Here is a 115,343-nt window from a genome sequence, read left to right as displayed (position 1 = left end):
GACTGTGACGGAACAAAGGCCGGATATGATATTGCACTTACAAGAGCCGTTGCAGATGCAGTTTCCATTCCTGTGATCGCATCCGGCGGAGCAGGAACGCTGGAACATTTTTACGATGCACTGACAGAAGGCGGAGCAGATGCAGCACTTGCAGCATCCCTGTTCCATTACAAAGAACTTGAGATCCGTGAAGTGAAGGATTACCTTGCAGAAAAAGGAATTTCTGTGAGAAGATAAAAGGTTGAGAGGTGAAGGATATGGCTCCGATAGCTGGGGACTGGCAGGAGGCTCTTAAGGGTGAGTTTCATCAGCCTTACTATGCCAAACTTTATAAAACCGTGATGACGGAATATAAGACAAGAAAGATTTTTCCACCGCCGGAAGATCTGTTCAATGCGTTTCATTTTACTCCCCTTCACAAGGTGAAGGTGGTGATCCTTGGACAGGATCCGTACCACAATGACGGACAGGCGCACGGACTTTGTTTTTCTGTAAAAAAAGGTGTGGAAACACCGCCATCTCTGGTAAACATCTATAAGGAGCTTGAGGATGATATGGGATGTTATATCCCAAATAACGGCAATCTGGAGAAATGGGCGAAGCAGGGTGTTCTCCTTCTGAACACGGTGCTTACAGTAAGGGCCCATCAGGCCAATTCCCACAGAGGAATCGGCTGGGAACAGTTTACAGATGCCGCGATCCGTATCCTGGATGAGGAAGACCGTCCTATTGTATTTCTTCTCTGGGGAAGGCCTGCCCAGATGAAGGCATCCATGCTTCATAACCCCAGACATCTGATCCTGGAGGCTCCGCATCCAAGTCCTCTTTCTGCGTATAGAGGATTTTTCGGTTGCAAACATTTCAGTAAGGCCAATGAATTTCTGAAAGCCAACGGTGAGGAGCCGATTGACTGGCAGATCGAGAATATTTAAGTTAAGGAAAGTAAAATGGGTAAAAAAAACGATAACACACTTGTGAAAAACGCCTCTTTTCTGATGATCGCGGCATTGATTTCCAAGATCATCGGAATGCTGTACAAGAGTCCGCTTTCAACAACACTGGGAAGTCAGAGTTTCGCACTTTTCCAGTTTGCGCAGAATGTATATTTTATTTTGCTGATGATCGCGTCCTTCAGTATTCCTCAGGCCGTATCCAAGATCATGGCTGAGAAGATCGCTTTTCACAGATATAAGGATGCACAGAAAGTATTTTACGGTGCACTGATCTATGCGGCAGTTGCAGGCGGCATTGTAGCACTGATCTGCGTATTTGGTGCGGGAATTCTGGTTCCGGACAGTATGGCCAATGCCCGTCTGGCACTACAGATGCTTGCACCTACGATTTTTATGTCAGGTATCTGTGGTGTTTTCCGCGGATATTTCCAGGCATACCGCAATATGATGCCGACTTCAATCTCGCAGATCATTGAGCAGATATTTGTGGCAACCTTTGCACTTCTGATGTCCCATATATTTATTCAGCATTTTTCTGCAACAGGAGATATGGATCTGGTACACAGATGGGGTGCTGCAGGTGCTACCATGGGTACTGGTGCAGGTGTGGCATCTGCGCTGATCTTTATGCTGATCGTCTATGCAGTGAACCGCAGGATCATCCGCAAAAGGATCGCCAATGACCATCATTCCGTAAATGAGAGCATGGGTCATGTAATGAGCAATATTGTGCTCATTATCATGCCGATCATCCTCAGCGCTTTTATCTATAATGTAAACGGATATATCAACAGCTACATGTATTCCGGAATCATGGATATCAAAGGCGCTGCCAAGGATGTGATCCAGACTTTGTATTCTGAGTACGGATATTATATGACACTGATCAATATCCCGCTGACTCTGGCAAGTACAGCGCCGACTTCCATGATCCCGGAGGTTTCTGCACACTATGCAATGCATGATATTGAAGGTGCGAATATGAAGACAGACAGAGCTACCTGGATCAGTATGCTGATTTCCATTCCGGCTGCTGTAGGTCTTGCTGTTCTGTCAGGTCCGATCACAAGACTGATATTCCCTGGAACTAATGGCGTGGGCGGACAGCTTCTGATCCTTGGAGGGATTACCATTATCCTTAATGGTAATTCCAATATTACCAACGGTGTGCTCCAGGGTATCGGCAAGCCGAAACTTCCGATGATCCATGCAGCCATCGCACTGGTAGCAGATGTGATCGCAATGGCACTGCTTCTGGTATTTACCAACCTTGGTGTTTATACCATTGTTATCGCACAGATTGTTTATGCAGTTGTAATGTGTCTTCTTAATGACCATTCTATCAAAAAATACATGGGATATAAGAATCCGTGGAGAAGTGCTTATTTAAGCCCGTTCCTGGCTTCCATTCCTATGGGAATCGTGGCAGGAGTGGTATATTACGGTTTGTATGCACTGATCCATTCCAATGTGATCTGTCTTGGCGTTTCTGTAATCCTGGCAGCAGGTGTATATTTTATTGTATATCTGTTTGTGAGCAAGCCGGGTGAAGAAGAACTGGGCATGATGCCTGGCGGAAGATATATGAAGAAACTGGCGAGAATGATGAAGATCATCTAAGATCTTAAAGAAAATAAATATATGTATACAAAAACACCCACAGACAGTCAGGCGAGACATGATGCTTCGCCCTTGGCTGAGCTGTGGGTGTTTTTTTCATAAATAAGCAGGAAATTATCTTAATCTCTGCGTTCTGCGAATAATTTCACAATTTGCAGGGTAACTTCCACTGCAGTGTCCATCCCCTCCACGGTAATATGTTCATAAGGCCCGTGATAAGCATGTCCGCCTGTTCCAAGGTTAGGACATGGCAGCCCCATGAAGCTTAACCGGGCTCCGTCTGTACCGCCGCGGATGGGAAGGATCAGAGGAGTGACGCCGCAGGCCCGGCAGGCTTCCTCTGCAAGGGAGATCAGCCACGGGCAGGTATCGATGATCTCCTTCATATTGCGGTACTGCTGAGTGAGGGTAAGGGCGACTGTACCTTCACCCCATTTTTCGTTGAGGATCTTTGCAATATGAGTAAGCGTATTCTGGCGTGCTTCAAAAGATGCTGCATCATGGTCGCGGACAATGTAGTGAAGCTCTGCCCGGGAAACATCTCCCTTCACAGAACACAGATGGAAAAATCCTTCATAGTCCTCTGTGTTCCGTGGCGTATCAGCGGCTGGCAGCATGGAATTAAACTCCATGGCAACAAGAGACGCGTTGACCATGGTATTTTTGGAGGAGCCTGGATGAACGTTCACACCCTGGAAAACAACTTTTGCACTGCAGGCATTGAAGTTTTCGTACTGGATCTCACCTTCTGTATCCCCATCCAGAGTGTAGGCATAGTCTGCACCGAATTTTCCGACGTCAAAATGTGCCGGTCCCATGCCGATCTCTTCGTCTGGAGTAAAGGCAATGGCAAGAGGGCCGTGAGGAATTTTTTCCGTAAGGATACGCTCCAGAGCTGTGATGATTTCAGCGATTCCGGCTTTATCATCAGCACCGAGGATCGTAGTTCCGTCTGAGGTGATAAGAGTTCTGCCTTTCAGAGAAGAAAGATGCGGGAACATTTCCGGGGAAAGAATTCTGCCACTTGTGCCAAGAGGGAGCTCGCCGCCGTCATAATTTTCAGTGATGACAGGTGTGACCGGATGATCGCAGAAATCGGAAACCGTGTCCATATGTGCGATAAAACCAAGAGTTTTGCAGGAGTCCAGACCTTCTGACGCAGGAATATGGGCGTAAACATAGCAATGTTCGTCCAGGGAGACATCAGAGATCCCAAGATTTTTCAGCTCATCAACAAGAATGCGGGCCAGGTTAAACTGGCAATTGGAAGACGGGGCTGTGGTACTGTCTTCATTGCTTGGGGTAAGTATTTTTACATAGGATAAAAGTCGTTCGTATGCTTTCATATATATAGATCCTTTCTGGGAAAATTTGGTTAAATCAGAGTGGCCTTGGCTGTAAAAAACTCTGATTAACCGGAGATACTAACAGTATACCACACAGTATCCACATATTTATGCAAAAAATCCCCCGGTATGACAAAACATATGTTATAATCGGTGGGATAATAAAAAACGGGGAGGATTAGAGAGTGGAAAAAAGAATCATACAGGTCGAGGAAAAAGTACCTGCCAAAATGCTGATACCCTTAAGTATCCAGCATATGTTTGCCATGTTTGGAGCATCTGTACTGGTACCGTTCCTTTTTGGCATCAGTCCGGCCATCGTTCTTCTGATGAACGGTGTGGGAACACTTCTTTTCATTTTTATCACAAAAGGAAAGGCGCCTGCTTACCTGGGATCCAGTTTTGCCTTTTTGTCACCGGCGTTGCTGGTCATCAGCAAATATGGCTATGAATATGCGCTGGGAGGCTTCGTAGTTCTTGGTATTGCCGGTATGGCAGTTGCTTTTATCGTACGTCAGTGCGGAACGGACTGGATCGATATCGTGCTGCCGACAGCAGCAATGGGACCGGTAGTTGCACTGATCGGACTGGAACTTGCAGGAAGTGCAGCAAGCACAGCAGGACTTCTGGAGGATAAAGTAGATCCTAAGAATGTGATCGTATTTCTGGTGACACTGGGAGTTGCAGTATTCGGACAGATCCTTTTCAGAGGATTTCTTTCGGTTATTCCGATTCTGATCGCGATCATCGCGGGCTATGTGGCAGCAGGAGCATGCGGGCTTCTTGATTTTACAGCAGTAAAAGAAGCAGCATTTTTCGCACTTCCGAATTTTACATCACCGAAATTTAATTTTGAGGCAGTTATGACCATTTTTCCGGCACTGCTTCTGGTAACTTCCGAGCATATCGGACATCAGATCGTAACCGGAAAGATCGTTGGACGAAATCTTCTTAAGGATCCGGGACTTCACAGATCACTGTTTGCGGATTTCTTTTCCACCACAGTTTCCGGCTGTCTTGGTTCTGTACCGACAACTACTTACGGTGAGAACATCGGCGTTATGGCAGTGACAAAAGTTTACAGCGTGCAGGTTATCGGCGGCGCGGCGGTGCTTTCCATCTGCTGTTCTTTCCTTGGTAAACTGGCAGCACTGATCAGCACCATTCCGGGACCAGTCATCGGAGGAATTTCTTTCCTTCTTTACGGAATGATCGGAACATCCGGACTTCGTATGCTGGTTGACAACAAGGTAGATTACAGTAAATCCAGAAACCTGACACTGACAAGCGTTGTGTTCGTAACAGGACTTTCAGGAATTGCCCTGAAGCTTGGAAATGTAGAGCTTACAGGTATGGTCCTGGCCTGTGTGGTCGCTATGGCCCTGAGCCTTGTATTCTATATTCTTGACAAGCTGAAGCTGACAAATGATCAGTAAGACAGTATTATAATTTTTGGGGAAAAGCAGATACACGGAAAAAATCTCCGCTGTATCTGCTTTTTTGCTGAATAACCGCATATCAGTTATTCGGTTATGAGCAAGTAGCGAAAGCGGATTGCGAATATCCGATTGACTGCAGAGCTGCGTGGCGAAAAGGGATGATTTTATCCGCCTGATTGTCATATTATGAGTTTTGGTGTCAACAAAAAAACAGGGGGATTTTGAAGTATCTTATTGACAATCAGCCCGATTTATAATACTATGTAATACAGAAAACACGAACAAAGGTTCGAAAAAAATGAAACGTAAATTATAAAATAGAGAAGAATAGGAGAGTCGAAGGATGATCAGTGAAGAGAAGCAGAAGGCGCTGGAAGCAGCCCTTGGAAATATTGAGAAGCAGTTCGGTAAGGGCTCCGTTATGAAACTTGGAGATTCCAGTTCCCATATGCAGGTGGAGGCAGTTCCTACAGGATGTCTGAGCCTTGATATCGCCCTTGGCGTGGGTGGTGTTCCTAAGGGACGTATCGTGGAGATTTACGGACCGGAATCCAGTGGTAAGACAACAGTTGCCTTACATATGGTAGCTGAGGTGCAGAAGAGAGGCGGAATCGCAGGATTCATCGATGCAGAGCATGCACTTGACCCGGTTTATGCCAAGAGTATCGGCGTAGATATTGATAATCTTTACATTTCGCAGCCGGATAACGGTGAGCAGGCACTGGAGATCACAGAGACTATGGTTCGTTCCGGTGCAGTAGATATCGTGATCGTAGACTCAGTTGCAGCCCTGGTACCGAAGGCTGAGATCGAGGGAGATATGGGAGACAGCCATGTAGGACTTCAGGCCCGTCTGATGTCACAGGCACTTCGTAAGCTGACAGCAGTAATCAGCAAGTCAAACTGTGTTGTTATATTTATCAACCAGCTTCGTGAGAAGGTTGGCGTTATGTTCGGCAATCCGGAGACAACAACAGGCGGACGTGCCCTTAAGTTTTACGCGTCTGTCCGTATGGATGTACGCCGTGTTGAGACACTGAAGCAGGGCGGCGAGATGGTTGGTAACCATACCCGTGTGAAAGTAGTGAAGAACAAGGTGGCTCCGCCATTTAAGCAGGCAGAGTTCGACATCATGTTCGGTACCGGTATTTCCAGAGAGGGAGATATTCTGGATCTTGCAGCAGAGTGCTCCATTGTCAACAAGAGCGGCGCATGGTACGCATATGAAGGAGATAAGATCGGACAGGGACGAGAGAATGCCAAGATGTTCCTGAGAGAGCATCCGGAACTTCGTGATGAGATCGAGAAGAAGGTACGTGTACACTATCACCTGGATCCGTCTGACGAGACAGCGGAGGCAGCTGGTACACAGGCTGCAGATAAAGAGGAAGAAGAGTAATCCATGCTGAATCCGGAAGAGAGAAACAGAGCACGTAAGAAAGCCATGAGACTTCTGGAACATATGGACCGCACAGAGAAAGGCCTGACGGACAAGCTCCGCCAGGCCGAATTTTCACAGGAGGCAGTGGAGGATGCCATTGCCTATGTGAAGTCCTACGGCTATATCAATGATGCCCGTTATGCCAGAACCTATATCTCATTCCGCATGGAGTCCAAAAGCCGCCAGAAGATCCTCTCAGAACTTCAGATGAAAGGGGTAGACCGCCAGACTGCACTGGAGGCCTGGGAAGAGATGGAAGAGCTTATGGAGCCGGATGAACGTGCAGTACTTCGTAAGACAATAGAGAAGAAATTTAAGCCGAATGCAGAGCTGGATGAGAAGGAGATGCGGAGGCTTCAGGGATATCTTGCCAGAAGAGCGTTCAAGTATGAAGATATCGCCCATGCTCTGGAAGAAATGAATATACGGGTGAAGCGGGATACGGGATCGTTATACTGAATTAAGCGACCAAAAAACCACAGTTCACATATGCTAACCAAAATTGGCTTTTTCAAGAGAAAAACTTGACATAAATGTGAAAAACAGCTAAACTTGTATTGTTGTATTTGTACAATGAAAACTAAATAAGGAGGTGCTCCTGTGGCAGGCACAATTATCGGTGTTATTGTCGCTGTGGTAGTCACGCTACTTATTGCAGTTCCTGTTACTTGCAAGGTTGCTGTGGACAAGAAAGTACGCAAGGATGCGGAAATCGTAGGTACAGCAGAGGATAAGGCAAGGAATATTCTTGATGAAGCATTGAAAGCAGCAGAGACCAAGAAACGCGAAACTTTACTTGAAGTAAAGGAAGAATCTCTGCGAACTAAAAATGAACTGGAAAGGGAAACCAAGGAACGGAGAAACGAGCTGCAGAGATATGAGAAACGAGTATTATCAAAAGAGGAATCTGTTGATAAGAAAGCCAATGCGGTGGAGAAGCGTGAGCTGGAATGTACAGCGAGATTTAACGAGTTACAAGAAAAAGAAAAACGAGTAAATGAACTTGAGGAAAAAGGAGTACGGGAACTGGAACGAGTTTCAGGTCTTACCTCCGAACAGGCAAAAGAAGAATTACTGAAATCTGTTGAAGATGACGTAAAGGTTGATGTTGCAAGACTCTATAAAGAGCTTGAGAACAGAGCCAAGGAAGAAGCCGGAAAGAAAGCAAAGGAATATGTGGTCAATGCCATCCAGAAATGTGCAGTAGATCATGTTTCCGAGACAACGATTTCTGTGGTACAGCTTCCAAGTGACGAAATGAAGGGAAGGATCATCGGTCGTGAAGGTCGAAATATCCGTACACTGGAGACACTTACAGGCGTGGATCTGATCATTGACGATACACCTGAGGCAGTAGTCCTCTCTGCATTTGATCCGATCAGAAGAGAGATTGCCAGAGTGGCTCTGGAGAAGCTTATTGTGGATGGCCGTATCCATCCGGCAAGAATTGAAGAGATGGTTGAGAAGGCCCAGAAAGAAGTGGAAACGCAGATCCGTGAAGACGGCGAGACTGCTGCCATGGATGTGGGTGTACACGGAATCCATCCGGAGCTTCTGAAACTTCTTGGACGTATGAAATTCCGTTCAAGCTATGGTCAGAATGCACTGAGACATTCCATTGAAGTTGCACAGCTTTCCGGAATCCTTGCAGGAGAGATAGGTGTAGATGTGCGTATGGCGAAACGTGCCGGACTTCTTCATGACATTGGTAAATCCATTGATCATGAAGTTGAGGGCTCACATATCCAGATCGGTGTAGATCTCTGCAAGAAATATAAGGAGTCCCCGATCGTTATCAATACTGTTGCGTCCCACCATGGTGATGTGGAGCCAGAATCTCTTATCGCTTGTATTGTACAGGCTGCTGATGCCATTTCCGCAGCAAGACCTGGTGCAAGACGAGAGACACTGGAAACATATACCAATCGTCTGAAACAGCTTGAGGACATCACAAATGAGTTCAAGGGCGTTGAGAAATCTTTTGCTATTCAGGCAGGAAGAGAAATTCGTGTTATGGTCGTACCGGATCATGTAAGTGATGCAGATATGGTTCTCCTTGCAAGAGACATTGCAAAGCAGATTGAAGCAGAACTTGAGTATCCAGGACAGATCAAGGTCAATGTGATCCGTGAGAGCAGAGCGGTTGATTACGCGAAATAATCCACAGATCATATAAGAGTACTGATAATAAAGAAAGCCGGACAGCTTTTATATAGCTGCCCGGCCTTTTTGCGTCCTGAAATATTAACAGGAAGTTATATTACCTGGGATGTGAACGTAAACTGGTACAGGGTGAGTGAATGGAGATTAAGACAGAAAACCGAAAATGGAAAACAGCCGGAAGATTTCCAGCGGAAATATTATTTCTTACCGGCTTTCTTGCAGGGACGATCCTGCCAAATATAGTTTGGAAGATGGAATGGAAACAGAAGACCCTGGCTTCTTTTTACCTGATCCGCAACTTTGCAGAGAAAGATATTTCCGGCAGCGGATATTTTATGGAAGTGCTCAGGCGAAGAGGAGGATTTTTTATTATACTGTTTCTGTGTGGCTTTACTGTGTTTGGTGTGCCGCTGTCTGTGGCGTACATGTTGATCCTGGGAGTGGAAACAGGACTTCTGCTTGCATTGTCGGTTCTGGAATTCGGACTTTATGGAGGACTTGCCGGAGCAGGGCTTCTTTTGCCACAGTATATAATCTATGTACCGGCCTATTTTTGCCTGGCAGGAATGGTGTACCGGCAGTCCTGTAGAATCTGGAAAAATTACGGCCTGGTGCCTGCAAAAAACGTGCCTTATATCAGAAAGGGAATTACGGTTTTTCTGATTTATGCAGGGGGGATTCTGGCAGAGAGTTTTCTGAATCCATGGATTGTTGAAAAAATTATAAGGAATCTGAAATTTTTTTGAAAAAGTTTCCCACAACATCTAGTAATGGTTTCCATAAAATCTGCGATATTTGGTGGTTAATGGCTGAAAGTGTTGAAAATGCGCGGTTTTGCGCTAAAAAACCGTTTGATTTTATGTAAAATTCACAGTATAATTCAGTAATAAAAGGATACAGAATTTACTATTTGGGATAAAATTAATATAGCATTAGCGTTAGAAACGGGATGTAAGGGAATGGACATAGAGATACGGGAATTTATTACATATTTACATAACAGAAAAAGAACATCGCATAATACAGAGGTATCTTATCAGAGAGATCTGAAGAAAATGGCGGCATATTTTGAAGAGCGCGGAATTTATGATATTAAAGATGTAGGGGAACTGGAGCTGGAAGGGTACTTAAGTTATATGGAACGCGGACAGTTTGCTTCTTCTACCATATCCAGGAATGTTGCTTCTATCCGTGCGCTGTTTCAGTATCTCCATCAGGAGGGCAGAATTGAGAAAGATCCTTCCCTGGAACTGAAGCCGCCCAAGGTTGAGAAGCGGATGCCGGAGATCCTTTCTGTAGATGAAGTGGACAGGCTTTTGAAGCAGCCTAACAGAACAACTCCCAAGGGAATCCGTGACAGTGCCATGCTGGAGCTTCTTTATGCTACGGGAATGCGTGTCAGCGAGCTTTTGCGCCTGGAGATGAAGGATATCAATCTTTCCCTTGGGTATGTGGTATGCCGTGATGAAGGCAAGGAGAGAGTGATTCCTATCGGGAATATATGTAAGACTGCCATGGAAAAATATCTGGGAGAGGCCAGGGAGAAGTTTGTGAAAGAGAATGAGACAGAGTTTCTTTTTACGAACTGCTCAGGTAATTCCATGAGCAGGCAGGGATTCTGGAAGGTGCTGAAAGGATATGCGGAGGAAGCAGGAATCAAGCATGATATTACACCACATACGTTAAGACATTCTTTTGCCACGCATATGCTGCAGAACGGGGCAGATGTAAAGAGTGTACAGGAGATGCTTGGACATTCCGACATTTCCACCACACAGGTGTATCTGAACTTTGGCGTGGCGAAGATGAGAGATGTGTACATGAAGGCGCATCCGCGCCACTGAAATTAAATATATAAGTTAAGCCAGAAAGCGGATATCTGAGAAGATACGTTTTCTGGCTTAATTTTTAGTCACCGCAGATGAAGCAGCATGCAGGACTCTACTATATGATTGAATGTAAAAATCCCGACAGATCCGAATGATCGTAACGAATCTGCCGGGATAAATTTATGTCCGGAATATAAAGATCAGATCTGCCTAGCAGTTCTCGGCAATTGTATAGAGAAGCTGTTCGGACTGCTCCCATCCGAGGCAGGCATCTGTAATAGACTTGCCGTAGATATGGTTTCCGCCGATCTTCTGGTTGCCTGGCTCGATGTAGCTCTCGATCATGAGACCCTTTACCATAGTGTGAAGCTCCGGATCTACCTTGCGGCTGTGAAGAACCTCGCTCGCAATACGGATCTGCTGCTCGTACTGCTTGTTGGAGTTGGAGTGGTTGGTATCCACGATAACAGCCGGGTTGGCAAGATTTTTAGCATGATATTTATCATAGAGGAGACGAAGATCCTCGTAATGGTAGTTCGGAATAGCTTCGCCATGTTTGTTTACAGCACCACGAAGGATAGCATGCGCAAGCGGGTTGCCTATTGTCTCAACTTCCCAGCTTCTGTAAATAAAACGGTGTGCGCCCTGGGCAGCCACGATGGAGTTCAGCATAACGCTGTAGTCACCGCTGGTCGGGTTTTTCATACCAGCCGGAACATCCATGCCGCTGACTGTTAATCTGTGCTGCTGGTCCTCTACAGAACGTGCACCTACAGCAACGTATGAGAGAAGGTCAGAAAGGTAACGGTAGTTCTCCGGGTAAAGCATCTCGTCTGCACATGTAAAACCACTCTCGCGGATAGCACGCATGTGCATCTTACGGATTGCGATCAGACCTGCAAGAAGGTTCGGTTTCTTCTCAGGATCCGGCTGATGAACCATTCCCTTGTATCCTTCACCTGTTGTACGAGGTTTATTTGTGTAAACTCGTGGGATGATGAGAACTTTATCCTCAATTTTCTCCTGTACTTTACGAAGTCTTAAAAGATAATCACATACAGCGTCTTCGTTATCAGCAGAACATGGTCCGATGATAGCGAGGAATTTATCTGATTTTCCGGTGAAAATATCGCGGATCTCTGTATCACGTTTCTCCTTAAGTGCCTGGATCTCTGCATCTACCGGGTACTGGTTGCGGATTTCCTCAGGAGTAGGCAGTTTCTTTATGAATTCAAAACTCATAGTATTAATTCCTCCGTAATTCCGTATTTTATTCAGCAGTCATTTGTAAACTGTTGTATTCGGTTATTAATTATAAACGATTCTTGCCGGATTGTCGATAGGGAAATTTTAACGCTTTCACGTGTAGAAGAGTCAGGAGCAATTCGCCCAGAAAAATACCGTAAAAATAACCCCGGAGTCCGATACGCGGGATCATAAAAACTACAAAGAAGATCCGGATAAGGATGCCGCAGACACTGTGTACCAGGCACCGGCCAGGTCTTCCAAGTCCGTGAAGAATGCTGGCAAGCATAGTATTTGTATAAAGAAACGGGCACACAAAAGACATATACCGTATGTAGATCCCGGCAGTTTTACTGTGAAAAAGCAGCTGACCGAAAAAAGGTCCGAAAAGAAAGAAGCCGCTTCCGCAAAGAAGGCCAAGGACCATGCAAACAAGAAAAGTCTGGTCTGTAACTTTAAGGATCTGTTTCTGATCGCCAAGGGCATCAAGCTCTGCTACAGAAGGCATAAGCATTACAGAAGCAGATGCAGTAAGTGTGGATGGAAAAAGGATCAGAGGAAGTGCCATTCCTGTAAACACTCCGTAGGTCTTCAGAGAATCTGATGCAGTAAGTCCGGAACGCAGGAGCATCTGCGGGATCAGCACCACTTCAATACTCCCAAGGAGAGTCAGAAGAATCCTGTTAAGGGAGACAGGAAAAGAAAGCTCAAAAAGCTCTTCGAGAAGTGCAGAAGTTTTCAAGGAGCGGGCTTCCTCCCTGGAAAAAGTATGGTTTCCGAAATAAAAGGAAACTGCCAGGAGAGAAGCAAGGGTTGCTGCGATTTCACCGGCCAGGGAGCCGCCTGCAGCAATAAGTGCAGTTACAGGGCGGTTTTCCCTGAGAAAGATCAGATACAGGACATAAGCTGCACCGATACGGACAGCCTGTTCTGTAAGCTGGGTAGCTGCGGGTACAAAAGCTTTTTTCCGGGCAAAATAATAGCTGCCAATGCAGGAATGAACTGCACAGACAGGAACTGTGAAGCTTATCAGGCGGAGAAGATTCGCAGTTTTTGGAGCTTTCAGTATAGCTGACGCAAAAAAATCAGCTTTCTGAAAAACAAATAATCCGGTTACAGAAGAAAGAAAAACAGCAGTGCAGGTGCCAAGGAGCAGGGAAAAATGTGCCTCTTTTTTCTGGCAAAGAGCAAGCTTGGAAGCGATGAGACGGGAAAGCGCGGACTGGATCCCGGCGTAGGAAAGGGCGCACATAAGTCCCTGTAGCGGCAGCACCAGCTGATACAGTCCCATGCCTGCGGCACCAATCGTGTGAGATAAGAATATTCTATAAAAGAAGCCTGCAAGACGGCTGATAAGCCCGGTACAGGCAAGAATCAGAGTTCCTTTCAGAAATACTTTTTTTGACATGGCGATACCAGAGCTTTTTTTCAGTATATGAGAAAGTTAGTCTTGACAGAACTAAACGTTTCTGATAGAGTAAACATGAAATCCGAGGAAAACACTGGGAATTAAAAAAGAGGTGAGCGGATGAAACTGTCAACAAGAGCTAAATACGGACTCAAGGCCCTTATAGATCTTGGGCTTTACAGTGAAAAAGAAGCGGTCTCGCTTCAGAGTATTGCAGGCCGTCAGAATATATCAGTCAGCTATCTGGAACAGCTGATGGCTCTTTTAAAAAAAGCGGGACTTGTGAAGAGTATCCGCGGTGCTGCCGGAGGCTATTTCCTTGGAAGACCGGCAGAAGAGATTTCAGTGGGAGATATCCTTCGTGTCCTGGAGGGCGGCCTGGAAGCTGCGTCATGTCCGGGAACAGAAGGCGACGGTGGCTGCCAGGGTTCCGATCTCTGCGTAGCTAAATTAGTGTGGAAGAGGATCAACGACAGCATCACAGATGCAGTGGATACACTGATGCTCAGTGAGCTGATCGAAGAAAGCCGGAGAATACACGAAAAATAATTATCCTGAACAGGAGGAAAAGAAAATGGGAAAAATGATATATCTGGACAATGCGGCTACCACAAAGACCGCACCGGAAGTTGTGGAGGCAATGCTGCCGTATTTTACAGAGTTTTATGGAAATGCTTCAACCGTTTATGATTTTGCAGCAAACAGCAAAGCAGCTATCGCAAAAGGAAGACAGCAGATCGCAGATGTGATCGGAGCCAAAAAAGAAGAGATTTATTTTACAGCAGGTGGTTCCGAGTCTGATAACTGGGCACTGAAAGCTACATTTGAGGCATACAAAAATAAAGGGAACCATATCATCACAACAAAAATAGAGCATCATGCCATTCTCCATACCTGTGAGTATCTGGAGAAAGAGCGCGGAGCGAAGATCACATATCTTGATGTTGATGAGAACGGTTTCATCAACCTGGATGAGCTTCAGAAAGCGATCACACCGGAGACCATCCTGATTTCTGTTATGGCAGCCAATAACGAGATCGGTACTCTTGAGCCGCTGAAAGAGATCGGACAGATCGCACGTGAGCATGGAATCCTGTTCCATACAGACGCTGTTCAGGCATTCGGACAGATCCCGATCAATGTAGATGAGTTCAATATTGATATGCTCAGTTCCAGCGGACATAAGATCAACGGACCGAAGGGAATAGGTTTCCTCTATATTCGTAAAGGCGTTAAGATCCGTTCCTTCGTACACGGCGGAGCACAGGAGAGAAAACGTCGTGCAGGTACAGAGAACGTTCCTGGTATCGTAGGCTACGGTCTTGCAGCAGAGCGTGCAAACAAGTCCATGAAGGAGCGTACTGCAAAAGAAATCGAGATCAGAGATCATATGATCAGCAGGATCCTCACAGAGATCCCGTACGTACGTCTCAATGGAGATAAAGTAAAACGTCTTCCAAACAACATAAACGTAAGTATCCAGTTCATCGAGGGTGAGTCTCTTCTTCTGATGCTTGATAACTTTGGAATCTGTGCATCCAGCGGATCTGCATGTACATCCGGCTCTCTTGATCCGTCACATGTTCTGCTGGCTATCGGACTTCCACATGAGATCGCACACGGATCTCTCCGTATGACATTAAGCGAGGAGACAACAATGGAGGATGTTGATTTTGTAGTAGATAAACTGAAAGACATTACTGCAAACTTAAGAAGTATGTCTCCATTATATGAAGATTTTATTAAAAAGCAGAAAAAATAATAAAAACACTTGTCAGGAGGAAAAAATAATGTATAGTGAAAAAGTAATGGATCATTTTCAGCATCCACGTAATGTAGGTGAAATCGAGAACGCAAGCGGCGTGGGTACTGTAGGAAATGCTAAATGCGGTGATATTATGAGAATATTCCTTGATATTGATGACGAAACTCATATTATCAAAGACTGCAAATTTAAAACATTTGGATGCGGCGCAGCAGTTGCGACAAGCAGCATGGCAACAGAGCTTGTAATGGGAAAGACCATTGAAGAAGCAATGGAAGTAACCAACAAGGCTGTTATGGAGGCACTGGACGGACTTCCGCCAGTAAAGATCCACTGCTCCCTTCTTGCTGAGGAAGCAATTCATGCAGCTCTCTGGGACTATGCAGAGAAACATCACATTAAGATCGAGGGTCTTTCCAAACCGAAGTCTGATATCCATGAAGGAGAAGAGGATACAGAAGAAGAGTATTAATTCCCTTATATTTTTAAGATCATAGCCGTGGCATGAGCAAGCTTCGCGCGAATGGAAACCGTAAGCCATTGAAAGGACAGGTAAGTAGACACATGACAGGACTTACGAACGAAGAAGTTCAGGAGAGAATTGCGCAGGGCCAGGTAAATAATAACGAAAACCCCAACACCAGGACTTATAAGCAGATCATTCTGGAGAATACACTTACATTCTTCAATTTTCTGAACCTGGTGCTGCTGGTTCTCGTACTGCTGGTTGGTTCCTACAAGAATTCCATGTTTGTAGGAATCATTTTTATTAATACGGTAATTGGAATTATTCAGGAGATCCGTGCCAAGAAGACCATCGACAAGCTGGCGATCCTGACAGAATCCAAGACTGTAGTTCTGCGTGAAGGAAAAAAATGGAAGATATCCACAGAGAAGCTGGTTGTGGATGATCTGATCTTCCTCAAGGCCGGGGAACAGGTACCGGCAGATGCGAAGATACTGGAAGGAAATCTGGAAGTAAATGAATCCCTGCTTACCGGCGAGGCAGATAACTTGCCGAAGAATCCGGGGGATGAGCTTTTTTCCGGAAGTTTTGTAACTGCAGGTCAGGCCTGCTGCCAGATCATTCATGTAGGAAGCGATAATTATGCTTCCAGGATCACCAGTGAGGCGAAGGAATTCAAGCGTCATAACTCAGAGCTTCGTAATTCACTGAACGCTATTCTTAAGGTGATCAGTATTATTATCGTGCCCCTTGGTGCGATGCTTTTTTATAAACAGTATTATTTTGTGGGAGACAGTATCCGGGATTCTGTAGTCAATATGGTGGCAGCAGTTCTTGGAATGATCCCCGAAGGGCTTGTTCTTCTGACCAGCGTGGCCCTGACTCTTGGTGCCCTGAAACTGGCACAGAAGAAGACGCTTGTGCAGGAGCTTTACTGTATTGAGACTCTGGCACGTGTGGATACACTCTGCCTGGATAAGACAGGAACCATCACAGAGGGAACCATGTGTGTGGATTCAGTGGAGAGCTATCCGCCGGTGTATGAGGAGATTTCTGATGAAGCATCAGGAAATAAGACCGAGTCTGGAGAAAGGAATAACGATGGAACTAAGAGTTCTGAGCTGACTGAGGGTTCGGCTGCTTCTGAAGCTTCAGCAGTTTCAGCCGCGGAAGCGATTGCAAAAGAGGATGGGAGTTCGATTCTCTTACCACAGGAGGAGGCTGAAACCGGTGCAGAGAAAACTAGACAGGAAGATACTGTGAAGATCCGGGAGATCGAGCATATCATGGGAAATCTTCTTTCTGTTCTGAAAGACCAGAATGCTACTGCAGATGCGCTTCGTGCAAGATTTAAGGTGGCTCAGGATATGGAGCTGGATCATGTGATCCCGTTCTCTTCTGACAGGAAGTATAGTGGAGCTGCTTTTAAAGATGCAGGAACGTATCTGATGGGGGCTGCGCAGTTTCTTTTCCCGGAGGGAAATCCTGAACTGATGGAGTACTGTGGCAGTTTTGCAGAAGAAGGACTTCGTGTTCTGGTTGTTGCCCACAGTGAGAATGTAAATGAAGGCACTGAAATCCCGGAAGGACTTGAGCCTGTAGGACTTCTCCTTCTTACAGATGTGATCCGTGCAGAGGCACCGGATACGCTGGCATATTTTGAAAGTCAGGGTGTTGACCTGAAAGTGATTTCAGGTGACGATCCTGTGACAGTTTCAGCTATTGCGAAGCGCGCAGGGCTGAAAAATGCAGAGCAGTATGTAGATGCTACCACCATAACCACTCAGGAAGAGATGGATGAGGCAGTTGCCACATACAGTGTATTTGGCCGTGTAACACCGCAGCAGAAGCAGGCAATGGTGAAATCCCTCCAGGCACAGAAGCATACAGTTGCAATGACCGGTGATGGTGTGAACGATGTTCTGGCTCTCAAAGAAGCGGACTGTAGTATTGCCATGGCAGAGGGAAGTGATGCTGCCAAGAATATTGCAAATGTGGTTCTTCTGGATTCCAATTTTGCGGCAATGCCGGAGATTGTAAACCAAGGACGCCGTGTTGTCAACAATATTCGGACAGCAGCTTCCATGTTCCTGATCAAGACGATCTTTTCTGTATTGCTGTCACTGATTACGATTTTTTTCGGGGATTACTATCCGTTTGAGCCGATCCAGATGTCACTGATCAGTGCCTGTGCAGTTGGTATCCCTACATTTCTTCTGGCTCAGGAGAATAACTATGAGAAGATCGACCACACTTTCCTGCGACATGTGTTTATGAATGCCTTTCCGGCTGCAGTTACCATTACAGGATGTGTATTTACTGTAATGCTGGTATGTCAGAATGTATACCATTCTAATCTGATGCTGAATACAGCCTGTGTCCTTGTTACAGGATGGAACTATATGGCTGCGTTAAAGACAGTATATGCGCCGTTGAACCGCTATCGAAAGGTAATCATTTACAGTATGCAGGTGATCTTTTTCGGGGCTGCGGTTGTTCTGCAGAATCTTCTGACACTGGGCTCACTGGAGTTTGGCATGATCATTTTGGTATTTCTGCTTATGACGTTTTCGCCGATTTTTATCGAAGTGATCACAGACTGGCTCAGGAATATTTACAGCAGGTCACTGGATAAGGGGGAGCAGGGAAAATTTACGATATTTATTGATAAACTTAGAAAATAGAATAATACAAAAAATGAACAAAAGGCACTGCGCAGAAAATGGCAGTGCCTTTTGTTGTGGGAAAAAAGCCAAATCAGTTACTTGGTCCGCATGAGCCAGATAAATCCAAATGCCGGGATTTCTACAGCCTGTGCGTCTCTCTGAACGCCTGTGAGGAGATCGGTGTAAGTACCGTCCTGTTCGTTGATCCAGGCGACTTTGTCCTGGTCGCTGAAGTTGTAGAGGCAGATCAGTTTTTCCTGCTCAGTTTCTCTTACCAGCGCGAGCAGAGCTTTGTCCCAGGTTTCCAGGGTGTGGGACGGGATTTCAGGGGCGAATACGGAGTGACTGTTCCGGATGGCTTCCAGTTGCTCCAGACTGTTGAAAATGCGTCCCTGGATGGTTTCGGCGTCAGCACGGTTCTGGGCCAGGACCCAGTTGAAGTGGCCGTTGTGGAGCCAGCGTGGATCAGCTGCTTTGGACGAATCGGTTTTGTAGGTGTAGTCATTGAGCTGTCCGATCTCGTCTCCGCTTCGAAGTACCGGGATTCCCGGGAGGGAAAGAAGGAGAGCATGAAGGGTTACATCGTAGCGGATTCCGCGGCTGACACCGTCTGCATTGCCTTCGTAGTCAAAACGTTCGATTCCTGCAAGAGATGCAGTTGTACCGCAGAGCTCAGATTCTTCAGTTTCCGTATTTATGTAGATTTCACCCCGGGCAAAGGAATCCGGGAAGGTACCTGAGAGAAATTCATTCAGATAATCTCTGTGAGGGCCTTCTGTGATGAAGCTGTCTTTCAGGAAATCGTAGTCCAGATTCCAGCGTACGGTGTTACGGTTGCGGAGGTAGTTCTGGAATACCGGTGCCTGGGAAAGAGCGGCAGTTTTGTCGATTCCATGGCGAAGAAGAGAAGTATCCTTTGTGGCAACGGTGTGCCAGATATCGGACATCAGCTGTGTGCTGTTTACAATGTGAAGTTCCGGCATATCAGAGGTTCCCCCAAATGCAGCTGCCTCGGCAGGAGTACGGTCGGTTTCTCCGAGAAGAAGAACTCCCGGGCATACGATCTCGCAGACCATACGTGTCATGCGAAGCAGGGAGTGAAGCTTCCAGAGATCTTCGGTGTTCAGCATTGGAAGGACACCGAGGCTGAAAACAGAAGCTCCCACATTTGCAAGCTCCAGGATCTGGAGAAGCATTGCATTAAAGAATGCCGGAGTCTGGAGTACACATGGCGAACCGGACTGCGGATCATCCACAGAAAGGCTTAACGGGATCTCAAGGGCCAGGCGGATGTCTGCTTTCTGGCAGTTAGCTGCAAGGGTGTGCAGATCTTCGGAAGTTCCGATTTCCGGGATAATGCGAAGAGAGCAGTTGGAGGTTGCCTGAAAAAGATCTGTCAGGTACAGAGTGTCTGCCTTGCATTCGCTGACATAGTCCAGTTTATTGGATAGTCCGGAAAGGGTATCTGCGAAATCAGCAGGGTTTACAGCCATTCCTGTGAAAGTGGTTTTGCGGAACCAGTCAGGATTTTGTGCGCAGGCCTGGTCAGCTTCTTTCATGGAAAGAGAACGTTCGCGGTAGATCTCTTTCATTTTTTTTGTAAGGCTTGAGAATGTGCCGGCAACCTCAGGATGATCGCGGAACAGCTCGCAGTAGAGCCATTTCAGATCATTGTAGTAGCGGTTCAGACGCTTCTCGTAGAGAGCATCGTAGGCAGTGTCCTCTTTGGAAGTCTCAACTTTCAGAGGTTCCGTTTTGGAAGTAGTTACTTTTGCCGGCTCAGTTTTGGAAGTCTCGACTTTAATTGGCTCAGTTTTGGAAGTCTCGACTTTAATTGGCTCAGTCTTGAAAGTCTCGACTTTAATTGGCTCAGTTTTGGAAGTCTCGACTTTGAGCGGTTCAGTCTTAGAAGTCTCAACCTTAAGAGGCTCTTTCTTCACAGTCTCAATTTTTTCTGTCTCAACTTTAGCATTTTCAACAGAGTTAACAGCACTGGCACTGGTACCGGCAGCAGCGGTATTCTTTTTCAGCTGCTTTTCTTTCTTTGCCTGCATGGCAGCTTTCTTTTTCTGGAGTCTTTTTGTTGACATATATTAAATATTCCTCCTTAATGAATTAGTATCAGTATAATAAGTAAAATCTACAGCTTATGGAAAACCGGCTGGCGGTTTTTAAACACAGTATAATAGGAAAATCCACATTCACGGAGAACCTCAGCTGCTTTGTTAAAGGCATAACCGATCTTATCCGGAGTATGTGCATCAGCCCCGATCGTAATGATCTCACCGCCAAGCTCGCGGTAACGGCGTATGATATTGACGCAGGGATTCGGCTCTCCAAGCCCGTAGTGATAACCGCCTGTGTTAAGCTCAATCCCCACATTCTTTCGGATCAGCGTACGCAGGATCTCATCCAGGATCTCCTTGTACCGGCCATAAGAATACTGTCGGTTCTGATTCGGACCATAGCGTACTACATAGTCAATATGTCCGTATACATCCATTTCGTCAAAAACAGCGATATTTTCCAGGATGGATTCGAAATATTCCATATAGCAGGCAGATTCCTTACGACCCGCAAAATAAGAAGGATAATAAGGATCATATCCATGCACCACGTGAGAGGAACCAATAACGAAATCAAAAGGAACTTCTTTCAGAAGTCCGGAAAAAGATTCTGCAAGATGAGGCTGAAGCCCAAGCTCGATCCCGAAGTTAACATTGATCTGGTCTTTAAAAGCATCTGCAAGACTCTCAAGCTTCTGTCGGTATGCCGGGATATCCAGCGAAAAATCAAGATCCTCCGGAGTATCAGGATAATCCGGATCAAAATGTTCAGTAAAACAGATTCCCTTAAGCCCCTGTTCTACGGCAGTCTGGATCATCTCTTCCATAGGAGTATCGGAATCTGAGGAAAAAGAGGAGTGCATATGGCAGTCCCATAAAATTTTCTGGTCCATGTTTTACCTCCATATTCAAGTCTTTATATTCTGTGACAATGTTTTTATCTGTCTGTTGCGCAGCCGGATAAGTTACTGGTGGGATTAAGGATATCCGTTTTGGTACTTAACAGGACAGAACTTTCTATCACAGAATTATAGCACATTTTTCGGGAATTTTCTTAATATTTATTTTAATATGGTTTTTTATAAATAGCTCTTGAATTTTTGTTTGGAATTAGGTACAATATGAAACAGGTTGATGTTTCTTTAACAAAGGAACGATTTAAATCACCATTCAATTCATAGGAGGAATTTATCATGGCAGTAAAAGTTGCAATTAATGGTTTTGGACGTATCGGTCGTCTTGCATTCCGTCAGATGTTTGGAGCAGAAGGATTTGAGATCGTAGCAATCAACGATCTTACATCTCCTAAGATGCTTGCTCACTTATTAAAATATGATTCTACACAGGGAAGATATGCTCTTGCTGATAAAGTAACAGCAGGCGAGGATTCCATCACAGTAGACGGAAAAGAGATCAAAATCTATGCTAAGGCTAACGCTGCAGAGCTTCCATGGGGAGAGATCGGTGTAGACGTAGTTCTTGAGTGCACAGGTTTCTACACATCTAAAGACAAAGCTCAGGCTCATATCGATGCAGGTGCTAAACACGTAGTTATTTCCGCTCCGGCTGGAAACGACCTTAAGACAATCGTTTACAACGTAAACCATCAGGGTCTTACAAACGAGGACAAGATCATCTCCGCAGCTTCCTGTACAACAAACTGCCTTGCACCAATGGCTAAGGCTCTTAACGATCTTGCACCGATCAAATCCGGTATCATGTGCACAATCCACGCTTACACAGGCGATCAGATGACACTTGACGGACCGCAGAGAAAAGGCGATCTGAGAAGATCCCGTGCAGCTGCAGTTAACATCGTTCCGAACAGCACAGGTGCTGCTAAAGCTATCGGACTTGTTATCCCAGAGCTTAACGGCAAACTTATCGGTTCTGCACAGCGTGTACCTACCCCAACAGGTTCTACAACAATCCTTACAGCAGTAGTTGAAGGAAACGTTACTAAAGAGCAGATCAACGCAGCTATGAAAGCAGCTTCCAATGAGTCCTTCGGATACAACGAGGATGAGATCGTATCCAGCGATATCGTTGGTATGAGATTTGGTTCCCTCTTCGATGCTACTCAGACAATGGTACTTCCACTTGAGAATGGCACAACAGAGGTTCAGGTAGTTTCCTGGTATGACAACGAGAACTCCTACACAAGCCAGATGGTTCGTACAATCAAGCACTTCGGAAAACTTCTGAACGCTTAATTTTCTGCGAACGGGTGTAGAAGAATAGACTCAGAAAGGGTCCGGTCTGAAGAGGACCGGGCCCTTTTTTTCCAAAAGACCAAACAAAAAAATGTCTGAGGAATGACTGTTAACAGAGCGGACAACAATATCGCTCGCCCTTATTGATCTGCTTTTGCAGAAATAAAAGTTAAGGAGATATAGAGATGCTGAACAAAAAAAGTGTTGACGATATCAATGTAAAAGGACAGAGAGTACTTGTAAGATGTGATTTCAACGTTCCGCTTCAGGACGGAAAGATCACAGATGAGAACCGTCTTGTAGCTGCTCTTCCGACAATCAAGAAACTGATCGCAGACGGTGGAAAGGTTATCCTCTGCTCCCACCTTGGAAAACCGAAGGGAGAGCCGAAACCGGAGCTTTCTCTTGCACCGGTAGCTGTTCGCCTTTCCGAGCTTCTTGGACAGGAAGTAAAATTTGCAGCAGATCCTGAGGTAGTAGGACCGAACGCAAAGGCTGCTGTAGCAGCAATGAAAGACGGCGACGTAGTTCTTCTTGAGAACACACGTTATCGTGCAGAAGAGACAAAGAACGAGGATAAGTTCAGCGAAGAGCTTGCTTCCCTTTGCGACGTATTTGTAAACGATGCATTTGGAACAGCTCACAGAGCTCACTGCTCCAATGTAGGTGTTACCAAATATGTGAAGACAGCAGTTGTAGGATATCTGATGGAGAAAGAGATCGCATTCCTTGGAAACGCTGTAAACAATCCGGAGAGACCATTCGTTGCAATCCTTGGCGGAGCTAAGGTTTCCAGCAAGATTTCCGTTATCAACAACCTTCTTGACAAGGTAGATACACTGATCATCGGTGGTGGAATGTCTTACACATTCTCCAAAGCTATGGGTGGACATATCGGAAGATCCCTCTGCGAGGATGATTACCTTCAGTATGCACTTGACATGATGAAGAAAGCAGAGGAGAAAGGTGTGAAACTTCTTCTTCCTGTAGATAACAGAATCGGTGATGACTTCTCCAACGACTGCAATATCCAGATCGTAAAACGCGGTGAGATTCCGGACGGATGGGAAGGAATGGATATCGGACCTGAGACAGAGAAAATCTTTGCAGACGCTGTTAAAGATGCCAAGACAGTTGTATGGAACGGACCGATGGGATGCTTCGAGATGCCGAACTTCGCACATGGTACAGAGGCAGTTGCAAAAGCTCTTGCTGATACAGACGCAACAACCATCATCGGTGGTGGTGATTCCGCAGCAGCTGTAAATATCCTTGGATATGGCGACAAGATGACACACATCTCCACAGGTGGCGGTGCTTCTCTTGAGTTCCTTGAGGGCAAAGAGCTTCCGGGCGTAGCAGCAGCTAACGATAAAGACTGATAAAAAATAAAGTGTTCCGCGAACACGAAAAGGAGATAAAAACAATGGCAAGAAAGAAAATTATTGCTGGAAACTGGAAAATGAACATGACACCAAGCGAGGCTGTAAAGCTTGTTGAGACTTTAAAACCGCTTGTTGTTAACGATGAAGTTGACGTAGTATTCTGCGTACCGGCTATCGACATCATCCCTGTTGTTGAGGCAGCTAAAGGTTCTAACATCCAGGTTGGTGCTGAGAACATGTACTTCGAGGAGAAAGGTGCTTACACAGGTGAGATCGCTCCGGCTATGCTCGTAGATGCAGGCGTTAAGTACGTTGTACTTGGACACTCCGAGAGAAGAGAGTACTTCGGTGAGACAAACGAGGACGTTAACAAAAAAATGCTCAAAGCTTTCGAGCATGGCATCACACCGATCATGTGCTGTGGTGAGACACTTACTCAGAGAGAGCAGGGCGTAACAATGGACTTCATCCGTCAGCAGGTTAAGGTTGGATTCCAGGGTGTTACAGCTGATCAGGCTAAGACAGCAGTTATCGCTTACGAGCCGATCTGGGCTATCGGAACAGGTAAGACAGCTACAACAGAGCAGGCTCAGGAAGTTTGCGCTGATATCCGTAAATGCATCGCTGAGATCTATGATGATGCTACAGCAGCAGAGATCCGTATCCAGTACGGCGGATCTGTAAACGCTGCAACAGCTCCTGACTTATTCGCTCAGGCTGACATCGATGGCGGTCTTGTAGGTGGCGCTTCCCTGAAACCGGATTTCGGAAAGATCGTAAACTACAAATAAGATCTACTAAGATCAACTCTGAAGAGGGGGCTTTGGCCCCTTCTTTTTTAAACAAAAACTCCCTCTGAAATCAACCGGTGCAGATCATGCCATCATAACGCCGTTAATTTCAGAGAGAGTTTTTATTATTTTCAGGAGAAGTACTTTTTTTCTCGAGCTCATCTGTATTTTCAGTATTTTCACCAGGATCAGGAATGTGTTCCACAATATCTTCAATATTACAGTGAAGGATGGAGCACAGCCTGTCTATTGTAAAAATCTCAATATTCTTATTTTTCCTTAGTCTGTCCAGAAGTGAACGTGTAATCTCATAATGTTCATAGAGATCATACTGGGAAATTCCGCGTTCCTTCATAGTCACCCAAAATCTGTCATATTTTATCATATGTGTATCCTGTCCGATTCGTCCTTGAATTAAACTTATTATGAATGTAAAATTGGAATTACAACAGTGTCCTTATAGAGACACTATGGAGAGGAGAGACAATGAAGAAATTTTTAAGAAGACTTTTTTCTGTGGTAATCACGCTCTATTTTTCAGCTACTATGTTTTACTGTTTTGTGGCCGGAGCACCAACAGGAGGAAATGGAAAGGCAATCTATCTTGTATCAGCAGCAGGTCTGGCTGTTCTGATGCCGGGTTTTGCCTGCGGATGCCTGTATTACATTCGATATCTCAGGAAAAAACTTGATGAACAGGGTAAATGATCCGGATTTATGGTATTATAATAAAGAGTAAGGCTGTAACCATGGGAAACAGATAATAGATTGATCTATGGAGGTTTTTATGGGAAATATTCTGGATTATCTGGATTGGAGAGGCGATATTACTTTTGAGCGGGCACCGTTTAATGAAGTGGACAATCTGATACTGGCATGCTTTTCCTATCTTGAACTGGATGGTATCCGCGGGATACAGGATGGAAATACTCTTTATCTGGAGGAGCTTTCAGAGAACTTTTTTGCAGAAAAAAAGGACGAAAAAATTAAAGCCCAGACCACGTTCCTGAAGAATATACCAGAGCTCTTAAGAAAAATGGCCAGGTCCGACAGATATCGGAAATGCAGGGTGGGTGGTTTTGTCAATGAGATCCTGTCAAGCGAGATACAGCAGTTTGCAGCTGTGACAATAGAACTGCCAGACGGAACTGTCTATATTTCATTCAGAGGCACGGATGATACCATTACCGGATGGAAGGAAGATTTCAATCTCAGCAACGGGATCGTTCCATCCCATAAGCGTGCGCTGGAATATCTGGAAAAAGAAGGCAGGTACATCCAGTCCATGCTGCGTATCGGCGGTCATTCCAAAGGCGGAAATCTGGCCATGTATGCTGCACTGCAGTGTGAGGAAGAGATACAGGAGAAGATCCTGACAGTTTATGATAATGACGGACCCGGATTCCCGGAAGGATTTTTTTATGTAAGAGATACAGAAAAGATCCTGAAAAAAGTAACGAGGATCATACCGGAAGCATCTGTGATCGGTATGCTGCTTACCCACCAGAAAGAACCGGTGATCATAGGCAGTACGCAGAAAGGGATTCTGCAGCACGATGCTTTTACCTGGGAGATCATGGGACCTTCTTTTATAAGAAAAGAAGGTTTGACCAGAAAAGCAGAGACAATGGATCTGAGACTTCATAAATGGATTGATGGCATGAATGAGGAGCAGAGAGCCCATCTGATCACGGAGCTTTTTTCCGTGCTTGAGGCCACCGGGGCGGAGACGATCCAGCAGATCCTGGACGGAGGAGTGAAAAGTCTGGCTGCCATGGCATGGCGTCTGGATAAACTGGAACCGGAATCCAAAGCCATGGTACAGGAGCTGATCACAGGACTTTTTGCAAGCTGGCTGGAGCTTCTTCCGATGCCGGAGCTTGACAAAAAACGTTTTCTGCCATAACATATGAGATAATTCTGATAAAAAAATGGAAAAAAATGAAAGGGGACATCAGAAAATGAGCGAAAAAGTCGTAAATGCGGCCCTCCTTGGCCTGGGAACAGTAGGAACAGGCGTATATAAAGTCATCAGGAACCAGGAGCAGGAAATGACAGCCAAGCTTGGATGTCAGGTAAAGATCACAAAGATCCTGGTGCGCAACCTTGAAAAAGCAGTTAAGAAAGTAGAAGATCCTTCTATTCTTACAACGAACTGGGATGATATCGCTGGAGATCCTTCTATTGATATCGTGATCGAATTGATCGGTGGTATTGAGCCTGCACGCACATACATCCTTTCCGCACTGAAAGCAGGAAAGAATGTAGTAACAGCTAACAAGGATCTGATTGCAGTTCATGGAAAAGAGATCCTGGAGACAGCAGGGGAGGCGCAGAAAGACTTTTTATTCGAGGCAGCAGTTGCCGGCGGAATTCCGATCATCAGTCCGCTGAAGAACAGCCTTGAGGCCAACCATGTGACGGAAGTTATGGGAATCGTAAACGGAACCACAAACTTCATCCTCACAAAGATGTCCCAGGAGGGTATGGAATTTTCTGATGCCCTTGCCCTTGCGACAGAACTTGGATATGCAGAGGCAGATCCTACGGCAGATATCGAAGGTATCGATGCAGGAAGAAAGGTTGCGATTCTTGCTTCCGTTGCTTTTAATTCCAGAGTCACTCTGGATAATGTTCATATAGAAGGAATTACCAGGATCACAGCCAAGGATATCCGTTATGCTAAGGAGATGGGCTGCGAGATCAAGCTGCTGGGCGTTGCGCGCTGTCAGGAGGACGGTGTTGAGGCTTATGTATGCCCGATGCTGATTCCGGCAGAACATCCGCTTGCTTCTGTAAATGATTCCTACAATGCTGTTTTTGTACGCGGTGATGCAGTTGGAGATACCATGTTCTACGGACGTGGAGCAGGTGAGTTTCCTACAGCAAGTGCTGTTGTGGGTGATGTATTTGAGGTAGTCCGCAATATGAAGGCAGACTGCTGCGGACGTGTAGGCTGCACCTGTTATAAGACTCTTCCGGTGAAAGAGATGGCAGACACTCATAACCGTTACTTCCTCCGCCTTCAGGTAGAGGACCGCTGCGGTGTACTTGCCGAGATTCTGGAGTATTTTGCCAAATATCAGGCAAGTGTTGCACAGATCATGCAGAAAGAGAGCAAGAGACCGGATACAGCAGAGGTTGTTGTGATCACCAAGCTGGTAAGCGAGGGAGCTTTCTTCAAGGTTAAGGAAGAGCTGGAGAACAGCCCGTCTGTAAGAAAGATTTCTTCCATGATCCGTGTATATGAGAATTAAAAAATTTCCCACGGAAATCAGCGCAGAAATTTGCAGGTCCGCTTTTCGGAAATTTATATCAGGATAAATTTTTATCAAAGAAAACGTTGCAAAATTCCTGGATTTTGGTACTATATAAAATGGAAAACAAAAGAATTCTGTCAGACACAGAAAGCAGGAACGATCCCGGCGAAATGTGGGCGGCAGATTTTCGATCAAAGATAAGAAGGGGAAAATTATGAGCAAAAAACCAACCGTATTAATGATCCTTGATGGTTATGGACTGAATGACAGACATGACGGAAATGCTGTATACGAGGCTAAGACACCGGTTATGGACGGACTGATGAAAGATTATCCGTTTGTAAAAGGTAATGCAAGCGGACTTGCCGTAGGTCTTCCGGATGGCCAGATGGGTAACTCCGAGGTAGGTCATATGAACATGGGTGCAGGCCGCATCGTATACCAGGAGCTTACAAGAATTACAAAAGAAATCCAGGATGGCGATTTCTTCAAGAACGAAGCACTTCTTGCAGCAATGAAGAATGCAAAAGAAAATGATTCAGCGATCCATTTCATGGGACTTCTTTCTGATGGTGGTGTACACAGCCACAATACACATCTCTATGGACTTCTTGAGATGGCTAAGAGAGAAGGACTTAAGAAGGTTTACGTACACTGCTTCCTGGACGGTCGTGACACACCGCCTGCATCAGGTAAGGAATTCGTAGAGCAGCTGGAAGCTAAGATGAAAGAGATCGGCGTTGGTGAGATCGGAGTGATCTCCGGACGTTACTATGCAATGGATCGTGATAACCGCTGGGATCGTGTAGAGCTTGCATACAAGGCTCTTACACAGGGTGAAGGCGTAAAAGGAACAGACGCTGCAGCTGCAGTTCAGGCTTCCTACGATGATGACAAGACAGATGAGTTTGTTCTTCCGACAGTTATCGAGAAAGATGGCAAACCGGTTGCAACAATTTCTGATAAGGATTCCGTTGTATTCTTTAACTTCCGTCCTGACCGTGCTAGAGAGATCACAAGAGCTTTCTGTGATGATGATTTCAAGGGCTTTGAGAGAGCTAAAAGACTGGATACTACATTCGTTTGCTTTACAGAGTATGATGATACTATCCAGAACAAACAGGTAGCATTCCACAAAGTTCTTCTTCACAATACATTCGGTGAGTACCTTGCAGCTCATGATATGACACAGGCACGTATTGCTGAGACAGAGAAATATGCACACGTAACATTCTTCTTCAATGGCGGTGTTGAGGAGCCGAACAAGGGAGAGGACAGAATCCTTGTGAAATCCCCGAAGGTTCCGACATACGATATGCAGCCGGAGATGAGTGCACCGGAAGTGTGTGAGAAACTTGTAGAGGCGATCAAATCTGAAAAATATGATGTGATCATCATCAACTTTGCAAACCCGGATATGGTTGGCCATACAGGTGTTGAGGCAGCTGCGATCAAGGCTGTTGAGACAGTTGACGAGTGCGTTGGAAAAGCTGTAGAGGCGATCAAAGAGGTTGACGGACAGCTCTTCATCTGCGCTGATCACGGTAACGCAGAGCAGCTTGTAAACTATGAGACAGGTGAGCCATGGACAGCTCATACAACCAATCCGGTTCCGTTTATCCTTGTAAACGCAGATCCGAAATACACACTTCGCGAGAACGGATGCCTTGCAGACATCGTTCCGACTCTGATCCAGCTTATGGGAATGGAGCAGCCGAAGGAAATGACAGGAAAATCTCTTCTTGTTGAGAAATAAATAAGCATTTTGTGTGAAGAGCCTTGCGGGTCAATATAGATTCGCAGGGCTTTTTTGGAGGAATTGTTTATATTTGAATAAATGAAATTTTTTTCAAAACCATCTTGTAAAATAATCCTATTTCAACTATAATCCCTCTGATACATAAATATTGGTAAGTTTTGAGTATTTTAGCAGGGGGAAAAACATTAAATGAAAACAGACATGACACAGGGAAAGCCGATGAAAGTGCTGCTGGGATTTACTATTCCGGTGTTCATAGGTAATGTGTTCCAGCAGTTCTACAACATGGTAGATGCTGTAGTAGTAGGAAAGTTTGTGGGAACAAAAGCACTGGCAGCGGTTGGTTCCACAGGAACGATCATTTTTCTGATCATCGGATTTCTGCTTGGGCTGACAGCAGGTTTTACTGTACTGACAGCACAGAAATACGGTGCGGGAAAGATGGACGAAATGCGTCAGACAGTAGGAAATGCACTGATCCTGACAGCGGTGATCTCCGCTGTGATGACAGCTGTCAGCATGACAGGGATGCATGCACTTTTGAAATTTATGCATACGCCGGATGATATCTTTAAAGACGCGTATGCTTATGTTATGATCATCTGCGGGGGGATTTTTGCCCAGGCCTTATATAATATTCTGGCCAGCATCTTACGTGCGCTTGGAAACAGCAAAGTACCGCTTTATTTTCTGATTCTGTCAGCAATGCTGAATATCGTGCTGGATCTTGGGTTTATCGTTGTGTTTAAGATGGGAGCACCTGGAGCAGCGTGGGCTACCGTAATCTCACAGGGAGTATCCGGAGTCCTCTGTCTTCTGTACATCTGGAAATACGTTCCGGAACTCCACATGAAAAAAGAAGACTGGTATTTCAGAAAAAGCCTTGCAGGAAAACAGATTGGTGTGGGAATCCCAATGGGACTTCAGTATTCTATCACAGCGATCGGAACCATGATGGTACAGTCTGCATTAAATATGCTTGGTTCTTATGCTGTGGCAGCGTTTACAGCAGGAAGTAAGATCGAGCAGATTTTCAGCCAGGCATTCGTGGCACAGGGAACAGCAAGTGCAACCTATAATGCACAGAATATCGGAGCAGGTAAGCTGGAACGGGTGCGTCAGGGATTCCGTGCGTCCCATCTCATTGGCTGTGTGTACAGTGTGGTAGTCGGAATGTTCCTGTTTTTTGCAGGAAAATATTTCGCATATCTGTTTATTTCGGATAATATCGCAGAAGTACTTCCTATGGTTGATACTTATGTGAAATGCGTTGCACTGTTTTTTATCCCGCTTTATTTTGTAAATGTACTGAGAAACGGAATCCAGGGAATGGGATACGGACTGCTTCCGATGATGGCAGGTGTTGCAGAACTTGCAGGAAGAGGAATCACAGCTATGATCGCAGCAGGAAAAAGCAGCTATATCGGAACCTGCCTTGCCAGTCCTGTAGCATGGATTTTTGCTTCAGCCCTTCTCTGGGTGATGTATTTTTATGTTATGAAGGATATGTCCCGGAAATTATACGGTACAAATAAGTTGTAAAAAAACAATGAAATGAGATGCAAATTCCGGAAAGTATGTTATAATGAAAAAGCTGGTAACAAAACCAGAAAATATCAATGGAGAAGTGTCCGATTTTTGGGACACATAAACATAGAGGTGGAATATAAATATGAATAACGAGGAGAGGAAGGATATCGAAGACAAGATCAACGATGCCATGGCACAGATCGTCAGTGATACAGCAGGGGAGCTCCGGACTGAGAACGACAGAAGCAGCGGACAGAGATCAGCAAGGCCATCGAAGTCAGCCAGACCGCGTAAGATATCATACGTGCCCATCGATGAATCTGAATTTGACCCCATCGTTCTCCCGGAAAAGAAGAAGCATAAAGGACTTAAGGTAACGGGACTGATCGCTGCCATGGTTCTTGTAGCGGCCGGCTGTGCTTATGCCGGGGTGTCTTATTATTACACCAATCACTTTTTTGAAGGGACAACAATCAACGGAATCGACAGTTCGAATAAAACAGCTTACGAGGTTGAGCAGGAAATCGCCGCTAAGATGGCAGGCTATTCCATTGAGATAAAAGCGAGAGATCAGGATGCGCAGGCCATTGACGGATCCGATATTGATTACAAGTATGTATCAAGCGGTGAGATCCTGAAGCTTTTAAAAACCCAGAAACCATACACATGGGTGAAAGGCTTTTTCGAAAAAACAACTTATACAGCCCAGGAACAGACATCGTATGATAAGACGAAGCTGGAAACACAGGTGAAGGCACTGAACTGTGCACAGAAAGAGAACCAGGTAGCACCGGAGAACGCTTATGTAAGCTTCAATGATTCGGAGTTTACCATTGTTCCGGAGACAGAGGGAAGCGAACTTAAGGTAAAGGAAGCCTACCAGATGATCAGCGAGGCCATCAGCAATGATGAAAATGAGGTAGATCTTGCAAGTAATCCGGATGCCTATGTTACAGCGGATATCACCAGTAACAGTGCAGATCTTCAGGCTACTGTGGACGCTTATAACAATTTTGCGAAAGCAAGTATTACCTATATATTTGGTGATGAGACAGTAACGCTGGACGGAACCACCATCAAGGACTGGCTGCAGTTTGATGAAAAGGGTCAGCTGATTCAGGATGATGCGTCGTTTAAACAGCATATTGTGGATTATGTCGCTCAGCTTGCGGCAAGCCATGATACAGTTGGAACTGAGAGACAGTTCCAGACAACAAGCGGAAGAACCGTATCGGTATCCGGTTCTGCATATGGCTGGAAGATCGACCAGGATGGTGAGGTTGCACAGCTTACCCAGGAGATCCAGTCCGGTACCCAGACAACGAGAGAGCCTGTATATTCCATGCGCGCCAATGCTTACGGAGTCAACGATTTCGGTAACACTTATATAGAAGTGGATCTTACAGAACAGTATATGTGGTATTATCAGGACGGAAATGTGATCTTTGAGTCCGACATTGTATCCGGACTTGCAAGTGATCCTGAGAGAAAAACTCCTCCTGGAATCTTCACGCTGTACTATAAGAAGAGTCCGGATGTGCTCCGCGGTACCAAGAAAGCAGACGGAACTTATTCCTATGAGCAGCCGGTAACATACTGGATGCCGTTCAATGGAGGAATCGGATTCCATGATGCAGACTGGCAGCCGTATTTTGGCGGAGACAGATATCTTACAGGCGGTTCACACGGATGTATCAACATGCCTCCGGACAAGGCCGGAGAGCTTTACAACATCATCCAGTATGATGTTCCGATCATCTGTTTCTATTAATAATAAGAACAAATCAGACAGGAGCCAGCCGGTAATCCGGTGAGGGCTCCTGTTATTTATCAGGAGGAAAAAGAATTATGATGGATGAGACATTCAGCTATATACTTGCCATAGCTGCGGCAGTGATCGGCATTATGCTGCTCACAGGACACGGAGCCATGTTCATGAAAGGCGGCAACACCCAGGCCAGAGCCAGGAAATACGATGAGAAAAAAATGGAAAAAGTTTCCGGAATCTGTATGCTTCTTATTGGAATTGCAACAGGAATCGATGCTTTTACAACATCTGTCACAGCAAAGATCGTTTATGTTGTGGTACTGTTTGTGATACTGGCAGTATTTCTGTTTCTGCTTAAAACGAAATGCCGAAGATAATATCTGAGATATAAAAAACGCTCTGTTTATATTCCCATACTGTTATATGATTATTATATAACACAGGAAATATAGAGAGCGTTTTTTTGATACGATGTTTACTGCAATCTGGTGCGGCTGGTATGCCGGAACGTCAGTGTAAATACAATGCCCTTCACAATAGAAGTGAGGGAAAGTGCCCACCAGATACCGTCAAGTCCCATTCCTGCGAAACTGAGGATCATAGCCAGCGGAATCCTTGCCCCTGTAAGTACGATACTGATAATACTGCAAAGCTTGGTCATTCCAAGACCTGAGAGGGCACCGATGGTCATCAGCTCAATGGCCATAAACGCTTCACTGAAACCGATGATGATCAAATAATTCACTGCAATTGACAGGGACTCCTTATCATGGAAAAACAGTCCTGCGATGGGCTTCGGAAGGAATACAAACACAGCTGTTATGATCAGTCCCCATATAGCGAGAATACCAAAGGAGATCCGGTATCCATGCCGGATACGGTCATGTTTTTTTGCACCGTAGTTCTGAGCTGTAAAAGCATTCAGGGCAGAAGCAAAACCGTCCGCAGTATTCCAGGAAACAGATTCAATCTGGCCACCAACACGCTGAGTGGCAATGGCAGCAGCACCAAAACCAGAAACCATTCGTGTAAGCACCATGGAGATCATGCAGTAGATCATACTCTGTACAGCAGTTGGAAAACCGATCCGGAAGATATTTTTATAAAATTTTCTGGAATAACGTGAAAAAAGATGCACTTCACGGAGAATATTCGGTTCCATCCTGGAAGTAAGGATCCGGAATACCAGAACTGCGAAAACAAGGATCTGTGCAGTTACAGTGGCAACAGCAGCACCGGTTGTTTCCATCCTTGGAAAAGGTCCTACGCCAAGGATCAGAAGCGGGTCAAGGATCATATTTCCCACAAGACCAAGAAGATTGGCCATAAGAGGAGAGCTGGAATCACCCTGGGCTGTAAAAAGTCCGGTCAGTGTCAGATTCAGGAAGGAAAAAATGATCAGCCCGCAGGTAAGCTTCATGTAGGAGCCGGCTGCCGTATAAGTTTCAGCATCTGTCAGATTAAAAAATCCGATCAGCGGATCAAGAAACACAAGACAGACAGCTGCAAAAAGAAGCCCGAAGAAAACAGTGATCTGCAGAGCACTGGCTGCATAGGAACGGGCCTCATCGTAATCTTTCCGGCCGCAGGCCTGTGCGGTGTTTACCTGTCCGCCCATTCGTGGAAGTGCTACAAGTCCCTGGGAAAGCCAGACATACATGCCGCCCACACCAACACCAGCAACAGCTTTGGAACCCAGAAGGCCAATCCAGGCCATGTCTGTGATGTTATAGGCTGTTCCCAGAAGAGAGGAAGCCATGATGGGCAGGGCCAGCTCAGCAAGGGTCTTGAGGATCGGGCCGGAAGTAAGGTCAATAGATTTCGTTTTTTTCATGATTATCTGCAAAGCTCCACAAGATCTGCCGGGGAAGAGATACGGTAGTCAGGAGCTTCCACTTCTCCGAAACCATATTCTGCGAAGATAAAAGGAATATCCGCCTTGCGGCAGGCATTGAAATCTCCAAGTGTATCACCCACATATACAGGATCTTTTAAGTCAAAGTCATCACGGATCTTCATGATGTTTTCGGCCTTGGCCATGCCTGTATCACCAGGGCAGAGATGACCCTTGAAGTAGTGGCCGAAGCCGGTTGCCTGCAGAAATACTTCGATATATCCTGCCTGACAGTTGCTGACAATAAAAAGCGGAAAACGTGCAGAAAGATTTTTCAGTGTTTCTTCAAGCTGCGGATACAAAGGCGCGCATTTTCGAAGCAGAGCCTCGTGCTCAGCCTGGCAGCAGCCGTCAATGATACGAAGCTGCTCAGATTCCGGCAATTTCGGGAAAAGTGCTTTCGCAATGTCCGGAAGCAGCTGTCCGAAAAGTCCCATCAGACGTCTGGAACTTACGTCTGTATCCATGTGTTCCGTATTTGTAAGATAGTCATTCCAGGCCTCCGCCACGATCTCCGTGGAATCCCAGAGTGTGCCGTCAACGTCAAAAATGATGCTGTCCATTAAAGTAACCTCCCAATAAAAGTATAAATATTCTATATTGTATCAAAGGCAATACAAAATAATTTTATAAGAGAAAAGATGAAAAAGCAACTGTCTTTTTAAGGATTTTGTGTTATAGTAGAAAATGCGAGGTAAATAATATGAAATACAGAAATACGGTCAGAGGTATTTTTAAAGATCGTCCTAACCGTTTTATCGCCCATGTTAAGGTAGGTGATAAACTTGAGACAGTCCATGTAAAGAACACCGGCAGGTGCAGAGAACTTCTTGTTCCGGATGCAGAAGTCATCCTGGAGAAAAGTGATAATCCTGCCAGAAAGACGAAATATGATCTGATCTGTGTAAATAAAGCCGGCCGCTGGATCAATATGGATTCCCAGGCCCCCAATAAGGCAGCAGAAGAATGGACAGCAGCCGGAAATCTTTTTCCGGAAGAAATTACTGTACAGAGAGAGAAGACTTACGGGAATTCCAGGTTCGATCTTTACGTGGAATCGCCGGAACGGAAGGCATTTATTGAGGTAAAGGGAGTTACCCTGGAAGAAAAAAATATTGTCCGCTTTCCAGACGCACCGACAGCCCGCGGGGTCAGGCATCTGGAAGAACTGATCCATGCAGTGAAAGATGGATATGAAGCCTATCTTCTCCTGGTGATCCAGATGAAGGATGTGAGATATTTTGAACCAAATTGGGAAACACATCCGGAATTCGGTGAAACTCTGAGGAAAGCAGCAGATGCAGGTGTTCACATTCTGGCTTATGACTGTACCATCACAGAAGATTCCATGGAAATCTGCAGCCCTGTACCGGTGAAACTGGAAGAAGCGGGTTATTGAGAACGGAATGAACAGTAACAGAAGCGGGAATGGAGGGTAACACACATGTGTGAAAATATTGCGCAGCTTCTTCTGGAATGGTACGATAAAAATAAAAGAACCCTTCCATGGCGTGATAAGAACAATGCCTATTATACCTGGGTATCGGAAATCATGCTCCAGCAGACAAGAGTAGAAGCTGTGAAACCATATTTCCAGCGTTTTATCCGGGAACTGCCGGATGTGGCAAGTCTTGCAGCAGCACCGGAGGAGCGCATTGTCAAACTCTGGGAAGGGCTTGGCTATTACAGCAGGGTCCGCAATATGCAGAAAGCGGCTATCCGGGTAATGGAAGAATACAATGGAAAGATACCTGAAGATTTTGAGACGCTGCTTTCGTTAAAAGGAATAGGAAGATACACAGCAGGAGCTATTACTTCCATTGCATACGGACACAAAGTTCCGGCAGTGGACGGCAATGTTCTCCGTGTATATTCAAGACTTACAGAGAGCAGGGAAGATATCATGAAGCAGTCTGTCCGGAAATCTGTGGAAGAACAGCTGAAAGAGATCATGCCAGAGGACAGGCCGGGAGATTTCAACCAGGCTATGATGGAGATCGGTGCAGTAGTCTGTGTGCCGAACGGAAAAGCAAAATGTGAAGAATGCCCGCTTGGCAGATTCTGTCTGGCAAGGAAACATGGAACAGTGGAGGAACTTCCCGTAAAAGCACCTAAGAAAGCCAGAAAAATAGAGAACAGAACAGTGCTTGTAATACAGGATGGCGCAGCCACCGCGATCCGCAGACGACCGCCGGAGGGGCTTCTGGCAGGACTTTACGAAATTCCGAATGTAGAAGGCCACCTGACACAGAAGGAAGCTCTCACACAGGTAAAAAATATTGGTCTGGAGCCTCTCCGTATTGAACAATTGCCGGATGCCAGGCATGTTTTTTCCCATATTGAATGGAGAATGTGTGCTTACCGTATTGCAGTGGCATCTCTGGAAGAGGCCGGACATCAGGAGTTTCTTTTTGTAGATAAAAAAGAATCCGACAGAAAATATGCAATTCCATCTGCGTTTAGCGCATACACGAAATACATGAAGGAGGAACACTCATGAAACTTTTGAGCGTAGCAATTCCATGCTATAATTCAGAGGCTTATATGTCAAAATGTATCAATTCCCTGCTGATCGGAGGAGAGGAAGTGGAGATCATCATCGTAGATGACGGCTCCAGCGACCGTACCGCTGAGATCGCAGACGATTATGCAGCAAAATATCCGACCATTGTCAAGGCAATCCATCAGGAGAACGGAGGACACGGACAGGCGGTAAATACCGGAATCCGTAATGCCACAGGTCTCTATTTCAAGGTTGTTGACAGTGATGACTGGGTAAATCAGGATGCATATTATGAGATCCTTAAGACTCTTTATGAGCTGACACGCGGAGCGGAAACAGTAGATCTTCTGATCAGCAATTTTGTCTATGAGAAACAGGGAGCGACCCGCAAGAAAGTCATGCAGTACAGACACTGTTTCCCGACGAATCAGATTTTTGGATGGGACGAAGTGCGCCATATGAAAAAAGGTCAGTACCTTCTGATGCACTCCATGATCTACAGAACGAAACTTCTCCACGATTGTGGAATGGAGCTTCCGAAGCATACATTCTATGTAGATAACCTGTTTGCTTTTGAACCGCTTCCGTATGTGAAGAATCTCTATTATCTGGATGTGAACTTCTACAGATATTTTATCGGAAGAGATGATCAGTCTGTCAATGAGAAGGTCATGATCAAGAGGATCGATCAGCAGATACGTGTAAACAAGCTGATGGTAGATGCATATCTGAAAGCCAGTGTGAGCAACCGCAGGCTTCGCATGTACATGTTCAGTTATCTGGATATTATTACAACAGTTTCTTCTATTATGCTGGTAAGAGCCGGCACAGAGGAATGTCTGGAAAAGAGACAGGAACTTCAGGATTACATTAAAGACCAGAATATGGGACTTTACAGGAAACTGAGAAGAAGTCTTTTCGGAAGAGTATCCAACCTTCCGGGAAGAGGTGGAAGGAAGATGTTCGTGGCAGCATATAAGATCTGCCAGAAGTTCTATGGATTTAACTAGGAATAAAAAAAAGCAGCCCCGGAATTTCAGGGCTGCTTTTTTATAAATTCTGTTCCAGGTTCTGTTTCCGGTTCTTCTTATGAATATGGCTCAGAGCACGCTGCTCATCATATTCTTCCACTCTCTGCGGATAGAAGAGAAGGTGTCCGAACAGTGCCAGTGTTGTTCCAAGACATACGTCAATTACAGAATGCTGTTTGATGAACATGGTAGAAAGAACAATGAGAGTGGACAGGATCAGAGATCCTATCTGGATCCACTTCTTATTCTTTAATGCCTGGCAGTGGCGGATGGCGAAATAAACTGCAAGTGAGTTGAATACATGAATACTTGGCAGGATATTGGTCGGTGTATCTGTTTTATAGATACCTGCCACCAGCTGGGTGAAAATATTATTCCGCGGGAATACAGCCGGACGGAGCTGCTGGATATTCGGGTAAATATAAGAAACTACCAGAAAAACTGTCATGCCCATCATCAGGTTGAAGATCAGCTGGAAATATTCTCTTTTATTTTTATTTAAAAACAGAAAATAGGCAACTGTAAGTATCACGTACGGAAACCACAGAAGGTACGGTATAATAAAGATCTCACAGAACGGGATCATATCGTCAAAAACAGTATGTACAATGTGGTAGGAATGTACAGGCCGCTGTTCCAGATAATTAAACAGGATAAGATATACGATAAAATAACTGAGGATCACAAAACCGTGCCTGTATTTTTTTATCTTACTCAACATAACGCTTCCTTTCTTGAAGTATGGCCGGGTGCAGCTCATTAGTCGGATTGTTTACGCTTCGGTTTGTTAAGTATCCACCTGCTACTATAACACAGGCATTATGATTTTTAAAGGTTTCTTTTCGATTGACACAGAAAATTCACGCTGGATTCCGCCGGATTCTCCGTCCTTATGCACGGGAAGAGGATAGTCACTTGTAATATGTACGTCCCTGCACTTTAAAATATGTACGCCTTTGATCTTCGTATGTCCGCCCCAGAGTGCACTGGGCAGACAGAAAAGCATCTTTAATCTGGAAATGCCTGAAAGAACGATCACATCCAGAAGTCCGTCATCCGGTCTGGCATCAGGACAGAATTTAAAACCGCCTCCTTCATATTTCTGGTTCATTGCAGTCGCAAACCATGTTTTCGGGAATATCTGTTCGCCCTCCGTATCTGTTTGTACTGTGACCGTAAAAGGAGTAAGGAACAGAAACTGCTTCAGTGCCACCATGAGATAGGTAAGCTTCCCAAGATGAAGACGGTTGAGAAATTTTTTGCCAGGGGTGATAAGTACTTCCTGGCATATTGCTGCATCATAACCCATTCCTGCACTGATGCCGAAACGGTAGGCATGCGACCCAAGCTGGATCTTCGGAACATCCATGGAAACAATACGTCTTTTATTTAATATGATGCGAAGCGCTTCTTCAGGGTTCCTGGGAAGCCCCATGCTCCGGCAGAAATCATTGCCTGAACCAGTGGGGATGAAGCCGAAGATCACATTGTCCAGATCTTCAATTCCTGTCAGAACCTCGTAAATAGTTCCATCACCGCCAACAGTGACCAGTGTCGCCGGCTCATCCGGAGTTCCTGACGCGCTGATCTTACGCGCAAATTCTGTGGCGTGTCCCACATACTCTGTGAGATAATACTGATATGAAATCCCCTGACTCTCCATGATGCTGCGAAGATGGTTCCAGATCTCACGTCCCTGGCCCGATCTTGAATTGGGATTCACAATAAAAGAATACATATGAAAACCTCCAAACTGCTGTCAGCTTTATCATAACATTGAAGACAGCGTTTTACAAATTAAAAATTCTTAAAGAATTCTATATTTTACATAAATTTAACGATTTTCCACGTATGGATTTTACCAAGAAAAATTATACTGGGAAACAGTGAAAGAAAAAAGATTCGGAGGAAAATTATGATATATCTGGTAGAGGATGACGAGAGCATCCGTGAACTTGTTGTATACACGTTAAACAGTCAGGGGCTTGAGGCTCAGGGATTTGAGCGGCCTTCCCTTTTTTGGAAGGCACTGGAGAAAGAACTGCCGTCGCTGGTACTTCTGGACATCATGCTTCCAGAAGAGGACGGCCTGTCCATTCTGAAAAAGATCCGTATCCGTCCTGATGTGCGCAAACTTCCGGTGATCATGCTCACTGCAAAAGGCAGTGAATTTGATACAGTTGTGGGGCTGGACAGCGGAGCAGACGATTATATTCCGAAGCCTTTCCGTATGATGGAGCTGATCTCCAGAGTTCGGGCACTGCTTAGAAGATCCGAGGATAACGGAGCTGAAGAGTACCGCATGGACAACCTTTACGTATGTCCGGGAAAACATGAGGTAACAGTTGACAAAGAACCTGTGAACCTTACGCTGAAAGAATATGAGATGCTTTGTCTTCTTCTTAAAAACAGCGGCACAGTACTTTCCAGAACACAGCTTCTCAATCAGATCTGGGGATATGAGTTTGACGGAGAGAGCAGGACTGTGGATGTACATATCCGTACGCTCCGCCAGAAGCTTGGCACAGCCGGAGATATGGTGGAAACCGTCCGTGGAGTAGGATATAAGATCAGTGGAAAATCTGCATAACAGGAAATAAAAGAAGAGCATTTCGACGGAAAAAAGGCCATGGCACTTTTCTGGACGAAGTGCTTTTTTCATGCTATAATAGGTGAACCCTGAAGCATATCTGAAAAATGCTTTAAAGAGCAAGAGGTGAAATATAAATATGAAATCATTAGTTATCGCGGAGAAGCCGTCCGTTGCCAGAGATATCGCCAGAGTTCTCCACTGTAATCAGAAAGGGAACGGAACCCTTGAGGGAAAGGATTATGTAGTGACCTGGGCACTGGGCCATCTGGTAACACTGGCTGATCCGGAGGAATACGATAAAAAATATACGAAATGGGAGCTTACAACCCTTCCCATGATGCCTGAGAAGATGAAGCTGGTGGTGATCCGCCAGACATCCAGGCAGTATAATGCAGTGAAGACACAGCTTTACAGGAAGGATATCGGAGAGATCATCATTGCCACAGATGCAGGCCGTGAGGGAGAACTGGTTGCCAGATGGATCCTTGCCAAGGCAGACTGCCATAAACCTATCAAACGTCTGTGGATCTCATCTGTAACGGACAAGGCAATCAGAGATGGATTCGCACACCTTAAGAATGGTCATGATTATGATAATCTCTACCGTGCTGCACAGGCAAGGGCAGAGGCAGACTGGCTGGTTGGAATGAATGGAACAAGAGCACTGACCTGCAAATATAATGCACAGCTTTCCTGTGGACGGGTGCAGACACCGACACTTGCCATGATCGCAAGGCGTGAGCAGGAGATACGGGAATTCAGGCCGGAAGATTATTACGGGATTATCTTACAGGCAGGGAATGTGTGCTGGACATGGAGAGACAAAAAGAGCGGAAGCCTCCGGACCTTTAAGAAAGAACGTGCACAGGAGATTCAGGCGAAAGCAGGAAAAAGCAGCCTCACAGTAACCAAAGTATCCAGAAAACCGAAGAAAACGTTTTCGCCGGGCCTTTATGATCTGACAACACTTCAGAGAGAAGCCAATCAGAAATATGGATTTTCCGCAAAGGAAACCTTAAATATCATGCAGAGACTGTATGAGAACCATAAGGTACTTACCTATCCGCGAACTGATTCCAGATATATAGGAAAAGATGTGGTTCCTACTATTAAGGAGCGTCTCCAGGCATGCGGAACAGGTCCTTACCGGAAACTTGCGGGAGCACTTGCCAATAAGCCGATTCAGGCCAATGCAGGTTTTGTAGATGATAAGAAGGTCAGCGACCATCATGCGATCATTCCTACAGAACAGTTTGTACAGCTGGACCATATGACCAATGAAGAACGAAAGATCTATGATATGGTCGTACGGAGGTTTTTAAGCGTGCTGTACCCGCCGGCTGTATTCGAGCAGGTAAGCATGGAAGGAACAGCAGCAGGAGAGACTTTTGCAGCAAGCGGACGTATTGTGAAAAGTGCAGGATGGAGAGAAGTATACGAAGGCGGCTGGCAGGACGATGAGGAGGATGATTCCCGGGAAAAGCTGAAGGATCAGAAGCTTCCGGAGCTGAAAGAAGGAGAAAACCTTACAGTAGAATCAGCTTCACTTACTAACGGAAAAACGAAACCGCCGGCAAGATTTACGGAAGCAACTCTTCTTGGTGCTATGGAGAACCCGGTTCATTTTATGGAGAGCCACGACAAAAAGGCTGCCAGAACATTGGGGGAGACAGGTGGACTTGGAACTGTTGCAACAAGAGCTGATATCATTGAGAAGCTTTTTAACAGTTTTATGATGGAAAAAAGAGGAAATGATATATATATCACGTCCAAAGCGAAACAGCTTCTGGAACTTGTGCCTGAAGATCTGAAAAAACCTGAGCTTACAGCTGACTGGGAGATGAAGCTTTCCGATATTGCCAGCGGAAAACTCCGTCAGGATAAATTCCTCACAGGAATCCGTGAGTATGCCTGCGAGATCGTAGATGAGATCAAGAGCGGACAGGGAACTTTCCATCATGATAATATGACAAACAAGAAATGCCCGAACTGCGGCAAACATCTTCTTGCAGTTAACGGAAAAAATTCCAGTATGCTGGTGTGTGAGGACAGAGAGTGCGGATACAGGGAGACTGTTTCCAGGACAACCAATGCGCGCTGCCCGAAATGCCACAAGCGTATGGAGATGCTTCTGAAGGGAAAAGAAGAGACCTTTGTGTGTCGGTGCGGATATAAGGAGAAACTTTCCTCTTTCCAGGCAAGAAGAGCCAGGGAAGGTGCAGGTGTTAATAAAAAGGATGTGCAGCGCTATCTTAAGAAGCAGCAGAAAGAGGCTAATGAGCCGGTGAATAACGCATTTGCACAGGCATTGTCCGGGATTAAACTGGATTAGATAACAGATAGAACATGTTCACGAAACAGCAGTCGAAGCCTGAAAAGCACCGGCAATTCCGGAATAGTGCGATCAGGTGCATGCAGGACAGCAGAAAGAGAGGATTCGGATATGGGATTACAGGATGACAGAATGTCAGGAAACATTCAGGATATAGCAAGATTGATCACAAGACTTCTTCTTCAGGGAGATATGCCGCAGTATACACTTCCGGCAGCAGAAGCAGATTATACGGAAGCAGATCAGCTTTTTTCAAAAATCATAGGACTGGCAGATGAGGGAGATATCAACGGGGCAGAGAACGAGCTTCTTATGAACATGGAGGATGATGATCCGGAATATCTGGAACTTGCCCTTACATTTTATCTTTATCTCAATGATATGGACGGTGATTATCTGGATGACCATGATTATTCCAGAGAAGAGATCCTGGATGGTTTGAAGAGTCTTGCTGAAGACTGGGGAGTAACGGGCCTGGAGACCCTGGTGTAATGCGGCGGGAAGTTACGCTGGAGGAGATTTCCGACGGCCGTTTATACGAAGCAAATGACATGGTAAAAGCAGACTGCCAGGACTGCAAAGGATGTTTTGACTGCTGTACGGGAATGGGGGATTCTGTTGTGCTGGATCCTCTGGATGTATGGCGTTTAAGCCAGGGGCTTCATTTAAGTCCGGATCAGCTTCTTGCGGGAAAAATTGAGCTTGGCGTTACAGACGGGAATATTTTGCCACATCTTAAGATGGCAGGGGCAGAGGAACGATGCGTATTTCTGGATGGCAACGGAAGATGCTCCATTCACAGCTTCCGTCCGGGTTTTTGCCGTTTGTTCCCGCTGGGAAGATACTATGAGGACGGTGGCTTTAAATACATCCTTCAGATCCACGAGTGCAAAAAGACCAGCCGCAGTAAGATCAAGGTCCGGAAATGGGTAGATACTCCGGATTTTCGAAACTACGAAAAATTTGTCTGCGATTGGCATTATTTTCTTCTGGATGTCCAGGAAGTTCTCTATGAGAGCGAGGACAGTGATCTGATCCGAAATCTGAACATGTATGTGGTGAACCAGTTTTACCGGAAGCCTTATGATGAGAAGCGGGATTTTTATGAGCAGTTTTATGAGCGGCTTGCAGCAGGTAAACAACTGCTCAGTCTGGGAGTATAATGCGTAGTTTGCTTTAATGCGGATATCTGCATATTATCCTGAAGATGTATGCAGAGTTTTTTATGCAGAGGAAAGAAAGGATTTTTTGACATATGAACTTAAATCAGCTCACATATTTTGTGACTCTTGCCCAGATCGAAAATTATACCAGAGCAGCCAAGAGGCTGGATATTACGCAGCCAAGTCTGAGCCATGCGATTTCCAATCTTGAAAAGGAGCTTAAGGTTCCCCTTTTTGAGCGTCACGGAAGAAATGTCACCATGACCAAATACGGGGAAATGTTTCTGAAATATGTGCAGGACTCCTTACATATCCTGAATCTTGGGGTGGAGAGGATACAGGAAGCGGCAAGGATTCCGGGAGGAAGTATTTCCATCGGGTACATCCATACCCAGGGACGCCGGTTTATCCCGGAGCTTGTCCGCGGATTTTTAAATGAACAGAAAGGAAAAAAGGTCGATTTCCATTTCCAGAATGCAGCTACAGGAACGCTGATCCGGGGGCTGAAGGAAGAAAAGTTTGATGTGATTTTCTGTTCCCGTGCTGAAGGAGAAAAAGAAATCAGCTTTGTGCCGGTAGCGGAAGAAAAGTTGGTGGCTGTAGTGCCGGAGAACCATGCCCTGGCAGGCAAAAATACAGTGACAATAGAAGAACTGGGACAATATCCACAGGTGACTTTTACTCCTACCAGCGGATTGTATTTTGTGGTACGGGAGCTTTTTGAAAAAGAGGGGATCGTACCGGAAACCGCTTTTGAAGTGGAAGAGGATGGTGCACTTGCAGGAATGGTGGCAGAAGGTTTTGGTGTGGGAATTGTGCCGGATGTGCCGGTGATCCATACCTTGCCTGTGAAGATCCTGAATATTGAGAATCTTCATTATCGCCGTTACATATATATGGGAATGCTGAAAAACAGGTATCAGGGCTCTCTTGTGGAGCAGTTCAGGGATTATATCTTCAGGCATTACCGGATCTATGAAGTGATACAGTAGAATCTCTGTGAAAAAATTCTCATGAAAAATCTCTGCTTCTGTAATGAGGCGGAGATTTTTTTGAACACAGATCCAGGAGTGATTACTAAAAACCATAAAAATAATCTATAGATCACATGTATAAATTCGATGAAAGTTTAGGTTGAGATAAAAATGGCCAGTTGGTATAATAAGAACAGACACTTAGTTTAAAGTGATAAAGCGATGACGGAAATCCGTGATAAAATGAACGAAGTAAAGGAGATATTATGAACCAGTTAGAAGTATTAAGAGAGAGCCTTGGACAGTGCGATGAGATCATCCTGGATGCACTGCTTATGAGAAACAGAATCGTTGAGGACATCATGGTATACAAGGAAGCTCATGATCTTCCTGTACTGCAGCCGGAGCAGGAGGCGAAGCAGAAGGGATGGCTGGAAGCCAGAATGGAAGGTAGACGCCATAAGAAAGAAGTAAACGATGTTTTTGCAAGCATCACACAGAACAGTAAGAGAATCCAGTCCAGAAATCTCTTTAATTACAACATTTTCCTTATCGGATTCATGGGCGCAGGTAAATCTACAATTTCTGACTACCTGAAGAATGCACTGGCTATGGATGTAGTTGAGATGGATCAGTGTATCGTGGAGAGACAGGGAATGAGCATTTCCGATATCTTTGAGACTTACGGAGAAGAGTATTTCCGTGAGCTTGAGACCAACCTTCTTATTGAGATGCAGTCCAGATCTAATGTTGTAGTATCCTGTGGCGGTGGTGTCCCGATGCGGGAGCGCAATGTTGCTGAGATGAAAAAAAATGGCCGTGTCGTACTCCTTACTGCAAAGCCGGAAACTATTCTGGAACGTGTAAAGGATAATCATGACCGTCCGTTACTTGAGAACAACAAAAATGTTTCATTTATCGCTGACCTGTTGGAGAAGCGTCGTGCGAAATACGAGGCAGCAGCAGACATCGTGATCCAGACAGACGGAAAGAGTGAACTTGAGATCTGTGAGGAGCTGATTCACAGACTTCGTGAGACAGATGCGAATAAATAATCGCTGATCATAAAGCAGAATATTTTTTACATATAAAAAAGGACAGGTGTCCGATAAACCGTACAGAGATAAGGCGGGAATCGGGCAGCTGTTCTTTTATTATCGGATACAAATCGTAAATATCCATTTGATAATGAAGCTTTCGGACAGCAGATGACTGATCTGCCGTCCGCTTAATTGGTCTTATAAAAGATTTCTTTTGAGGTAGTCTCGATCACAAACTTCTTAAACGATTCCACAACCGGCGGATGATAAACATCTTTCAGCATGGCCATATAAAAATTTCTCTGCCAGCTTGGTGAAACAAGAGGCAGGATCTTAAGATCCAGAGAATGAAGGATAGGGATATCCGGGGCAATGCAGATGCCGAAGTCATTGGCAACAAACCCTGCGGCAACCTGATCCTCATCAATCTCAAAAGCAACATCCGGGTACTGGCCGATGCTCTTAAACAGCTGGTCAATGATCTGGCGCAGGCCGCTTCGCTTCTTGAAGATGATCTGCTTGTATGGAAGCGTTTCCTCCAGATGTATCTCGGATTTCTCAGCAAGAGGATGTTCCGGTGGAACGATGACGACCAGATCCTGCTTGGCAACCGGAATAAATTCAATCAGCGGTTCGTCGTCAAATTTGGAACAGAAGCCGATATCGTATTTCTTCTCTTTCAGTCCGGTGAGGATATCACCGGTAAGTACCTTATCACAGAACAGATTGAAATTGATCTTTTTTTCTTTGTTGGCATTAAGAAAGCTGCGGATGATCTTCGGCATAAAGTCAACACCCAGAGTTCTGAGAAAAGCCACATCAATCTGTCCTTCTCCCTTTCCTGCAAGCTGGAGACCGTTTACAGAGGAATCCAGCCGGTTCAGGGTTTGTTCCACATCCTCCAGAAAAGACTTGCCATACTTGGTGAGAGAAACATTCCGTCCGTTTTTTTCAAATAATTTCACTCCAAGCTCTTCTTCCAGAGAAGAGATCGCGTGACTTAAGCTGGGCTGCGTGATGGCCAGAACATCAGCAGCTTTTGTATAATGCTCCAGATGAGCCAGTGTCACGAAATAGCGAAGATGATACAGGTTCATTTTTCAATACTCCTTTCGTAAGTTTAGCTGAATGTTTTACTTCGGACAGATCCCAGGTAAGTCTGACAGACATAAGAGATTTGCCGGGCCGTATGCTGTGACGGTGGCAGTACGGCTGAATCTGTTTTATATAGTATAACATGATATATTGATAAAATCTATGAATTCTCCTGGTACAATCAATTTGTTTTGTATTTAACAAAGTTATATAATGCTTATAGAAAAAAGATACAAAATAATTTAAAAAAAACCAAAAAAATTATTTATATTTTCAGGAGGAATTACCATGTCAAAAGAATTTCCAATTACAATCAGTTCCTGGACACTTGGGGATCAGTGCAAATTTGAGGACCGTGTAAAAGCTGCCAAAGAGGCTGGCTATGAGGGAATCGGCCTGAGAGCAGAAACCTACGTAGATGCCCTGAATGAGGGACTTTTCGATGAGGATATCCTGGCGATCCTGGATAAATATGACATGAAGGTAACAGAGGTTGAGTACATCGTGCAGTGGGCAGAGGAGCATCGTTCCTATGAGCAGAAATATAAAGAACAGCTCTGCTTCCATATGTGTGAATTATTTAACGTGAAACAGATCAACTGCGGACTGATGGAGAACTATTCCGTAGAGTACACAGCACAGAAACTTCGTGAGCTTTGCCACAGAGCAGGCAAATACATCATCGGTGTTGAGCCAATGCCATACAGCGGAATCCCGGATGTGAAAAAAGGATGGGCTGTTGTAAAAGCTGCTGACTGCGAGAATGCAAAACTGATCCTTGATACATGGCACTGGGTAAGAGCAAACCAGCCGATCGAGCTTTCCGTACTTGAGGGAATCCCGGCAGACAAGATCGTATCCATCCAGATCAACGATGTATGGGAAAGACCATATGCAACAACGATCTTAAGAGATGAGTCCATGCATGACCGTCTTGCTCCTGGAACAGGAATCGGAACAACTGTGCCGTTCGTAAAAATGATCAAAGAAAAAGGCATCAGACCAAATGCTATCGGCGTAGAAGTTATCAGCGATGCAAACCTTGAAAAAGGTATTGAGTATGCTGCAAAACATACATATGAGAACACAAGGAAGGTACTGGAAGAGGCTTGGCCGGAAGTATTGTAATTAATATAAGAAACTAATATTTCAGACGAACCCCTGTTTCCGACGTCATACCGGTGACAGGGCGTTCCAGTGAGAGAAACAAAAAGATTGTTTCAGAGGAAAGGAGAACGCATATGAAATTCAATGCGATGTTTCAGCCGATTGAGATCGGTCCTATGACAGTAAAGAACCGTTTTGTTGTTCCTCCAATGGGAAATAACTTTGCAAACACAGACGGAACAATGAGTGAGCAGTCCGCTGCATATTACAGAGAAAGAGCAAAAGGCGGATTTGGCCTGATCACCATCGAGGCTACTGTAGTTCACAAGGGCGCAAAGGGCGGCCCGCGTAAACCATGTCTTTATGATGACTCCACTATCGAAAGCTTCCGCAAGGTCATCGACGGATGTCATGCAGAAGGAGCAAAGGTGTCCATTCAGCTTCAGAACGCAGGTCCTGAGGGAAATGCAAAGAACGCAGGAGCACCGATCACAGCAGCAACCAGCATTCCGTCTGTATGCGGACGTGATATTCCGAAGCAGCTTACAACTGAGGAAGTTTACGAGCTGATCAAAGGCTACGGAGAAGCTGCAAGAAGAGCAATGGAAGCAGGAGCAGATGCTGTTGAGATCCATATGGCACACGGCTATCTGGTAAGTACCTTCCTCTCTCCAAGAACAAACAAGAGAGTTGATGAGTTTGGCGGATGCTTTGAGAACCGTATGCGTTTTTCCCGTCTGATCATCGAGGAGGTTAAAAAAGCAACACAGGGAAAAATCGCAGTTCTTGCAAGAATCAACTGTGCGGACGAGGTCCCGGGTGGACTTGATGTTCACGACAGTGCAGCGATTGCAGCATATCTGGAAAGCTGTGGACTGGACGGGCTCCATGTATCCCGTGCTGTTCATATCAAGGATGAGTTTATGTGGGCACCGACCGTTATCCACGGTGGATTCTCCGCAGCAGAGGTTGAGGAGATCAAACGTGCGGTAAATATCCCGGTGATCACAGTTGGACGTTATACAGAGCCGCAGTTCGCAGAGCTGATGGTAAAAGAAGGAAGAGCAGACCTTGTAGCATTCGGACGTCAGAGCCTTGCAGATCCGGCTATGCCGAAGAAGGCACAGGAAGAGCGTCTTGAGGATATGACTCCTTGTATCGCCTGTCTTCAGGGCTGTGTTGCAAACATGTATGCAGGAAATCCGGTATGTTGTCTGACAAATCCGTTCCTGGGTCATGAGGCAGAGCCGCTTGAGAAAGCTGAGAATCCGAAGAAGGTTATGGTTATCGGTGGCGGTGTTGCAGGACTTTCCGCTGCATTTATCGCAAAAGAGAGAGGACATGAGGTAACACTTTATGAGGCAGGAGATGTTCTCGGCGGAAACATGAGACTTGCTGCATATCCGCCAGGAAAAGGTGATATCACAAACATGATCCGCAGCTACATCCATCGCTGCCAGAAGGATGGCGTTAAGATCGTGATGAACTGTGAGGTAACTCCGGAGATTATCAAAGAAGAGAAGCCGGACAGCGTGATCATCGCAACCGGTTCAAAGACTCTGATCCTTCCGATCGAGGGAATCGATAATCCGGCTATCATCCACGGCTCAGACCTTCTGGATGGCAAGAGAGCAGCAGGCAAAAAAGTTCTCGTTGTCGGCGGTGGAATGGTTGGATGCGAAACAGCTGCATTCTTAGGCGAGCAGGAGCATGATGTAACTGTTATCGAGTTCCGTGATACCGTAGGTGCAGATGTGATCCACGAGCACAGAGTATATCTGATGAAGGATTTCGAGGACTACGGAATCAAGGAGATCACCGGAGCAAAGGTATGCAAGTTCTATGAAGACGGTGTAGAATACGAGACCGCTGACGGAGTACGTCACGAGTCAAGAGGATATGATTCTGTAATCCTTTCCATGGGATTCCGTAACTACAATCCTCTGGAAGAGAAGATCAAGGATCTTGTGCCTGAGACACATGTGATCGGAGATGCTATCCGTGCAAGACGTGCACTGGATGCAACAAAAGAGGCTTATGAGGTAGCTTCCAGAATCTGATCTGCCAGTCGCTGATCGTATTGATACAAAAGAAAATAACTATCCGATAAACCGGACAGTATAAAAATTAAAAAGATGGCCCGACAGACATCGGAGAAAAATAATCCGGTGTCTGTCAGGGGGAAAATGCAGGAGGTAAAAGAAATGGAACAGAGAATTAAAGGAACAACTGGTTTACTTGCACTGATCGGAAGCCCGGTAGGACATTCCGGATCCCCGGCTATGTACAACTTCAGTTTTCAGTACCATAATCTGGATTATGCTTACATGGCATTCGATATCAAAGAGGATCAGGTTCCGGCAGCTCTTGATGCAATGCGTCTGTTCAAAATGAGAGGCTGCAACGTAACCATGCCTTGCAAAAACAAAGTAGCTCAGTGTGTAGACGAGCTTTCACCGGCAGCAAAGATCATCGGTGCTGTAAACACAATCGTAAATGAGGATGGAAAACTTGTTGGACATATCACAGATGGTATCGGATTTGTCCGCAACTTAAAAGAGCACGGTGTTGATGTAAAAGGTAAAAAGATGGTAGTCCTCGGAGCCGGCGGAGCAGCTACAGCCCTTACTGTACAGTGTGCCCTTGACGGAGCAGCATCTATCGCGATCTTTAATCCCAACGATCCATTCCTTGACAGAGCAAAAGGAACTGCTGAGAAGCTTGCAAAAGAAGTACCGGACTGCAAAGTAAGCGTATATTGTCTTGATGATCAGGATAAACTGAGAGAAGAGATTGCAAATGCAGACATCCTTGCAAACGGAACACTTGCAGGAATGAAACCACACGATGACATCACACTGGTCGACAAATCCATGTTCCATAAGGATCTTGTTGTTGCTGACTGTGTATACAATCCGGCAGAGACAAAGATGGTAAAAGAAGCAAAAGAAGCAGGCGTGAAGCTTGCTGTAGGTGGAAAAGGAATGCTTCTGTGGCAGGGAGCTGAGTCCTATAAGCTGTATACTGGACTTGAGATGCCAACAGATGAGTATCAGAAATTCCAGGCTGAGAACGAAGGGAAATAAGAAAAATGAGCCAGACAGGTAAGAAAAATTTAGTGATTACTTCTATCGCGCTGTATTTTACATACTTCATCCACGGAATCGGAGCTTCCATCATGGGCCAGTACAAGCCGGAGCTTGCGGCTCACTGGGGAGCAAAGGCTTTAAGTGATGGAACCATGGATGTCAGCATGGTAGTATCTGTAATTGCCGCACTTGGACTTGGAAGACTGATCTCACTTCCGTTTTCCGGTCCCCTGTCCGACAAATTCGGACGCAGATTAAGCGGAATTATCGGCGTGATCTGTTATGCAGCGTACTTTATGGGAATCGCATTTGCTCCGTCTATGGGAGTTGCCTACGCCTTTGCCATTGTAGGTGGTATCGCAAACTCCTTCCTGGACACCTGCGTAAGCCCGACATGTATGGAGATTTACGTAAACAATCCTTCTGTAGCGAACCTGTTTACAAAATTCTCCATGTGTATCAGCCAGTTTCTGCTTCCTTTCCTGATCGGATTTGTAGCAGCGGCTAATATGTCCTACAGAACCATCTTTATTGTTGCAGGTGCTGCGATCTTTATCGATGGAATCCTGATCCTGTTCCTGCCATTCCCGGAGAGAAATGCGAAAGGTACAGTAAAGAAAGAAAAAACAAAATTAAAGATCACTCCGGCAGCTTTTGCAGCAATCCTCATCGGATTCACAAGCTCATCTACATTCATGCTGTGGCTGAACTGCAACCAGGAGCTTGGAAAGCTTTATAACTTAAGTGATCCTTCCAAGATCCAGTCCTTCTATGCAGTAGGAACCTTTGCAGCAATCCTGTGTTCCTCTGTATTTATCAAAAAAGGACTGAAGGAAATCAATATCCTGATCATTTATCCGCTGATCTCTTTCATCATGCTGGGACTGTGCTACTTTATCCAGAATCCGACCATCTGCCTCATCGGTGGATTTGTGATCGGTTTTGCAGGCGCAGGCGGTGTGCTTCAGCTGGCTGTTTCCACAACTGCTGAGTTCTTCCCGGAGAACAAGGGAACTGCAACATCCATGGTCATGATCGCATCCAGCGTTGCGAACTACACCATTCTGACACTGGCTGGCTACATTACAAAGACTGCCGGAACCAGTGCTCCAAGAATGATCCTGCTTCTCAACATGGCAGTGACATTCGTTGGAATCCTTCTTGCACTGTTCGTTAAGATGAACCGTGGAAAAGAAGCCTGAGAAGAAAAGACGTGAATAACTGTTGCGATTTGGATGAAAATGACTGAATCGGAGCAGGGAAAAATCCAATTCGGGAACAATTCCCGGATTGGACTTTTCCGTTTCTGAAAATGTTTGTTAATTAACAAACTTCCAGAACAGAAGATATTATATATGTATTATCAAAAAAACCGATAAAGGAGAATCGTTATGGCACGTGCAGCAAGACAGCGAAGAGAAAACGAACTGCCCTACATTCCGTTTGGGCCATTTCAGATTCGTTTTCCGTTTATTCACTATAAAATAGAGTCCGTAGAGTTTATCCAGGGTCTGATCCTTGGAGTTACGGCATTGGCGGCTGTTCCGTATCTTGAACAGTATCTGGGACTGCCTTATGAGCTGGCATGGAGCTGTGTCATCATTGAGACCATGCTTTACATGCTGCACAGTTTACTTGGTGATCCGGTAGTTCCGGGATGGATCACACCGACCTTACCGCTTACCATCGTGTTCCTGGAAGGCTTCCCTATGGGAAAAGAGCGAATACAGGCGATGATAGCCCTGCAGATGCTGGTTGGCCTGGTATTCATATTCATGGGCATTACCAAGCTTGCGGATAAATTCGTTCATGCTGTGCCGGATTCTGTAAAAGGTGGAATCCTTCTTGCTGCGCCGGTTACGGTTATGGCAGGTCAGCTGGGAGAGGGCGGCAACATGCACAAATATCCGCTGGCCATTGTTGCAGGTGTAGGTCTTCTGATCCTGATCAGTTTTTCTGACAAGTATCAGGAGAAGAGAAAGAACAATAAATTTCTGGATCTTGTTGCTCGCTATGGAAACCTGTTTCCGTATCTGATCGCCATGGTAGTCGGTCTTCTTGTAGGAGAGCTGGACAAACCGGGACTTGAGATCGGTACCTTTATCAAGATTCCGCAGTTTAAGGAGATCATCAGCCAGGTAAGTATCTTTGGCGTGGGTATCCCGCCGATTTCCATGTTTGTGAAGGCACTTCCTCTGGCACTGGTATGTTACGTTATCGCGTTTGGTGATTTTGTTACAACAGAGACACTTGTTACAGAGGCACGTCAGTCCAGAGATGATGAGTATATTGATTTCAATTCCAGCCGTTCCAATCTGGTCAGCGGTCTGAGAAACCTGATCCTTTCCATCATCGCACCGTTCCCGCCACTTTCCGGTCCGTTATGGGTTGGTATGACAGTATCTGTCTCCATCCGTTACAAAGAAGGAAAGAAAGCCATGAAATCTCTTCTTGGCGGAATGGCGTCCTTCCGTATTGCTACATTTTTGAGTGTGCTGATCATTCCGGTAGTAAGCTTCTTCCGTCCGATCTTCGGTGTTGGTTCTTCTATTACACTGATGTTCCAGGCTTTTGTCTGTGCAAGAATCGGTATGGACTACTGCAAGACAGACCGTGATAAGATGATCGCAGGCGTTATGGCAGCCGTACTTGCAACCCAGGGAACTGCATGGGCATCCGCATGGGCTCTGGCTGTAGGCTTCGGTCTGAATATCTTCCTTTCAAACTGGGATCCGAGAAAGAAAGAGGAGAATGCGATCGAGGATAAAAAATGATCAGAGAAATAACAAAGATATAAAAAACAGAAAAAGAAGAAGTGTGCTGGATGGGTCAGCATACTTCTTCCTTTTGTCATGAGATTTGTTGTTTTTAATTATTATTTTAATAGATTTGCTATTATGGGATTAAAATTGCAAAAATTTGTTACATCAATTGGGTTTAAAAATTGGTTTATAATTTACGTTCTGTTACAAAAAATCTACTGTAGATCCTTTTTATGGGAGGTCACAGGATCACAGGCTTTTGTGGATAATGTCAAGAACCTGTTCAAGCTCGTTGACATTGATCTGTCCCGGTGCGGAAGCTTTTGTAGCTGCACCGAAGGTGAGGGCGGAACCAAAAGTCTCGCCTGTAAGACGGCTGACAACACCTGTACCTGCCATGGACATGGTAATGATCGGGCGGTCGGCGAACTGCTCGGACATTTCCAGAGTGGCACTTAAGAGTGTAAGCACGTCCTGTTTGTTTCTTGGCATAACAGCCATTTTGGGGATATCTGCGCCATAGTCCTGCATCATACAGAGACGGCGCACGATCTCATCCTTCTCAGGAGTTGCGTCAAAATCATGGTTGGAAGCGATGACCTTTACGCCATAGCTGTGTGCTTCCTGAATCATGCTTTTTACGATCTCCTCACCTGTGAAGGCTTCTACATCAATGAGATCTACATAGCCGCTCTTTGCAACGGCCATGTTAAGGGCTTTGTAATCTTCATTGGAGATTGCTTTTTCTCCGCCTTCCTTTGCCGTACGGAAGGTGAAGAGGATCGGAGTGTCTTTTAAAACGGTCTGGAGATCTTTTGCCACATCCAGAACCTTGTCTGTGTCAAAAACGTCCTCAAACCAGTCAACACGCCATTCTACAACGTCTACGGGAATTCTTGCGAAGGTCCCTGCCTCAAGGAGGATATCCTCCTTTGTCTGTCCCACGATCGGGACACAGATCTTCGGTCTTCCCTCTCCGAGTGTGATATTTCTTATCTGAACTGTTTTCATAATAGTCCTTTCTGATACGACAGGAACAGATAGCAGTTTAGTCGTCGTATCTGATATTAAGAATCTCTTTCATATGCTCGATCGGCATCGGTTCGCCGGTCCACAGTTCAAATGAAGCGGAGCCCTGGAAAAGCATCATGCCAAGTCCGTTCATTGTCTTGCAGCCAACTTCCTTTGCCATGGAACGCATAGCAGTTTCAAGAGGGGAGTAAGGCACGTCAACAACAATAAGCTCCGGGCGGAAGTAAGACTTATCCGGAACAACGGACTGACCTTCCAGTGGTTTCATTCCAACGCCTGTTGCATTTACGAAAATATAGCTGTCAGACATTTCTTTTTTCAGCTGGTCAAGATCTGCCAGATCATAAAGAACAGCATGGCTTGAAGTTCTGGTATTGATCTTTTCTACCGTAGATACTGCACGGTCCCAGAATTCATCTTTGCGGTTGAAGATCACGATCTCGCCTACACCGTCAAGTGCTGCCTGGATCTCGATAGCAGTTGCGGCACCACCTGCACCTACGATGGTCATTTTCTTTCCGATGGCGTCGATGTTATTGTCTTTCAGTGCTGCCATAAATCCGATACCGTCTGTGATATGACCTGTAAGATGACCATGATCATTAACGATGGTATTTACAGCACCGCACATTTCTGCTGCCGGTGAAAGCTCGTCAAGGTACTGGCCTACCAGAGTTTTGTTCGGCATGGAAACGTTGGAACCTCTCATTTTCAGAGTACGGATGGCTTTTACAGCATCCTCGATCTCGTCTGCGCCAACCTCAAATGCAAGGTATGCATAATCATAGCCAAGCTTTGCGAAAGCCTCGTTCTGCATGGCAGGAGAGCTGGAGTGGCGGATCGGATATGCCATAAGACCGATCAGTTCGGTATGTCCTGTGATTCTTTCTGACATGGTAATAACTCCTCTCGTTGGTAAAATCTGGATGAAGATTTGTCTTTTTTAAACCTCCCGCCACATAGATCTGAAGAAGCTGCGGACATTCTCCGGACGGCTGCGGGGGAGGAAGACGTGGAAAAACTATGTTACGGATCACCGAGTGAACTGTAACAGATCTATATACACTTTCCGGTAGAAGGATTGAAATGTTCCCGGAAAGGGTATAGCGGAAAAAATATTAAAGGTATCCCTTCTGCTCAAGAATGGTAAGGATATTGCGTCCTTCCTGGGTACCGTCAATGATTCGTCTTGCTCTCTGGCTGTCGCCGATGTTCATGATCTCAACATCCTCAGAAGAAAATTCCTCTGTGAGGCTCTGGTAAAGCTGTCCCTGAGCTCTCATTCCGAGACATACGAAGCCGTACTCAAATGGAAGCTCATAAGGCTCGCCGTCGCCTTTGACAAGGAAGGAAGAATCCTTAACCTCAAGGAGAGCAGTTTTTGTAAGCTGATGTACATTGTGTTTTTTCATCATGGTTTTTGTGTCATTCTTGCTTACCGGGTCAAGATCACGTCCGATCTGATCCATCATCTCAACGATAGAGATGTCAGCGTTTCTGTCAGCAAAGAATTCCACAACATCTAGACCTACAGCACCGCCGCCTACAACAACAACCTTTTTGCCTTCCAGATCCTTCGGAAAATCATTAATGTGGCTGATCATACCAAGAATAGAATAAATATTATAGTCTTCGTTGTCAATACGATCCTTCAGCCCTGTAATCGGAGGCAGAAGCGGAGCAGAGCCGGTGGAGCTTACGATGATATTCGGATGGAACTTGCGGATGTTTTCTGGTGTTCCTTCTGTGTTTTTAAAGATGTAAAGGTTATCAAGCTGTTCTGCACGATGCATGAGATAGTGCGGGAAATCAGCCAGACGGTTCTTTGCAGGGATCTTTGAGATCAGAGATGCAAGTCCGCCAAGCTCATTGCCTTTTTCCAGAAGGAAGGTATTGCAGCCAACCTCTGCGGCTGTACAGGCAGCTTCCAGTCCGGCAGTACCGCCGCCGATAACAACCACATTGCAGTTTTCATTTACATGTTTTTTCTTATATACATCGCCCTCAAGAACAGATGGGTTTACAGTACAGCGGATCGGACGGTTTACACCGATACGGTTTCCGGCACAGCCAACATTACAGGAGATACATTTGCGGAGGTCACACTCATGACCTGTAGCAACCTTGTTTACCCATGCAGGGTCTGCAATCAGACCACGGCCCATACCGATCAGGTCTGCGTCACCGTCAGCCAGGATACGCTCAGCAACCTTCGGGTCACGGACATTACCCATGGAGATACATGGTTTGTTGAATTTTTCTTTTACAGCCTTTGCCATATAGGAACGCCAGCCGTCCGGGAGATAGTTTGCATCGATCTGGTACTGGATGGAACCATTAAGTCCGCAGGAAACATCGAAGATATCAACCTCTTCCTGAAGGTAATCTAGGTATTCCAGAGTATCCTCCAGTGTATTTCCACCCTCCATCAGCTCATCCGCACTGAGACGGAGCATGATCGGGAAGAAAGGTCCTACCTGTTTTCTTACCTCATCAATGACCATGCGGCAGAAACGGGTACGGTTCTCAACAGATCCGCCGAACTCATCTGTACGCTTGTTTGTGATCGGGGACAGGAACTGACTGATCAGATAGGAGTGTCCTGCATGGATTTCTACTGCGTCAAAGCCGGCTGTCTGTGCACGCTTTGCAGCCTCGCCGTATTTCTTTACGATGTGAAGAATCTCTTCTTTGGAAAGAGGACGCGGGATCTCGCCACCTTCTTTGGATGGAACGTCGGATGCGGAAACCGGCTGCATGTTAATTCTGGAAGAAATTGCAGAAGCACCTGCATGGTTGATCTGGATCGCGATCTTTGTTCCATATCTGTGGATGTTCTCACAGAATTTAAAAAGACGTGGCAGATAGTTGTCATGATCGATACGAAGCTGGGTAGTTCCGTTGGAGCCCTGAGGGGAATCGATGCTTGCGTTCTCTACGATGATGAGACCTGTGCCACCCTTTGCACGCTGCTCATAATAATTGATATGAAGAAAACTCATTTCGCCGTTCTGTTCACCGTAGTTGGTGCCCATCGGCATCATAACAATACGGTTCTTGATAGTCATATTTTTAACGGTTAATGGGGAAAAAATATGCGGATAATCATTCTTCATCTGGAAAAACCTCCCTGGTTATTTTAAATAGAATCGTTTGTTTGTGTTAATTATATAACAGAATAATCTATAAAACTAATTCATAATACGGGTGATATAATAAAAATAATCTATAGATTTTTGCATATCATCTTTCAGGCTGCAGGTACTTGCATGCTTATAATATGAAAAAAAGATGTAGAAAGCTGACTGGTTACAGAGAACGGAGTGAACGGTAACAACAGCAACGCTAACTGGGAAATGGTACCGGATCCAGGGGTTTACATATATGATTTTAACGTGTTATCATAGTAAATAAAAAAGATACAGAAAACGGAGAAACGGGCAGGCTGAAACGGATCAAATGTAAGAATGTATTTCCGTGTTCTGTAAAAAGACAGGAGACAGATAAAATGGAATTCTGGGATATTTACGATGCAGATAAGAAACCGACGGGACGTACTATGAAGCGTAATGACTGGTGTTTAAAGGACGGAGAGTATCATCTGACAGTCTTAGGTGTGGTAGCAAGACCGGACAAAACTTTCCTTATTACCAAGCGTGTGATGACGAAAGCCTGGGCTCCGGGCTGGTGGGAGGTTTCCGGCGGTGCAGCTCAGGCAGGAGAGGCTTCCCGTGATGCAGTACTCCGTGAGGTGAAAGAGGAGACCGGACTGGACGCCAGTGAGGCAGAGGGCGGATATCTTTTTACATATAAAAGAGAGAACCCGGGTGAGGGGGATAATTACTTTGTGGATGTTTACCGTTTTGTCATGGATGTGGCTGACGGCGATTTGAAGCTTCAGACAGAGGAGACAGACGGATATATGTTTGCAACTCTGGATCAGATCAAAGCGTTTGCGGCTGAGGGAAAATTTTTGCATTATGACAGCATTAAGAAGGCGTTTGAGTTCTGAGCAGATTTCTGACGGGTTTTCGAACCGGATATGAAAATGGATGTTGTTTTTTGTGGATTTTAATTTTGAAAAACGTTGTTTTTTGCCTTGTTTTCGAAGAATTGTATTGACATTAAGATGTGCAGATAGTAAAATTTAATGTAGGGAAATTGTAAGCCGGATATAAAAAAATCCGGCTTATCGAATAGTCAAGCGGATAAAAGCAAGTCCCACCTTCTGCCTGTTGTTTTTTACAGGGGCAGGGGGATTCCTTGATTCGCTTAAATTGATCAATGGATCAGGAAGATAAATACGAAATTTTGAAAGCGAGGAATCATCAATGGCAGATGAACATAGAGATCAGATCAGAATCGTACAGGAGACCGTAGCCGGTAAGGAGATCACATTTGCTCATATCATGGGTGGTCCGGCACCTATCATATATCAGAAGCTTGGACTGAATCCGCAGGTGGATTATGGATCATCTGCAATTGGGATCATGAACATGACACCTTCCGAGTCTGCTGTGATCGCATCGGATATTGCTGTGAAGAGCGGTAATGTGTATCTTGGATTTGCAGACCGTTTTACAGGAACACTGATCATAACAGGAGAGATTTCCGATGTGCAGACTGCAATGGAGGAGATCGTGGATTATTTCCGTGATACGCTTGGATATGTAGTCTGCAAGATTACCAAGAGATAAGGAAGTGTATCATGGAAGAACGGATAACAAAGGAAGAACTGCTGGAGCGGTTGTTTCATGATGATTATGAAAATCTTAAGGGAAAAAGACTTCGGCTGACCCGTGTGCGGGTACCTGGAAAAGAGCTTTCCTTTGCGCATGTTTTTACACCAAGTGATAAATCAGTCTATGAGAATCTTGCATTACATATCGGTGTTCATGAAGGCGAGGACCACAGAGGAGATGCCATCGGTATGGTCAGAGTCACACCCTGGGAGGCTATTGTAGTTGCGGCAGATGTTGCAGTGAAGGCAGCTCATGTGGAAGTTGGATTTATGGACCGTTTCTGCGGGACACTGATCCTGACAGGCGGTTTTACGGAAGTGATGACAGCTGTGGAGGAAGTGGTGCGGTTTTTCCATGAGACATTGAAATTCAATGTCTGTAAGATCCACAGAAGCTAGAGCAGGACGGGATAAAAAAATGAAAAAAATTTTTCTGATGGGTCGAAGTGAAGCCGGCAAAACATCTCTGACACAGGCTCTTAAAGGGGAAGAGCTTCATTATCATAAGACCCAGTATACCAATACAAATGAAGATACCATTGATTCACCGGGAGAATATGCGGAATCCAAGCATTTCAGCGTAGGACTGGCCTGCTTTTCCTTTGAGGCGGATGTGATCGCCATCGTGCAGGCAGCCAATGAGCCATTTAACCTGTTCAGTGACGGCAGCAGGAACTTTCTCCTGCGGCCGCTGATCGGGATCATCACCAAAGTAGATTCTCCCCATGCCAACATTCCCATGGTCAGACAGTGGATGGAGAACATGGGATGTGAGAGGATCTTTATGGTAAATAACAAGACCAGGGAAGGTATCAGCGAGCTGATGGATTATCTGCAGGATGATCTCCCGAAGCTTACGCTTGAACAGGCGAAATTCAAGCAGAGCATTGGTCTTAACGAATGGGATCCCATGCCGGAAGGGGTGGAGTATCCGGAGAAGATACGGTAAAATAGTAATATTCACGAAAAATGAATAAAAATACAAAATTCAAACGGAAAAAGTAGCAATTCCTCCGGAACTGTGATATACTGTGATCGTTTGGAAGATTAGTGGACTGAAATGTAAGATCCCCAGAGCATGAAGCATAAAGAGGGCAGAAACGGGGCTCGCAGATATATGGTAGAAGAGCTGTATGTCGAGAACACCGGGTATCCGTATCTGACTTCATGTTCTGGGGATTTTTTATATTCTGTACGCGGATTTTCCGAATGTATGCAAAAGAAAAACAATAAGAAGGACAGGAGAGGAAAAGATGTTTGAATTATTTGAAAATCTGACCAACTGGCTCTGGGGACTGCCGTTGCTGATCACGATCCTCGCTACAGGCGTATATCTGACAGTACGTTCCGGTTTCTTCCAGTTCCGCCATTTTGGTTACATTGTGAAAAACATGTTCAGTAAAGAACGCCGTCAGGAAGGCGGAGATGACGGAAAGAGCCTGACACCGTTCCAGGCTATTTCCATTGCTATCGGCGGCACCGTTGGAGTATCCAACATGTCCGGTGTTGCAACAGCCATTGCAACAGGAGGACCTGGTGCATTATTCTGGCTCTGGATCGCAGCACTTCTTGCAATGGTCATCAAGATGGCAGAGGTAACACTTGCTGTGTACTACAGAGAAAAACAGCCAAACGGTGAGTACCAGGGAGGACCGACCTACTACATGCAGAAGGGCCTTGGCGGAGAGAAAAAGCTTCCCTTCTGGAAACTTTTTGCAGTACTGTTCGGCGGCTGTATTTTTATGACATGGTTCATCACCTTACAGAATTATACAGTATCAGAGGCTGTCGGAAGTACCTTCCACCTGCCGTACATCGTGCCGTCACTTCTGTATGTGGCAGCGATCTACCTGATCATCATCGGCGGTGTAAAGAAAGTCGGTGTGATCTCTTCCTATATGACACCGATCATGTGCATGCTTTACATTGTAGGATCTCTTGCAATACTGGTAGTGAATTTTGACAAGCTGCCGGAAACCTTTGGAATGATCTTCAAGGGTGCATTTACAACACAGGCGGCAGTCGGTGGATTTATGGGAGCCGGTGTTGCAACAGCAATGCGTCTTGGCTTTGCCCGTTCCGTATACAGCAACGAGGCAGGCTGGGGAACATCTCCTATGATCCATGCTTCCGCAAAGACAGACCATCCTGTAAAACAGGGACTGATGGGAGCATTTGAGGTATTTGCAGACACCATCGTAGTCTGCTCCATGACAGGTCTTGTTGTTATCATCACCGGCTACTGGAATTCAGGACTTCAGGGATCAGAGCTGACACTGACAGCATTTGAGTCTGGAATGGGCTCCATTGCGAGAGCACTGATCGCGATCAGTATTTTCCTTTTCGGACTGACAACATCAACCGGATGGTTCACCTATTACAGCGTGATCCTGAAGCACTGGCTGAAAAATAATCAGAAGGTTCTGAAGATTGCAGAGAAGGTTTTTATCCTTGGAACACCATTATGGGGTCTTTTGGTCACAGTGCTTACTCTTTACGGAAACGGAACACCGGCGCAGCTGTGGGTAATTGCAGACTTTACAACCGTATTCCCTACATTTGTAAATGTTGCCACATTATTTATCTTAAGTGGTACCTTCTTTAAACTGCTGAAGGATTACAAGGCGCGTTACATGGGAATCGGAAAGGTAGACAAGGATATGGCACTTTTCTACGAGGATAAAAAAGAAAAAGAGGAAAAATAAACAGTGGATACAATTTTTTTTAACGGATGTATAAGAACACTGGATGACAGTGAAAAAGTGGCAGAGGCTGTGGGAATCGAAAATGGCCGGATCGTTTTTGTGGGAACTGATAAAGAAGCGGAAGCTTTTTCCTGCAAAAAACGGATTGACCTTAAGGGAAGGCTGATGCTGCCCGGTTTTGTGGATACACATATGCATATGCTGCATTATGCATTTGTGGAAAGATCTGTGAAACTGTTTGACTGCACAAGTGTTGAGGAAATGCTTGCCGCAGCAAAAAAAAGACTGGAGGAGAGCAAAGGTCAGAAGCTGACCTGGCTCTACTGCAGAGGCTGGAATGAGGAGCATTTTGATAAGCCGCGCTATCCGCATAAGGATGAGCTGGATGCACTTTCAACGGAAATCCCAATCATTATGGTTCGTGTCTGTGGGCATGTGGCTGTGTGCAACAGCTGCGGTCTGGAGCTTCTGAAAAAAATCCCGGAGTTTCCGGAGATTGAGAAGGAAGTTGATCTGGATACCGGACTTCTGAAGGAGAATGCGGTACAGTTTTATTCTTCCGTATTGGAAGCACCATCCCAGGAAGAAGTGGAAGGCTACATCAGATACAGTGCGAAGAAGCTGAATGAATGTGGATTTACAGGTGTACAGTCCGATGATCTTGCCTCCCTTCCGGGAAAAAACTGGCGTCGGATCATGGCCTCCTACAAGGCACTGGATGCCAGAGGAGAGCTGAGTATCCGCCATTATGAGCAGTGCCTTTTTGAGCGGGCGGAGGATGCGAAGGCTTTTATCGAGGAAGGATATCGTACCGGGCAGAGGGGAGATCACTTTACGATCGGGCCGATGAAGCTGATCCAGGATGGTTCCCTTGGTGCAAGAACAGCGGCCATGAATGAGCCTTACGAGGATGCACCGGGAAATACGGGGATCATCACATTCAGTCAGGATGAGCTTGACGATCTGTTTGCTTTTTTTGACAGGCATCAGATGCAGGCAGCGGTACACTGTATCGGCGATCGTGCCATGGATATGGTCATTGAGGCTGTGGCAAAATCTCCTTACCGAAAGACTAATAAAAAAGGCAGACACGGCATCGTACATTGCCAGATCACCAATCTGCGCATTCTGGAAGGAATGAAGGAACAGGATCTTCTGGCTTATATTCAGCCGGTGTTTATTGATCTGGATATGAATACCGTGGAACCGGCTATCGGTGCACACCGTATGGATAAGGTGTATGCATGGAAGAGTATGCTGGATATGGGAATCCATGCAAGTGGTGGTTCCGATGCACCGGTGGTAAGCTTTGATGCCATAGAGAATATTTATTTTGCAGTCACCCGCAAAAATATCAGCGGTCAGCCACAGGAAGGCTGGATCCCATCCGAAAAAATGTCCGTAGATGAAGCGGTGAAGCTTTTTACAAAAAACGCAGCTTACGCTTCCTATACAGAAGAAGAGAACGGAACCATCGAAGTGGGTAAAAATGCGGACTTCGTAGTTATCGAGAAGGATATCTATGAGATCGACCCGGATGAGATTAAGACCACGAAAGTGGATATGACAGTTCTTGGCGGTGAGATCGTTTTTGAGAGAAATACAGAAAAATAATGAAATGAAAATCAGAGTCTGACGGAACGGTCGGCCTCTGATTTTTTTACAGGCGAAGAATAAAGAAGTGGAAAAAGCAGGAGAAATAGATGAAGAGATATGCTATGATAGAATCATAACCTGACGTGATGAAGGGGGAAAGCAAATGGATGTAGCTACTATGGTTGCAATCAATAATCTGAACATGATCAATATGATGACTATGCTGCAGGAAGCAAACAATATCGTGATCATGAATGAAAATGGAAAGGAATGGAAAGATATGGACGGATCATTATTAGAGCAGTATATGGGAAGAGAATGTGTGGTAAGCCTGTTTAACGAGGTCGGCGCGATCAAAGGAAAGCTGATGGCAGCAGATGCCCAGTGGGTGCAAGTAGATACTGTAAAGAAAGGAACACAGCTGATCAACCGGAATATGATCCGTAATATTACGTTTGATAAATGTGGAGGTGGATGGAGATGAATTTCTCTATTACAAACTGCCGAAGATTACCATTGTGCTCATAAAAAGAACCACAGCAGACAGGAAGGGATCGTTAATATAATGTGAGATAAAGAATGGTATGCAAAACGTGATCCAAAAACAGACGAACTTATGAAAATCGCAAAGATATATGTGACTGTATATTATGCGGAAAAAGGTGAACAGAAGCTGCATCATTTTAAGAAGTCAATGGATATTGGAAATGGACATGGCGGTATTGTGAGTCAGTTGAAGCATGATAATGAAATGAAGCTTACAGATGAGTGTTGGATCAATTACCAGAAAGGCAAAGGAAATGAAGAGTTCCAAAAGTATATGGAAGATTTGACAGACATGCAGAATCATGTGCTTCCGTATCTGCAGAGCTTTTGTAACCTGGAAGAAAAAGGTGTGAAGGAGAGAAGAGAACTGCAGATAGCAGAAAGAAATGAAGGAAGAGCAGATGAGTGGGGAACAAGCACCGAAGCGAATGCTGTGGTTAAGGATGTGGGAAAAGAAGATAGAAAACTGACACAGCAGAAGCAGGCGGTAGCTGGAAAAGATAAGACGGAGAGAGGGACTGATCGGGGTGTAAGGACGGTGTAGAATAAGCATAACGAGTCGGAGGTCACAAGCGAAAATGACTTTTGCGGAAACGAAAGTATCTTTATATTTTTTATCCGTATACTTCCTATAATGGGAATGAATACTTGCAAAATTGATTGCTAATATTTTTTCATTATTACAGGTACAATAAGAACATGTAATAGCGGAAATGAGGTATAGTTACTTGCAGGTAGAGAAGTATATTGCGGATAAAATAACATCTTTATGTGAAAAGCGTGATATCAGTAAATACAGATTATCGCAACTGTCTGGAATTTCCCAGTCGTCACTGGGAAGGATCATGGCGCAGAAAAACCTGCCGTCGCTGATCACACTTGAAAAAATATGTGCAGCTTTGGGCGTGACATTATCGCAGTTTTTTCAGGAAGGTAATTCAGAGAATCTGACAGAAGAGCAGGAAGAAGTTTTAAGGATATGGAACGATCTGAATACAAATGAGCAGGAAACAGTGATGTCAATGCTGCGTGGACTTCGGAAGTAGGAGAACGGTTCGATGTATATATCGGCTGTTCTTTTTTTTGTTTTTGAACGTTAAAACGGTAATTTTTTTCTTGTGCATAGTAGAACGTTAAAGTATAATAAAATTAGTTTTTTTTGGCATAAGTTTAAAAGCTATATCTATAATAAGGAAATCGGCAAACCAGATGAAAGTCTGGGACGCAAAGCTACAGGGCCTGTAAAATGGCAGCCAGTTGCATAAAATGAGGTGCACTGTCTGTCTGACGGTGCTTTTTTACGGTGTTATTTCATAGGCGTAACAATAATGATTTTATCAGGAAAGAATGAGGAAAATAAAAGTATGAAAAAGGCAAAACGTTGTCTGATTGCAGTGGTGTCAGGTGTACTTGTAGCATCTGCTGTCTTGTCTGGATGTGGACAGTCAAAGAAAGAAGTATCTAAAAATGATGATCATCTTACCGTTTATCTGTGGGAAAATCGTTTGATGAAAAATATTGCACCCTATATCCATGAACAGTTTCCTGATCAGGATATTGAATTTATTATTGGTAACAATGATACCGATTTATACAGTTATTTTAAAGAACATGATGAATTACCGGATATCATAACAGTACGTCGATTCTCTGGAACAGATGCACAGGACTTACAGCCTTATCTTATGGATTTTGCTTCTTATGATGTTGTTTCCAAGTATTATTCTTATGCGGTGCAATATTATAAGAATGAGGAGGATGAAATCCAGTGGCTGCCAATCTGTGGTATTCCGCAGACGATCATTGCCAACAAAACACTGTTTGATCAGTATGGCGTAAAGATTCCAGAAAATTATGAGGAATATGTACAGGCCTGTCAGCAGTTTTATGATAATGGCATAAAACCGTATTCCATGGATCTTGGTGAAGACTGGTCTAATAATGAGATCATCCAGGCGGCGGCAATCGGTGAGTTCACAAGCCTGGATGGTATTGAATGGCGAAACGGTGCAGAGACTGCATCGGATGAAGTAAAGTTTGATGATGCATTATGGAAACGTATTTTTTCAGAAACCAGCCAGTTTCTGAAAGACTCGCACTTTGGTAAAGAAGATATCAATATTGACGTCGATACAGGAATCCAGATGTTTGTCGAGGGAAAATCAGCAATGTTTCATGGACATCCGACGGTTATGCAGCAGCTGCAGAAACAGATGGATGCGGAGCTGACCCGTATTCCTTATTTTTCACAGACATCGGATGAATCCTATGTGTACATGACTCCGTCCTTAAACATTGCATTTAACAAAAACCTGGAAAAAGACCGGGAGAAACTGGATACTGCACTGGATGTGCTGGATTGTATGATTTCAGAAGAGGGGCAAAAACTGATTGCGGATGGAAGCGGTGTTATTTCATTGAATACAGATGTTCCAACCATGATGCAGGATGTGCCTGGACTGGAAGAGGAAATTAACAATAATGCTGTTTATATCCGATATTCCGCTCAAAAATCATTTGATGCAAGTCTTGAGGCTGTTCACGGATTACTGTCAGGGGAAATGGATGAAACACAGGCTTATGATACTTTGCGCAGTGTAATGAATCGTAAAGATCCAGAAGAAAAAGCAACGGTGAATTTTGAAAATGAATATTCCATTTCACTGAACGATAGAAATGGCCGTGATGCAGCATCTTCCATTTTAACTACGATCAGAGAAGAAAATGATGCACAGCTGGCTCTGGCACCATATTATTATTTCACTTCCTCTATGTATAAAGGAGAATGCACCAGCAGCCGGGTTGGCATGATGACAGCGAAGAGTTCAGATACAGCATTATATGTTACAAAAATTAATGGTAAACAGGTTTATGAACTCGTGGAAAATTATTTTGCTGATGCTGATGAGAATTTTTATGTAACCAATAAATACGAATTACCAATTGCATCCGGTATGAAAATGATCGTCAGTCAAGAGGAAAGTGGATTTTCGTTAAAGGACTTAACAGTTAATGATAAGAAAATAGACAAAGAAAAGGAATACTCTATTCTTCTTACAGACACCACAATGTCTGTTTTGACAAAAATAAATCCGAAATGTGAGATTGAACAGCTTAAAGATACAACATTATCAAGTGCATGGACCGAAGCAATGTCAAAAGGACAGCAGCCGTCAGCACCGGAAGGCTATATAGAGGTTGAACAGTAAAAGTGGAGATAGAACAAGCGGTAAATAAAAGAAAAAAAATAACAAGGCTGTTGCTTATACTACTTATTATTCTTTTAAGCTTAGTTTTTATAAAGTATCTTATAAGTAAGTCTAATAAGTATATCAGCGAAAATGGAAAAAGCAGTATGGGAGCTGTTGTTGAACAGATACAGCAGACCTATGATCTTCAAGTGAGTGGGTACTACAGCCAGCTGCAGTTGGTTGAGGAATTTTTACTTCATGAGAGAGAGCTGTCTCTTGAAACGGATGTGAACAAAAGTTTCTTTGAAGCATGGGAAAAAGAATCGGAAAGTACACTTATATTCCTTCAGGAAAATGGTCAGGCAATATCAGCAGATGGAACAAAAATGCGGATTGATATGCCAAGTAAATTTCTGCTGGACTTAAAGAATGGATACAATATTGGAAAACTGGTGCGTCTTGATTATGATCAGAAGAAAAAAGACGGTTATCTGGTTGCGATCCCATGTCAGGAATACACGATCAATGGGGAAACTTATACGGCAATTGGAACTGTGTATGATCATTCGAAACTGGATTCCATGTTAAAACTGAAAGGTTATGATGGGAAAGCATATTTGTTCATGCTGGATCATGACGGAAATATTACGTATACGAACCTGAGTGGTGATAAATACCAGCGTAATTATTCTTTGTTAAAACATTTAAAAGGGGAACAGGCTATTACAGAAGAAGAGGCTGATTTGTTCAAAAAGAAGTTTGATAACGGAGAATCCGGAGTTGCACTTTTGGGAAAACAGGACCCCTATTATCTGGGGTATTGCCCGATCGAAAGCAACAACACCATTTTGGTATGTATTGTGGCAAAGGGAGTTATTGACAATGTGCTGATGGATTACCAGAAAACGGTGCTGTTTACAACAATACTCATGGCAGGTTTTATACTTTTACTTTTTGCCGGATTATTCTACAGTATTTCCAGACTTAGTCTTGCAGATCAAAAAGCAGAATATGAAAAAAGAAATAATGAACTTCATTTACAAACAATGAAGGAAATGGAAGTAGTCAATCAAAAACTGAAAAAGGCAAAGAACGCTGCAACAGAGGCTTTACAGACAGCTGAAAATGCAAATAAGGCGAAAACGGATTTCCTGTCTAATATGTCACATGATATTCGTACTCCTATGAATGCAATCATTGGTATCACATCTTTGATCAGACATGATGCAGGTAATAAAGCAAAAGTTATAGAGTATGCAGATAAAATAGATATTTCATCACAGCATCTGTTGGGAATTATCAATGACGTTCTGGATATGAGCAAGATTGAGGCAGGAAAAACAGTCTTCAAGTATTCTGACTTTTCTATTCTGGATTTTGTACAGGAGCTTGACACTATGTTTCATTCTCAAATATATGAAAAGAAGCAGACGCTTACAATCATAAAAGAAAATATTCAGCATGAGTGGGTGAATGGGGATCAGGTTCATTTGATGCAGATTTTCAGTAATCTGCTGTCTAATGCCATAAAATATACGCAGGAAGGTGGAAAAATTCAGCTTCTGGTAGAAGAATGTGAGACAAATTCATCTGTCTATGCAAAGTACCGTTTCTTAGTTAGCGATAATGGCTTGGGAATATCGGCAGATTTCAAAGAGATAATCTTTGATCCGTTTACCCGCGCTGAAAATTCTGTGACGAATAAGATACAGGGAACCGGACTTGGAATGGCGATTACCAGAAATCTGGTTGAAGCAATGGGAGGCACCATTGATGTGGAGAGTGAACTGGGGCAGGGAAGCTGTTTTGAGGTTCTCATGGATCTGAAAATTGCAGAGGATAGAACGGTTGCTCTGGCGGTACAGGAAGAAACCGATGAGCAGGATGGAAATATTCTGCAGGGAATGAGGTTCCTGTGTGCAGAAGATAATGAGATAAATGCGGAAATCTTGACGGAATTGTTAAAGATTGAAGGTGCGGAATGTACCATCTGTGAAAATGGCGAAGAGATTTTGAAAGCATTTGAACAGTCTGCTCCAGGTGATTATGACATGATCCTGATGGACATACAGATGCCTGTTATGAATGGCTATGAGGCGACGAAGGAAATCCGCAGAAGTTCCCATGAACTGGCAAAGACGATTCCGATCATTGCCATGACTGCGAATGCATTTTCAGAGGACATTCAGCATTCTCTGGCAGCCGGTATGAATGCACATGTTTCAAAACCGGTTGAGATGACGGTACTGGAGAAGACGATCAGAAGCATAAAATCCGGCGGGGGGGGGGCACCGAACCGCAGGGCATTGAACAGTGACAAATGGTTTTGATACAGTAGTGTAATTTTATTAAATCAGAAGGTTGACAAAGAGATGTATAGAGAAATATATTTGACAGACAGACAGACAGACAGACAGACAGACAGACAGGAGATTTAATATGATTTCGAGAGCAAAGAAATATGTGGCAGTGTTACTGGCTTTTGTATGCGTGTGTATGATATTTTCTCCCCAGACTGCATATGCAGCCGAGGACAGTTCGCAGCATGAAACTGTCAAAGTCGGTTTCTTTGCCATGGATGGTTATCATGTGATGGATGAAGAAGGCAACCGCAGTGGGTATGGTTATGATTTTCTTCGGCTGATGGCCCGTTATTGGGATGTAGATTACGAATATGTCGGATATGATAAGAGCTGGGATGATATGCAGCAGATGCTTGAAGATGGCGAGATTGATATGGTAACATCTCCCCGCAAAACACCGGAAAGAGAAGAAAAGTTTGATTTTTCACGTCCGATCGGAACCAATAATGGGATTCTGACCGTCCGCAGTGACAACAGCACGATTGTGGATGGCAATTACAGTACTTACAACGGTATGCGTGTGGCACTTTTGAACGGAAGCTCACGAGATATAGAGTTTGCGGATTTTGCAGGCAATAAAGGATTTACATATGATCCATTTTATTTTGATACGACAGCAGAGATGGAGGAAGCTCTTCTGAGCGGAAATGTTGATGCTATTGCTGCCACTTCTATGAGAAAAACAAACAATGAGCGTATCGTGGATAAATTTGACAGCAGCGATTTCTATGTCATTGTTAAAAAAGGTAATACAGAATTGCTGAATGAGATCAATTATGCAATCGACCAGATGAATGCAGTTGAGGGTGACTGGAAAACGACACTTTATAATAAAAATTATGAAAGCATCGAAACTAAGAATCTGGAATATACGGAGAAAGAAAAAAGTATTATTTCACAGTATTCCAAGGACAACCCGCTTCATGTTCTGTGTGATCCGACCCGTTATCCATATTCTTATAATGAAAATGGTGAGATGAAGGGTATTATCCCGGATTACTTCCGGAAAATTGCAGACTATGCCGGGATTTCCTATGAGTTTCTCACACCTGTCACCAGAGATGAGTATATTGCTTATCAGAAAAATAAGGAAACCACAGATATGAGCATCGATGCACGTCTGGAAACAGATAACTATGCTGAGACGAATAAATGGGGGATTACTGCACCTTTCATTACGATGCAGATGGCAAGGGTGACACGGCGTGACTTTGATGGAAAAATTAATGTTGTTACTACTGTTGACCAGACAGCATCAAATTCAATTGAAGATGCAATAGCACCCGGTGCAGAAAAACTGATGTGCAGTACCCGACAGGAAATGATGGAAGCTGTCCGTAAGGGTAAAGCAGATGCTGCCTTCGTCTACTATTACATGGCACAGGCGTTTGTGAACAGTGACACTACGGGCACCATGACATATACTCTGCTGGAACAGCCTACATTCACCTACCGCATGGTAATTTCATCAACTGAGAACCATGCGCTGGCTGGTATTCTGACGAAAGCAATGTATGCCATGCCAAAAAATCTTGTTGAAGATCTTGCAGCACAGTATACCACATACAAAGCAACAGAGCTGACATTTGTTGACTGGATACGTCTGCATCCTGTTGTTACTGTTTGGGTTCTTCTTATTTTTGGATGGCTACTGACTATTATGGCTGTAACAATGGTGCGTCTCAGTGCAAGAAAAAAAGCTCAGAAGGCGGACCAGGAGAAAGCTGAGGAAATGGCGGAACTGGCAGAGCATGCACAGGCTGCAAACAAGGCCAAAACAGCATTTCTGTCACATATGTCCCATGATATGAGGACACCGATGAATGCAATCATAGGATTTACCGGTATTGCAATGAAAAACAATCCGTCAGACGAAGTGAAAAATTGTCTGGAAAAGATTGACGAAAGCTCAGAGCATTTACTGTCGCTGATCAATGATTTATTAGATCTGACCCGCATCGAAAGTGGAAAAGTGAATTACAATCCGGTACCGGCGGATGTGAAAAACATTACAGATTCTGTATTGGATATTACAAAAGGCTTTCTTACGAACAGGGATATCAACTTTAAGATTCAGCGTGAAGAAGCAAAGATTCCAAATGTACTTGCGGATCCTGCACGCCTGCGTGATGTGCTGGTCAATATTCTGAGCAATGCCGTGAAATTCACTCCGGATGGAGGGACGATTACATTTGAAGCCCGGTGTCAGGAAAAGGGCGGGGATGGATATATAAATATGCGTTACCGCATTTCGGATACTGGTATTGGCATGAGTGAGGAATTTACAAAAGAAGTTTTTGAGGAATTTGCACAGGAAGATTCCGGTGTGAGAACGCAGTACCATGGAGTTGGACTGGGGATGGCTATCGTAAAGAAGTATGTAGATATGATGGGTGGAACCATTTCCGTGCAGAGTAAAAAGCATGAGGGAACCACATTTACTGTGGATATTCCTTTGAAAATTACAGATAAGGAATGTAATAAGTCAGACACAGGTTTTTCTGAAAAGGTAAATCTTACAGGTGTGAATGTCCTTATTGCAGAGGATAATGAACTGAATGCAGAGATTGCTACCGTGCAGTTGGAAGAGTTCGGGATGAATGTAGAAAGAGCTGTGGATGGAAAGAATGCTGTTGAGATTTTCAGAAATCATCCGGAAGGCACATTTGATGTAATCCTGATGGATATCATGATGCCTGAAATGAATGGTTATGAAGCGGCAAAAGCAATCAGGGCAATGAATGACAGACCGGATGGAAAAAACATTCCTATTATAGCAATGACAGCTAATTCATTTGCAGAAGATGTTCAGGCATCACTGGATGCAGGAATGAACGCACATTTGTCAAAGCCGATTGTGATTGATGAAGTTATAAAAATGATTTTAAGGTATGTATATAATTGATTAGCAGAGGTTCATGAATTAGTGGAATACAATTGACAGGAGGACTAAAATATGACAATGCGAGAGTGCTATGAAGCTATTGGAGGAAACTATGAAGATGTCCTGGGACGCCTTCACAGCGAAGCACTGATTCGGAGATTTACATTAAAGTTCCTTGAAGATCAGAGTTATATACAGTTAAAACAGGCATTGGAAAAAGTGACAGAAGTATATGAGATGACGATTGAAGAAATAAAGAAGGGAATGTAGCATTAAGTGATGCGACATGACTTTCTGTCTTGAATCAAGTGCTTGGAAGATCATAAAAAACGAGTGGATAAAGGTAATAAAAAGTATGGATAAAAGACAAAAAATCCTGATTGTAGATGATTCAAAATTAAACAGGGACATATTGAAGGAGATTCTCGGAGAAACTTATAATTATCTGGAAGCTGAAAATGGAAATCAGGCAATCCAGATGATAGGAGAAAATATTGGAATTGATCTGATGCTTTTAGATATCAATATGCCACAGATGAATGGTTTTGAAGTCTTGAAAATAATGAAAAGAAGCCAGTGTATTGCTGAAACTCCTGTCATCATGATATCTTCTGAAGATGCTGTTGATACTATGCGTAAGGCATATGAGCTGGGAATCACAGATTATATCACACGACCGTTTGATTCTGTGATTGTAAAGAAAAGAGTTCAGAATACCTTGGGCCTCTATATGAATCAAAAGCATCTGATAAATGTGGTTTATGATCAGGTTTACGAAAAAGAAGAAAATAATAATATCATGATCCGGATTATGAGTAATATATTGGGATCCCGTAATAGAGAGAGCAGAGAACACATCCTGCATATAAAAACAGCAACGGAGATGATGCTGAGACAACTGGTAAAAGTAACAGCTGCTTATCCTTTGACAGAGGCAGATATTGCTTTGATTACAACTGCTTCTTCCCTTCATGATATTGGTAAGATTCGTATTCCGGAAGAAATATTGAATAAGCCAGGCAGACTTACAGATGAAGAATTTCAAATTATGAAAACTCATAGTGAGCTTGGCGCAGCTATAATTAAGGATATGGACTTTCTGCAAGATCATCCACTGGTGCATACCGCATGGGAAATCAGCAGATGGCACCATGAAAGATGGGACGGAAAGGGTTATCCGGATGGCTTGAAAGGTGAAGAAATACCAATCTCTGCACAGGTGGTATCAATTGTCGATGTTTATGACGCACTTACAAGTGAAAGATGTTATAAGAAAGCATTTGATCATGACACAGCGATTCAAATGATCCTGGATGGGCAATGCGGACAATTTAATCCAATCCTCCTTAAGTGTCTGAAAGAACTGAGTATTCAGCTTTCAAAAATGTCTGGTAAAGAGACGGATGATAATAAACATTATTATGAAATACAGAGACTTTCGAATGAAATACTCAGCGATAAATTCTTACCGAACCAGATGTATTCACAGAATCTTATCAAGGTCATGCAGGAAAAAATCGATTTCTTCAAATCGAACAGTGGCAAGAATTCGATTGATTACAATGCGGTTTCGGGTCAATTAACTATATTAAATGGAGAACATCAGATATTATGTCAGAGAGATAATCCGAATTTCAATTTGTTTAAAGAATTTGGAGTAAATGAAGAAGATGTTCAATGCCTTCGTGTTTTATTACATCAGACATCTGTACAAAATAAAGAAATATCTGCCACGATAAAAGCGACGGTGGAAAATAACAGTCAGATGTATAGAATGAAATTGCATACATTGTGGTCGCCTTTAAAGAAGGAGGGATACATTGGAATCATTGGATATTTTGACACTGTAAAATAAATATGAAGATCACAATCATAGAGTGTATGGAATCAAATCCATATGCTCTTTTTCTTGAAATAAGTATGCTTTAATTAGCTGAGTAGATATGTTTGAAGATGAAAGAGAAAGAATACTAAGGTGGTAGCTGAAATTGACTTTATTCGCACTTGGGATTATAATTTAAAAATAGAAATATAATTGATCGTGAACTCACTATAATATGAAGATGAAGGCATGGAATATCTTTCAATCAGTCAAACAGCTGGAAAATGGGGACTGTCGAAACGACGAGTGCAGGTATTTTGCTCTGAAAATAGAATTCCTGGAGTAATGCGTGTCTCTATAGACATTAACATTTAGCTCATACATTAACTATATTTCATTTTCAGGCAAATTTCAATGTTAAATATTGATTTTGCCTTTTTGTTGTACCTAAAATTCAATAAGACATCCTATCTTGTTCACATCCTACGCTTTTTTATCACATCCAAATCTTTTTATTAATATTTTTCATCAAAGCAATGTTGCCAAATAGCTTAAGTTAATGACATTGGGAGTGAACAGTAACCGAAACATTGTACAACCTTTACAAATTCGTCCATTATCATTGCTATTTTTTAGTAAAAAGAGTATACTTTAAAGCACTAAACACCAGGAGTATAAAATTATGAACACACACTCATCCGGATATTACAGCATAGACAAAGACTATAATATCCTAAGCTATAACGACACTGCCAAACAACTGTACCCCAATCTCCAGCCGGGAGTGAAATGCTATAAGGCACTTATGGGGCTTGATTCCCCATGCCCGCCCTGCCCTGTAGCACTGGGGATACAGGGGCCAAAGACCTACCTGGATCCGATCCGTCATATTTATGAGACAGTTGATGCAGTAGAGACTGTACAGCCCGACGGTAGCAGAGGACATGCACTTGTATTCAGCACAGTAGCCGAAGGAGAAAGCCTGTCAAAGTCTATTCCCACAGGTGAGAACTCTCTCCGTCTGCTGGGTGCCATCAACCTGCTTGCTTCTGACTACATGTCTGTTTATGGCGTAAACCGGGAAACCGGGAAAATCTCCGTATATCGTTCCAGATTTACTGATGCTTTTGCGGATATTAAAGATAATGCAGACTATAAGCTGTCATTTAATTTTCTCATCCAGAAATATATTCATCCGGATGAGCGTTCCTATGTGTCCATACACCTGAATTATGAAACCCTGCTGGAAAGACTTTCTCAGGAAGCCTCTTTCAAATTCCATTTCAGGGTTGTCACAGATACTGTCCATTACTATTATCTGCTCATTGCCAGAAACGGAAACGCCGATGACTATCGGAATTTCGTAATTGCAGTGGCCTGTGAAGACAATGATGTGACAGCACGCAAAATCTATGAAAATCAGCTCCACTCTCTTCTGGCATCCATTACCCATGCTGCCGGCTACTTTCATCTCGACCTTACAGATGATAAGATTCTGAAGATCGGAGGCACTTCTGCCCTGGCCTATAAGATAGATGCTGACGCTTCCATTGACCATTTTATTGCAGAGACTGCTGTTTTTATACCGGTATTAAAGGACAGAAACGATTTCATCAACGCATTTTGCCGCAGTTCCCTGATGAAAAGCTACGAGGACGGTCAGGTAGAGGTCACCAGAGTTTCCCGCTGTCTCTACGATGACAATATAACCAGGCTTTCCAAATATGTGACAAGACTGCTGCTCAATCCTTCCAATAACCATCTGGAAGCAATCCTCTACGGTGAGGATGTCACCAGAACACAGGAAGCCTATGAGACACAGGTAAGTATTGTCCAGACACTGAGCAGCAACTACCTGAACGTATACCTGATCAATCCCAGAGAAAAAACGCTCTCTGTGATCAAGCAGGAAGACCGCGATGTCCCTGCTCCGGACAAAAAACACAACAATACATACCCCTATGATCTTTTCCTCTCAGACTATATCCGGCAGCGTGTATATCCGGATGACCGTACAATGCTGGAAGAATCACTGGAACTGGATAATGTAATGAGTGTTTTGTCCGGTCAGTCCGAATACAAGGGGAATTACCGGATAAATGACAGGGATGGTATCCATTACTATCAGTTCCGCTTTATCAAAAACGAAGACTCCGGTATCATTGTTCTGGGATTTTTGAATGTGGACGATGTGGTGGAATCAGAAATCAGACACCAGAAGCTTCTCAAAGAAGCTCTTGATACTGCCGAACGTGCCAATGCAGAGAAATCCAATTTTCTTTCCCGTATGTCCCACGATATGCGTACGCCGTTGAATGGGATCATTGGTCTGCTGGAAATTGATAAAAAGCACGAAAATGATATCGGATTCCTGAAAAGTAATCGTGAAAAAGCATTCATTTCAGCCAGTCATCTGCTCTCTCTTATCAATGATGTACTGGATATGTCCAAGATCGAGGAGGGCGGACTTGTACTCAACCATGAACCTTTTGATCTGATCAGATATGAAAAAGAGACACAGATGCTGATTGATATGCAGGCACAGAAAAATGGCATTGATTTCACCGTTCATATCGCACCGGAGATATACGAACATCCCTTTGTATACGGCAGCCCTCTGCACCTCCGTCGTGCCATGATGAATATTTACAGTAACTGTATCAAATACAACAGAGAAAATGGGGCAATCCATACGGAGATCCATGCTCTCCCTTCCCATGATCATAAGCTGGTCTGCAGATGGACGATCTCTGATACGGGAATCGGCATCAACAAAGAATATCTGGAGAAGATCTTTGAACCCTTTACTCAGGAGAATATGGATGCCCGAAGTGTATATCATGGCACCGGACTGGGTATGAGCATTGCCAAAGCGCTATTTGAACAGATGGGTGGTACCATTGAGATTTCCAGTACTCCGGGTATCGGAAGTACTTTTGTGATCACTTTGCCATTTGAAGAGGCAGAAGAAACGGATATCTCTTCTGAGCCAGAATCTGAGCGAAACTCCATTCAGGGCATAAAGATCCTGCTGGCAGAGGATAATGAAATAAACAGAGAAGTGGCACAGGTACTCCTTGAAGAGGAAGGTGCTGTGGTAACTGCAGTATCCAATGGCAAGGAAGCTGTAAAACTTTTCTCCCGTCACCCCGAGGGGACATTTGATGTGATACTTATGGATATTATGATGCCTCTGATGGACGGATACGAGGCCACACGCCAGATCCGGAAGCTTGACAGGACGGATGCTTCTTCCATTCCCATCATCGCACTGACCGCTAATGCTTTTGCAGAGGATGTACGCCATGCACTGGACTGTGGTATGAACGCACATCTGGCCAAACCACTGGATGTAAAAAAAATGATCCATACGATTGCCTGTTACTGTTCAAGGGTATGCATAAGTCATTGTAAAAAGTGACGAATTTTTATTTTTTTATATTGTGGATAATCATGTTCAGCAGAAAAAACTGTGTTTATAGTTTTTTCTGCTGTTCCTTTTGACAGAGTGTACAGGATATTTGGATAAAGAAAACCGATGGCTTTAACTGTTTCCCAGTTTACACCATCGGTTTTCTTAAGTCCAGTTAGCCCTTGAACAGTAACGATTGCGCGGATGAGAAGGAAGCTGCGGCAGATTTTATGAAGCTGTGCAGTAAGTAAACAATAATGATAAAGGGTGAGAAGTTCAAAAAAGCTTCTCACCCTTTTGGATTATTTAGCAGCCGAATAATTCGGCTGTTTTTTTCATGCGCTCTGCGATCGGAACGCCGAAGGGGCAGCGGGATTCGCAGGCCTGACATCCGATACATTCAGAAGCTTTATGTTTCAGAAGCTCGTAATGAGACTGGATGGTTGCAGGCACGGAAGGCTGCATGGTAGCCAGATCATAGAATTTATTGATCATTGCGATATCCAGGTTAGATACGCAGGGCTTGCAGTGTCCACAGTAGGTACATTCTCCGCGGTAGGAATGCAGTGGGGCATTGGCAAGTATGGATGCATAGTCCTTTTCCTCTTCGGAAGCATTCTCATAAGCAGTGGCAGCATCGATCTGTTCCTTTGTGTCATATCCGCACATAATGGAACAGACAGCAGGACGTGTCAGCGCATAGTGGATACACTGGATCGGTGTCAGGGTTACTCCAAACGGAGAGCGTTTTTCATCAAAAAGCCGGCCTCCGGCAAAGCCCTTCATAACGGTGATTCCCACATCATTCTGTTCGCAGACATTATATAAATGTGCACGGTCCGGATCAATTCCCTTGAGCTGGGAGTCAAATTCCTCTGCAAACATGGTATCGATATTTTCACTGGCAGGAAGCATGTCAAAAGCAGGATTGATGCTGAAAAGAATCATCTCCACATATCCGGATTCGGCTGCTTTGACTGCTACTTTCGGATTATGGGAGCTCATGCCGATGTGACGGATCACACCTTTGTCCTTTAATTCCATGATATAGTCCAGATAATCGGAATGCTGGATCTGTTCCCATTCCTCCTCAGAATCAACATAGTGGATCATTCCAAGATCAATATAATCCGTCTGCAGACGTTTTAACAGATCCTCAAATGCAGGGCGGACATATTTCATATCTCTGGTACGAAAATACTGTTCATTCTTCCAGGTGGAACCAATATGTCCCTGGATAAACCACTGACTGCGGTTATCCTTGATTCCTTTTCCGATGATATCTCTGGATTTAGGGTCCGCCATCCAGCAGTCCAGAATGTTGATTCCTTTTGAGGAGGCATAGTGGATCAGTTCAATGCTTTCCTCCTCCGGATGCCGCTCCAGCCATTCGCCGCCGAAGCCGATCTCGCTTACCTGGAGATCTGTTTTTCCTAATCTGCGGGTTTTCATTATCGAATTCCTCCTTATGTACAAGAATATTTTTATTGTACCATAAAAGTAAGAATTCAGAAAGTATTGTAAGAGTTGACTTAATATGCTTTTGAGGCATAAATGAGCTATGATGATAAGGTATTTGATATAGACAGCAATCGCGATCTATAATATAGATACACAAAACATAAAGACAGAGAAAGGAAAGCAGAAATGGAGCAGAAAACATTACTTTTTACAGATCAGAAAATAAAAGAGATGATCATTCCACTTTTTCTGGAACAGCTGCTGCTGTTTTCAGTTGGCTTTTCTGTTGTGATAATGCTGTTTGTATTGGTGGGAAACCGGTGGATGCTGCAGCTTCTGTTTGGAAAGGTAGAGGCTCCTGTAATGGATGCCTGTGTGACTTATCTTCGAATCTCTGCCTATTCTTATCCGGCTCTGGCGATAAACAATGCCGGTGCAGCTGTGTATCGAAGCCTTGGAAAGACAAATGTGACCATTGGTAATCTGGCTGGTACTGATCCACAATGTTTTCAATGCGACAGCATATCCTTTTTCGGGTGCCTTAAGTAACGGACTGCGCTCAGCAGGGGATGTGAAGTTTACCATGTATGTTTCAATCATCTCCACGATCGTAGTGCGGCTCTTTTTATCCTGGCTTCTCGGCATCGTATTTGACATGGGAGTGATTGGTATTGCACTTGCAATGGTAAGTGACTGGATCGTCAGAGCCGTGATCTTCCTGTGGAGACAGAAATCCGGAAAGTGGAAAAATTTCCAGGTGATCTGAGGCAGGAAAAGAATAATATGTGTGGAAGATATGAGGCATATATTACCGTAAGGATTGTATTTAGTTGGATAAATCAGGTATAATAACAAAATATAAATGAAAAAATAAGGGGAACAAAAAAATGAGTTTGTTATTAGGAATCATATATCTTTCATTTATCAGCCTTGGACTTCCGGACGCGCTTCTTGGAGCGGCATGGCCGGATATGTATCCGGAATTCCAGGTTCCGGTATCTTACGTGGGAATGATATCCATGATCATTGCGTTTGGAACGATCATTTCCAGTCTGCAGAGTGACCGTCTTACGAAGAAATTCGGGACAGGCAAAGTAACTGCAGTAAGTGTAGGAATCACAGCTTTTGCACTGTGGGGATTTTCAATCAGCCACAGTTTCTGGATGCTGTGTTTATGGGCGATACCGTATGGACTTGGCGCAGGAAGTGTAGATGCCTCTCTGAACAACTATGTGGCTTTACATTATGCAAGTAAGCATATGAGCTGGCTGCATTGCATGTGGGGCGTTGGCGCGACACTGGGACCGTACATTATGGGAGCAGTGCTTACCGGAGGTGCGACCTGGAACAGTGGATACCGGATCATATCTCTGCTGCAGATCGTACTTACAGCTGTTCTTGTATTCAGCTTTCCAAAATGGAAGAAACAGAGTGGATCAGAAGAGGAACAGGCAAAAAGCAAGTCTCTTTCACTTCGTGAGATCATTGCCATTCCAGGGGCAAAGGCAATCATGCTTTGTTTTTTCTGCTATTGTGCAGTGGAGCAGACAACAATGCTCTGGGCGAGCAGCTATCTGAACCTGGCAAAAGGTGTGGATGCAGAAACAGCCGCTTCTTTTGCGGGAATGTTCTGCATTGGTATTACGATCGGACGTGGTATCAATGGTTTTATTGCCATGAAGCTTAAAGATGCACAGATGATCCGGATGGATGGGACAGGCAATTATTTTTGCGGGAATCCTGATCATGCTGCTTCCTTTTGGAAAAACCGCTTCTCTGATTGGATTTTCCCTGATCGGACTTGGCTGTGCGCCGGTATATCCATGTATCATTCATTCCACACCGGAACATTTTGGAGCGGAACGTTCCCAGGCAATCATTGGGGTGCAGATGGCAAGTGCTTACATAGGAACCTGTCTGATGCCGCCACTGTTTGGTCTGAGCGCAAATCACATATCTATCCGGTTATTGCCGGTATATCTGCTGATCCTGCTTGTGTTAATGACATATATGCATGAATTATTGAACAGGAGGAAATAATTTTATGGTAAAAATAATCTCAGACAGTACCTGTGATCTTTCACCGGATCTTTTACAAAAGTATGATATTGATATTCTGCCGCTTCACATTCTGCTTGGAGAAAAGGAATACAGGGACGGCAGGGATATCACTCCGGATGAGATCTTTGCGTGGTCCGATGCGAATAAGACAACTCCGAAGACTTCTGCACCGTCGCTTATGGATGCGGTGGAGATGTTGAAGCCTTATGTCAGTGAACAGAGAGAGGTTATCTGCTTTTCCATTTCCTCTGGTATGTCCACATCCGGGAATGTTATGCGGCTGGCAGCAGAAGAGCTGGAGGCCTCCGATCTTGTGACAGTGATCGATTCGGCAAATCTTTCTACAGGAATCGGTCTTCTCGTTATTGAAGCAGCGATCATGGCGCAGGAAGGAAAAACTGCCGGAGAGATCACAGCAGTAATCGAAGAGTTGAAGCCAAAAGTACGCGCAAGTTTTGTGGTGGATACGCTGGTATATCTTTATCGTGGCGGGCGCTGCAATGCTGTTTCTGCCATGGCGGGAAGTGTTCTGAAGCTGCATCCCAAGATCGTTGTGGAAAATGGTGCAATGGATGCTTCCAAGAAATATCGTGGAAAACTTTCAAAGGTGATTACAGCGTATGTGAAAGATATGGAAGAAGAACTGAAGGATGCCCGTCCTGACCGCGTCTTTATTACACATTCCGGTTGTGACAGAGAAGTTGTGGAAGCAGTACGCACATATCTTGAAAATCTTGAAGTTTTTAAAGAAGTCCTTGAAACACGTGCAGGCGGAGTTATTTCCTGCCATTGCGGACCTGGTACTCTGGGCGTGCTGTTTATTTCGCAATAGAGTCAAAGCCTGAAAATAATAAGGAAGGTAGAAGGTGTGGTTCATACAAAGAAGATAATCAAGGAAACATTCTGGGAAATACTGGAAGAAAAGCCGTACAATAAGATCACGGTGCAGGATATTGTAAATCGCTGTTAGGTTAACCGAAATACATTTTATTATCATTTTCAGGATATTCCGACATTGATGATAGATTCTATCGAGGATTGGATGGCGGATGTAATTCAAAAATACGGAACACTTGAATCGCCGGCAGATTGTCTCACCTATATGGCACAGGAGTGCATGAAAAGAAAAAAAGTCTTTTTACATCTGTTCCGTTCTGTGCAGAAAGATATATTTTTATCCAGATTAAACGAAATGGGCTATGATATCATCCGTACATATGTAGACAGAATCGAGGAATGTGAGCAGATTTCAAAAGAAGAAAAGGAAGTACTGATCAAGTCCTATAATGTATATTTGTGGGAAGCCTGTTAGACTGGCTGGTTCTGGTGGTAAGCCATCATCATCAGTAATGGATTCATAGTTTGCACTGGTATAACAACAGGAAATGCCATAGATCAGTTTTTTTTTACGGAGAAGAGACATAGCTTTTGTTACTTTCTGATAGACACCATCACCACGGCGTCCATCCGTTGCCTCTTCAAAGCCTTCAAGAGAAATAGCAGGAACAAAATTTCCTACCCGGAGCATTTCGTCAGCAAAGTCCTCATCAATGAGAGTAGCATTTGTGAAGCATGAAAATACGCAGTCAGAATGCTTTTCGCAGAGACTGATCAGGTCTTTTTTTCGTACAAGCGGTTCGCCACAGATATAGATGTACATGTAGACACCGAGCTTTTTTCCTTTGACCAGCCAACCAGTGTAGCATTAATAAAGAAATTGACAGCAAGAGTTTTGGCAACATTAGGGTCAACATCTGTAAAAATTTTGCGGATATAGGAATAATAAGGATGTTCCGGGTTTTCGATTGATTCACGGATCGTTTTTCGCTGGGAAGGAAATCCACCTTTGTAAAAAATTAGTTATTTTGATAGCTGTTTCTCATTCAGATAATGATAGTCAGGCAGCTGGGCGGTATGTTTTACAATGTAATGGCGCATACATCCTTCGGCCAGAAGTGCACAGCCTGCAAAGAAAAGTGTATTTTTCAGGATCACTATAACGCCAAAAGCGCCGGACACCAGAATATAGCCGGTACATGCAATTTTTATCTGCTTCAGAAATATCACTTCGTTCGTTCAATGAATATGTGGACATATTAAGGCAGAAGTCCAGGATGAACAATGGATAAATGGGACTGGGATATCTGAAAACCAGACATGAAGAGATGATTTGTCTATATTTACCAGGTTTACAATTAAAGAATGTAAACCATAGTTTAAAACTCAGGTTGACAATTCTTCCCGGTTGTGATATAAAAAGAAAGTCATAACACATAATCTTTACGGGAAGAGGAGACATTATTATGAATCAGTCTTATGCAGAAAGCTCTGCTTCAGAGCGAAAGTTTACAACCAGAGAGATGGTACTGGTTGGTATGTTTGCAGCAGTTCTGGCAGTAATCTCACAGATATCACTGCCAATGCCGACAGGTGTTCCGATCACGATTCAGGTATTCGGTGTGGCACTTGTAGGAGCAGTGCTTGGTTCCAGACTTGGAACAACGGCAACGGTGGTTTACGTTCTCTTAGGTGCGATCGGTCTTCCGATCTTTGCCAATTTTACCGGCGGAATCAGCAGTATTGTAGGCGTTACCGGAGGTTATATCTGGGCATGGCCATTTATGACATGGCTTAGCGGAATCCGTCCGAAAACAGATAATAAGACAAAAAATCTGGCAATTTCCATCGGTTTTTCCCTGATCGGTCTTCTGATCGTTGAGACTATCGGTGGTTTACAGTGGCATTTTGTTGGCGGATCTATGAGTATTCCGGCCATTGCGGTATATTCTTTAACTGCATTCATTCCAAAAGATATCGTGATCACGGTTCTTGCAGTATTACTTGCCATTCCGATCCGAAAAGGAATCAACAATGCAGGAAACAGATAAGAAACAACATGTTAAGATTCACGGCATCGGACTTGATAAAGAAGGACGATGCAGGCATTACCATACCAGCCTTGATATAGCCGCATTACTCTGTGCAGAATGCAGAAAATATTATGCATGCTATTCCTGTCATGACGAAATTGAAGATCATCCCTTTGCAGCGACAGCACCGGAAGAAGAGTATCCGGTTCTCTGTGGAAACTGTAGGAGGAAGCTTACCCGCAAGGAATATAAGCAAGGCAGCTGCCCTTACTGCCATGCCGGTTTTAATCCACGGTGCAGTTTACATGAGAATATTTATTTTTCCTGTGGGGAATAGAAAAAATTACGGAGAAAGAATCAGGAGCATACGGAATTTTGGAAAAAAGTTCTGTATGCTCTTTTTGTTTATCTTAAAAAAGAACGGATTTAGGAAGAGACAGGGTAGATTTTATACAGGCGCAGAGAAAAGAAAAATGATAAAATTCTCAGAAGGAGCGGACCGGAAAGGACGCCGAATAATAAAAGACAGGAGAGAAGATCAAGATGAATAAATATGATAGATTTTATCCGGGAAGGGTTTGGCTGGATACAGAAGGAAAAAGAATACAGGCTCACGGTGGATCCGTGATCTTTATTGACGGAGTTTATTACTGGTACGGTGAAAATAAAGAAAAAACAGTACCTGGAAGCGGAATCTGGCACTGGGGTGTAAGATGCTATGCTTCCAGAGATCTGTACAACTGGGAGGATAAAGGACTGATCATTCCTCCGGAGCCGGATGATATCCATTCTTCTCTTCATCCATCCAGATGCATGGACAGGCCTCATATTATCTATAACAGAGGCACCGGAAAATATGTGTGCTGGTTAAAGATCATGAATCCTGATGAGACACAGACTTCAACAGTCCTTACTGCAGATCACTTTCTGGGACCTTATATCAAGGTAAGAGAAGGACTGAAGCCTTTGAACATGAGCGCAGGAGACTTTGATCTGGCAGTGGCGCCGGACGGAAAAGCATATTATTATTTTGAGCGTGTACACAGTGAAACCATTTGCGCAGACCTGACAGAGGACTATACAGATGTGACAGGATATTATTCCACACATTTCCCAAGACCTTATCCACCTTATGTCAGGGAGGCAACTGCTCATTTCAGTAGAAAAGGAAAACACTATCTCCTGACATCGGGAACCACTTCTTATTATCCGAATCCTTCAGAAATTGCCATTGCCGATACCTGGCATGGTCCGTACAGGGTACTTGGAAATCCGCATCCGGAGGACAAAAGCAACACATCTTATCATTCCCAGATTTCTTCTGTATTTAAGGTACAGGGGAAAAAGGATCTTTATATTGCATGTGCGGATCGATGGCTGCCCCGGCAGATGGATGCCAGATATGAGGAGTATTCCAGAATGTTTGAGGCAATCTTTAATCCGGATATTTCCGTTGAAGAACGTCAGAAGCTGTTAGCCAGGGAACCCCTTCCGGAGGATAACACATCTATTGCGGATTATGTATGGCTTCCGCTGCGTTTTGACGGAGAGATGGTGTATATCGACTGGAAAGAGGAATGGAGTCTGGACGATTATGAATAAATAAGACTGCTGGCGAATGGCTGCAAAAAATATTACCAGGGAAAATTCTCTGCTCTCTTTTTCAGGAACTCCTTCCTGTATTGCTGAGGAGAAATTCCCTGGTATTCTTTGAATACACGATAAAAGTGATCAGCACTGTTGTAGCCTGTTTTTTCGGAGATATCTTCTATGGACAGATCGGTTTTTTCCAGATATTCCAGAGCTTCTTTCATTTTCAGTGTTTTAATAAGCTGTGTGAAATTTTTGCCCGTGTTTTCTTTGATGATCTTGGAGAGATAAGGGACAGAATAGTGAAAACGCTCTGCAAGTATGGGAAGAGTAACCGTTTTGTAATGACTCTGAATGTAGCGGACAATGGGAATATGATCCGGGCCGGACTTGTAATAGGAAAACTGCTGGTAGATGTGGTAGGAGCGGAGGACATAGACAAACAGCAGATTGATCCAGTAAATATTGCATCGTTCCACATAATTGTCATACCGGAAATTCTCCAGAAACAGTTTCTTTACAAGATCTTTGATCTCACAGGAAGCATCAGTTTTGATCAGCAGATAATTGTCCTCCTCGGAGGAGGACAGGATCTTGCGGAAAAAATCTGACAGGATGTCATCAGAGGAAAGCAGAGGAAAAAACAGTTTGCTGAAAGTGCTTTCCTTAATATAGATCGGAAATATGTAGGAATCTTTGTTAAGAAGAGTTACATTGTGCCGGGTAAATGGAGATAGAATGCAGAAATCACCTTCCGTCAGAATCTGCTGTTCATCCAGAAAGGTAAGTTCACACTGACCACGGTAAACGTAGTCGATCTCAAAGCAGTCGTGGAGATGAATAAAATCCTTGCATCCCCAGAACTGGTAAACGACAGTGAGCCCTGCGTTCGGAGGAACAATATCAAAACGCTCCGGAATATGCAGGATCTTATCCGAAAAATAGAAATATAGTTTCCGGATCTCTTTCAAAAAGTCATCGTCTTCCAGACGGATCAGACTGGATGTATCTATGGTACCCGGAAATTCCTTAAGGTAATGCTTCTGTGTGTAGATCTGGTGAAGAATAAAAGGAAAATCAGGGGCTTCTCCTGTGACACGATGATATTCCTCTATATGGTCCTGAATCTCTCCGATGGAAATATAAAAATTCATAGGATTCCTTTCTTTATAGTATGGTTATCGTTATCATATTCTATGGAAAATTCTATCACAGGCCGCTTGTAAAGAAAATAATAAAATGTATAAAATATTAAAAAAGGTCGGATTTCAAAAGAAAGATAATAGATCATATAGGGGCAGATAACTGTTTCAGCTGATAGAATAGAACTATCAAAAGAGAAAGATGAGGAGGTCCGAAATGGAACAAAAAATGAAAGCAACCGATAAATTAAGCTGGCTGGAAAAGATATCCTTCTCCGGCGGTGAGATGGGAACAAACCTGCTGTTTACAGTTATGAGTGCATATCTGCTGGTTTACTATACCAATTATGCTCATGTAAATGCGGCAATAGTAGGAACCATTATGTTTGTGTCAAAGATCTTTGATGCGATTTCAGATGTGGCAATGGGATATGTGGAAGAAAGATTTGCAAAGCCAGGAGCAAAGGCAAGACCATGGCTGAAAAGAATGGCACTGCCATATGCGATCTCCGCGATCATTCTTTTTACTGTGCCGGATTTTACAAGCACGGTAGCTCAGGGAATTTATGTATTTATTACTTATAATCTGTTCTGTACGATCTACACAATGATCGTTATTCCGTATAACTCTCTTCAGGCGCTGATCACACAGGATAAGGATGATCGAAAGACAACAGGAGTTCTCCGGTCAATCTTTTCTACTATAGCATCTACGATCGTGAATTCCTTTACAATGATCTTTATAGGATGGGCCGGAAATACAAAGCTGAGCTGGACCATTGTTATCGGTGTATATGCTGTCATTGCGCTGATCGTATACAGTCTTTGCTATGTCAACACAACAGAAAGAGTTAATGCTGAGGAAGACCAGCATGGACAGGATGACAAAAAGCTTGGTTTTGTGGAAAGTCTTTTCAATGTAATGAAAAATAAATACTGGCGTATCCTTACAGTAAACGGTATTTTTTCAAGTGCTGTAATTTCCCTGAACATGGGCTCTATGTTCTTTTATCTGGCCTATGTCTGCGGAAAGCCACAGTCTGTTGCAATCGTAGGAATGTTACTGTCCATGCCGATGCTGGTACTGATCCCGCTGTCAGCACCGATCGTTGCAAAATGTGGAATGAAGAACAGTCTGGTAGCAGGTGTCCTGATCATGACAGTGGGAAGAATTATCGTTGGAGTAAGCGGAGAAAGCTCTTTGATGATGATCTATGTGGGAACCTTTATTTTTGCTCTGGGCTGCAGCACACAGTGGTGTTCTTATCCGCTTCTCTGCTATACCGTAGAATATGGACAGTGGAAAACAGGCGTCCGTCAGGAAGGTATGATCATGTCTGCAAACAGTTTTGGTTCCAAATGTGGTACCGCGCTTGGTACTGCACTGTGCGGCTGGGTACTTGCCTGGGCAGGATATAACGGAGCTGCGGAGATTCAGACTGCATCAGCACTGACAGGAATTAAGATCGTCTATGTTTATCTGCCTGTTATCTTAAATATTCTTTCTGCAGTGATCTTAAGCTTTTATAAACTGGAAAAAGAATACTCAACAATTGTTAAAGAACTGGAAGAGAGAAAGGCTGTTGGAAAGTAACTATGTTTGAAAAATTATTTGATACTGTTATAGAAAATATGCTTGGCAGGATGACGTTGGAGGAGAAGGCCTACGCCCTGACCCCACTGGATAATCAGTACTGTTCCATTCCATCTCAGGACTTCTATGGCCCTACGCCTCAGGATGTTCCCGGAGGGGGACAAGATAACTGGCCTGCCGGAAAGCCGGTTCCGGGAGAGGATGGCAGACCTGCGGATGGAAAGTATCATCCTGTTGCTTTTCCGTCCAATTCTGCTGTGGCAATGAGCTGGGATAAAAAGCTGGCTTATGATGTGGGAGTGAAATGGGCACAGGAAGCCAAGGCCAGTCCGGAAAAGATAAATATCCTTAATCGTCCGGGAATGAATCTGAAGCGTTCACCACTGTGTGGACGGAATTACGATTATCTCAGCGAAGATCCGGTACAGACAGGAATTCTGGCGGCAGAATATGTAAAAGGAATACAGAGTCAGGGAATCGGTGCCTGCCCCAAGCATTTTCTTGCCAATAATCAGGAATTTGACAGAATGAATACAGACTCTGTAATTTCGGAGAGAGTGCTCCATGAGGTATATCTTCGTCCCTGGAAAAAAATGATCCAGGAAGCACAGCCCTGGATGATCATGACTTCCTATAATAAAGTTAATGGAGAGTGGGTCAATTCCAGTAAAGAGTGTATGAAGCTTCTGAGAGAAGAGATTGGTTATGAAGGCGTAGTGGTTTCGGATTTCCTTGCTATTCATCATAATAAGGTTGCAGCTCACAGAAACCAGATGGATATTGAGCTTGCCGCCCAGGAAATTCATACGAAAGAAATCGTGGAAGCGGTAAAAAATGGTGAGATAAAAGAAGAAGAGCTTGACCAGATCATCCGCCGTCAGCTTCGGATGGCACTGTATGCCCTGAAACAGGAAAATACGCAGGAAGCAGATCTGGAAGCTTTTCACAGGGAATCCATAGAAATTGCAGAGCAATGTATGACACTGCTGAAAAATGAGGATATTCTGCCGGTTACCGCATCCTGTACAGACAGACTTATTGTTGCAGGAGAACTGGCAGAAAAGCCTAATATAACAGGCAGCGGAAGTGGATATATGAATGGTTATATGGTGGAAAATCCCTTAAAAAATATATGCACACTTGCAGAAAAAGCAGGTATTCAGACCGAATATATTCCAGGATACAGAATGGCTGATAAGATCCTGCCACTGGGGAAAAAAGAGGCAGGACAGAGCTGTGACCTGCAGATACCCCAAATATGCCAGAGTGATCTGGTGCTTGCTTTTGTGGGGGCACCGTATGGCCATGAATCAGAAAGCTATGACCGGCCGGATATCTGTCTGCCGGAAGAACAGAGGGACATGCTGGACAGCCTGACAAAACAGACGGATAATATAGTTATTGTTCTTTCCGGCGGAAGTGTCTATGATATGACTCCCTGGAAGGACAAGGTAAAGGGAATCCTTTTTGCCGGATTTGCAGGAGAAGGTGCCGGCGCTGCTGTTGCCAATATTCTGTTTGGAAAAAGTGAGCCGGGAGGAAGATTGACAGAAACATTTCCAATAGATTTCGCACATACACCTGCGTATTTTGACTTTACAGGGAAAATGATGGAAATGCCACATGTAAATTACTCGGAAGGTCTTCTTACCGGATACCGCTGGTATGATACAAGACATCTTCCGGTACTGTATCCTTTTGGATACGGACTTAGCTATACGACGTTTTCCTACACGGAACCGGTTGTAGATAAAGCAGTTATGACGCCGGAGGATACACTGACTGTGAGCCTGGATGTCACCAATACAGGAAAACGGGCAGGAAGCCAGGTGATACAGCTTTATATCCATGAACAGGGCGGACTGTTTGCCAGACCGGAAAAGGAGCTGAGAGATTTTGCAAAAGTATTTCTGCAGCCGGGAGAAACGAAAACAGTGAAATTTACTTTATCAGGAGAGGATTTTGCTGTATACAGTGATGTACTGCATAAATGGGGAGTACAGTCAGACCGATATGAGATTCTTCTGAACACTTCTGCACAGGATTCCATAGCCAGGGTATCTGTAGATATTATCCGAGGAGATCAGATGTATTATTTTACTGAAATGTCACCACTGGTACAGTTCATAAATTGCCCGGCTTTCCACGAGTATCTGAAACAGAATGAACCGCAGTGGAAACAGGATTTCTTTGATCTGGAGAAAACAGAATTTCTCGTTCTGATGCTGCCATTACCATTCTACAGAGTTTCAGAGCCTCTTCAGGGAGAACCATTTTTCACTGCAGAGAAGATTTCAGAGATCATTGAGCTGTGTAATCAATATGTGAGGAGAGAGAATAACACACAGCAGAGGTAGGAGATTATGAATAAAATAGAAGAGACTCTCAGGAATTTTACGAATAGAAAAGAGATAGCAGGTGCGGCGGTTCTGGTTCGAAAGGAAGGAAGAATCGTAGAAGACTTTTCTTATGGATATGGAGATATAGAAAAAAAAGTGCCGGTGGATAGAAAGACAATGTTTCGTCTGGCATCCATGACGAAACCGGTAACTGCAATTGCAGTGATGCAGCTGGTTGAAACAGGCAAGCTGGGACTTTATGATCAGATAAAAGATTACATTCCAGCGTTTGCCGGACAGAAGGTATGCAGAGAGAAGGTTGGAGATCTGATCTACACTCCGGATCCCAACAGTCCGACAGGACAGAGTATCAATGAAGAAAAGCTCAGAAATATACAATATGTAAGAGCTGACCGGGATATTACCGTATTTGATCTTCTTAATCACAGCAGTGGACTAGGGATGGGACCTGTGGGGGATACTCTTGTAAAGCGTGTGATAAAACCGGAAGATAATGTCTGGGAACGTGCTGTAAAATATGCAGAGCTTCCACTGGATTTTCAGCCAGGGACGGCCAGTGGCTACAGTGCTATGGCCGGGTTTGAAGTTTTGGCAGCTATTGTAGAAAAAGTATCAGGGGAAGCTTATGACCGGTATCTGGATAAACACATTTTTGAACCTCTTGGAATAAGAGATATTACATATAGATCATCCATGGAACAGAGGAAAAGAATGCCAAGGCTTTATGAGTACTCACAGGGAACATTGACTGATGTATCAGATACAGATGAGGGCTGGAGTCAGATGAGCCCGATAAAAAATACGTGTGTTTCCGGAGCAGCAGGACTGATTGGAAGTATGGAGGAATATGAGAAATTAGCACATATGCTCTTACAGAAAGGAACACTGGACGGTATACAGATTCTGAAATCTGAAACAGTGGAAATGATGGCCGGAAAAGGAATAAGCCATAAGAGCGAAATGATTCCTGGTGTATACTGGGGGCTTGGAATGGCGGTTGTGGATAAACCACAAACAGTACATCTTTCAAGGAGCAGAGATAGTTTTGGATGGAGCGGTGCCTTTGGAACCCATTTTTTTGTGGATCCGGTTAATGATCTGGAGATGGTACTTGGAATTAATCGTTCAAATATTGGCGGAGCCGCCTCGGTGGTTTCGTTTGCTATAGAGGATGCAGTTCGAGAGACATTCTTGTAAAAGTGATGGAGTATACAGAATTTTGAAAAAAGTTCTGTATGCTCTTTTTATTTGCATAAAAGCTGATATACTTTATTTAAAGTTAGGGATAACTAACTAGCGGAACAGGAAAGACTAAGTTGCTGCTTTAAACGATATGTTTTTACTTTATATGAAATAAAACGGAGGGATAAATAAATGGATGTAAATGTTTTCTATGGGATCCTGATTCCGTTTCTGGGAACTTCGGCAGGAGCAGCCTGCGTATTCTTTATGAAGAAAAATCTGAATGAACAGGTACAGCGGGCCCTTACCGGTTTTGCGGCGGGAGTCATGGTTGCGGCGTCGGTGTGGAGTCTTCTGATTCCGGCGATCGAACAGTCTGCCGACATGGGGAAGCTTTCTTTTGTACCGGCAGTGTTGGGACTGTGGGCAGGGGTTCTGTTTCTGCTTTTGCTGGATCATGTGATTCTGCATCTTCATCAGAACAGTGATCAGGCCGAAGGCCCTAAGAGTAAGCTGCAGAAAACCACCATGCCGCTGCGGTCTGAGGGAATGGGAAAGGGAAAAGCTTTTGTGGGTGGAATGTTGTCCGGAATTGTAGAGCCGATCGGAGCGATTCTCACGATTCTGGCAGCTGGACTTATTGTTCCTGCACTGCCCTATCTTTTGAGTTTTGCGGCAGGAGCCATGTTGTATGTGGTAGTAGAAGAGCTGATTCCGGAAATGTCCACAGGAGAACACTCCAATGTAGGAACGATCTTTTTTGCGGTTGGATTTTCCCTGATGATGGTGCTGGATGTGGCACTGGGATAATGAAATTTTTCGATCGTGTGAAAAAATTCTTGACTTGGAGTTGACTCCAGGTTGTATCCTGATATCAGGAGGTGTGCTATGACGATCAAAGAAGTATCAGAGAAATATGGGATTTCACAGGATACTCTTCGATACTATGAACGTGTGCAGGTAATACCGGCAGTTACTAGGACATCTGGTGGAATCCGGGACTATCAGGAAGAGGATCTTAAATGGGTGGAGCTTGCGGTCTGCATGAGAAATGCAGGACTGCCGATTGAGAGCCTAATCGAATATCAGAAGCTTTTTCAGGCAGGAGATGGGACAATTCCTGCAAGGGATATCATCAAAAATATTATAAAGAGTTGCTGAAATCTTTGGATTTTCCTGATATTCATTTCCACCAGTTGCGAAATATAGCTTTAATGCGAAGGGAGTTTCACATTTATTGGGACATTCCAAGGAAATCATTTCTGTAGATGTTTATGGAGATACAGCACAGATTATAGAAGAATATTTCCATGCAGCCTGATGAAAAATAGAATAGTAGTGAAAGAAAAAGTACAAATAACAATCGAACATTTGTACTTTTTTCTTACCCTCCTCTATATACTTTTGAAATTATCTTTGATATAATAGGGACTGTTACAAGAACAAACAGTAAAAATAAGACAGGATCGGAGCCAAGTGATATCAGGTATTTCCGAGTGCTGTTTAATCCGGAAAAATCAGTTTTGTGACTTTTTGCAGTTACGAGCTAAAAGAAGTGATGATTCACCATAAAAATAAGCTTTTCGTTACGAATCCGGATACGAATTTTTGGCTGATATTAGTCGTACTGAAAAAGTTCACAGAACTTTTTCAATCGCATAAATGCGATTAAAAGTCACATCTTATTGAACATTAGTAGTTCAATAAGCGTGAATGGAGGAATTTACTATGAATGAGTTCAAACTAAAAGCCCCATACAAGCCCACCGGCGACCAGCCTCAGGCGATCGAGCGTCTGGTCAAAGGCTTCAAAGAAGGCAACCAGTTCGAGACATTACTGGGTGTTACAGGATCCGGTAAGACCTTTACCATGGCAAACGTTATTGCTCAGCTTAACAAACCAACCTTGGTACTTGCGCACAATAAAACACTTGCAGCCCAGCTGTACGGTGAGTTTAAGGAATTCTTCCCTGAGAATGCAATGGAATACTTTGTCTCCTAGTATCTTGATATTAATTCGTATACTATATATTGAATAAATAAGATGAAATAATACCATATAAAGCACAATAACTGATAGATTAAAAACAAATGGACAAGATGGATTCACTATAACGGTGAACAAAATTCGTCGAAGAAAGTAGTAAAATTGATACATGGAAAATATTGATTGAGAAACGAGGGTAAACTGGTTATAATAAAATTAAGAAGTAAGTAGAGTATAGAATGATCAGCAGAAAATGAGGTGATGATATATGCCAAAGATGATGCAGGAGTTAATCGAACAGTATGTAGAAGAGATCAAGAAGATCTATGGTTCCCATATACGCCAGATAATTCTTTATGGTTCTTATGCAAGGGGTGACTTCCGTCCGGATTCTGATGTGGACATTATGATTCTGGTAGATATGTCAGATCTGGAATTAAAGGCATATGCACAACAGCTCTCGTACATGACCTATGACTTTAATATGGATCATGACACGGATATTAAGCCTATTGCAAAAAGTGAAGCACATTTTAACAAGTGGATTGTGAACTATCCATTTTATTCCAATATTCATAAAGAAGGGGTAGTTTTGTATGGAGCAGCATAATCAGGAAATCGGTACTAGACGGGATCTGGTGTTATATCGTCTGGAAACAGCCCGAAATGATCTGAAATCAGCAAGAGCATTATTTTCTATTGAAGATTATAAAGGAGCCAATAACAGGGCATACTATTCTATTTTTCATGCAATTAATGCAGTACATGCTGTAAGCGGTAAAGCATATAAAAGGCATAAGGATGCTGTGGCTAACTTCAATAAGGATTATGTGAAAACATCAGTGTTTCCAAGAGAAATGGGAAGGAAAATCGGACAGGCAGAAGAGATTCGCCATGCCAGCGATTATGATGATTTTTATATTGCAAGTAAAGAAGAATCAGAACGGCAGATTTCAGTTGCAGATGAATTTATAATTCTGGCAGAAAAATATTGTTTGGAACAGCTTGAACAGCAAAAGGAAAATTAAAATGAATGAGGATGTCCCTCAGGGTATGAAGCCCTGAGGGATAATTTTATGTAAACGGATATTATTCTAATAAGCGCACCGGATGCTCCCCATACCACAAACGGTATGATTGTAGAACAAATTTAACATGGCCTCTGATAGCGTAGAAATTATGCATATCACAGTTATAGAGCATATCATTAGTCAAATCTATTGTGTTTACAAAGATATGGACGTGAAGATGGCTGTTATTTTCATGAATAGAAAAGATAACTTGGTACTGAGCATGACCTATGAATTTATATATAAATATTATGCGTATATTAAGAATAAAGAGCAAGAACTTCAGTTGAAAACCTTTTCCAGTAAACGTGCTCTTCCGCTTCCTGATCTGGTATTTGAAGCAATCGTTGAAGAACGTAAACAATATGAAAAGAATCGTCGGCGTAGAGGAAAATACTTTTTTGATGGAGACTACATCTGCTGTTCAATTTATGGAAAACCGTGAAGTAAAGATTTTCATTGGAAACACTACAAACAGCTACTGCAGGAGACAGGACTTCCTGATATTCGGTGGCATGATCTGAGAAGTACATATTGCACCCTGTTGTTAAAGAATAATTTCTCTCCCAAAGCAGTATCCAAGTTGATGGGACATGCAAGAGAGTTGATAACCATGGATGTGTATGGAGATAATGGAAATATTATAGCTGAGGAGATCCCGCCGGAATTGCTTTCTTATATGGAAGAAGTATTACCGGAAAAGAAGAAGGATAATACAGAAAATGTTCTGAATACGATGATAAATGTAGAAAAAATTTTAAAGAACTAATGTTCGCCTTGTATATACAATTCCATATTTCCATGATATAATATCTCTTACATTTGAGTGTTAATTCGTCCACGTCAGTTTTACTACTTTTTATAAGTCTACAAAATGTCAGGTGGTGAACAGAATTCGTCGAGAGGCATATTGGGGCGAAATTAGAAAATGTGCTTCGACGAATTTCCGCCTGATAGACGAACTTTTTTGATATAAAAACCAGGAGGTGCTTTTGTGCAGAATTCACAACAAATCTTCAAACTTCATTCCGAATACAAACCAACCGGCGATCAGCCCCAGGCAATCGAAAAATTGGTCAAAGGCTTCAAAGAAGGCAACCAGTTCGAGACATTACTGGGTGTTACAGGATCCGGTAAGACCTTTACCATGGCAAACGTTATTGCTCAGCTTAACAAACCAACCTTGGTACTTGCGCACAATAAAACACTTGCAGCCCAGCTGTACGGTGAGTTTAAGGAATTCTTCCCTGAGAACGCAGTGGAATACTTTGTCTCCTACTACGACTACTACCAGCCGGAGGCTTACGTCCCGTCAACAGACACCTACATTGCCAAAGATGCTTCTACCAACGACGAGATCGATAAGCTTCGTCTTTCTGCCACAGCAGCCTTATGCGAGCGAAAGGATGTGATCGTGGTTTCTTCCGTGTCCTGTATCTATGGTCTGGGCGCACCTCAGGAATTTTTTGATATGATGATCTCCCTGCGTCCAGGTATGGAGAAGGATCGTGACGAGGTTATCAAACAGCTGATCGACATTCAGTATACAAGAAATGAGATGGATTTCCACCGAGGAACCTTTCGCGTTCGGGGAGACGTGCTGGAGATCTTTCCGGCGAACTCTACGGATCGGGCGGTGCGTGTGGAATTTTTTGGGGATGAGATTGAGAGAATCACGGATATTGATGTGCTTACCGGTGAGATCAAAAGTGTGGAAAGCCATGCAGCGATTTTTCCTGCATCTCATTATGTAGTACCTCAGGAGCAGATCCGTCGTGCGGCAGATGCAATCCTGGAAGAAATGAAGCAGCAGGTGGGATATTTCAAAAGTGAGGACAAGCTGATCGAGGCTCAGCGAATTGCGGAGCGAACCAACTTTGATGTGGAAATGATGAAGGAAACGGGATTCTGCTCCGGGATCGAGAACTATTCCAGGCACCTGACAGGGCTTGCACCGGGGCAACCACCGTATACACTGATGGATTACTTCGGAGATGATTTTTTACTTATTATAGATGAGTCCCATAAGACAGTTCCCCAGGTTGGTGGTATGTATGCCGGTGATCAGAGTCGTAAACAGACACTGGTGGATTACGGTTTCCGACTCCCTTCTGCCAAGGACAACCGTCCATTGAGCTTTGATGAATTCGAGAACAAGCTTGACCAGGTGATGTTTGTATCTGCAACACCGGGAGAATATGAATATGACCATGAGCTTCTCCGCGCAGAGCAGATCATCCGTCCCACAGGGCTTCTTGATCCGAAGGTGGAGGTGCGTCCGATCGAAGGACAGATCGATGATCTTGTAGCAGAAGTAAATAAGGAAATTGAAAAGAAAAACAAAGTCCTGATCACGACTCTCACCAAACGTATGGCTGAAGATCTTACGGATTATATGAAGGATCTGGGAATCCGTGTCCGATATCTCCATTCAGATATTGACACTCTGGAGCGTGCAGAGATTATACGTGATATGCGACTGGATGTATTTGATGTGCTGGTTGGAATTAACCTTCTGAGAGAGGGACTGGATATTCCGGAGATCACACTGGTAGCGATCCTGGATGCAGACAAGGAAGGCTTCCTTCGTTCGGAAACATCCCTGGTACAGACTATCGGTCGTGCTGCCCGGAACAGCGAAGGCCATGTGATCATGTATGCGGATAATATGACAGAATCCATGGAAAAAGCAATTTTGGAGACAGAAAGAAGGAGAGCGATACAGGAGGCTTACAACAGAGAGCATGGCATCACTCCGACCACGATCAAGAAGGCAGTCCGTGATCTGATCGCTGTTTCGAAGAAGGTGGCAGAGACAGAAGTGAAGCTTAAGAAGGATCCGGAATCCATGAACCGCAAAGAACTGACGAAGGTGATTGCTCAGGTAGAGAAGCAGATGCGTGCTGCAGCAGCAGACCTGAATTTTGAGCAGGCTGCTGAGCTGAGAGACAAGATGCTCGAATTGAAAAAGAATCTGGAAGAATTAACGGAATAGGCTGCAAAGCAGCTGATGATATAATGCCCCTGGCTGTCAGCGTCAGGGGCATTTCTATGGAATAATTAAATAGAGAAGTGAGTTAAGGGTATCTGCCTGAGCTTTTGGGAAGAATTTTTATCAGGATTTTTTTCCATTTTTTCATAGCGATCCCTCCTTCGAAACAATATAATTGTTCCTTTTATTAATTGATTATAAGTAAAATTCCGGAGAAGGACACTGGCATTTGTGACAGTAACTTTGTTATAAAGAAGAGAAGAAGTTACGTATGCTGTTCCCGATAGGCGGAAGGGGTGATCCCCATTTTCTTTTTGAAGCTGGTGCTGAAATAATATTGATTGGCATAACCACATTTCAGGCTGATCTCCTTCAGACTCATAGTAGTCGTAGTCAGGTAACGGGCGGCTGCGGAAATTCGCTGAGATGTGATAAAGTCGCTGAGACTGATCCCCTGATTTTTTTTGAAAAGAGCACTTAAATAAGCAGGGCTTACATTGGCAGAGGCGGCAATGTCATTGAGGCAGAGCGTATTGTCAGTGTAGTGTTCGTTGATATAGGAGATCACCAGTTCACAGAGCTTCTGGTGATAATCATTCATGGAGGAATCAAGTTTCCGGCATAAAAGATGGCATAGATCCTTCAGCCATTGACATAGTTCTTCCGTATTATGAAACTCATTTATGTGGTTGTAAACATACAAAATTTTAGCTTCAAGGTCATGAGTATCCAGATTTAATTCATAGAAAAATTTCAGGATTCGGCCGAGAAGAGAATAGATCTGTATGAAAGCGAAATTCTTTGTGCGAAATTTCTGGGTAAGCCAGTCGGAAAAATTTTGAAACCAGATATCTATGGCAGAGGTATCCTTTTTACAGAGAAGCCGGATCAGCTCATCTTCCTTTGTGTCTGAAAAATCTGCAACAGACAGATCGGAACCCAGAGCGTCTCTTCCGTCAAAGATATTCTGATGCGGGAAAAAGAATCTGTATTCCAGCGCATGTACGGCACTTTTGTAGGACTGGTTCAGGTTCCAGAAATCCCGGACAATTGTTCCGATGCCTGCATTGAGGGACAGACCCAGTGGCTGGCAGGCATCTGCTATTGAGGAAATAAGCTGGCTGGTAAGCTGACGGAAGCTGTTGGACTGGCATCCACTGTGTCCCAGAATGCACAGATAGCCATCCATATCCGGAAGAAGGTGTACAAAATCAAGAGAAGCGGTTTCCTCAGTTATCAGATCCTGAAGGTTGAGAAGCTCCATCTGAAATTTTTCAATCCCGTAAACGGCTTTTAGATCCGGAGCATTTTCAAGCTCCAGAACAACAACTGTATAAAAATCATAATTCAGCTCCAGGTTCAGATACTGAAGATAAGGCTTAAGCCGGTAGGCAGCTTCCGAAGACGGAAGGTGGGTGATCTCGCGGAAAAACTTTTCCGTAAGAAGAGGCCTGCTTTGTTTCAGAAGCTGGAGATTTTTCTGTTCCTTTTCCATCAGTGCAAAAGCGTTTTTTACCTTCTGGATAAGATAGGCATAATCCAGAGGCTTTTCGATATAATCCAGAGCACCGAGGAGCAGAGCGCGTCTTGCATATTCAAATTTATCATAGGCACTGATCAGGATGATCTTCACCATAGGATTGATCTCAAGAGCTTGACGGCTCATGGAAATGCCGTCAAGATCAGGCATTTCAATGTCAGAAATGATCAGATCTGCCGGTTCTTTTTTCATGGCTTCGATAGCAGAGGTTCCATTGTAGCAGACATGGATGATCTCTGCATTCAGTGTTTCCCAGTCTATGTTTTTTTCGATACCTTCTGCAGATAAGTAATTATCATCTACGATCATTATTTTTTTCATCGATATCTTCCTCCATCTGTTCGAATTCAATGGTGACGTATGTGCCGTTTCCGGGGTTGCTGCGGATCCTTACGGAACCGTTTCCGTATAATGGGTTGGAAATACGGGAACTTACATTGGAAATTCCAAAATGCTTCTCATAATCAATAACATTATGCTCAATAGCATGGCGCAGCCGTGCAAGGGTTTCGGAGTCCATGCCGGCACCGTTGTCCTCAATGGAGATCACAACCGTATCATCGCCATAAAGAACATGGATCGAAATGAAAACAGCTGGTGTGCCCGAAGAAATCCCGTGCAGAATGGAATTTTCGAGAAATGGCTGAAGTGTAAACTTGCAGATCAGGAAATTTTCGATTCCATCTTCTGCTTCGATCTCCCAGTCCAGATTATCTTTATGACAGAGCTTTTCCATTTCCAGATAAAGCCGGGCAATTTCCAATTCATCTTTAATAGGAATAAGTTCCTTTGATTTACGCAGGGTAAGACGGTAAAAGGCAGTCAGATCTGCGATCATCTGATCAGCAATGTCAAGCTTTCCAAGGGACTGGCAGGTACGGATCGATCCTAGGATATTGTAAAGAAAATGCGGATTGATCTGTGACTGGAGCAGCTGGTATTTCAGACGTTCTTCGTTTACGGAAAGATTTACAATGGACTTCAGGTTTCCGGCTATTGTGTGCTGCATATCTTCAAAGGTGATGCCCAGTCTGTCGATTTCATCATACCTGGAAGGGTCATCCGGGTGGGGAACAGTAACGATAGACAGATGTTCCGGATCATGTCCCAGCTGAAAGGCTTCCATTGCATAGGAAAGTGCAGTGATCTTCCGGGTTAGATTTTCGGAAAACAGGATAACGATGATAACAGTAAGGGGCAGAAAAATAAGGACAGTGATCAGTAAGGCACGGATCAGGATGTGTGTGTTGCCCCTAATGTAGCTTTCAGGGATTTCGGTAACATGGAGCCAGCCATTGCTTAAGGTACAGCAGTTATAATATTTGTCGCCGCTGTGAAAAGAAGAATCTGAATTTTCTTTAAATTTCTGAAACTGTGCTTTGGAAATTCCGGATAAATTCAGTGAGGATGTATTTTTCGCTGCAATCTCTCCGTGATCTGTGAGAATGTAGCTGTATATGCGGGAATCCATAGCTGCAGGCTGCAGATAAGTGGTAAGCTCTGAGGTATCCAGTGCAATGCCGTAGGCGTATTCCAGAATACCGGTGGCCTGATTTTTTAGTGCCCGGACGCAGAGTATCACATCGGCGGATGGTTTTTTTGTTGACAGTATTTTAGGTAGCGGCATATTGGAAACCGGTATCCAGACAGAGGAGAAGCCTGAACCGGAAACAGTATTTTTATCAAGACCATATACAGAAAGCTCGTCTGTGGAAAAGAAGTACAGGCCTTCTTTTGAACCAAGCTGATCCGGCCGCAGAAAAACATATATATGGAAGAAATCGAATGTGGATTTATACAGCGAAATATTGTTTTTTACAGTGGTGAATTTTTTAAGTGCATCTACCTTATTGGAGGAAGAATGATTTAGGGAGTACATTTGAAACTGTATGGTATCTGCTACATTTTCAACCTGGCCGAGGCGGTCGTTCAGCTGAGAAACCAGCTGTCTGTCAGTCATTACGGCGGAATCGATAATACGATCTCTGGCAATGTTATAGGAAATGTGATAGCTGATGAAGGTCAGGGAAATCAGAGGTACCATAGTTGCGATCAGAAATGCGAGCAGGAGCTTATAGCGAAATGAGGAAAAACTGGGTGGGATACATTTGTGGAATTTCATAGTACATATTCTCCTTTATGTCAAAAACAAATTAATGAAACCGAATTCAGCTGTGAAAAAAGCTGTTACAAATATAGATTATATAAAAGGATTATAAAAAATTAACAACAAAAATACAAGAGAACGAAAAATAATATAAATAAATCATAAAATATTGTATTTAGAATGAGGGGGCTCTCTGGTATCCTTAAACCATCAAAAACAGGTGTGGACAAACACGAAAATGTCCAGAAAGGAAGAAAGATATGAAGAAAAAAGTAATGAGTGCAGTTTTGGCAGCAGCGATGGTTGTGGGTATGGCAGGTAACGTGGTTACTGTTTCCGCAAAGGAAAAATATGATCTTACCTTATACAGCGTCAACACCACAGACCCGGATTTTGAGGACTGGCTTGCAAATGTGGAAGATGCCACGGGCCTGAACATTAATGTAATTGCGGCACCTACAGATACAGATACCCGTCAGCAGAAGATCACCACAATGCTTTCCACAGGAGATACTTCCGTGGATGTCATTGAGATCAACGATGAGATGAGCGCGGCATTTAAAAATTCCGGATGGCTGGAAGGACTGAATGATACAGTAATGACAGATGATATCATTGATCAGTTTGCTCAGGGATATGTAAAGGATATGATCACAGATAAGGACGGAAACATCGTCGGTGTTCCAGGCTATGCAGGATATCTTGCATTCTGGGTAAATCAGGAGATCATGGATGAGGTCGGAATCAAGTCCATTGATACAAAAGAGGACTTCATGAAGTATATGAAGGCTGTTTCCAAGGATGGAAGATTCGGTTACGGCGGTTCCTGGGAGAAAACTTATGCATTTAACGAGCTTGCACAGTTTGTAAACATGTTCGGCGGCGATTATTTTGACTGGACCAAAGAGGAAAACAAGGAAGCGGTTCAGTTCCTCCATGATCTGGTTGCTGATAAAGAAACCTCCATTGAGCAGATTGCTGATAAATATGATCAGATGAATCCGAAGATCAATGACGGAAAATACGGATGCTGGTTTATGTGGGGCCTTGGAACAGATTATGCAAAGGCAGATATGCTTGGCGCAGATAAGATCCACATGGAAATGGTACCGGATTTCAGCGGTAAGGGAGAGCGTGCGATCTTTACAGATTCTTGGAACTATGTTCTTAACAAAGCATCCAAGAATAAAGATGCAGCTGTGAAATTCCTTCAGTATATGGCTGATGAAGGCGGAATGGAAGCTTCCTATAAAGCATTTGACAGATATCCTGCAAGAAAGGATGTTGCAGAGAAGGTAGTTCCGGATTCTGACCCGGCAAAAGAAATGTACAGCAGATATGCAAATGAATGCAATGTACAGGGACGTCCACTGGCGGCACAGACAATGGAATTTATCAGCGATATGGGAACGATCTTCCAGTCCTGTATGAAAGACGAGATTACAGTTGATGAGTTCTGCAAGAAGGCTCAGGATGTGGTAGATATGTATAAGTAAAAGATATAAAAAAACAGCAATGTAAAGCAGAGGTAAAAGTCTGCTTTACATTGCTTGATGAACAGGGAGGAAAGTTCCATGACAATAAGTAAAAAAACTATGAAGTGGATACCATGGCTTTTGATCCTGCCGGTTGTACTGATCAGAGGCTTTACAACAGTATATCCCATTCTGATGACTGTGAAAAACAGCTTCTTTAATATCAGTATCCTTGCAGGTATCAATGAATTTATAGGCTTCAAGAATTACCTGAAGGTATTTTCTGATCCTAAAGTGCTTACATCGATCAGCTTTACGGCAATATTTGTGGTTGTTTCCATGATCCTGCATGTGATCCTCGGAGTTATCCTGGCACTGATCCTGAATATGAAATTCAAAGGCCGCCGTTTTCTGAGGACTATTGTGCTGATCCCATGGGCTATGCCAGCAGTAGTAGCCGGTATGGCTGCAAAATGGGCATTTAACAATGATTATGGTCTGATCAATGATTTTATCCGCTGGTTTGTACCGGGATACCAGAACAGCTGGCTGATCAATACAGGTACTGCAAGAGCAGCGGTAATTGCAATGGACCTGTGGAAGGATCTTCCGTTCTTTGCAATTCTTGTACTTTCCGGACTTCAGTTTATTTCCGGCGATATCTATGAGGCAGCAAAGGTAGACGGTGCAAACGGGATTCAGAGCTTTTTCCGGATCACACTTCCGCTGATCGCAAAAAATGTCCTGACGTTATGTATTCCGTTCACACTCTGGAGACTGACAACCTTCGATCTGGTTTATTCCATGACATCCGGAGGCCCTGGCGAGGATACTGCGCTGATCGCATACAGAATCACAACAGAAGCATTTACAAATCTGAACGTAGGATATGCTTCGGCGCTGGCCATGCTGCTGTTTGTTGTAATGGCAATCTTCAGCTGGCTGAACATACGTGTTATGAATAAGTTTGACAGTTAGGGGGAATTATCGTGAAGAATACAGGAAAATATAATGTTTATCATAAAGTGGTATCCGTTGGAAGATGGGTTCTGTTTGCAATCGTGGCTTTTCTGATCCTGTTCCCGGTTTACTGGATCTTTATTTCTTCGATCACACCGGCAGGAGAACTGTTTAAAACACCGATTGATTATCTTCCGGATCATCCCACACTGGAAAGCTACACATTTCTGCTACAGAATGTCGGACTGCTTTCAAAGATTGGAAACACCGTACTGATCGTCGGTCTTACTCTTGTGATCAGCACCGTGCTGTGTGCAATGGCAGCTTATGGCTTTTCAAGATTTAACTCAAAGGGAGTTTCTGTTGCATTTGCATTTGTTCTGGCTACCATGCTGATCCCTGAGGTTGTTACAGCCCGCCCGCTGTATGAGTTTATGCAGAAGGTAAAGCTGTATGATACATATCCGGGACTTATCCTTCTTTATATCAGTACCGTTATACCGTTTACGGTTCTGATCCTCAGAAACTTTGTCGGTGAGATCCCGATCTCACTGGAGGAGGCAGCTGCTATTGACGGCGCATCTTTTTCACAGAGACTGTTTACGATCGTTCTGCCGCTGATGAAGCCGGCGATCGCTACGGTTTGCATCATCAACTTTATTACCTGTCTGAATAACTTTTTCACACCGTTGTTTTATTCAAATGGTATTCAGGTACTTTCCGTTTCCATTGTACAGCTTCCGTTACGTGACAACATGTATGGAGTTCCGTGGGATCTTGTCAGCTCCATGGGATGGATCATCCTTCTTCCGATCATTATCTTTGTAGCTGTTTTTGAGAAACAGATCATGGATGGTATCATGGCAGGTGGAGTAAAAGCGTAAATATTTTTAATTTCCAAAAGAGAGGAGAAAACAGATATGTATCAGGCATTTACAGGCGGACTGGGAGGAATCGCACTTGCAAAGCATGGAAAAAGCCGTGCGATCAACGCGGAAAATCCTCATGGAGAAAAAGGCAGAGGCGGTATGGCTGCAAGTCATCTGGGACCATCCAGAAAAGGAAGCCCGTGTCTTAAGGATATTGAGCCGGGAACTGTGGTAACTCTGGCAGAAATGGAAGGACCGGGACAGATCAATCATATCTGGATCACCGTTGATAACAAGACTACAGAGGCAGATTGCTTTGTACTGAGGGATCTTGTGATCCGTATGTACTGGGATGACGAGGAAACTCCTTCCGTGGAAAGTCCTCTGGGTGATTTCTTCTGCTGCGGATTCGGAAGGGAATGTTTTGTAAATTCTGTTCCTGTGGCTGTTGTTCCAAGCAGGGGATTTAACTGCTATTTCCCGATGCCGTTTAAGAAGAAAGCAAAGATCACACTGGAAAACCAGCATGCAAATAAAATACCGGCTTTCTTTTATCAGGTAGATTACTGTCTCTATGATGAGCTTCCGGACGATATTGCTTATTTCCATGCACAGTGGAGACGGGAACGGTTGACAGAAAAAACAAAAGATTATACAATTTTGGATGGAGTAAAAGGAAAAGGCCATTATATAGGAACCTACATGGCACTTACCACACTGGAACGTTACTGGTGGGGCGAAGGAGAAGTGAAATTTTATATTGACGGAGATGAGGAGTATCCGACTATCTGCGGAACAGGAACGGAAGATTACTTTGGAGGTTCCTGGAGCTTTGCGAAGCAGGTAGATGGGAAAACCGTGGAACAGAATTATAATACGCCATATCTGGGATATCCGTATTATTCTGCCCATGACGAACTGATCCATAATTTTTATCACAATGATGACTGCCCGCCAATGCGAGGATTTTACAGATGGCATTTACAGGATCCGATCTGTTTTGAAGAGAATCTCCGCGTTACAATTCAGCAGATAGGTGTCGGATATCGTGGCCTGTTTGAACGACAGGATGATGTGGCAAGTGTAGCATACTGGTATCAGACACTTCCTCATGCACCGTTCCAGCCGTTGATGTCAAAAGAGGACAGATGGCCCAGATAAAAAGGGTGGTAGAGATTGAAAAAACAGGTATTTTGCGTGGCGTTTGCCCTGGCTCTGGCAGTGACAGGATGTGGAGTCCGGAAGAAGGAGGCTGCATCTGATATTGTACCGGAGAACAGACAGGAACTGACGATCCTTCATGTGGATGCAGGCACAGAGGGCTTTGATTCTTTTATCAGCCAGGCGGAAAAAGATCTTGGAATAGAGATTCATATCGAAAAATGTCCGGCTAATGCGGACAATCGTCAGGCCAAAATAGCAACTCTTCTGACATCGGGAGATGATTCGGTGGATCTGATCACAGTAAATGATGAGATGATATCCGAATTTAAAAATAAGGGATTTCTTTTTCCGCTGGAAGATACCGTTATGACAGAGGAGACAGCGGCGAATTTTCCACAGGAATACCTGAAAGAAATATGCATGTCAGACGGACATATTTTTTCGGTACCGTTCAAAATGGATATCATGGCATTCTGGGTGAACCAGGAATTGCTGGATCAGGCTGGTCTGGACAGACTCTCCTGTCTCAGTGATCTTGAGATCCTTCAGAAAAAGCTTCAGAATACGGGAAAATATGCATACGGGGATGCATGGGAGATTTCTTACATATATAATAGTATCAGCGAGTATGTCGATTTTTTCGGAGGAGATTATACAGACTGGACGGATCCGAAAACAAGAGAAGCGGCAGAATATATGAAGCGAATGCTGGATACAGGGATGATATCAGAGGAGAATCTGATCGACCAGCATGACCAGCTGAATGAAAAATTTATAAACGGCCAGTATGGATGTATGTTCATGTATACTGGTGCGTTGAGTACCTTTCAGAATGCAGGCGTGTATGGAAAAGATAAGCTCCATATGGCACCATTTCCGGAATTTGACGAGAAGGTGACCAATATCGCAACCTGGCAGTATGTACTGAATAAAAATTCTGCGCATAAAGAAGCAGCTCTGAAGTTCCTTCAGTATGTGTCCGGATATGAGGCCAGTAAAAATTACGGACAGCTGACAAAAATGTGTCCGGCAAGACTGGATGTGATCGAGGATAAGAGTCTTGAGCTGGAGGGAATTGAAATGATCCGGCAATATCTGAAAGATTATAAGCTGAAGGCAAGACCACTGTGTGCCGATTCCATAGAAGCTGTTTCGTCCATGGGAACGGAATTTCAGAAATATGTGCTGGGACAGAAAACAGAAGCGGAATTTTTTGCCGGGGCACAGAACTGCATAGACCAGTATTACAAAAAAGCATCGTACTGATGCTTTTTTTGTTGCGAAAAAATAAGAACTTTTTTTCAAAACATATTGACAAATATTTTACATGGTGATATCTTAAAGACTGTAGATGTTAGCACTCCACTAAAATGAGTGCTAACAGATATAAAAAAGAATCAACATCCGTCAGGAAGAATAAAAAGGAAAGGAGATGGCTTCATGGAAGAGGTGTTGAATGAGCGCAAGCAAAAAATCTTAAAAGCAATCATCAAGACCTATATGGAAACCGGAGAACCGGTTGGCTCCAGGACCATTTCCAAGTATGCGGATCTCAATGTAAGTTCCGCAACGATCCGAAATGAAATGTCAGACCTGACAGATATGGGCTATATCGTCCAGCCTCATACCTCAGCAGGAAGAATTCCTTCTGATAAGGGCTACAGACTTTACGTTAATGAGCTGATGAAGGAGAAGGAAGCCGAGGTTGCAGAGCTGCGGGATCTGATCATTGAGAAGACAGATAAGATGGATAAGGTGCTTAAGAAGGTTGCGAAGGTTCTTGCTTCCAATACCAATTACGCTACCATGGTTTCCGTTCCGCAGTACAGCGGCAACAAGATCAAGTTCATCCAGCTGTCGAGAATGAGCGAGCTTCAGCTTGTGGCAGTGGTTGTCAGTGACAACAACACAGTCCGGAACCAGATCATCAATCTGGATGAGGAAATGGACGACCAGACGATCCTGAAGCTGAATCTTCTTCTTAACACCAATCTCAATGGGATTCCGATCCAGGATATCAATCTTGGGATGATCGCCAGGCTGAAGGAACAGGCAGGCAGCCATAGTGGTGTGGTGGCCACAGTTCTGGATGCAGTGGCAGCCACTATTCATGTGGAAGAGGAAGATATGGAGATCTACACTTCAGGTGCAACTAACATTTTCAAGTATCCGGAGCTTGCCGATAAAGAGAAGGCAACGGAGCTGATCTCCGCATTTGAAGAGAAGCATGAACTTGCCGATCTTGTGAAAGAACAGATGTCAGATGGAGAAAATACAGGAATCCAGGTTTACATTGGTGATGAGATGCCGATCCAGACCATGAAGGACTGCAGCATTGTAACTGCCAGATATGAACTGGGAGACGGAATGTACGGAACCATCGGGATCATCGGCCCCAAGAGAATGGATTATGAGAATGTAGTGGACAGTCTGAAGGAACTGAAGAATCATCTGGATGACGTTTTGAAAAAGAAGAAAACTTAGAAAGGCGGTAGAAGAAAAGTGTCGGAGGAAACAAAGAAAACATCCGAAGAGCAGGAAGCGGAGAACGAGATTCCCGTAACTGACGGAGATCAGGAAGAAAAAAACCTGACACCGGAGGGAGAAGATCTGCCGGAGGAAGAAAATAATACTCCAGGCGAAGAAACTGCCCCACAGGATAAAAAAGAAGAAAAATCAAAGACTTCCTTCTTCGGAAAGAAGAAAAAAGATAAATCTGAGCAGAAGGTGGAGGAGCTTACCGATCGCCTGAAGCGAACCATGGCTGAATTTGATAATTTCCGTAAAAGAACAGAAAAAGAAAAATCCAGCATGTATATCATCGGAGCGAAAGAGATCGTTGAGAAGATCCTGCCGGTTGTGGATAACTTCGAAAGAGGTCTTGCACAGGCGCAGGAAGGAGATGCTTTTGCAGATGGAATGAAAATGATCTACAAGCAGCTTACCACAACACTGGATGAGCTCGGTGTGAAGCCGATCGAAGCAGTTGGTAAAGAGTTTAACCCGGATTTCCATAATGCAGTGATGCATGTGGAGGATGAAGAGGTTGGCGAGAACATTGTGGTGGAAGAATTCCAGAAAGGTTACACTTATAAGGATTTTGTAGTACGCCACAGCATGGTAAAAGTTGCTAACTGATTAATTGTTAACAAGTTGTAATTTTACAGATACAGACTAAAACAGGAGGAAAAAATCATGGGAAAGATTATTGGTATTGACTTAGGTACAACAAACAGCTGTGTAGCCGTAATGGAAGGTGGACAGCCAACAGTTATCGCAAATACAGAAGGAGCAAGAACAACACCATCCGTTGTAGCATTCACAAAAACAGGAGAGCGTCTTGTAGGAGAGCCTGCAAAACGTCAGGCAGTTACAAACGCTGACAGAACAATCTCATCCATCAAGAGAGAGATGGGTACAGATTACCGTGTAACAATCGACGATAAGAAATATTCTCCACAGGAGATCTCCGCAATGATCCTTCAGAAACTGAAAAAGGATGCAGAGGCATATCTTGGTGAGAAAGTAACAGAGGCAGTTATCACAGTTCCGGCTTACTTCAACGATGCTCAGCGTCAGGCAACCAAAGATGCAGGTAAGATCGCAGGTCTTGATGTAAAACGTATTATCAACGAGCCTACAGCAGCAGCTCTTGCATATGGTCTTGACAATGAGAAAGAGCAGAAGATCATGGTATACGACCTTGGTGGTGGTACATTTGATGTATCTGTTATCGAAATCGGTGATGGCGTTATCGAGGTTCTTTCCACAGCTGGTAACAACCGTCTTGGTGGAGATGACTTTGATAAGAAGGTCACAGATTACATGCTTTCCGAGTTCAAGAGAACAGAGGGCGTAGACTTAAGCAACGACAAGATGGCTCTTCAGAGACTGAAAGAAGCAGCTGAGAAGGCTAAGAAAGAGCTTTCTTCCGCAACAACAACAAACATCAACCTTCCGTTCATCACAGCTACAGCTGAGGGACCGAAGCATTTCGATATGAACCTTACAAGAGCTAAATTTGATGAGCTGACACATGACCTTGTAGAGATGACTGCTGAGCCGGTTCGCCGTGCACTGTCTGATGCAGGTATCACAGCTTCCGAGCTTGGCCAGGTACTTCTGGTTGGTGGTTCTTCCCGTATCCCGGCAGTACAGGATAAGGTAAGACAGTTAACAGGCAAAGAGCCTAGCAAAAACCTGAACCCGGATGAGTGTGTTGCACTTGGTGCTTCCGTACAGGGTGGTAAGCTTGCAGGTGATGCAGGTGCCGGTGATATCCTTCTTCTGGATGTTACTCCGCTGTCACTGTCCATCGAGACAATGGGTGGTATCGCAACTCGTCTGATCGAGAGAAATACTACAATTCCTACAAAGAAGAGCCAGATCTTCTCTACAGCAGCTGACAACCAGACAGCTGTAGATATCAACGTTGTACAGGGTGAGCGTCAGTTTGCGAAAGACAACAAATCCCTTGGCCAGTTCCGTCTGGATGGAATCCCGCCAGCACGTCGTGGAGTTCCGCAGATCGAGGTAACATTTGATATTGATGCCAACGGTATCGTTAACGTATCCGCTAAGGATCTTGGAACAGGTAAGGAGCAGCACATCACTATCACAGCTGGTTCCAACATGTCCGATTCCGATATCGACAAAGCTGTCAAAGAGGCAGCTGAGTTCGAGGCTCAGGATAAGAAACGTAAAGAGGCGATCGACACAAGAAACAATGCAGACTCCATGGTATTCCAGGTTGAGAATGCACTGAAGGAAGCAGGCGATAAGCTTGATGCAAACGATAAAGCAAGTGTTGAGGCAGACCTCAATGCACTGAAGGATCTTCTTGCACAGACTGCAAATGCTCAGGAGCTTACAGATTCTCAGGTTGCAGACATCAAGGCTGCACAGGAGAAGATGATGGAGAGTGCTCAGAAGCTGTTTTCCAAGATGTATGAGCAGACTCAGGGAGCTCAGGGTCAGGCTGGTCCTGGACCGGATATGGGCAATATGGGCGGAAACGCTGGTGCTCAGGGCGGAAATGAAGCAGGATACGGCGATGATGTTGTAGATGCTGATTACAAGGAAGTCTAAGACAAGTAGGAAATAATTACAATGGCTGATAAAAGAGATTATTATGAAGTCTTAGGTGTGGATAAAAACGCCGATGACGCAACATTAAAAAAAGCATATCGTAAGCTGGCCAAAAAATATCACCCGGATGTAAATCCGGGTGATAAAGAGGCTGAGGCGAAGTTCAAAGAGGCGACAGAGGCTTACTCCGTTTTAAGTGATGCCGACAAGAGAAGACAGTATGACCAGTTTGGCCATGCAGCATTCGAAAACGGCGGCGGAGGCGGTGCCGGCGGCTTTGGCGGATTCGACTTTAACGGCGCAGATATGGGAGACATCTTCGGAGATATCTTCGGAGACCTTTTCGGCGGCGGAGGCAGAACCAGACGGGCAAATAACGGACCGATGAAGGGGGCAAACCTTCGTGCACGTGTGAATATTACTTTTGAGGAAGCGGTTTTCGGATGCGAGAAAGAGCTGGAGATCGTTCTGAAGGATGAATGTACCACATGTCACGGAACCGGAGCAAAACCTGGAACATCACCGGTCACCTGTCCGAAATGTAAAGGTCAGGGACAGATTGTTTACACCCAGCAGTCCATGTTCGGTATGGTACGTAATGTCCAGACCTGTCCGGACTGTAACGGAACCGGTAAAGTGATCAAAGAAAAATGCAGTGCCTGCCGTGGAACCGGATATACATCTTCCAGAAAGAAGATCCAGGTATCTGTACCAGCAGGTATTGATAATGGTCAGTGTATCCGTATCCGTGATAAAGGTGAGCCGGGAACTAACGGTGGACCAAGAGGAGATCTGCTGGTTGAGGTAAATGTAGCCCGTCATCCGATCTTCCAGAGACAGGATATGAATATCTTTTCAACAGCTCCGATCACATTTGCTCAGGCTGCACTTGGCGGTGAGATGCGTATTAATACCGTTGACGGCGAGGTGACTTATGAGGTGAAGCCGGGAACACAGACAGATACAAGAATCCGTCTGAAAGGAAAAGGTGTTCCGTCATTACGCAACAAGAACGTTCGTGGCGACCATTATGTAACACTGGTAGTCCAGACCCCGACCAACTTAAATGAGGATGCAAAGAAAGCCCTGGCAGCTTTTGACGCGGCATGCGGCAACCGTCCGGCAGAGGACAGTACAGCCGAGACTTCAGAAAAAACGGAAAAGAAGAAAAAAGGTTTCCGCGAGAAAGTCAAGGAAATGTTTGAGGAATAAATGAAGCAAAAACAGGAAAGAGGCGAAAAATGCCTCTTTCTTTTTTTACTGTATTCGTGTATATTAAAAGAAGTGCCCGTTTTTGGGGAAAAGAAAACAGGCAACAGACAGGAACGAAAATCCGTAAATGTGTATACAGCATAAGGAGATATAGAAATATGAAATGGAACCGTTTTACACTGAAAACAAAAACAGAGGCAGAAGATATTGTGATCTGTACACTTGCCGAGGTGGGAATTGAAGGTGTGGAGATCCAGGATAAGCAGCCACTGACCGATGAGGACAAGGCGCAGATGTTTGTGGATATCATGCCTGAAGGCCCGGCAGATGATGGTATTGCATATCTGAACTTTTATCTTGAGGAAGATGCAGATACAGAAGCCATCCTGAAGGATGTAAAAGCTGCACTGGAAGACTTAAGAAGTTTTGTTGACATCGGAGAAGCTACGATCACAGAATCCCAGACAGAGGACAAGGACTGGATCAATAACTGGAAACAGTATTTCCATCAGTTCTATGTAGACGACATTCTGATCGTGCCGTCCTGGGAAGAAGTGAAGGCAGAAGATAAGGACAAGATGATCCTCCACATTGATCCGGGAACAGCTTTTGGTACAGGAATGCATGAGACCACACAGCTTGTGATCCGTCAGCTGAAGAAATTTGTGAAGCCAGGCATGGAGATCCTGGATGTGGGAACCGGAAGTGGAATCCTTGGAATCGTAGCATTAAAGCTTGGCGCAGGCCATGTGGTAGGAACAGATCTTGATCCATGTGCAGTTCCGGCGGTATCCGAGAATAAAGAAGCAAATCAGATTGAAGAGAAGTCTTTTGACATGATGATCGGAAATATCATTGATGACAAAGAGGTGCAGGATCAGGTCGGATATGAGAAATATGACATTGTAACTGCAAACATTCTTGCAGATGTTCTGGTTCCTCTGACACCGGTTATCGTTGCACAGATGAAAAAAGGCGCTTACTACATTACATCCGGCATCCTGGATGTAAAGGAGGATGTTGTAGTGCAGGCTGTAAAAGACGCCGGACTGACTCTTGTTGAGGTGACTCATCAGGGCGAGTGGGTATCTGTGACAGCAAGAAAGGACTGATCTCATGCAGCGATTTTTTGTGGAACCGCATCAGATCGACAGGGACAGACATGAGATCCACATCACAGGAAATGACGTCAATCATATCGCGAATGTGCTTCGTATGAAAAAAGGTGAGGAGCTCTGGATCAGCGATAAAGAAAAAGAGTACCACTGTGTGATTGAAAGTACGGAAGAGGATGAGGTACTTCTTCATATTTTATATGTTCAGGAGCCGGATTATGAGCTGAAAAACCGCATTTATCTGTTTCAGGGCCTGCCGAAAGCAGACAAGATGGAGCTGATCATCCAGAAGGCAGTAGAGCTTGGAGCATATTCCGTAGTTCCGGTTTCAACCAGACGTTGTGTGGTAAAACTGGATAATAAGAAAGCAGAGAAAAAAGTGTCACGCTGGCAGCAGATCGCAGAGAGTGCGGCAAAACAGTCCAAGCGTATGTTGGTACCGGAAGTCCGTTCAGTGATGACTTTTAAAGAGGCCCTTGCCTATGCAAAAGAACTGGACGTTCTGCTGATCCCTTAT

The 115,343-nt window shown here is 44.1% G+C and carries 100 protein-coding genes, 5 pseudogenes and 1 riboswitch (2 of these 106 cut by a window edge); of the genes and pseudogenes, 83 read left to right on the top strand and 22 right to left on the bottom strand.

The window, feature by feature from the left end; genetic code table 11:
• The 3 genes in view from hisF to AC04Q4_RS07800 are tightly spaced (at most 20 nt apart) and all read left to right on the top strand, a layout consistent with a single transcriptional unit that may run on beyond the window.
• On the top strand, positions 1 to 237 hold the final stretch of the coding sequence (hisF, locus tag AC04Q4_RS07810) for an imidazole glycerol phosphate synthase subunit HisF (RefSeq protein ID WP_178809431.1). The gene continues 522 nt to the left of window position 1, outside the view; the window shows 237 of its 759 coding nt (coding positions 523–759); the start codon falls outside the window, past its left edge; the stop codon is at positions 235 to 237.
• Between the two features lie 20 nt (positions 238 to 257).
• On the top strand, positions 258 to 932 hold the full coding sequence (gene ung, locus AC04Q4_RS07805; RefSeq protein ID WP_173737397.1) for a uracil-DNA glycosylase: 675 nt from the start codon (positions 258 to 260) through the stop codon (positions 930 to 932).
• Between the two features lie 15 nt (positions 933 to 947).
• The gene (locus tag AC04Q4_RS07800; protein WP_173755544.1) at positions 948 to 2,573 is read left to right on the top strand and encodes a putative polysaccharide biosynthesis protein; all 1,626 of its coding nucleotides are present in this window, start codon (positions 948 to 950) and stop codon (positions 2,571 to 2,573) included.
• A 119-nt stretch (positions 2,574 to 2,692) separates the two neighbouring features.
• On the opposite strand, the gene pepT is transcribed toward AC04Q4_RS07800, so the two are convergent.
• Positions 2,693 to 3,919 carry a peptidase T gene (gene pepT, locus AC04Q4_RS07795; RefSeq protein WP_173755543.1) on the bottom strand — a complete coding sequence of 409 codons (1,227 nt, stop codon included), beginning with the start codon at positions 3,917 to 3,919 and terminating at the stop codon, positions 2,693 to 2,695.
• Between the two features lie 185 nt (positions 3,920 to 4,104).
• Between pepT and uraA the strand changes: the two genes are divergently transcribed.
• The 6 genes from uraA (at position 4,105) to xerD (ending at position 10,806) form a co-directional block, all read left to right on the top strand.
• Positions 4,105 to 5,355, top strand: a complete 1,251-nt coding sequence (uraA, locus tag AC04Q4_RS07790; protein WP_173737394.1) for a uracil permease — start codon at positions 4,105 to 4,107, stop codon at positions 5,353 to 5,355.
• A 346-nt stretch (positions 5,356 to 5,701) separates the two neighbouring features.
• Positions 5,702 to 6,757, top strand: a complete 1,056-nt coding sequence (gene recA / locus AC04Q4_RS07785; RefSeq protein WP_173737393.1) for a recombinase RecA — start codon at positions 5,702 to 5,704, stop codon at positions 6,755 to 6,757.
• Between the two features lie 3 nt (positions 6,758 to 6,760).
• Positions 6,761 to 7,258 carry a regulatory protein RecX gene (locus AC04Q4_RS07780; protein ID WP_173737392.1) on the top strand — a complete coding sequence of 166 codons (498 nt, stop codon included), beginning with the start codon at positions 6,761 to 6,763 and terminating at the stop codon, positions 7,256 to 7,258.
• A gap of 141 nt (positions 7,259 to 7,399) precedes the next feature.
• Positions 7,400 to 8,959, top strand: a complete 1,560-nt coding sequence (gene rny / locus AC04Q4_RS07775; protein WP_476388814.1) for a ribonuclease Y — start codon at positions 7,400 to 7,402, stop codon at positions 8,957 to 8,959.
• Positions 8,960 to 9,099: 140 nt separating this feature from the next.
• The gene (locus tag AC04Q4_RS07770) at positions 9,100 to 9,708 is read left to right on the top strand and encodes a stage II sporulation protein M (protein ID WP_173737390.1); all 609 of its coding nucleotides are present in this window, start codon (positions 9,100 to 9,102) and stop codon (positions 9,706 to 9,708) included.
• A gap of 213 nt (positions 9,709 to 9,921) precedes the next feature.
• Positions 9,922 to 10,806, top strand: coding sequence for a site-specific tyrosine recombinase XerD (gene xerD, locus AC04Q4_RS07765; RefSeq protein ID WP_173755542.1), 885 nt, complete (start codon positions 9,922 to 9,924; stop codon positions 10,804 to 10,806).
• A 195-nt stretch (positions 10,807 to 11,001) separates the two neighbouring features.
• On the opposite strand, the gene AC04Q4_RS07760 is transcribed toward xerD, so the two are convergent.
• Together AC04Q4_RS07760 and AC04Q4_RS07755 are read right to left on the bottom strand one after the other, a co-directional pair.
• Positions 11,002 to 12,033: a 3-deoxy-7-phosphoheptulonate synthase gene (locus AC04Q4_RS07760; RefSeq protein WP_476388813.1), complete on the bottom strand. Its 1,032-nt coding sequence runs from the start codon at positions 12,031 to 12,033 to the stop codon at positions 11,002 to 11,004.
• Positions 12,034 to 12,103: 70 nt separating this feature from the next.
• Entirely contained in the window at positions 12,104 to 13,444 is a 1,341-nt protein-coding gene (locus AC04Q4_RS07755; protein ID WP_173757533.1) for an oligosaccharide flippase family protein, read from the bottom strand.
• Positions 13,445 to 13,564: 120 nt separating this feature from the next.
• On the opposite strand from AC04Q4_RS07755, the gene AC04Q4_RS07750 reads away from it, so the two are divergent.
• The 4 genes from AC04Q4_RS07750 to AC04Q4_RS07735 all read left to right on the top strand — a co-directional run bounded on the left by AC04Q4_RS07750 (position 13,565) and on the right by AC04Q4_RS07735 (position 18,359).
• Positions 13,565 to 13,993: an RrF2 family transcriptional regulator gene (locus AC04Q4_RS07750; RefSeq protein WP_173737386.1), complete on the top strand. Its 429-nt coding sequence runs from the start codon at positions 13,565 to 13,567 to the stop codon at positions 13,991 to 13,993.
• A gap of 25 nt (positions 13,994 to 14,018) precedes the next feature.
• The gene (gene nifS, locus AC04Q4_RS07745; RefSeq protein WP_173737385.1) at positions 14,019 to 15,206 is read left to right on the top strand and encodes a cysteine desulfurase NifS; all 1,188 of its coding nucleotides are present in this window, start codon (positions 14,019 to 14,021) and stop codon (positions 15,204 to 15,206) included.
• Positions 15,207 to 15,234: 28 nt separating this feature from the next.
• Positions 15,235 to 15,681 (top strand): Fe-S cluster assembly scaffold protein NifU, encoded by a 447-nt coding sequence (nifU, locus tag AC04Q4_RS07740; protein ID WP_015526995.1) that lies wholly within the window; start codon positions 15,235 to 15,237, stop codon positions 15,679 to 15,681.
• Positions 15,682 to 15,773: 92 nt separating this feature from the next.
• Entirely contained in the window at positions 15,774 to 18,359 is a 2,586-nt protein-coding gene (locus AC04Q4_RS07735) for an HAD-IC family P-type ATPase (protein WP_476388812.1), read from the top strand.
• Between the two features lie 77 nt (positions 18,360 to 18,436).
• Here AC04Q4_RS07735 and AC04Q4_RS07730 read toward each other — a convergent pair whose 3' ends face one another.
• Both AC04Q4_RS07730 and AC04Q4_RS07725 read right to left on the bottom strand, forming a co-directional pair.
• Positions 18,437 to 20,431, bottom strand: a complete 1,995-nt coding sequence (locus tag AC04Q4_RS07730) for an alpha-amylase family glycosyl hydrolase (protein ID WP_476388811.1) — start codon at positions 20,429 to 20,431, stop codon at positions 18,437 to 18,439.
• Positions 20,432 to 20,481: 50 nt separating this feature from the next.
• Positions 20,482 to 21,300, bottom strand: coding sequence for a histidinol-phosphatase HisJ family protein (locus AC04Q4_RS07725; RefSeq protein WP_476388810.1), 819 nt, complete (start codon positions 21,298 to 21,300; stop codon positions 20,482 to 20,484).
• A gap of 300 nt (positions 21,301 to 21,600) precedes the next feature.
• On the opposite strand from AC04Q4_RS07725, the gene gap reads away from it, so the two are divergent.
• From gap to tpiA, 3 genes are all read left to right on the top strand, one after another.
• Positions 21,601 to 22,620: a type I glyceraldehyde-3-phosphate dehydrogenase gene (gene gap / locus AC04Q4_RS07720; RefSeq protein ID WP_021652276.1), complete on the top strand. Its 1,020-nt coding sequence runs from the start codon at positions 21,601 to 21,603 to the stop codon at positions 22,618 to 22,620.
• A 185-nt stretch (positions 22,621 to 22,805) separates the two neighbouring features.
• Positions 22,806 to 24,002: a phosphoglycerate kinase gene (locus AC04Q4_RS07715; protein WP_476388809.1), complete on the top strand. Its 1,197-nt coding sequence runs from the start codon at positions 22,806 to 22,808 to the stop codon at positions 24,000 to 24,002.
• Positions 24,003 to 24,046: 44 nt separating this feature from the next.
• On the top strand, positions 24,047 to 24,796 hold the full coding sequence (gene tpiA, locus AC04Q4_RS07710; RefSeq protein ID WP_021977259.1) for a triose-phosphate isomerase: 750 nt from the start codon (positions 24,047 to 24,049) through the stop codon (positions 24,794 to 24,796).
• Between the two features lie 109 nt (positions 24,797 to 24,905).
• Here tpiA and AC04Q4_RS07705 read toward each other — a convergent pair whose 3' ends face one another.
• Positions 24,906 to 25,181: a helix-turn-helix domain-containing protein gene (locus tag AC04Q4_RS07705; RefSeq protein ID WP_173756646.1), complete on the bottom strand. Its 276-nt coding sequence runs from the start codon at positions 25,179 to 25,181 to the stop codon at positions 24,906 to 24,908.
• Positions 25,182 to 25,282: 101 nt separating this feature from the next.
• Between AC04Q4_RS07705 and AC04Q4_RS07700 the strand changes: the two genes are divergently transcribed.
• The 7 genes from AC04Q4_RS07700 (at position 25,283) to AC04Q4_RS07670 (ending at position 33,490) form a co-directional block, all read left to right on the top strand.
• Positions 25,283 to 25,504 carry a hypothetical protein gene (locus AC04Q4_RS07700; RefSeq protein ID WP_195456619.1) on the top strand — a complete coding sequence of 74 codons (222 nt, stop codon included), beginning with the start codon at positions 25,283 to 25,285 and terminating at the stop codon, positions 25,502 to 25,504.
• Positions 25,505 to 25,583: 79 nt separating this feature from the next.
• Positions 25,584 to 26,702 carry an Mbeg1-like protein gene (locus tag AC04Q4_RS07695; protein WP_476388808.1) on the top strand — a complete coding sequence of 373 codons (1,119 nt, stop codon included), beginning with the start codon at positions 25,584 to 25,586 and terminating at the stop codon, positions 26,700 to 26,702.
• A 55-nt stretch (positions 26,703 to 26,757) separates the two neighbouring features.
• Complete coding sequence (locus AC04Q4_RS07690) at positions 26,758 to 28,053, top strand: homoserine dehydrogenase (protein WP_178773208.1); 1,296 nt, start codon at positions 26,758 to 26,760, stop codon at positions 28,051 to 28,053.
• 217 nt (positions 28,054 to 28,270) lie between these two features.
• Complete coding sequence (gene gpmI, locus AC04Q4_RS07685) at positions 28,271 to 29,812, top strand: 2,3-bisphosphoglycerate-independent phosphoglycerate mutase (protein WP_476388807.1); 1,542 nt, start codon at positions 28,271 to 28,273, stop codon at positions 29,810 to 29,812.
• A gap of 192 nt (positions 29,813 to 30,004) precedes the next feature.
• Entirely contained in the window at positions 30,005 to 31,357 is a 1,353-nt protein-coding gene (locus tag AC04Q4_RS07680) for an MATE family efflux transporter (protein WP_476388806.1), read from the top strand.
• Positions 31,358 to 31,487: 130 nt separating this feature from the next.
• Positions 31,488 to 33,116: a L,D-transpeptidase family protein gene (locus AC04Q4_RS07675; protein ID WP_243873815.1), complete on the top strand. Its 1,629-nt coding sequence runs from the start codon at positions 31,488 to 31,490 to the stop codon at positions 33,114 to 33,116.
• A 77-nt stretch (positions 33,117 to 33,193) separates the two neighbouring features.
• Positions 33,194 to 33,490: a DUF3784 domain-containing protein gene (locus AC04Q4_RS07670; RefSeq protein WP_173737376.1), complete on the top strand. Its 297-nt coding sequence runs from the start codon at positions 33,194 to 33,196 to the stop codon at positions 33,488 to 33,490.
• 98 nt (positions 33,491 to 33,588) lie between these two features.
• Here the strand turns inward: AC04Q4_RS07670 and AC04Q4_RS07665 are convergent, their stop codons facing one another.
• Together AC04Q4_RS07665 and AC04Q4_RS07660 are read right to left on the bottom strand one after the other, a co-directional pair.
• Positions 33,589 to 34,947 carry an MATE family efflux transporter gene (locus tag AC04Q4_RS07665; RefSeq protein WP_178773211.1) on the bottom strand — a complete coding sequence of 453 codons (1,359 nt, stop codon included), beginning with the start codon at positions 34,945 to 34,947 and terminating at the stop codon, positions 33,589 to 33,591.
• A gap of 2 nt (positions 34,948 to 34,949) precedes the next feature.
• Positions 34,950 to 35,570: an HAD family hydrolase gene (locus AC04Q4_RS07660; RefSeq protein WP_173737374.1), complete on the bottom strand. Its 621-nt coding sequence runs from the start codon at positions 35,568 to 35,570 to the stop codon at positions 34,950 to 34,952.
• A gap of 140 nt (positions 35,571 to 35,710) precedes the next feature.
• On the opposite strand from AC04Q4_RS07660, the gene sfsA reads away from it, so the two are divergent.
• The 3 genes from sfsA to AC04Q4_RS07645 are packed head-to-tail and all read left to right on the top strand — an operon-like array spanning position 35,711 to position 38,520.
• Positions 35,711 to 36,406 (top strand): DNA/RNA nuclease SfsA, encoded by a 696-nt coding sequence (gene sfsA, locus AC04Q4_RS07655; RefSeq protein WP_173757583.1) that lies wholly within the window; start codon positions 35,711 to 35,713, stop codon positions 36,404 to 36,406.
• A 45-nt stretch (positions 36,407 to 36,451) separates the two neighbouring features.
• Positions 36,452 to 37,507, top strand: a complete 1,056-nt coding sequence (mutY, locus tag AC04Q4_RS07650) for an A/G-specific adenine glycosylase (protein WP_476388805.1) — start codon at positions 36,452 to 36,454, stop codon at positions 37,505 to 37,507.
• On the top strand, positions 37,504 to 38,520 hold the full coding sequence (locus AC04Q4_RS07645) for a glycosyltransferase family 2 protein (protein ID WP_173737373.1): 1,017 nt from the start codon (positions 37,504 to 37,506) through the stop codon (positions 38,518 to 38,520). The genes mutY and AC04Q4_RS07645 overlap by 4 nt, the downstream gene beginning before the upstream one ends.
• 40 nt (positions 38,521 to 38,560) lie before the next feature.
• Here AC04Q4_RS07645 and AC04Q4_RS07640 read toward each other — a convergent pair whose 3' ends face one another.
• A complete protein-coding gene (locus tag AC04Q4_RS07640) occupies positions 38,561 to 39,262 on the bottom strand; it encodes a phosphatase PAP2 family protein (RefSeq protein ID WP_173756636.1) in 702 nt (233 codons plus the stop codon).
• 84 nt (positions 39,263 to 39,346) lie between these two features.
• Positions 39,347 to 40,279 (bottom strand): diacylglycerol/lipid kinase family protein, encoded by a 933-nt coding sequence (locus tag AC04Q4_RS07635; protein WP_173756634.1) that lies wholly within the window; start codon positions 40,277 to 40,279, stop codon positions 39,347 to 39,349.
• A 177-nt stretch (positions 40,280 to 40,456) separates the two neighbouring features.
• Here AC04Q4_RS07635 and AC04Q4_RS07630 point away from each other — a divergent pair, with 177 nt between their 5' ends.
• The 6 genes from AC04Q4_RS07630 to AC04Q4_RS07605 all read left to right on the top strand — a co-directional run bounded on the left by AC04Q4_RS07630 (position 40,457) and on the right by AC04Q4_RS07605 (position 46,658).
• Positions 40,457 to 41,131 carry a response regulator transcription factor gene (locus AC04Q4_RS07630; protein WP_173756633.1) on the top strand — a complete coding sequence of 225 codons (675 nt, stop codon included), beginning with the start codon at positions 40,457 to 40,459 and terminating at the stop codon, positions 41,129 to 41,131.
• 139 nt (positions 41,132 to 41,270) lie between these two features.
• Positions 41,271 to 43,466 carry a DNA topoisomerase 3 gene (locus AC04Q4_RS07625; RefSeq protein ID WP_476388804.1) on the top strand — a complete coding sequence of 732 codons (2,196 nt, stop codon included), beginning with the start codon at positions 41,271 to 41,273 and terminating at the stop codon, positions 43,464 to 43,466.
• 111 nt (positions 43,467 to 43,577) lie between these two features.
• Positions 43,578 to 43,958 carry a DUF6483 family protein gene (locus AC04Q4_RS07620; RefSeq protein ID WP_173737369.1) on the top strand — a complete coding sequence of 127 codons (381 nt, stop codon included), beginning with the start codon at positions 43,578 to 43,580 and terminating at the stop codon, positions 43,956 to 43,958.
• Positions 43,958 to 44,629, top strand: a complete 672-nt coding sequence (locus tag AC04Q4_RS07615) for a YkgJ family cysteine cluster protein (protein ID WP_173756627.1) — start codon at positions 43,958 to 43,960, stop codon at positions 44,627 to 44,629. Before AC04Q4_RS07620 ends, AC04Q4_RS07615 begins: the two co-directional genes overlap by 1 nt.
• Before the next feature lie 92 nt (positions 44,630 to 44,721).
• Positions 44,722 to 45,621, top strand: a complete 900-nt coding sequence (locus AC04Q4_RS07610; RefSeq protein WP_173737367.1) for a LysR family transcriptional regulator — start codon at positions 44,722 to 44,724, stop codon at positions 45,619 to 45,621.
• Between the two features lie 248 nt (positions 45,622 to 45,869).
• A complete protein-coding gene (locus tag AC04Q4_RS07605) occupies positions 45,870 to 46,658 on the top strand; it encodes a shikimate kinase (RefSeq protein ID WP_119239614.1) in 789 nt (262 codons plus the stop codon).
• Positions 46,659 to 46,831: 173 nt separating this feature from the next.
• On the opposite strand, the gene AC04Q4_RS07600 is transcribed toward AC04Q4_RS07605, so the two are convergent.
• On the bottom strand, positions 46,832 to 47,740 hold the full coding sequence (locus AC04Q4_RS07600) for a LysR family transcriptional regulator (RefSeq protein ID WP_173737366.1): 909 nt from the start codon (positions 47,738 to 47,740) through the stop codon (positions 46,832 to 46,834).
• A 286-nt stretch (positions 47,741 to 48,026) separates the two neighbouring features.
• Between AC04Q4_RS07600 and AC04Q4_RS07595 the strand changes: the two genes are divergently transcribed.
• The 5 genes from AC04Q4_RS07595 to AC04Q4_RS07575 all read left to right on the top strand — a co-directional run bounded on the left by AC04Q4_RS07595 (position 48,027) and on the right by AC04Q4_RS07575 (position 54,708).
• Positions 48,027 to 48,866: a TIM barrel protein gene (locus tag AC04Q4_RS07595; protein WP_178773216.1), complete on the top strand. Its 840-nt coding sequence runs from the start codon at positions 48,027 to 48,029 to the stop codon at positions 48,864 to 48,866.
• A gap of 113 nt (positions 48,867 to 48,979) precedes the next feature.
• Positions 48,980 to 50,905: an FAD-dependent oxidoreductase gene (locus tag AC04Q4_RS07590; RefSeq protein WP_173737364.1), complete on the top strand. Its 1,926-nt coding sequence runs from the start codon at positions 48,980 to 48,982 to the stop codon at positions 50,903 to 50,905.
• A gap of 144 nt (positions 50,906 to 51,049) precedes the next feature.
• Positions 51,050 to 51,931 (top strand): shikimate dehydrogenase, encoded by an 882-nt coding sequence (aroE, locus tag AC04Q4_RS07585; RefSeq protein ID WP_173737363.1) that lies wholly within the window; start codon positions 51,050 to 51,052, stop codon positions 51,929 to 51,931.
• Positions 51,932 to 51,936: 5 nt separating this feature from the next.
• Positions 51,937 to 53,136: an MFS transporter gene (locus AC04Q4_RS07580; RefSeq protein WP_476388803.1), complete on the top strand. Its 1,200-nt coding sequence runs from the start codon at positions 51,937 to 51,939 to the stop codon at positions 53,134 to 53,136.
• Between the two features lie 189 nt (positions 53,137 to 53,325).
• On the top strand, positions 53,326 to 54,708 hold the full coding sequence (locus tag AC04Q4_RS07575) for a hypothetical protein (protein WP_476388802.1): 1,383 nt from the start codon (positions 53,326 to 53,328) through the stop codon (positions 54,706 to 54,708).
• Positions 54,709 to 54,945: 237 nt separating this feature from the next.
• Here the strand turns inward: AC04Q4_RS07575 and aroD are convergent, their stop codons facing one another.
• The 3 genes from aroD to AC04Q4_RS07560 form a co-directional block, all read right to left on the bottom strand.
• On the bottom strand, positions 54,946 to 55,707 hold the full coding sequence (gene aroD / locus AC04Q4_RS07570; RefSeq protein WP_476388801.1) for a type I 3-dehydroquinate dehydratase: 762 nt from the start codon (positions 55,705 to 55,707) through the stop codon (positions 54,946 to 54,948).
• A 37-nt stretch (positions 55,708 to 55,744) separates the two neighbouring features.
• Positions 55,745 to 56,623 carry a shikimate dehydrogenase gene (locus tag AC04Q4_RS07565; RefSeq protein ID WP_476388800.1) on the bottom strand — a complete coding sequence of 293 codons (879 nt, stop codon included), beginning with the start codon at positions 56,621 to 56,623 and terminating at the stop codon, positions 55,745 to 55,747.
• A gap of 223 nt (positions 56,624 to 56,846) precedes the next feature.
• Positions 56,847 to 58,844 carry an oxidoreductase gene (locus tag AC04Q4_RS07560; protein WP_476388799.1) on the bottom strand — a complete coding sequence of 666 codons (1,998 nt, stop codon included), beginning with the start codon at positions 58,842 to 58,844 and terminating at the stop codon, positions 56,847 to 56,849.
• A 392-nt stretch (positions 58,845 to 59,236) separates the two neighbouring features.
• Here AC04Q4_RS07560 and AC04Q4_RS07555 point away from each other — a divergent pair, with 392 nt between their 5' ends.
• The 15 genes from AC04Q4_RS07555 to AC04Q4_RS07485 all read left to right on the top strand — a co-directional run bounded on the left by AC04Q4_RS07555 (position 59,237) and on the right by AC04Q4_RS07485 (position 78,997).
• Positions 59,237 to 59,740 (top strand): NUDIX domain-containing protein, encoded by a 504-nt coding sequence (locus tag AC04Q4_RS07555; RefSeq protein ID WP_476388798.1) that lies wholly within the window; start codon positions 59,237 to 59,239, stop codon positions 59,738 to 59,740.
• 319 nt (positions 59,741 to 60,059) lie between these two features.
• On the top strand, positions 60,060 to 60,425 hold the full coding sequence (locus tag AC04Q4_RS07550; RefSeq protein WP_119239623.1) for a BMC domain-containing protein: 366 nt from the start codon (positions 60,060 to 60,062) through the stop codon (positions 60,423 to 60,425).
• Between the two features lie 11 nt (positions 60,426 to 60,436).
• Positions 60,437 to 60,868 (top strand): BMC domain-containing protein, encoded by a 432-nt coding sequence (locus AC04Q4_RS07545; protein WP_173737359.1) that lies wholly within the window; start codon positions 60,437 to 60,439, stop codon positions 60,866 to 60,868.
• Positions 60,869 to 60,887: 19 nt separating this feature from the next.
• Positions 60,888 to 61,418 (top strand): EutP/PduV family microcompartment system protein, encoded by a 531-nt coding sequence (locus AC04Q4_RS07540; RefSeq protein WP_173737358.1) that lies wholly within the window; start codon positions 60,888 to 60,890, stop codon positions 61,416 to 61,418.
• A 304-nt stretch (positions 61,419 to 61,722) separates the two neighbouring features.
• A complete protein-coding gene (locus AC04Q4_RS07535) occupies positions 61,723 to 63,174 on the top strand; it encodes an amino acid carrier protein (protein WP_476388797.1) in 1,452 nt (483 codons plus the stop codon).
• A 3-nt stretch (positions 63,175 to 63,177) separates the two neighbouring features.
• Entirely contained in the window at positions 63,178 to 64,788 is a 1,611-nt protein-coding gene (locus tag AC04Q4_RS07530) for an amidohydrolase family protein (protein WP_476388796.1), read from the top strand.
• A 145-nt stretch (positions 64,789 to 64,933) separates the two neighbouring features.
• Complete coding sequence (locus tag AC04Q4_RS07525) at positions 64,934 to 65,254, top strand: hypothetical protein (RefSeq protein ID WP_173737355.1); 321 nt, start codon at positions 64,934 to 64,936, stop codon at positions 65,252 to 65,254.
• 132 nt (positions 65,255 to 65,386) lie between these two features.
• Positions 65,387 to 65,860 (top strand): hypothetical protein, encoded by a 474-nt coding sequence (locus AC04Q4_RS07520; RefSeq protein WP_476388795.1) that lies wholly within the window; start codon positions 65,387 to 65,389, stop codon positions 65,858 to 65,860.
• 169 nt (positions 65,861 to 66,029) lie between these two features.
• The gene (locus AC04Q4_RS07515; protein WP_476388794.1) at positions 66,030 to 66,362 is read left to right on the top strand and encodes a helix-turn-helix domain-containing protein; all 333 of its coding nucleotides are present in this window, start codon (positions 66,030 to 66,032) and stop codon (positions 66,360 to 66,362) included.
• A 143-nt stretch (positions 66,363 to 66,505) separates the two neighbouring features.
• A riboswitch (cyclic di-GMP riboswitch) is annotated at positions 66,506 to 66,581 on the top strand.
• A gap of 99 nt (positions 66,582 to 66,680) precedes the next feature.
• Positions 66,681 to 68,525 carry an extracellular solute-binding protein gene (locus tag AC04Q4_RS07510; protein ID WP_476388793.1) on the top strand — a complete coding sequence of 615 codons (1,845 nt, stop codon included), beginning with the start codon at positions 66,681 to 66,683 and terminating at the stop codon, positions 68,523 to 68,525.
• Between the two features lie 146 nt (positions 68,526 to 68,671).
• Positions 68,672 to 70,837, top strand: coding sequence for an ATP-binding protein (locus AC04Q4_RS07505; RefSeq protein WP_476388792.1), 2,166 nt, complete (start codon positions 68,672 to 68,674; stop codon positions 70,835 to 70,837).
• Between the two features lie 109 nt (positions 70,838 to 70,946).
• A complete protein-coding gene (locus AC04Q4_RS07500) occupies positions 70,947 to 73,775 on the top strand; it encodes a transporter substrate-binding domain-containing protein (RefSeq protein ID WP_195456598.1) in 2,829 nt (942 codons plus the stop codon).
• A gap of 51 nt (positions 73,776 to 73,826) precedes the next feature.
• Positions 73,827 to 74,024, top strand: a complete 198-nt coding sequence (locus tag AC04Q4_RS07495) for a hypothetical protein (RefSeq protein WP_173756609.1) — start codon at positions 73,827 to 73,829, stop codon at positions 74,022 to 74,024.
• 85 nt (positions 74,025 to 74,109) lie between these two features.
• Entirely contained in the window at positions 74,110 to 75,609 is a 1,500-nt protein-coding gene (locus AC04Q4_RS07490) for a response regulator (RefSeq protein WP_173756607.1), read from the top strand.
• A 649-nt stretch (positions 75,610 to 76,258) separates the two neighbouring features.
• A complete protein-coding gene (locus tag AC04Q4_RS07485) occupies positions 76,259 to 78,997 on the top strand; it encodes a response regulator (RefSeq protein WP_476388791.1) in 2,739 nt (912 codons plus the stop codon).
• Here the strand turns inward: AC04Q4_RS07485 and AC04Q4_RS07480 are convergent.
• Together AC04Q4_RS07480 and AC04Q4_RS07475 are read right to left on the bottom strand one after the other, a co-directional pair.
• Positions 78,982 to 79,281, bottom strand: coding sequence for a hypothetical protein (locus tag AC04Q4_RS07480; protein ID WP_476388790.1), 300 nt, complete (start codon positions 79,279 to 79,281; stop codon positions 78,982 to 78,984). The two genes, AC04Q4_RS07485 and AC04Q4_RS07480, sit on opposite strands and share 16 nt — an antisense overlap.
• A gap of 13 nt (positions 79,282 to 79,294) precedes the next feature.
• Positions 79,295 to 80,440 (bottom strand): aldo/keto reductase, encoded by a 1,146-nt coding sequence (locus AC04Q4_RS07475; protein WP_476388789.1) that lies wholly within the window; start codon positions 80,438 to 80,440, stop codon positions 79,295 to 79,297.
• Positions 80,441 to 80,635: 195 nt separating this feature from the next.
• Here AC04Q4_RS07475 and AC04Q4_RS07470 point away from each other — a divergent pair, with 195 nt between their 5' ends.
• The 5 genes and pseudogenes from AC04Q4_RS07470 to AC04Q4_RS07450 all read left to right on the top strand — a co-directional run bounded on the left by AC04Q4_RS07470 (position 80,636) and on the right by AC04Q4_RS07450 (position 83,822).
• Positions 80,636 to 80,998: an MATE family efflux transporter gene (locus tag AC04Q4_RS07470; protein WP_476388788.1), complete on the top strand. Its 363-nt coding sequence runs from the start codon at positions 80,636 to 80,638 to the stop codon at positions 80,996 to 80,998.
• Positions 80,999 to 81,020: 22 nt separating this feature from the next.
• Complete coding sequence (locus AC04Q4_RS07465) at positions 81,021 to 81,215, top strand: hypothetical protein (protein ID WP_416385844.1); 195 nt, start codon at positions 81,021 to 81,023, stop codon at positions 81,213 to 81,215.
• Positions 81,216 to 81,336: 121 nt separating this feature from the next.
• Positions 81,337 to 82,489 (top strand): annotated as a pseudogene (locus AC04Q4_RS07460) (MFS transporter).
• A gap of 4 nt (positions 82,490 to 82,493) precedes the next feature.
• Complete coding sequence (locus AC04Q4_RS07455; protein WP_476388787.1) at positions 82,494 to 83,342, top strand: DegV family protein; 849 nt, start codon at positions 82,494 to 82,496, stop codon at positions 83,340 to 83,342.
• A 183-nt stretch (positions 83,343 to 83,525) separates the two neighbouring features.
• Positions 83,526 to 83,822 carry a hypothetical protein gene (locus tag AC04Q4_RS07450; protein ID WP_476388786.1) on the top strand — a complete coding sequence of 99 codons (297 nt, stop codon included), beginning with the start codon at positions 83,526 to 83,528 and terminating at the stop codon, positions 83,820 to 83,822.
• Here the strand turns inward: AC04Q4_RS07450 and AC04Q4_RS07445 are convergent.
• Both AC04Q4_RS07445 and AC04Q4_RS07440 read right to left on the bottom strand, forming a co-directional pair.
• A complete protein-coding gene (locus AC04Q4_RS07445; RefSeq protein ID WP_476388785.1) occupies positions 83,760 to 84,170 on the bottom strand; it encodes a radical SAM protein in 411 nt (136 codons plus the stop codon). The genes AC04Q4_RS07450 and AC04Q4_RS07445 overlap by 63 nt on opposite strands.
• A 200-nt stretch (positions 84,171 to 84,370) precedes the next feature.
• A complete protein-coding gene (locus AC04Q4_RS07440; protein WP_173737344.1) occupies positions 84,371 to 84,577 on the bottom strand; it encodes a hypothetical protein in 207 nt (68 codons plus the stop codon).
• Positions 84,578 to 84,813: 236 nt separating this feature from the next.
• On the opposite strand from AC04Q4_RS07440, the gene AC04Q4_RS07435 reads away from it, so the two are divergent.
• The 4 genes and pseudogenes from AC04Q4_RS07435 (at position 84,814) to AC04Q4_RS07420 (ending at position 86,982) form a co-directional block, all read left to right on the top strand.
• Entirely contained in the window at positions 84,814 to 85,398 is a 585-nt protein-coding gene (locus AC04Q4_RS07435) for a biotin transporter BioY (protein ID WP_119239640.1), read from the top strand.
• Positions 85,382 to 85,555, top strand: a pseudogene (locus AC04Q4_RS07430) (CHY zinc finger protein); the annotation flags it as partial. The gene AC04Q4_RS07435 and the pseudogene AC04Q4_RS07430, both read left to right, overlap by 17 nt.
• Positions 85,556 to 85,592: 37 nt before the next feature.
• The gene (locus AC04Q4_RS07425; RefSeq protein ID WP_330596694.1) at positions 85,593 to 85,931 is read left to right on the top strand and encodes a hypothetical protein; all 339 of its coding nucleotides are present in this window, start codon (positions 85,593 to 85,595) and stop codon (positions 85,929 to 85,931) included.
• Positions 85,924 to 86,982 (top strand): family 43 glycosylhydrolase, encoded by a 1,059-nt coding sequence (locus AC04Q4_RS07420; RefSeq protein ID WP_173737342.1) that lies wholly within the window; start codon positions 85,924 to 85,926, stop codon positions 86,980 to 86,982. Before AC04Q4_RS07425 ends, AC04Q4_RS07420 begins: the two co-directional genes overlap by 8 nt.
• 32 nt (positions 86,983 to 87,014) lie before the next feature.
• On the opposite strand, the gene AC04Q4_RS07415 is transcribed toward AC04Q4_RS07420, so the two are convergent.
• Entirely contained in the window at positions 87,015 to 88,124 is a 1,110-nt protein-coding gene (locus AC04Q4_RS07415; RefSeq protein ID WP_476388784.1) for a helix-turn-helix domain-containing protein, read from the bottom strand.
• Between the two features lie 205 nt (positions 88,125 to 88,329).
• On the opposite strand from AC04Q4_RS07415, the gene AC04Q4_RS07410 reads away from it, so the two are divergent.
• The 8 genes and pseudogenes from AC04Q4_RS07410 (at position 88,330) to AC04Q4_RS07375 (ending at position 96,262) form a co-directional block, all read left to right on the top strand.
• A complete protein-coding gene (locus AC04Q4_RS07410) occupies positions 88,330 to 89,706 on the top strand; it encodes an MFS transporter (RefSeq protein ID WP_187307648.1) in 1,377 nt (458 codons plus the stop codon).
• Positions 89,707 to 89,708: 2 nt separating this feature from the next.
• Entirely contained in the window at positions 89,709 to 92,063 is a 2,355-nt protein-coding gene (locus AC04Q4_RS07405) for a beta-glucosidase (protein WP_119239645.1), read from the top strand.
• Positions 92,064 to 92,069: 6 nt separating this feature from the next.
• The gene (locus tag AC04Q4_RS07400) at positions 92,070 to 93,263 is read left to right on the top strand and encodes a serine hydrolase (protein WP_476388783.1); all 1,194 of its coding nucleotides are present in this window, start codon (positions 92,070 to 92,072) and stop codon (positions 93,261 to 93,263) included.
• A 177-nt stretch (positions 93,264 to 93,440) separates the two neighbouring features.
• Positions 93,441 to 94,058, top strand: coding sequence for a ZIP family metal transporter (locus AC04Q4_RS07395; RefSeq protein WP_195456663.1), 618 nt, complete (start codon positions 93,441 to 93,443; stop codon positions 94,056 to 94,058).
• 78 nt (positions 94,059 to 94,136) lie between these two features.
• Positions 94,137 to 94,376: pseudogene (locus AC04Q4_RS07390) on the top strand (MerR family transcriptional regulator); the annotation flags it as partial.
• A 585-nt stretch (positions 94,377 to 94,961) separates the two neighbouring features.
• Positions 94,962 to 95,246 (top strand): annotated as a pseudogene (locus tag AC04Q4_RS07385) (DEAD/DEAH box helicase family protein); the annotation flags it as partial.
• Between the two features lie 256 nt (positions 95,247 to 95,502).
• Positions 95,503 to 95,844 carry a nucleotidyltransferase domain-containing protein gene (locus AC04Q4_RS07380; RefSeq protein ID WP_173756965.1) on the top strand — a complete coding sequence of 114 codons (342 nt, stop codon included), beginning with the start codon at positions 95,503 to 95,505 and terminating at the stop codon, positions 95,842 to 95,844.
• A complete protein-coding gene (locus AC04Q4_RS07375) occupies positions 95,831 to 96,262 on the top strand; it encodes a HEPN domain-containing protein (RefSeq protein ID WP_055268375.1) in 432 nt (143 codons plus the stop codon). Before AC04Q4_RS07380 ends, AC04Q4_RS07375 begins: the two co-directional genes overlap by 14 nt.
• Positions 96,263 to 96,323: 61 nt before the next feature.
• Here the strand turns inward: AC04Q4_RS07375 and AC04Q4_RS07370 are convergent, their stop codons facing one another.
• Entirely contained in the window at positions 96,324 to 96,581 is a 258-nt protein-coding gene (locus AC04Q4_RS07370) for a relaxase/mobilization nuclease domain-containing protein (protein ID WP_173756963.1), read from the bottom strand.
• Between AC04Q4_RS07370 and AC04Q4_RS07365 the strand changes: the two genes are divergently transcribed.
• The 3 genes and pseudogenes from AC04Q4_RS07365 (at position 96,498) to uvrB (ending at position 99,299) form a co-directional block, all read left to right on the top strand.
• Entirely contained in the window at positions 96,498 to 96,749 is a 252-nt protein-coding gene (locus AC04Q4_RS07365) for a hypothetical protein (protein ID WP_243251642.1), read from the top strand. The two genes, AC04Q4_RS07370 and AC04Q4_RS07365, sit on opposite strands and share 84 nt — an antisense overlap.
• A 27-nt stretch (positions 96,750 to 96,776) precedes the next feature.
• Positions 96,777 to 97,073 (top strand): annotated as a pseudogene (locus tag AC04Q4_RS07360) (tyrosine-type recombinase/integrase); the annotation flags it as partial.
• Between the two features lie 225 nt (positions 97,074 to 97,298).
• Complete coding sequence (gene uvrB, locus AC04Q4_RS07355; RefSeq protein ID WP_476388782.1) at positions 97,299 to 99,299, top strand: excinuclease ABC subunit UvrB; 2,001 nt, start codon at positions 97,299 to 97,301, stop codon at positions 99,297 to 99,299.
• Between the two features lie 262 nt (positions 99,300 to 99,561).
• Here uvrB and AC04Q4_RS07350 read toward each other — a convergent pair whose 3' ends face one another.
• Both AC04Q4_RS07350 and AC04Q4_RS07345 read right to left on the bottom strand, forming a co-directional pair.
• A complete protein-coding gene (locus tag AC04Q4_RS07350) occupies positions 99,562 to 101,157 on the bottom strand; it encodes a response regulator (protein ID WP_243251638.1) in 1,596 nt (531 codons plus the stop codon).
• Positions 101,132 to 102,958: a sensor histidine kinase gene (locus AC04Q4_RS07345; RefSeq protein ID WP_207741313.1), complete on the bottom strand. Its 1,827-nt coding sequence runs from the start codon at positions 102,956 to 102,958 to the stop codon at positions 101,132 to 101,134. Before AC04Q4_RS07345 ends, AC04Q4_RS07350 begins: the two co-directional genes overlap by 26 nt.
• A 245-nt stretch (positions 102,959 to 103,203) precedes the next feature.
• On the opposite strand from AC04Q4_RS07345, the gene AC04Q4_RS07340 reads away from it, so the two are divergent.
• The 11 genes from AC04Q4_RS07340 to AC04Q4_RS07290 all read left to right on the top strand — a co-directional run.
• A complete protein-coding gene (locus tag AC04Q4_RS07340) occupies positions 103,204 to 104,439 on the top strand; it encodes an ABC transporter substrate-binding protein (RefSeq protein ID WP_148447350.1) in 1,236 nt (411 codons plus the stop codon).
• Positions 104,440 to 104,517: 78 nt separating this feature from the next.
• Positions 104,518 to 105,396 (top strand): carbohydrate ABC transporter permease, encoded by an 879-nt coding sequence (locus AC04Q4_RS07335; protein WP_118062778.1) that lies wholly within the window; start codon positions 104,518 to 104,520, stop codon positions 105,394 to 105,396.
• 11 nt (positions 105,397 to 105,407) lie between these two features.
• Positions 105,408 to 106,262 (top strand): carbohydrate ABC transporter permease, encoded by an 855-nt coding sequence (locus tag AC04Q4_RS07330; RefSeq protein ID WP_119240922.1) that lies wholly within the window; start codon positions 105,408 to 105,410, stop codon positions 106,260 to 106,262.
• Positions 106,263 to 106,298: 36 nt separating this feature from the next.
• Positions 106,299 to 107,408 (top strand): glycoside hydrolase family 172 protein, encoded by a 1,110-nt coding sequence (locus AC04Q4_RS07325; protein WP_173737335.1) that lies wholly within the window; start codon positions 106,299 to 106,301, stop codon positions 107,406 to 107,408.
• 15 nt (positions 107,409 to 107,423) lie between these two features.
• A complete protein-coding gene (locus AC04Q4_RS07320; RefSeq protein WP_243097477.1) occupies positions 107,424 to 108,677 on the top strand; it encodes an ABC transporter substrate-binding protein in 1,254 nt (417 codons plus the stop codon).
• A gap of 174 nt (positions 108,678 to 108,851) precedes the next feature.
• Positions 108,852 to 109,895 (top strand): heat-inducible transcriptional repressor HrcA, encoded by a 1,044-nt coding sequence (hrcA, locus tag AC04Q4_RS07315; RefSeq protein ID WP_015527075.1) that lies wholly within the window; start codon positions 108,852 to 108,854, stop codon positions 109,893 to 109,895.
• 18 nt (positions 109,896 to 109,913) lie between these two features.
• Positions 109,914 to 110,549, top strand: a complete 636-nt coding sequence (gene grpE, locus AC04Q4_RS07310) for a nucleotide exchange factor GrpE (protein ID WP_173737334.1) — start codon at positions 109,914 to 109,916, stop codon at positions 110,547 to 110,549.
• A gap of 57 nt (positions 110,550 to 110,606) precedes the next feature.
• Positions 110,607 to 112,499 (top strand): molecular chaperone DnaK, encoded by a 1,893-nt coding sequence (gene dnaK / locus AC04Q4_RS07305; protein WP_015527076.1) that lies wholly within the window; start codon positions 110,607 to 110,609, stop codon positions 112,497 to 112,499.
• 21 nt (positions 112,500 to 112,520) lie between these two features.
• Positions 112,521 to 113,711 carry a molecular chaperone DnaJ gene (gene dnaJ / locus AC04Q4_RS07300; protein ID WP_119240925.1) on the top strand — a complete coding sequence of 397 codons (1,191 nt, stop codon included), beginning with the start codon at positions 112,521 to 112,523 and terminating at the stop codon, positions 113,709 to 113,711.
• Positions 113,712 to 113,869: 158 nt separating this feature from the next.
• Positions 113,870 to 114,823 (top strand): 50S ribosomal protein L11 methyltransferase, encoded by a 954-nt coding sequence (gene prmA / locus AC04Q4_RS07295; RefSeq protein WP_177290429.1) that lies wholly within the window; start codon positions 113,870 to 113,872, stop codon positions 114,821 to 114,823.
• A gap of 4 nt (positions 114,824 to 114,827) precedes the next feature.
• A protein-coding gene (locus tag AC04Q4_RS07290) for a 16S rRNA (uracil(1498)-N(3))-methyltransferase (protein ID WP_173737332.1) crosses the window boundary here: on the top strand, positions 114,828 to 115,343 show its 5' portion. It continues 228 nt past the right edge of the window; the window shows 516 of its 744 coding nt (coding positions 1–516); the start codon lies at positions 114,828 to 114,830; the stop codon falls past the right edge of the window.

This window comes from Blautia sp. HA8986, assembly GCF_056504635.1.
This window is presented reverse-complemented; position numbering and strand designations above follow the sequence as displayed.

What these genes read in the sequence shown, in the direction of transcription:
- nifS (WP_173737385.1), top strand. Translation starts at nt 14,019, where the DNA reads ATGGGAAAAATGATATATCTGGACAATGCGGCTACCACAAAGACCGCA.
- AC04Q4_RS07515 (WP_476388794.1), top strand. Translation starts at nt 66,030, where the DNA reads ATGAGGTATAGTTACTTGCAGGTAGAGAAGTATATTGCGGATAAAATA.
- AC04Q4_RS07405 (WP_119239645.1), top strand. Translation starts at nt 89,709, where the DNA reads ATGTTTGAAAAATTATTTGATACTGTTATAGAAAATATGCTTGGCAGG.
- aroD (WP_476388801.1), bottom strand. Translation starts at nt 55,707, where the DNA reads ATGAAAACAGTTCAGATAAGAAATATCACACTCGGAGAGGGAAGACCG.
- AC04Q4_RS07550 (WP_119239623.1), top strand. Translation starts at nt 60,060, where the DNA reads ATGGCAGATGAACATAGAGATCAGATCAGAATCGTACAGGAGACCGTA.
- AC04Q4_RS07415 (WP_476388784.1), bottom strand. Translation starts at nt 88,124, where the DNA reads ATGAATTTTTATATTTCCATCGGAGAGATTCAGGACCATATAGAGGAA.
- AC04Q4_RS07470 (WP_476388788.1), top strand. Translation starts at nt 80,636, where the DNA reads ATGGAGCAGAAAACATTACTTTTTACAGATCAGAAAATAAAAGAGATG.
- AC04Q4_RS07545 (WP_173737359.1), top strand. Translation starts at nt 60,437, where the DNA reads ATGGAAGAACGGATAACAAAGGAAGAACTGCTGGAGCGGTTGTTTCAT.
- AC04Q4_RS07325 (WP_173737335.1), top strand. Translation starts at nt 106,299, where the DNA reads ATGTATCAGGCATTTACAGGCGGACTGGGAGGAATCGCACTTGCAAAG.
- gap (WP_021652276.1), top strand. Translation starts at nt 21,601, where the DNA reads ATGGCAGTAAAAGTTGCAATTAATGGTTTTGGACGTATCGGTCGTCTT.
- AC04Q4_RS07455 (WP_476388787.1), top strand. Translation starts at nt 82,494, where the DNA reads ATGGTAAAAATAATCTCAGACAGTACCTGTGATCTTTCACCGGATCTT.
- AC04Q4_RS07525 (WP_173737355.1), top strand. Translation starts at nt 64,934, where the DNA reads ATGGATGTAGCTACTATGGTTGCAATCAATAATCTGAACATGATCAAT.
- AC04Q4_RS07730 (WP_476388811.1), bottom strand. Translation starts at nt 20,431, where the DNA reads ATGTCAACAAAAAGACTCCAGAAAAAGAAAGCTGCCATGCAGGCAAAG.
- AC04Q4_RS07420 (WP_173737342.1), top strand. Translation starts at nt 85,924, where the DNA reads ATGAATAAATATGATAGATTTTATCCGGGAAGGGTTTGGCTGGATACA.
- AC04Q4_RS07750 (WP_173737386.1), top strand. Translation starts at nt 13,565, where the DNA reads ATGAAACTGTCAACAAGAGCTAAATACGGACTCAAGGCCCTTATAGAT.
- xerD (WP_173755542.1), top strand. Translation starts at nt 9,922, where the DNA reads ATGGACATAGAGATACGGGAATTTATTACATATTTACATAACAGAAAA.
- AC04Q4_RS07635 (WP_173756634.1), bottom strand. Translation starts at nt 40,279, where the DNA reads ATGTATTCTTTTATTGTGAATCCCAATTCAAGATCGGGCCAGGGACGT.
- AC04Q4_RS07725 (WP_476388810.1), bottom strand. Translation starts at nt 21,300, where the DNA reads ATGGACCAGAAAATTTTATGGGACTGCCATATGCACTCCTCTTTTTCC.
- AC04Q4_RS07660 (WP_173737374.1), bottom strand. Translation starts at nt 35,570, where the DNA reads ATGGACAGCATCATTTTTGACGTTGACGGCACACTCTGGGATTCCACG.
- AC04Q4_RS07675 (WP_243873815.1), top strand. Translation starts at nt 31,488, where the DNA reads ATGAATAACGAGGAGAGGAAGGATATCGAAGACAAGATCAACGATGCC.
- AC04Q4_RS07490 (WP_173756607.1), top strand. Translation starts at nt 74,110, where the DNA reads ATGGATAAAAGACAAAAAATCCTGATTGTAGATGATTCAAAATTAAAC.
- AC04Q4_RS07345 (WP_207741313.1), bottom strand. Translation starts at nt 102,958, where the DNA reads ATGAAATTCCACAAATGTATCCCACCCAGTTTTTCCTCATTTCGCTAT.
- AC04Q4_RS07555 (WP_476388798.1), top strand. Translation starts at nt 59,237, where the DNA reads ATGGAATTCTGGGATATTTACGATGCAGATAAGAAACCGACGGGACGT.
- AC04Q4_RS07695 (WP_476388808.1), top strand. Translation starts at nt 25,584, where the DNA reads ATGGGAAATATTCTGGATTATCTGGATTGGAGAGGCGATATTACTTTT.
- AC04Q4_RS07590 (WP_173737364.1), top strand. Translation starts at nt 48,980, where the DNA reads ATGAAATTCAATGCGATGTTTCAGCCGATTGAGATCGGTCCTATGACA.
- aroE (WP_173737363.1), top strand. Translation starts at nt 51,050, where the DNA reads ATGGAACAGAGAATTAAAGGAACAACTGGTTTACTTGCACTGATCGGA.
- AC04Q4_RS07665 (WP_178773211.1), bottom strand. Translation starts at nt 34,947, where the DNA reads ATGAAAAAAACGAAATCTATTGACCTTACTTCCGGCCCGATCCTCAAG.
- AC04Q4_RS07500 (WP_195456598.1), top strand. Translation starts at nt 70,947, where the DNA reads ATGATTTCGAGAGCAAAGAAATATGTGGCAGTGTTACTGGCTTTTGTA.
- AC04Q4_RS07755 (WP_173757533.1), bottom strand. Translation starts at nt 13,444, where the DNA reads ATGTCAAAAAAAGTATTTCTGAAAGGAACTCTGATTCTTGCCTGTACC.
- AC04Q4_RS07505 (WP_476388792.1), top strand. Translation starts at nt 68,672, where the DNA reads ATGGGAGCTGTTGTTGAACAGATACAGCAGACCTATGATCTTCAAGTG.
- AC04Q4_RS07700 (WP_195456619.1), top strand. Translation starts at nt 25,283, where the DNA reads ATGAAGAAATTTTTAAGAAGACTTTTTTCTGTGGTAATCACGCTCTAT.
- recA (WP_173737393.1), top strand. Translation starts at nt 5,702, where the DNA reads ATGATCAGTGAAGAGAAGCAGAAGGCGCTGGAAGCAGCCCTTGGAAAT.
- hrcA (WP_015527075.1), top strand. Translation starts at nt 108,852, where the DNA reads ATGGAAGAGGTGTTGAATGAGCGCAAGCAAAAAATCTTAAAAGCAATC.
- AC04Q4_RS07340 (WP_148447350.1), top strand. Translation starts at nt 103,204, where the DNA reads ATGAAGAAAAAAGTAATGAGTGCAGTTTTGGCAGCAGCGATGGTTGTG.
- AC04Q4_RS07640 (WP_173756636.1), bottom strand. Translation starts at nt 39,262, where the DNA reads ATGTTGAGTAAGATAAAAAAATACAGGCACGGTTTTGTGATCCTCAGT.
- AC04Q4_RS07770 (WP_173737390.1), top strand. Translation starts at nt 9,100, where the DNA reads ATGGAGATTAAGACAGAAAACCGAAAATGGAAAACAGCCGGAAGATTT.
- AC04Q4_RS07510 (WP_476388793.1), top strand. Translation starts at nt 66,681, where the DNA reads ATGAAAAAGGCAAAACGTTGTCTGATTGCAGTGGTGTCAGGTGTACTT.
- AC04Q4_RS07565 (WP_476388800.1), bottom strand. Translation starts at nt 56,623, where the DNA reads ATGTCAGAAAGAATCACAGGACATACCGAACTGATCGGTCTTATGGCA.
- prmA (WP_177290429.1), top strand. Translation starts at nt 113,870, where the DNA reads ATGAAATGGAACCGTTTTACACTGAAAACAAAAACAGAGGCAGAAGAT.
- AC04Q4_RS07760 (WP_476388813.1), bottom strand. Translation starts at nt 12,033, where the DNA reads ATGAGTTTTGAATTCATAAAGAAACTGCCTACTCCTGAGGAAATCCGC.
- AC04Q4_RS07335 (WP_118062778.1), top strand. Translation starts at nt 104,518, where the DNA reads ATGACAATAAGTAAAAAAACTATGAAGTGGATACCATGGCTTTTGATC.
- AC04Q4_RS07560 (WP_476388799.1), bottom strand. Translation starts at nt 58,844, where the DNA reads ATGAAGAATGATTATCCGCATATTTTTTCCCCATTAACCGTTAAAAAT.
- AC04Q4_RS07365 (WP_243251642.1), top strand. Translation starts at nt 96,498, where the DNA reads ATGAATAGAAAAGATAACTTGGTACTGAGCATGACCTATGAATTTATA.
- dnaJ (WP_119240925.1), top strand. Translation starts at nt 112,521, where the DNA reads ATGGCTGATAAAAGAGATTATTATGAAGTCTTAGGTGTGGATAAAAAC.
- AC04Q4_RS07645 (WP_173737373.1), top strand. Translation starts at nt 37,504, where the DNA reads ATGAAACTTTTGAGCGTAGCAATTCCATGCTATAATTCAGAGGCTTAT.
- AC04Q4_RS07680 (WP_476388806.1), top strand. Translation starts at nt 30,005, where the DNA reads ATGAAAACAGACATGACACAGGGAAAGCCGATGAAAGTGCTGCTGGGA.
- gpmI (WP_476388807.1), top strand. Translation starts at nt 28,271, where the DNA reads ATGAGCAAAAAACCAACCGTATTAATGATCCTTGATGGTTATGGACTG.
- AC04Q4_RS07595 (WP_178773216.1), top strand. Translation starts at nt 48,027, where the DNA reads ATGTCAAAAGAATTTCCAATTACAATCAGTTCCTGGACACTTGGGGAT.
- AC04Q4_RS07485 (WP_476388791.1), top strand. Translation starts at nt 76,259, where the DNA reads ATGAACACACACTCATCCGGATATTACAGCATAGACAAAGACTATAAT.
- AC04Q4_RS07575 (WP_476388802.1), top strand. Translation starts at nt 53,326, where the DNA reads ATGGCACGTGCAGCAAGACAGCGAAGAGAAAACGAACTGCCCTACATT.
- AC04Q4_RS07380 (WP_173756965.1), top strand. Translation starts at nt 95,503, where the DNA reads ATGCCAAAGATGATGCAGGAGTTAATCGAACAGTATGTAGAAGAGATC.
- AC04Q4_RS07495 (WP_173756609.1), top strand. Translation starts at nt 73,827, where the DNA reads ATGACAATGCGAGAGTGCTATGAAGCTATTGGAGGAAACTATGAAGAT.
- AC04Q4_RS07435 (WP_119239640.1), top strand. Translation starts at nt 84,814, where the DNA reads ATGAATCAGTCTTATGCAGAAAGCTCTGCTTCAGAGCGAAAGTTTACA.
- ung (WP_173737397.1), top strand. Translation starts at nt 258, where the DNA reads ATGGCTCCGATAGCTGGGGACTGGCAGGAGGCTCTTAAGGGTGAGTTT.
- nifU (WP_015526995.1), top strand. Translation starts at nt 15,235, where the DNA reads ATGTATAGTGAAAAAGTAATGGATCATTTTCAGCATCCACGTAATGTA.
- AC04Q4_RS07400 (WP_476388783.1), top strand. Translation starts at nt 92,070, where the DNA reads ATGAATAAAATAGAAGAGACTCTCAGGAATTTTACGAATAGAAAAGAG.
- AC04Q4_RS07395 (WP_195456663.1), top strand. Translation starts at nt 93,441, where the DNA reads ATGGATGTAAATGTTTTCTATGGGATCCTGATTCCGTTTCTGGGAACT.
- AC04Q4_RS07520 (WP_476388795.1), top strand. Translation starts at nt 65,387, where the DNA reads ATGAAAATCGCAAAGATATATGTGACTGTATATTATGCGGAAAAAGGT.
- AC04Q4_RS07715 (WP_476388809.1), top strand. Translation starts at nt 22,806, where the DNA reads ATGCTGAACAAAAAAAGTGTTGACGATATCAATGTAAAAGGACAGAGA.
- AC04Q4_RS07630 (WP_173756633.1), top strand. Translation starts at nt 40,457, where the DNA reads ATGATATATCTGGTAGAGGATGACGAGAGCATCCGTGAACTTGTTGTA.
- mutY (WP_476388805.1), top strand. Translation starts at nt 36,452, where the DNA reads ATGTGTGAAAATATTGCGCAGCTTCTTCTGGAATGGTACGATAAAAAT.
- tpiA (WP_021977259.1), top strand. Translation starts at nt 24,047, where the DNA reads ATGGCAAGAAAGAAAATTATTGCTGGAAACTGGAAAATGAACATGACA.
- AC04Q4_RS07800 (WP_173755544.1), top strand. Translation starts at nt 948, where the DNA reads ATGGGTAAAAAAAACGATAACACACTTGTGAAAAACGCCTCTTTTCTG.
- AC04Q4_RS07610 (WP_173737367.1), top strand. Translation starts at nt 44,722, where the DNA reads ATGAACTTAAATCAGCTCACATATTTTGTGACTCTTGCCCAGATCGAA.
- pepT (WP_173755543.1), bottom strand. Translation starts at nt 3,919, where the DNA reads ATGAAAGCATACGAACGACTTTTATCCTATGTAAAAATACTTACCCCA.
- AC04Q4_RS07780 (WP_173737392.1), top strand. Translation starts at nt 6,761, where the DNA reads ATGCTGAATCCGGAAGAGAGAAACAGAGCACGTAAGAAAGCCATGAGA.
- AC04Q4_RS07475 (WP_476388789.1), bottom strand. Translation starts at nt 80,440, where the DNA reads ATGAAAACCCGCAGATTAGGAAAAACAGATCTCCAGGTAAGCGAGATC.
- AC04Q4_RS07540 (WP_173737358.1), top strand. Translation starts at nt 60,888, where the DNA reads ATGAAAAAAATTTTTCTGATGGGTCGAAGTGAAGCCGGCAAAACATCT.
- AC04Q4_RS07615 (WP_173756627.1), top strand. Translation starts at nt 43,958, where the DNA reads ATGCGGCGGGAAGTTACGCTGGAGGAGATTTCCGACGGCCGTTTATAC.
- AC04Q4_RS07690 (WP_178773208.1), top strand. Translation starts at nt 26,758, where the DNA reads ATGAGCGAAAAAGTCGTAAATGCGGCCCTCCTTGGCCTGGGAACAGTA.
- AC04Q4_RS07350 (WP_243251638.1), bottom strand. Translation starts at nt 101,157, where the DNA reads ATGAAAAAAATAATGATCGTAGATGATAATTACTTATCTGCAGAAGGT.
- AC04Q4_RS07605 (WP_119239614.1), top strand. Translation starts at nt 45,870, where the DNA reads ATGAACCAGTTAGAAGTATTAAGAGAGAGCCTTGGACAGTGCGATGAG.
- AC04Q4_RS07600 (WP_173737366.1), bottom strand. Translation starts at nt 47,740, where the DNA reads ATGAACCTGTATCATCTTCGCTATTTCGTGACACTGGCTCATCTGGAG.
- AC04Q4_RS07705 (WP_173756646.1), bottom strand. Translation starts at nt 25,181, where the DNA reads ATGATAAAATATGACAGATTTTGGGTGACTATGAAGGAACGCGGAATT.
- AC04Q4_RS07375 (WP_055268375.1), top strand. Translation starts at nt 95,831, where the DNA reads ATGGAGCAGCATAATCAGGAAATCGGTACTAGACGGGATCTGGTGTTA.
- AC04Q4_RS07580 (WP_476388803.1), top strand. Translation starts at nt 51,937, where the DNA reads ATGAGCCAGACAGGTAAGAAAAATTTAGTGATTACTTCTATCGCGCTG.
- AC04Q4_RS07445 (WP_476388785.1), bottom strand. Translation starts at nt 84,170, where the DNA reads ATGTACATCTATATCTGTGGCGAACCGCTTGTACGAAAAAAAGACCTG.
- AC04Q4_RS07410 (WP_187307648.1), top strand. Translation starts at nt 88,330, where the DNA reads ATGGAACAAAAAATGAAAGCAACCGATAAATTAAGCTGGCTGGAAAAG.
- AC04Q4_RS07670 (WP_173737376.1), top strand. Translation starts at nt 33,194, where the DNA reads ATGATGGATGAGACATTCAGCTATATACTTGCCATAGCTGCGGCAGTG.
- sfsA (WP_173757583.1), top strand. Translation starts at nt 35,711, where the DNA reads ATGAAATACAGAAATACGGTCAGAGGTATTTTTAAAGATCGTCCTAAC.
- dnaK (WP_015527076.1), top strand. Translation starts at nt 110,607, where the DNA reads ATGGGAAAGATTATTGGTATTGACTTAGGTACAACAAACAGCTGTGTA.
- AC04Q4_RS07735 (WP_476388812.1), top strand. Translation starts at nt 15,774, where the DNA reads ATGACAGGACTTACGAACGAAGAAGTTCAGGAGAGAATTGCGCAGGGC.
- AC04Q4_RS07620 (WP_173737369.1), top strand. Translation starts at nt 43,578, where the DNA reads ATGGGATTACAGGATGACAGAATGTCAGGAAACATTCAGGATATAGCA.
- AC04Q4_RS07535 (WP_476388797.1), top strand. Translation starts at nt 61,723, where the DNA reads ATGTTTGAATTATTTGAAAATCTGACCAACTGGCTCTGGGGACTGCCG.
- AC04Q4_RS07625 (WP_476388804.1), top strand. Translation starts at nt 41,271, where the DNA reads ATGAAATCATTAGTTATCGCGGAGAAGCCGTCCGTTGCCAGAGATATC.